Source organism: Streptomyces sp. NPDC030820 (assembly GCF_055572075.1).
This window is the reverse complement of the sequence record NZ_JBVIEB010000004.1, coordinates 1-85,571: the sequence shown is the minus strand read 5'-3', so window position 1 is coordinate 85,571 and position 85,571 is coordinate 1. Positions and strand designations below refer to the sequence as shown.

76 protein-coding genes are annotated in these 85,571 nt (G+C 71.9%); 46 read left to right on the top strand and 30 right to left on the bottom strand.

Annotated elements, in window-relative coordinates:
- Nucleotides 1-237 precede the first annotated feature (237 nt).
- The 4 genes from ACZ418_RS12220 to ACZ418_RS12205 all read left to right on the top strand — a co-directional run bounded on the left by ACZ418_RS12220 (nt 238) and on the right by ACZ418_RS12205 (nt 5,260).
- Entirely contained in the window at nt 238-2,160 is a 1,923-nt protein-coding gene (locus tag ACZ418_RS12220) for a zinc metalloprotease (protein WP_468361027.1), read from the top strand.
- 57 nt (nt 2,161-2,217) lie between these two features.
- Nucleotides 2,218-2,898 (top strand): hypothetical protein, encoded by a 681-nt coding sequence (locus ACZ418_RS12215; RefSeq protein WP_468361025.1) that lies wholly within the window; start codon nt 2,218-2,220, stop codon nt 2,896-2,898.
- A 145-nt stretch (nt 2,899-3,043) separates the two neighbouring features.
- Nucleotides 3,044-4,219 carry a 4-hydroxybenzoate 3-monooxygenase gene (locus ACZ418_RS12210; protein ID WP_468361022.1) on the top strand — a complete coding sequence of 392 codons (1,176 nt, stop codon included), beginning with the start codon at nt 3,044-3,046 and terminating at the stop codon, nt 4,217-4,219.
- Between the two features lie 186 nt (nt 4,220-4,405).
- Nucleotides 4,406-5,260, top strand: coding sequence for a Bax inhibitor-1/YccA family protein (locus tag ACZ418_RS12205; RefSeq protein ID WP_468361019.1), 855 nt, complete (start codon nt 4,406-4,408; stop codon nt 5,258-5,260).
- A gap of 67 nt (nt 5,261-5,327) precedes the next feature.
- On the opposite strand, the gene ACZ418_RS12200 is transcribed toward ACZ418_RS12205, so the two are convergent.
- Complete coding sequence (locus ACZ418_RS12200) at nt 5,328-5,558, bottom strand: DUF4287 domain-containing protein (protein ID WP_020940491.1); 231 nt, start codon at nt 5,556-5,558, stop codon at nt 5,328-5,330.
- 99 nt (nt 5,559-5,657) lie between these two features.
- Here ACZ418_RS12200 and ACZ418_RS12195 point away from each other — a divergent pair, with 99 nt between their 5' ends.
- On the top strand, nt 5,658-5,969 hold the full coding sequence (locus tag ACZ418_RS12195) for a hypothetical protein (RefSeq protein ID WP_468361017.1): 312 nt from the start codon (nt 5,658-5,660) through the stop codon (nt 5,967-5,969).
- Nucleotides 5,970-5,979: 10 nt separating this feature from the next.
- Here the strand turns inward: ACZ418_RS12195 and ACZ418_RS12190 are convergent, their stop codons facing one another.
- The 3 genes from ACZ418_RS12190 to ACZ418_RS12180 all read right to left on the bottom strand — a co-directional run bounded on the left by ACZ418_RS12190 (nt 5,980) and on the right by ACZ418_RS12180 (nt 9,492).
- A complete protein-coding gene (locus tag ACZ418_RS12190) occupies nt 5,980-6,771 on the bottom strand; it encodes a hypothetical protein (RefSeq protein ID WP_468361014.1) in 792 nt (263 codons plus the stop codon).
- A 283-nt stretch (nt 6,772-7,054) separates the two neighbouring features.
- Nucleotides 7,055-8,272: an acetyl-CoA C-acetyltransferase gene (locus tag ACZ418_RS12185; protein WP_468361011.1), complete on the bottom strand. Its 1,218-nt coding sequence runs from the start codon at nt 8,270-8,272 to the stop codon at nt 7,055-7,057.
- A gap of 200 nt (nt 8,273-8,472) precedes the next feature.
- On the bottom strand, nt 8,473-9,492 hold the full coding sequence (locus ACZ418_RS12180; protein WP_468361008.1) for an SGNH/GDSL hydrolase family protein: 1,020 nt from the start codon (nt 9,490-9,492) through the stop codon (nt 8,473-8,475).
- A gap of 159 nt (nt 9,493-9,651) precedes the next feature.
- Between ACZ418_RS12180 and ACZ418_RS12175 the strand changes: the two genes are divergently transcribed.
- Nucleotides 9,652-11,043 (top strand): cystathionine beta-synthase, encoded by a 1,392-nt coding sequence (locus ACZ418_RS12175; protein WP_468361005.1) that lies wholly within the window; start codon nt 9,652-9,654, stop codon nt 11,041-11,043.
- 370 nt (nt 11,044-11,413) lie between these two features.
- Here ACZ418_RS12175 and ACZ418_RS12170 read toward each other — a convergent pair whose 3' ends face one another.
- Entirely contained in the window at nt 11,414-12,259 is an 846-nt protein-coding gene (locus ACZ418_RS12170) for a helix-turn-helix transcriptional regulator (protein WP_468362307.1), read from the bottom strand.
- Between the two features lie 163 nt (nt 12,260-12,422).
- On the opposite strand from ACZ418_RS12170, the gene ACZ418_RS12165 reads away from it, so the two are divergent.
- Nucleotides 12,423-13,184 carry an SDR family oxidoreductase gene (locus ACZ418_RS12165; RefSeq protein WP_468361002.1) on the top strand — a complete coding sequence of 254 codons (762 nt, stop codon included), beginning with the start codon at nt 12,423-12,425 and terminating at the stop codon, nt 13,182-13,184.
- Between the two features lie 36 nt (nt 13,185-13,220).
- Here the strand turns inward: ACZ418_RS12165 and ACZ418_RS12160 are convergent, their stop codons facing one another.
- A complete protein-coding gene (locus ACZ418_RS12160) occupies nt 13,221-13,664 on the bottom strand; it encodes a hypothetical protein (protein WP_468360999.1) in 444 nt (147 codons plus the stop codon).
- Nucleotides 13,665-13,857: 193 nt separating this feature from the next.
- On the opposite strand from ACZ418_RS12160, the gene ACZ418_RS12155 reads away from it, so the two are divergent.
- The 3 genes from ACZ418_RS12155 to ACZ418_RS12145 all read left to right on the top strand — a co-directional run bounded on the left by ACZ418_RS12155 (nt 13,858) and on the right by ACZ418_RS12145 (nt 16,930).
- A complete protein-coding gene (locus ACZ418_RS12155; protein WP_468360997.1) occupies nt 13,858-15,375 on the top strand; it encodes an aromatic amino acid ammonia-lyase in 1,518 nt (505 codons plus the stop codon).
- A complete protein-coding gene (locus tag ACZ418_RS12150; RefSeq protein ID WP_468360994.1) occupies nt 15,372-16,253 on the top strand; it encodes a MurR/RpiR family transcriptional regulator in 882 nt (293 codons plus the stop codon). The genes ACZ418_RS12155 and ACZ418_RS12150 overlap by 4 nt, the downstream gene beginning before the upstream one ends.
- Nucleotides 16,254-16,345: 92 nt before the next feature.
- Nucleotides 16,346-16,930, top strand: coding sequence for a hypothetical protein (locus ACZ418_RS12145; RefSeq protein WP_468360991.1), 585 nt, complete (start codon nt 16,346-16,348; stop codon nt 16,928-16,930).
- Nucleotides 16,931-16,943: 13 nt separating this feature from the next.
- On the opposite strand, the gene ACZ418_RS12140 is transcribed toward ACZ418_RS12145, so the two are convergent.
- From ACZ418_RS12140 to ACZ418_RS12120, 5 genes are all read right to left on the bottom strand, one after another.
- Nucleotides 16,944-17,318, bottom strand: coding sequence for a roadblock/LC7 domain-containing protein (locus ACZ418_RS12140; RefSeq protein ID WP_468360988.1), 375 nt, complete (start codon nt 17,316-17,318; stop codon nt 16,944-16,946).
- A 20-nt stretch (nt 17,319-17,338) separates the two neighbouring features.
- Complete coding sequence (locus tag ACZ418_RS12135) at nt 17,339-17,851, bottom strand: roadblock/LC7 domain-containing protein (RefSeq protein ID WP_468360985.1); 513 nt, start codon at nt 17,849-17,851, stop codon at nt 17,339-17,341.
- A gap of 31 nt (nt 17,852-17,882) precedes the next feature.
- Nucleotides 17,883-18,704, bottom strand: a complete 822-nt coding sequence (locus ACZ418_RS12130) for a transcriptional regulator (protein WP_468360982.1) — start codon at nt 18,702-18,704, stop codon at nt 17,883-17,885.
- Nucleotides 18,701-19,087 carry a hypothetical protein gene (locus tag ACZ418_RS12125; RefSeq protein ID WP_468360979.1) on the bottom strand — a complete coding sequence of 129 codons (387 nt, stop codon included), beginning with the start codon at nt 19,085-19,087 and terminating at the stop codon, nt 18,701-18,703. The genes ACZ418_RS12130 and ACZ418_RS12125 overlap by 4 nt, the downstream gene beginning before the upstream one ends.
- A 180-nt stretch (nt 19,088-19,267) precedes the next feature.
- Complete coding sequence (locus tag ACZ418_RS12120; RefSeq protein WP_468360976.1) at nt 19,268-20,641, bottom strand: type III PLP-dependent enzyme domain-containing protein; 1,374 nt, start codon at nt 20,639-20,641, stop codon at nt 19,268-19,270.
- Nucleotides 20,642-20,779: 138 nt separating this feature from the next.
- On the opposite strand from ACZ418_RS12120, the gene hutU reads away from it, so the two are divergent.
- From hutU to hutI, 4 genes are read left to right on the top strand one after another with little or no spacing between them, the layout of a single operon-like run.
- Nucleotides 20,780-22,444 carry a urocanate hydratase gene (gene hutU, locus ACZ418_RS12115; protein ID WP_468360973.1) on the top strand — a complete coding sequence of 555 codons (1,665 nt, stop codon included), beginning with the start codon at nt 20,780-20,782 and terminating at the stop codon, nt 22,442-22,444.
- Nucleotides 22,441-23,658, top strand: coding sequence for an allantoate amidohydrolase (locus tag ACZ418_RS12110; protein ID WP_468360970.1), 1,218 nt, complete (start codon nt 22,441-22,443; stop codon nt 23,656-23,658). The genes hutU and ACZ418_RS12110 overlap by 4 nt, the downstream gene beginning before the upstream one ends.
- On the top strand, nt 23,655-25,007 hold the full coding sequence (locus ACZ418_RS12105; RefSeq protein WP_468360967.1) for a formimidoylglutamate deiminase: 1,353 nt from the start codon (nt 23,655-23,657) through the stop codon (nt 25,005-25,007). The genes ACZ418_RS12110 and ACZ418_RS12105 overlap by 4 nt, the downstream gene beginning before the upstream one ends.
- A gap of 20 nt (nt 25,008-25,027) precedes the next feature.
- Nucleotides 25,028-26,203, top strand: a complete 1,176-nt coding sequence (hutI, locus tag ACZ418_RS12100; protein ID WP_468360964.1) for an imidazolonepropionase — start codon at nt 25,028-25,030, stop codon at nt 26,201-26,203.
- 30 nt (nt 26,204-26,233) lie between these two features.
- Here hutI and ACZ418_RS12095 read toward each other — a convergent pair whose 3' ends face one another.
- Nucleotides 26,234-27,814 (bottom strand): RICIN domain-containing protein, encoded by a 1,581-nt coding sequence (locus ACZ418_RS12095; RefSeq protein WP_468360961.1) that lies wholly within the window; start codon nt 27,812-27,814, stop codon nt 26,234-26,236.
- 310 nt (nt 27,815-28,124) lie between these two features.
- A complete protein-coding gene (locus ACZ418_RS12090) occupies nt 28,125-29,021 on the bottom strand; it encodes an RNA polymerase sigma factor SigF (protein WP_468360958.1) in 897 nt (298 codons plus the stop codon).
- Nucleotides 29,022-29,264: 243 nt separating this feature from the next.
- Here ACZ418_RS12090 and ACZ418_RS12085 point away from each other — a divergent pair, with 243 nt between their 5' ends.
- From ACZ418_RS12085 to ACZ418_RS12055, 7 genes are all read left to right on the top strand, one after another.
- On the top strand, nt 29,265-29,642 hold the full coding sequence (locus ACZ418_RS12085) for an STAS domain-containing protein (protein WP_468360955.1): 378 nt from the start codon (nt 29,265-29,267) through the stop codon (nt 29,640-29,642).
- Nucleotides 29,643-29,966: 324 nt separating this feature from the next.
- The gene (locus ACZ418_RS12080; protein ID WP_468360952.1) at nt 29,967-30,536 is read left to right on the top strand and encodes an ATP-binding protein; all 570 of its coding nucleotides are present in this window, start codon (nt 29,967-29,969) and stop codon (nt 30,534-30,536) included.
- Nucleotides 30,533-30,670, top strand: a complete 138-nt coding sequence (locus tag ACZ418_RS12075; RefSeq protein WP_468360949.1) for a hypothetical protein — start codon at nt 30,533-30,535, stop codon at nt 30,668-30,670. Before ACZ418_RS12080 ends, ACZ418_RS12075 begins: the two co-directional genes overlap by 4 nt.
- Before the next feature lie 204 nt (nt 30,671-30,874).
- Complete coding sequence (locus tag ACZ418_RS12070; RefSeq protein WP_468360946.1) at nt 30,875-31,555, top strand: LPXTG cell wall anchor domain-containing protein; 681 nt, start codon at nt 30,875-30,877, stop codon at nt 31,553-31,555.
- A 156-nt stretch (nt 31,556-31,711) separates the two neighbouring features.
- On the top strand, nt 31,712-32,815 hold the full coding sequence (locus ACZ418_RS12065) for a COG1470 family protein (protein WP_468360943.1): 1,104 nt from the start codon (nt 31,712-31,714) through the stop codon (nt 32,813-32,815).
- The gene (locus ACZ418_RS12060; protein ID WP_468360940.1) at nt 32,812-33,888 is read left to right on the top strand and encodes a hypothetical protein; all 1,077 of its coding nucleotides are present in this window, start codon (nt 32,812-32,814) and stop codon (nt 33,886-33,888) included. The genes ACZ418_RS12065 and ACZ418_RS12060 overlap by 4 nt, the downstream gene beginning before the upstream one ends.
- Nucleotides 33,885-35,156: a hypothetical protein gene (locus ACZ418_RS12055; RefSeq protein ID WP_468360937.1), complete on the top strand. Its 1,272-nt coding sequence runs from the start codon at nt 33,885-33,887 to the stop codon at nt 35,154-35,156. The genes ACZ418_RS12060 and ACZ418_RS12055 overlap by 4 nt, the downstream gene beginning before the upstream one ends.
- 90 nt (nt 35,157-35,246) lie before the next feature.
- Here the strand turns inward: ACZ418_RS12055 and ACZ418_RS12050 are convergent, their stop codons facing one another.
- A complete protein-coding gene (locus ACZ418_RS12050; RefSeq protein ID WP_468360934.1) occupies nt 35,247-36,752 on the bottom strand; it encodes a peptide MFS transporter in 1,506 nt (501 codons plus the stop codon).
- A 501-nt stretch (nt 36,753-37,253) separates the two neighbouring features.
- On the opposite strand from ACZ418_RS12050, the gene ACZ418_RS12045 reads away from it, so the two are divergent.
- Together ACZ418_RS12045 and ACZ418_RS12040 are read left to right on the top strand one after the other, a co-directional pair.
- The gene (locus tag ACZ418_RS12045; protein ID WP_020940464.1) at nt 37,254-37,931 is read left to right on the top strand and encodes a response regulator transcription factor; all 678 of its coding nucleotides are present in this window, start codon (nt 37,254-37,256) and stop codon (nt 37,929-37,931) included.
- 53 nt (nt 37,932-37,984) lie between these two features.
- A complete protein-coding gene (locus ACZ418_RS12040) occupies nt 37,985-39,256 on the top strand; it encodes an ATP-binding protein (protein ID WP_468360931.1) in 1,272 nt (423 codons plus the stop codon).
- A gap of 19 nt (nt 39,257-39,275) precedes the next feature.
- Here the strand turns inward: ACZ418_RS12040 and ACZ418_RS12035 are convergent, their stop codons facing one another.
- Nucleotides 39,276-39,782, bottom strand: a complete 507-nt coding sequence (locus ACZ418_RS12035; protein WP_468360928.1) for a GtrA family protein — start codon at nt 39,780-39,782, stop codon at nt 39,276-39,278.
- Between the two features lie 182 nt (nt 39,783-39,964).
- On the opposite strand from ACZ418_RS12035, the gene ACZ418_RS12030 reads away from it, so the two are divergent.
- The 4 genes from ACZ418_RS12030 (at nt 39,965) to ACZ418_RS12015 (ending at nt 44,140) form a co-directional block, all read left to right on the top strand.
- The gene (locus ACZ418_RS12030; RefSeq protein WP_468360925.1) at nt 39,965-41,104 is read left to right on the top strand and encodes a 5-(carboxyamino)imidazole ribonucleotide synthase; all 1,140 of its coding nucleotides are present in this window, start codon (nt 39,965-39,967) and stop codon (nt 41,102-41,104) included.
- Nucleotides 41,101-41,622, top strand: coding sequence for a 5-(carboxyamino)imidazole ribonucleotide mutase (gene purE / locus ACZ418_RS12025; RefSeq protein ID WP_468360922.1), 522 nt, complete (start codon nt 41,101-41,103; stop codon nt 41,620-41,622). The genes ACZ418_RS12030 and purE overlap by 4 nt, the downstream gene beginning before the upstream one ends.
- 6 nt (nt 41,623-41,628) lie before the next feature.
- The gene (locus ACZ418_RS12020) at nt 41,629-42,816 is read left to right on the top strand and encodes a dipeptidase (protein ID WP_468360919.1); all 1,188 of its coding nucleotides are present in this window, start codon (nt 41,629-41,631) and stop codon (nt 42,814-42,816) included.
- Between the two features lie 229 nt (nt 42,817-43,045).
- On the top strand, nt 43,046-44,140 hold the full coding sequence (locus ACZ418_RS12015; RefSeq protein WP_468360917.1) for a dipeptidase: 1,095 nt from the start codon (nt 43,046-43,048) through the stop codon (nt 44,138-44,140).
- A gap of 10 nt (nt 44,141-44,150) precedes the next feature.
- Here the strand turns inward: ACZ418_RS12015 and ACZ418_RS12010 are convergent, their stop codons facing one another.
- Together ACZ418_RS12010 and ACZ418_RS12005 are read right to left on the bottom strand one after the other, a co-directional pair.
- A complete protein-coding gene (locus tag ACZ418_RS12010) occupies nt 44,151-44,543 on the bottom strand; it encodes a VOC family protein (protein ID WP_468360915.1) in 393 nt (130 codons plus the stop codon).
- 20 nt (nt 44,544-44,563) lie between these two features.
- Complete coding sequence (locus tag ACZ418_RS12005; protein WP_468360912.1) at nt 44,564-44,938, bottom strand: VOC family protein; 375 nt, start codon at nt 44,936-44,938, stop codon at nt 44,564-44,566.
- Between the two features lie 95 nt (nt 44,939-45,033).
- On the opposite strand from ACZ418_RS12005, the gene ACZ418_RS12000 reads away from it, so the two are divergent.
- Entirely contained in the window at nt 45,034-45,540 is a 507-nt protein-coding gene (locus ACZ418_RS12000; RefSeq protein ID WP_468360909.1) for a CGNR zinc finger domain-containing protein, read from the top strand.
- Between the two features lie 106 nt (nt 45,541-45,646).
- Here the strand turns inward: ACZ418_RS12000 and ACZ418_RS11995 are convergent, their stop codons facing one another.
- Nucleotides 45,647-46,990, bottom strand: a complete 1,344-nt coding sequence (locus tag ACZ418_RS11995) for a UDP-glucose dehydrogenase family protein (protein ID WP_468360906.1) — start codon at nt 46,988-46,990, stop codon at nt 45,647-45,649.
- 181 nt (nt 46,991-47,171) lie between these two features.
- Between ACZ418_RS11995 and ACZ418_RS11990 the strand changes: the two genes are divergently transcribed.
- Nucleotides 47,172-48,329: an acyl-CoA dehydrogenase gene (locus ACZ418_RS11990; RefSeq protein ID WP_468360904.1), complete on the top strand. Its 1,158-nt coding sequence runs from the start codon at nt 47,172-47,174 to the stop codon at nt 48,327-48,329.
- Nucleotides 48,330-48,492: 163 nt separating this feature from the next.
- Nucleotides 48,493-48,855: a four-helix bundle copper-binding protein gene (locus tag ACZ418_RS11985; RefSeq protein WP_468360901.1), complete on the top strand. Its 363-nt coding sequence runs from the start codon at nt 48,493-48,495 to the stop codon at nt 48,853-48,855.
- 227 nt (nt 48,856-49,082) lie between these two features.
- On the opposite strand, the gene ACZ418_RS11980 is transcribed toward ACZ418_RS11985, so the two are convergent.
- Nucleotides 49,083-50,708 (bottom strand): LCP family protein, encoded by a 1,626-nt coding sequence (locus tag ACZ418_RS11980; RefSeq protein WP_468360898.1) that lies wholly within the window; start codon nt 50,706-50,708, stop codon nt 49,083-49,085.
- A 627-nt stretch (nt 50,709-51,335) separates the two neighbouring features.
- Entirely contained in the window at nt 51,336-52,658 is a 1,323-nt protein-coding gene (locus ACZ418_RS11975) for an LCP family protein (RefSeq protein ID WP_468360895.1), read from the bottom strand.
- 119 nt (nt 52,659-52,777) lie between these two features.
- On the opposite strand from ACZ418_RS11975, the gene ACZ418_RS11970 reads away from it, so the two are divergent.
- Nucleotides 52,778-53,326 (top strand): acyl-CoA thioesterase, encoded by a 549-nt coding sequence (locus tag ACZ418_RS11970; RefSeq protein ID WP_468360892.1) that lies wholly within the window; start codon nt 52,778-52,780, stop codon nt 53,324-53,326.
- 45 nt (nt 53,327-53,371) lie between these two features.
- Here the strand turns inward: ACZ418_RS11970 and ACZ418_RS11965 are convergent, their stop codons facing one another.
- On the bottom strand, nt 53,372-54,880 hold the full coding sequence (locus tag ACZ418_RS11965; RefSeq protein ID WP_468360889.1) for an LCP family protein: 1,509 nt from the start codon (nt 54,878-54,880) through the stop codon (nt 53,372-53,374).
- 128 nt (nt 54,881-55,008) lie between these two features.
- Between ACZ418_RS11965 and ACZ418_RS11960 the strand changes: the two genes are divergently transcribed.
- Nucleotides 55,009-56,037: a glycosyltransferase family 2 protein gene (locus tag ACZ418_RS11960; RefSeq protein WP_468360886.1), complete on the top strand. Its 1,029-nt coding sequence runs from the start codon at nt 55,009-55,011 to the stop codon at nt 56,035-56,037.
- 104 nt (nt 56,038-56,141) lie between these two features.
- Here the strand turns inward: ACZ418_RS11960 and ACZ418_RS11955 are convergent, their stop codons facing one another.
- The 3 genes from ACZ418_RS11955 to ACZ418_RS11945 form a co-directional block, all read right to left on the bottom strand.
- Entirely contained in the window at nt 56,142-57,902 is a 1,761-nt protein-coding gene (locus ACZ418_RS11955) for an LCP family protein (protein ID WP_468360883.1), read from the bottom strand.
- A gap of 231 nt (nt 57,903-58,133) precedes the next feature.
- A complete protein-coding gene (locus ACZ418_RS11950; RefSeq protein ID WP_468360880.1) occupies nt 58,134-59,315 on the bottom strand; it encodes an LCP family protein in 1,182 nt (393 codons plus the stop codon).
- 137 nt (nt 59,316-59,452) lie between these two features.
- Nucleotides 59,453-60,208, bottom strand: a complete 756-nt coding sequence (locus ACZ418_RS11945; RefSeq protein WP_468360877.1) for a TIGR03089 family protein — start codon at nt 60,206-60,208, stop codon at nt 59,453-59,455.
- A gap of 140 nt (nt 60,209-60,348) precedes the next feature.
- Here ACZ418_RS11945 and ACZ418_RS11940 point away from each other — a divergent pair, with 140 nt between their 5' ends.
- Nucleotides 60,349-61,734: a peptidoglycan recognition protein family protein gene (locus ACZ418_RS11940; RefSeq protein WP_468360874.1), complete on the top strand. Its 1,386-nt coding sequence runs from the start codon at nt 60,349-60,351 to the stop codon at nt 61,732-61,734.
- A 185-nt stretch (nt 61,735-61,919) separates the two neighbouring features.
- Entirely contained in the window at nt 61,920-63,002 is a 1,083-nt protein-coding gene (gene manB / locus ACZ418_RS11935; RefSeq protein ID WP_468360871.1) for a mannose-1-phosphate guanylyltransferase, read from the top strand.
- Between the two features lie 180 nt (nt 63,003-63,182).
- On the opposite strand, the gene ACZ418_RS11930 is transcribed toward manB, so the two are convergent.
- From ACZ418_RS11930 to ACZ418_RS11915, 4 genes are all read right to left on the bottom strand, one after another.
- On the bottom strand, nt 63,183-64,205 hold the full coding sequence (locus tag ACZ418_RS11930) for a DNA-3-methyladenine glycosylase family protein (RefSeq protein WP_468360868.1): 1,023 nt from the start codon (nt 64,203-64,205) through the stop codon (nt 63,183-63,185).
- Between the two features lie 87 nt (nt 64,206-64,292).
- Nucleotides 64,293-65,600, bottom strand: coding sequence for a coenzyme F420-0:L-glutamate ligase (locus ACZ418_RS11925; protein ID WP_468360865.1), 1,308 nt, complete (start codon nt 65,598-65,600; stop codon nt 64,293-64,295).
- Nucleotides 65,597-66,556, bottom strand: a complete 960-nt coding sequence (gene cofD, locus ACZ418_RS11920) for a 2-phospho-L-lactate transferase (RefSeq protein WP_468360862.1) — start codon at nt 66,554-66,556, stop codon at nt 65,597-65,599. Before cofD ends, ACZ418_RS11925 begins: the two co-directional genes overlap by 4 nt.
- Before the next feature lie 33 nt (nt 66,557-66,589).
- Nucleotides 66,590-67,084 (bottom strand): cysteine dioxygenase, encoded by a 495-nt coding sequence (locus ACZ418_RS11915; RefSeq protein WP_468360859.1) that lies wholly within the window; start codon nt 67,082-67,084, stop codon nt 66,590-66,592.
- A 615-nt stretch (nt 67,085-67,699) separates the two neighbouring features.
- Here ACZ418_RS11915 and ACZ418_RS11910 point away from each other — a divergent pair.
- The 3 genes from ACZ418_RS11910 (at nt 67,700) to ACZ418_RS11900 (ending at nt 73,371) form a co-directional block, all read left to right on the top strand.
- A complete protein-coding gene (locus ACZ418_RS11910) occupies nt 67,700-67,963 on the top strand; it encodes a WhiB family transcriptional regulator (protein WP_003975777.1) in 264 nt (87 codons plus the stop codon).
- 192 nt (nt 67,964-68,155) lie between these two features.
- Entirely contained in the window at nt 68,156-71,848 is a 3,693-nt protein-coding gene (locus tag ACZ418_RS11905) for a glycosyltransferase family 2 protein (protein WP_468360856.1), read from the top strand.
- Nucleotides 71,845-73,371, top strand: coding sequence for a DUF5719 family protein (locus ACZ418_RS11900; protein WP_468360853.1), 1,527 nt, complete (start codon nt 71,845-71,847; stop codon nt 73,369-73,371). Before ACZ418_RS11905 ends, ACZ418_RS11900 begins: the two co-directional genes overlap by 4 nt.
- A 115-nt stretch (nt 73,372-73,486) precedes the next feature.
- On the opposite strand, the gene ACZ418_RS11895 is transcribed toward ACZ418_RS11900, so the two are convergent.
- Nucleotides 73,487-73,939, bottom strand: coding sequence for a metallopeptidase family protein (locus ACZ418_RS11895; RefSeq protein WP_142219069.1), 453 nt, complete (start codon nt 73,937-73,939; stop codon nt 73,487-73,489).
- Between the two features lie 438 nt (nt 73,940-74,377).
- Here ACZ418_RS11895 and ACZ418_RS11890 point away from each other — a divergent pair, with 438 nt between their 5' ends.
- The 8 genes from ACZ418_RS11890 (at nt 74,378) to ACZ418_RS11855 (ending at nt 82,973) form a co-directional block, all read left to right on the top strand.
- Nucleotides 74,378-74,803 (top strand): DUF3499 domain-containing protein, encoded by a 426-nt coding sequence (locus ACZ418_RS11890; protein ID WP_031225760.1) that lies wholly within the window; start codon nt 74,378-74,380, stop codon nt 74,801-74,803.
- A gap of 141 nt (nt 74,804-74,944) precedes the next feature.
- Nucleotides 74,945-76,309, top strand: a complete 1,365-nt coding sequence (locus tag ACZ418_RS11885; RefSeq protein ID WP_468360849.1) for a phosphomannomutase/phosphoglucomutase — start codon at nt 74,945-74,947, stop codon at nt 76,307-76,309.
- 168 nt (nt 76,310-76,477) lie between these two features.
- Nucleotides 76,478-76,648 (top strand): Trm112 family protein, encoded by a 171-nt coding sequence (locus ACZ418_RS11880; protein WP_451006663.1) that lies wholly within the window; start codon nt 76,478-76,480, stop codon nt 76,646-76,648.
- A gap of 60 nt (nt 76,649-76,708) precedes the next feature.
- Nucleotides 76,709-77,836, top strand: coding sequence for an SIS domain-containing protein (locus ACZ418_RS11875; RefSeq protein WP_468360846.1), 1,128 nt, complete (start codon nt 76,709-76,711; stop codon nt 77,834-77,836).
- Nucleotides 77,837-77,950: 114 nt separating this feature from the next.
- Nucleotides 77,951-79,102, top strand: coding sequence for a mannose-6-phosphate isomerase, class I (gene manA, locus ACZ418_RS11870; RefSeq protein WP_468360843.1), 1,152 nt, complete (start codon nt 77,951-77,953; stop codon nt 79,100-79,102).
- Between the two features lie 148 nt (nt 79,103-79,250).
- Nucleotides 79,251-80,231, top strand: a complete 981-nt coding sequence (locus tag ACZ418_RS11865) for a cation diffusion facilitator family transporter (protein ID WP_468360840.1) — start codon at nt 79,251-79,253, stop codon at nt 80,229-80,231.
- A gap of 475 nt (nt 80,232-80,706) precedes the next feature.
- A complete protein-coding gene (ahcY, locus tag ACZ418_RS11860) occupies nt 80,707-82,164 on the top strand; it encodes an adenosylhomocysteinase (protein ID WP_468360838.1) in 1,458 nt (485 codons plus the stop codon).
- Nucleotides 82,165-82,358: 194 nt separating this feature from the next.
- A complete protein-coding gene (locus ACZ418_RS11855; RefSeq protein ID WP_468360836.1) occupies nt 82,359-82,973 on the top strand; it encodes a hypothetical protein in 615 nt (204 codons plus the stop codon).
- A 79-nt stretch (nt 82,974-83,052) separates the two neighbouring features.
- Here ACZ418_RS11855 and ACZ418_RS11850 read toward each other — a convergent pair whose 3' ends face one another.
- Nucleotides 83,053-84,048 carry an RDD family protein gene (locus ACZ418_RS11850; protein ID WP_468360833.1) on the bottom strand — a complete coding sequence of 332 codons (996 nt, stop codon included), beginning with the start codon at nt 84,046-84,048 and terminating at the stop codon, nt 83,053-83,055.
- Between the two features lie 142 nt (nt 84,049-84,190).
- On the opposite strand from ACZ418_RS11850, the gene ACZ418_RS11845 reads away from it, so the two are divergent.
- Nucleotides 84,191-85,198, top strand: a complete 1,008-nt coding sequence (locus ACZ418_RS11845; protein ID WP_468360830.1) for a stage II sporulation protein M — start codon at nt 84,191-84,193, stop codon at nt 85,196-85,198.
- Nucleotides 85,199-85,571: the final 373 nt, after the last annotated feature.

Here is an 85,571-nt window from a genome sequence, read left to right as displayed (position 1 = left end):
CGAACATCAACGCCCACAACGAGTCCGCGGCCCTGAACGACCACTCCTCGTGGTCGGACGCCGAGTCGTCGGCCCAGCAGACGATCACCGTCACGCAGTAACGCACCACGGCCGCGGGGACGGACCGCACCCGCCCGAAGGGGCGCACCCAGCGCCCTGGAGGGCAGAAGGGCACAGGGCGTGCGGGTGGTCCGTCCCCCCGGTCTTTTCCGGGGGGAACGTGGGGGGAGACCACACATGACGGTGCTCGACGACGGCACCAGCGCGCTGTACGACACCGGTCCGGTGCCCGGGCCCGGCGGCTGGCCGGTGACGTACGAACAGGTGACGACCGGCAGCCTGCCGGCCGTCGGAACGCCGGTCCGGCCGGCCCCGCGGCTCAGCGCGGGACTGCGGCTGCACGGCGAGTACCAGGGCTCGGGCTTCACCGAACCGAAGTACATCGCCCGTCGGGGGGACGGGCAGGTCGTCCAGCTGTCGCGACTGCTGTACCTGGTGGCGTCGTCCGTCGACGGCATCCGTGACGTCGAGACGATCGCCCACCGGGTCAGCGCCCGCTACGGCCGCGAGGTGAGCGGCGAGAACGTCCGCTACCTGGTGGAGAACAAGCTCGAACCGCTCGGCGTGTGCGTGCCCGAGGGCCAGGAGGACGACGAGGTCGACGCCCCGCGCTCCGACCTGCTGCTCGCCCTCAAGGGCCACCGGGTGATCTTCGACGAACGCCGTACGGCACGGATCGCGCGGGCCCTGACCTGGCTGCACCGCCCGGCCGTGGTCGCCGCCGTGCTGCTCACGGCGCTCGCGATGGACGTCTGGCTGTTCGGCTTCTTCGGGGCGATCGAACCGGTGCTTGAGGTCCTGGACCAGCCGGTGCTGATCCTCATCGTCTTCGTCCTCACCGTGGCCTCGCTCGTCTTCCACGAGTTCGGCCACGCCTCCGCCTGTCGGTACGGCGGTGCCCGGCCCGGCTGCATCGGCTGCGGGCTGTTCCTCATCTGGCCGTCGATGTACACCGACGTCACCGACGTCTACCGGATCTCCCGCGCCGGCCGGCTCCGCACGGACCTCGGCGGGGTGTACTTCAACGTCGTCTTCATGCTGGCCATGGCCGGGGCCTACTTCGCCACCGGGGCGCAGTTCTTCCTGGCCGCCGTCTACCTCGGGCACTTCGAGATCCTCGAACAGCTGATGCCGGCCGTCCGCCTGGACGGCTACTACATCCTCGGCGACCTCGCCGGAGTTCCCGATCTCTACGGCAAGATCAGGCCGATCCTGCTCTCGCTCGTGCCGGGCGCGAAGGGCCGGGCGGCGCGTGCGGAGGTCGCCGGGCTGAAGAGGTCCGCGCGCACCGTCGTGGCCGGCTGGGTGCTGACGATGGTGCCGCTGATCGTCGGCGAGATGAGCTACGCGCTGTGGAACCTGCCCCGGATCCTCACCACGATGGTCCGCTCGCTGACCGAGCAAGTCCTCGGCACCGGCGGGGCGTTCGCGCACGGCCAGATCGTCGCCGGGCTCGTCGGGGTGATCGGCAGCGTGATGCTGCTGTGCCCGATGGCCGGTGTCGTCTATCTGTCGGTGAAGATCGGCGGCCGGCTCTTCCGGGCCGCGAAGCGCTCCACCGCCGGACGGCCCCGGCTGCGACTCGCGCTGTGCGTGCTCGCCCTCGCCGGACTGACCGGGCTCTCCTACGCCTGGGTGTCCGGGGTGACCCCGAAGCCGCTGCCGAAGAAGCCCCCGATCGCACCGATCCTGCAGCCCGGGGTGCCGACCGTGGAGCCCTCGCCCCGGGACGCCTCGACTCCGGGCCACGGCGGGCACGGCGGGTACGGCACCGGCGGCGCCTCCGTGTCGCCCTCGGCGGTGCCGGGGGCGTCCGCGTCGACGCCGGGCGACGGGCCGTCGCCGGGCACCTCGATGAGCGCGTCCGTCTCCGTGCCGCAGTCCTCGGCGTCGGATCCGGCACCGGGCGCGCCGACCGTCTCACAGTCCCATCAGCCGGAGTCCTCCACCGCCCGCGGCACCGCGAGCACGACCCCGCCCGGCAGCCCGGACCCCGGCCCCCCGACCTCCCCGACCCCGTCGGAGAGCGTCTCCGCGTCACCGACCGGGAGTCCCACACCCGCACCGTCCGGCGACCCGCCCGCACCGGCGTCGTCCTGACGTCCCATCAGTCACATCCGGCCCGTCCGGGCCGCCCGAACCACGTACGGAGACCCCATGAGCAGCCACCGCAAGGCACGCTCCAGCAACCACCCCCTCGCCCGCCGCGCCCTGGGCCTCGGCCTGTTCGCGGCCGGAATCGCCGGTGCGGCCACCGCCGTACCGGCCCAGGCGGCGACCGGCGCCGCGCATGCGGCCTTCGCGTCCGACCACGTCTTCAGCCACGCCGACCGGGCCCATCACACGCGGGCCGAGGACTCCTTCACCATCCGCCAGTTCGGCACCGTCAACGCGGCGGGGGTGCGCAACCAGGCCAACGCGGTCTCCGCCGGCTGCTCGGCCGACGACCACTGCCGGTCGGTCGCGCTGTCCTTCCAGATCGTCACGATCGCCGGTGAACACACGCACCTGAACGCCGTGAACCTCAGCGACGCGGCCAACAAGGAGTGCACCGGCTGCCAGACCCTCGCCGGCGCCTACCAGTTCGTCGTCTCCACGCCGGCACCGCTCACCCTCGACGACGGCGCCCGGCAGCAGCTCGCCGACATCCACCGCCGGCTGGACGCGCTGACCCGCTCCACGCTGCCCGCGGCCGAGCTGAGGACCCGGGTCGACGGCCTGGCGGGCGAGGTGACCGCAGTCCTGCGTGACGCGGTCGCCCACGCACCGAAGGCGGAGGCGGAGGCGCAGCCGACCGTCACCCTGCACCGCCATCTGGACGGCTGGCCGGGTCACTGAACCCATGTTGACGGGGCCCGCGCCCCTTTGGGGCGCGATGGGCCCCATTGACATCGGTCGGCCCCCGGCGCAGACTCTGGCGCAATCGAAGTGAAGAAAAGTTCACTCGACGAACGCCGTAGAGTCGACCCGAAGGGACGAACGGATGCGCACGACCGTCGGGATCATCGGAGCGGGACCGGCCGGACTGCTGCTCGCGCGGCTGCTGCACCGGGCCGGCATCGACTCGGTCGTCCTGGAGAGCCGCGACCGCGCCTACGTCGAACATCGGCAGCGCGCCGGAATCCTGGAGCAGGGCACCGTCGACGTGCTGCGCGCGGCCGGCGCCGGGGAGCGGATGGACCGGGAGGGCCTGCGGCACGACGGCATCGAGCTGCGCTTCGACCGGCGCCGCCACCGCGTCGACTTCCCCGGCCTGACCGGCGGCCGGTCGGTGACGGTGTACGCCCAGACCGAGGTCTGCAAGGACCTGATCGCCCTTCAGCTGAAGGAGGGCGGGCCGCTGCTGTTCGAGGCCGAGGCGCTGGCGGTGGAGGGCGCGGACGGCGACCGGCCGCGCATCCGGTTCCGGCACCAGGGCCGCGAGGACGTGCTGGAGTGCGACTACGCCGTCGGCTGCGACGGTTTCTGGGGCGTGGCCCGGGCCGCCTTCCCGGCCGCCCTGTCCCGCGTGTTCGAGCGGACGTACCCCTACGCCTGGCTCGGCATCCTCGCCGACGTCGCGCCCTCGCACGACGAACTCGTCTACGCCCGCCACGACCGCGGCTTCGCCCTCCTGTCCATGCGCTCCCCGTCCGTCTCCCGCCTCTACCTCCAAGTCCCCGCCGGTACGGAGGCGGACGACTGGACCGACGACGAGATCTGGTCGGAACTGGAACGGCGCTTGGAGACCGATGACGACTGGCGGCTGGAACGCGGCCCCATCACCCAGAAGTCGGTCACCCCGATGCGCTCCTTCGTGCACGAGCCGATGCGCCACGGCCGGCTCTTCCTCGCCGGTGACGCCGCTCACATCGTGCCGCCGACCGGGGCCAAAGGGCTGAACCTCGCCGTCGGTGACGTCGTCACCCTCGCCCGCGCCCTCGTCCACGAGAAGGAGACCGGCTCGGCGGACCTCCTCGACGCCTACTCCGCGACCTGTCTGCGCCGCGTCTGGCAGGCCGAACGGTTCTCCTACGACATGACGACGATGCTCCATCCGGCCCCGGACGCCACGCCCTTCGACGCCGGCCTCCAGCGGGCCCGGCTGGAGCGGATCGCCTCCTCCCGCGCGGCCGAGACCGACCTGGCCGAGGCGTACACCGGGTTCCCGCTGGGTTAGCGGCACGTCTCGGCGAGGTAGCAGGTTCGTCATGGAAGGCGATCACCCATGGCCGGGAATCGCCGGTACGCGTAGCGTGTTGGCGAGCACGGCAGGGGAAAGATCCTCCTCAGGTAGCATGGTCGGTCCTTTGCCAATCCATTACTCTTGAGCCAAGGCTGCGCACGGCAGCCATGGAGGAGTGAAATGAGGAGCAGTAACCCGGTCTTCTCGCGACGGGGGTTCAGCCGCGACAACGGCTACGCCGGCTTCAACACCGCACCGCAGGCCGGGTACGCACAGGGCAACCCGTACGCGCAGAACCCCTACGCCCAGAACCCGTACGCGCAGCAGGGCGTCGGCGCCCCGCCGCAGGCCCCGGTCACCACCGACCGGATGACGATGGACGACGTCGTCGTCCGCTCGGCCATCACGCTCGGCACCGTCGTCGTCGGCGCCGTCCTCGCCTGGGCGCTGCTGCCGGTCACGGCGACCAGCTACGGCCTGGCGATCGGCTCCGCGATCGTCGCGTTCGTCCTGGCGATGGTCCAGAACTTCAAGCGGACCCCGTCGCCCGCGCTGATCCTCGGGTACGCCGCCTTCGAGGGCGTCTTCCTCGGTGTCATCAGCGAGATGTACAACAGCCGCTGGAGCGGCGCCCCCTTCCAGGCGGTGCTCGGCACCATGGCGGTCTCGGCCGCGACCCTGCTCGTCTACAAGGCCGGCTGGATCCGCGTCACCGCCCGCTATGCCCGCATCGGCATGGCCATCGCCATGGCGTTCCTGGTGGTCATGGCGGTCAACCTGCTGCTGGTCGTGTTCGGCGTCGCCGAGAACGGCGGCCTGCGCAGCTTCGGCCCGCTCGGTGCGCTCGTCAGCATCGTCGCCATCGTGCTCGGCGCGTTCTTCCTGACCCTCGACTTCAAGCAGATCGAGGACGGCATCGCCTACGGCGCCCCGCGCAACGAGTCCTGGCTCGCCGCCTTCGGCCTCACCGTGACCCTGGTGTGGATCTACCTGGAGATGCTGCGGCTGGTGGCGATCTTCACCAACAACGACTAGCGCCTGCGCCGGTCATGAGAAGGGCCCCGGGTTCCGACCCGGGGCCCTTCGCCGTCTTGAGCGGCGGCTAGAGCAGCTTGCGTGCTGCCCTCCTCAGGTCGTACTCGTGGACGATCGCCTTCGCGTGGCCGTACGCGAGGTCGTATTCGTGCCGGAGCCAGCTGACCTTCTCCTCGAAGCGGAACAGGGCGGGGCCTTCTTCAACGGTGCGCAGCCAGTCGGAGACTTCGCGACCGGTGCAATGGGGAATGCGGGCGAGCAGATTGCGGTGGGTCTCCTCCGAGAAGAGCTGGGACATCGGCGCCTCCGAACGCAAAGGGGATGTAAGCCGGTCCTTCACGTCACCGTGCCTGAGCGTTCGCGTATTGGCAACAGTGCGGCACGTTACGCTCGGCGCGTGGTTGATACGACGCCCTTGACCCAAGCAGTGGATCACTTCGCCGACAGGTTGCGCGCGGCGCCGCAGAGCCGGCTTCAGCGGGGTGCCGCCGGTGAGGCCTTGGCTGTGGCGAGGGAGCTTTCCCGGCGGGCCCAGCTGCTGGAAGACCCCGGTGTCGAGCCTCGGGAGATGCCGGATGCGGGGATGTTCGCGGCGGCTGACCAGCTTCTGGTTGCCGCGCACGACTTGGCGGTGGTGCTGCGGAGTGACGACGAAGTCGCCGAGGCGGTGCGGGTCGTTGAGGAGGCGCGCCAGAGGGCGGGGGTCTGAGTGCCGTTCCCTACAGGGACGCGATGACCCTGTCCGCCAGGATGTAGACCATGTTCTTGTCGTCCTCGCCGTAGGCGAAGGTGAGGGTGTAGGCGCCGGAGACGCCGGAGCCGCCGAGCAGGTACGGGGCCTCGCCCGCGTCCACCGCTGCCGCCAGGCGCTCGGCGGTCTCGCGGTGGCCCGGGGTCATGCAGAGGGTGGTGCCGTCGGCGAAGACGTAGACGTCGAGGGTGCCGAGGGGGCCCGGGCGGACGTCGGAGAGCTCGACGCGTCCGGCGGCCAGCTGCTCCAGCGTGGTCACGGTGCGCTCGTGGTCGTTCACCCCCGGCGACTGCACCGGGACGAAGTCGGGGTGCGAGGGGTGGCGGCGGCGGGCCGCGGCCAGTTCCGGGGACTCCCCGGCGAACTCGTCGGCGTCGGCGGTCGGCTCGGACACCGGCTCCAGGCCGGCGAAGTCGGTCTGCCGGGGGAGGAACAGCTCGGTGTCGGGCAGGCCGAGCAGGGTCGGGGTGTCGGAGGCGTCACGGGCCTCCTGCGCGGCCCAGAAGGCACGCGCCTCGGCCAGCTCCCGCTCCCGCTCCTCGGCGAGGGCCTCGGCCACGGCGGCGCGTATCTGGTCGGCGTCGGTGCCGCTGCGGGCGTTCGGCAGCAGTGCGCGCATGGCGGCCGACTGGTTCTCGGCGAGCTGGGTCTGCAGCTCCGCCAGCTGACGGCGCAGCTTCAGAACGGTGCGCAGGACGGCGACGCCCACGGCGCCGGTGGCGGCCGTGGTGAGCAGCAAGGCGATCGGCATGGCGCTCACTGACGTACTCCCGGTTCAAAGTCGACCCCCGACTTCCTACATCAGCTTGAAGGGCGGACTAAGCAGCTGTCAGTGCGTAACGTCACGAAACGGACAGGGCTTTGGTCTTGTGGTGTCGTCGCGGACCGCGCTGACCTGCGCTGACCTGCACCGATGTGTCGGGTGAGCGAGATAGGTCACATCCTGGGTGAGATTGGATCACGAAAAGGCCCGGAACCGTGGGGTTTCCTCGGTTCCGGGCCGCTTCCTGACGTAAGGTGCCCGTCCCGCTACGGACGGTGGGTCAGCTGAGGCGCTCGATGACCATCGCCATGCCCTGGCCGCCGCCGACGCACATCGTCTCCAGGCCGAACTGCTTGTCGTGCCACTGCAGGGAGTTGATGAGCGTGCCGGTGATCCGGGCGCCGGTCATGCCGAAGGGGTGGCCGACGGCGATGGCGCCGCCGTTGACGTTCAGCTTGTCGATGTCGATGCCGAGGTCCTGGTACGAGGGGATCACCTGGGCGGCGAAGGCCTCGTTGATCTCGACCAGGTCGATGTCGTCGATGGTGAGGCCGGCGCGGCGCAGCGCCTGCTTGCTCGCCTCGACCGGGCCGAGGCCCATGATCTCGGGGGAGAGGCCGGAGACGCCGGTGGAGACGATCCGGGCGAGCGGGGTCAGGCCCAGCTCACGGGCCTTGGTGTCGCTCATGACGACGACGGCGGCGGCGCCGTCGTTGAGCGGGCAGCAGTTGCCGGCGGTGACGAGTCCGTCCGGCCGGAAGACCGGCTTGAGGCCCGAGACGCCCTCCAGGGTGACGCCGGGGCGGGGGCCGTCGTCCTTGCTGACGACCGTGCCGTCGGGGAGGGTCACCGGGGTGATCTCGCGCTCCCAGAAGCCGTTCTTGATGGCCTGCTCGGCGAGATTCTGCGAGCGGACGCCGAACTCGTCCATCTCCTGGCGGGTGATGCCCTTGGCGCGGGCCAGGTTCTCGGCGGTCTGGCCCATCGCGATGTACGGGTCGGGCAGCAGGCCGTCCTCGCGCGGGTCGTGCCAGGTCGTGCCCTCCTGCTGGGCGGTGGCCTCGGTGCGGGCCTGGGCCTCGGCGAAGAGCGGGTTGTAGGTGCCCGGCATGTCGGAGCTGCCGTGGGCGTAGCGGGAGACCGTCTCGACACCGGCCGAGATGAAGACGTCGCCCTCGCCGGCCTTGATGGCGTGCAGGGCCATGCGGGAGGTCTGCAGGGACGAGGAGCAGTACCGGGTGATCGTGCAGCCCGGCAGGTGGTCCATGCCCATCTGTACGGCGACGATCCGGCCGAGGTTGTGACCCTGCTCGCCGCCGGGGAGGCCGCAGCCGAGCATCAGGTCGTCGATGTCCTTGGGGTCCAGCTCGGGGATCTTGGCGAGCGCGGCCTGGATGATCGTGGCGGCCAGGTCGTCGGGGCGCAGGTCCTTCAGGGAGCCCTTGACGGCGCGGCCGATGGGGGAGCGGGCGGTCGAGACGATGACGGCTTCGGGCATCACGGCTCCGTTCAAAAGGGGCGGCGCGTAGCGCCTCGTTGAGGGGTGGCGGTCGGGCGACGGGTGGGCGGGTTCTTCGGGCAGGGCTGGTTGGGAAGTTACCCGGCTGTAGGTGCGGGGTCATCGGTGTTGCGGTGTGACGCTGACCGCAATTTACTAAGCGCTTGCTTGGGCGAGGGTCTGGGGCGGAGCCCCAGGGGTCACACCGACGGGCGGGCGGGCTCGGCCTCCGACACCCGGCGCCGGCGCCTCCGCTTGAGCAACGCCCACGGCCCCCGCGGCCCCGTCGGCATCGCGGCCGTGACCTCGGTACCGGCCTCCGACGCCGCCTCGGCAGCCGCGCGAGCGACCGGCAGGAAGCCCTCGCGCCGCGACACGTCCGGCCGTTCCTCCTCCGCCGGCCACAGACCCAGCGCCGCGCAGACAGTCGGCAGCACGGCCATCGCCGCCGTTGCGTAGCCCTCCGCCGACGGGTGGTAGTTGTCCGGCCCGAACAGCTCCCGCGGGTTCGCCTCGAACTCGGGGCCCAGCAGGTCGCCCAGCGACACGGTCCGGCCCCCCTGCTCCACCACCCCGATCGTCTGCGCCGCCGCCAGCTGCCGCGAGGCCCGCCGGGCCAGCCAGCGCAGCGGCTGCTGCACCGGCTCGATGGTGCCGAGATCCGGGCAGGTGCCGACCACCACCTCCGCGCCGGCCGTGCGCAGCCGTCGTACCGCCGCCGACAGATGCCGTACCGAACGGGTCGGCGGCATCCGGTGGGTCACGTCGTTCGCGCCGATCATGATCACGCAGATGTCCGGGACGGGCGCCGGCCCCGACAGCACCGACGCCACCTGGCGGTCCAGGTCGTCGGACTGGGCGCCCGGCAGCGCCACGTTCCGCAGCTCCACCGGGCGTTCCGCCACCGCCGCCAGGCCCGAGGCCAGCAGCGCGCCCGGGGTCTGGCCCGCCCGGTGCACGCCCTGCCCGGCCGCCGTGGAGTCGCCGAGCATGGTCAGACGGAGGGGCGGTTCCCCGGGGACGTCGTAGGCGTGGCCGTACACGCCGTCCGCCACCGGGACGCGGCCGCCGCTGTGGTTGCCCACATGGCGCCGGGCCAGCCGTACCTCCGCGAGCAGCAGACCGACCGCGGCCGCGCCGACCAGCCCGACCCCGCCACCGCCGTAGGCCGCTCCGGCCGCGATGCGCCGGGCCACTCTCGCCCTCGACATGCTCGTCATGCGTCGCCGCCACCTCCTCGTAGCCGTACACCCACTCCTTGCCCCGTACGGACCGTGCGTCAATCTCAACGGTGAGTGAACGGCCGCGCCGGCCACACAGCTGGCCTTAGGCTGGCGACACCACTAAGACCACACCTTTTGCAGCAACCGGAGACAACGGTGCAATTCCACGACTCGATGATCAGCCTCGTCGGCAACACCCCGCTGGTGCGGCTCAACAACGTGACCAAGGGCATCCAGGCCACCGTCCTTGCCAAGGTGGAGTACTTCAACCCGGGCGGCTCCGTGAAGGACCGCATCGCCCTGCGCATGATCGAGGCCGCCGAGCAGAGCGGTGAGCTCAAGCCGGGCGGGACGATCGTCGAGCCGACCAGCGGCAACACCGGTGTGGGGCTGGCCATCGTGGCTCAGCAGAAGGGGTACAAGTGCATCTTCGTGTGCCCCGACAAGGTCTCCACGGACAAGATCAACGTGCTGCGGGCCTACGGAGCCGAGGTCGTCGTGTGCCCGACCGCCGTCGCTCCCGAACACCCGGACTCCTACTACAACGTCTCCGACCGGCTCGTCCGCGAGACCCCGGGTGCGTGGAAGCCCGACCAGTACTCCAACCCCAACAACCCGCTCTCGCACTATCACTCGACCGGCCCCGAGCTGTGGGAGCAGACCGAGGGCAGGATCACCCACTTCGTGGCGGGCGTGGGCACGGGCGGCACCATCTCCGGCACCGGCCGCTACCTGAAGGACGTGAGCGACGGCAAGGTCAAGGTCGTCGGCGCCGACCCCGAGGGCTCGGTGTACTCCGGCGGGTCCGGGCGGCCGTACCTGGTCGAGGGCGTGGGTGAGGACTTCTGGCCGACCGCCTACGACCGCACCGTCGCGGACGAGATCGTCGCCGTGTCCGACAAGGACTCCTTCCAGATGACCCGCCGCCTCGCCAAGGAGGAGGGCCTGCTGGTGGGCGGCTCCTGCGGGATGGCCGTCGTCGCGGCGCTGCGGGTCGCCGAGCGGCTCGGGCCCGACGACGTCGTGGTGGTGCTGCTCCCGGACAGCGGGCGCGGCTACCTGAGCAAGATCTTCAACGACGAGTGGATGGCGGACTACGGCTTCCTGGAGGACGAGGGCCCGAGCGCCCGCGTCGGCGACGTCCTGAACGACAAGGCGGGCGGCACCATCCCCTCCCTGGTGCACATGCACCCGGAGGAGACCGTCGGCCAGGCCATCGAGGTGCTGCGCGAGTACGGCGTCTCGCAGATGCCGGTCGTCAAGCCGGGCGCCGGTCACCCGGACGTGATGGCCGCCGAGGTCGTCGGGTCCGTGGTGGAACGGGAGCTGCTGGACGCCCTGTTCAACAAGCGCGCCTCCCTCGACGACCCGCTGGAGAAGCACATGTCCGCCCCGCTGCCCCAGGTCGGCTCCGGCGAGCCGGTCGGCGACCTGATGAGCGTGCTCGGCTCGGCCGACGCGGCGATCGTCCTGGTCGAGGGCAAGCCCACCGGCGTGGTCAGCCGGCAGGACCTGCTGGCCTTCCTGGCCAAGGGCGCGAAGCAGTAGCGAACCGCCGGTGAACTGCGGGTTCACGGGCGCGGCTTGAGATGAGGCGGGGTTCGCGGAAGTGGTACGAGCGTGTCACGTGCGCGCAGCACCCGCTTAACACGCGTCCGGCACATTAGTGGGTGTCGGCAGGGCGGGAGCGGCTCCCCGCCCCGGCCGGCGCCGAACGGCGCCAAGGACCTCCGGAGCGGCTCCCGGACCTCCATGGACGCCATGGACGCGCAAGCCCGGCCCTGACCCGGCCCGCGTCCCTCGCGGGGACCGCCGTCGTCCCGCCCCCCGGCAACGGGGGTGCGGCGGTCCCCGCGCACCCCTTTGCGGCTAAACCGCCGCCGCTCTCGCGGAGGTGGTTGCTCGCCGTCGTGGTTCCTCAATTGATGGTTGCGGTCGTGGTCGCTTTCCAACTGCCCAGCAGCGCGAGGCGTTCGGCCGTCTCCGAGCCCGGTTCCGGGGTGTACACCACGATCGTCTGGTCCGGGGCCGCCGGGATCGTGAGGGTCTCGTACGGCAGGGTCAGCAGGCCCGCCACCGGGTGCCGTATCTTCTTCACGCCGTACGCGCACTCCCTGACCTCGTGGTCGGCCCACAGCCGGCGGAAGTCCTCGCTCTTCAGGGAGAGTTCGCCGACCAGCGCGCACAGCTCGGCGTCGTCGGCGTACCGGCCCGCGTTCACCCGCAGATGGGCCACCGTCTGGGCGGCGATCGCGCGCCACTCGGGATAGAGCTCGCGGGCCGCCGGGTCGAGGAAGACCAGCCGGGGCATGATCCGCTCCGCCGGTGCCATGCGGCTGAAGCCGTTCAGCGCGTCGCCGAGGGCGTTCCAGGCGACGACCTCCATACGGCGGCCCAGCACGAACGCCGGGCTGCGCTCCATGCCGTCGAGCAGGATCTGGATTCCGGGGCGGATGCGGGGCGCCGCGGACCGCCGGCCCCTCTTGCGCTGCCGGCGGGGCCGCGCCACCGTCCGCAGATACGCCTGCTCGGTCTCGTCCAGCCGCAGCACCCGGGCGATCGCGTCCAGGACGGCGTCGCTGACGCTCGTTCCCCGGCCCTGTTCCAGGCGGATGTAGTAGTCGACGCTGACCCCCGCGAGCTGGGCCACCTCCTCGCGGCGCAGGCCCGGTACGCGGCGCCGCCCATGACCGGGCAGCCCCACCTCCTCGGGCTGGATCCGTGCCCGCCGCGAGCGCAGGAAGTCGCCGACTTCCCCTTCCAGCCAGTCCCCGTCCATACCTCGATCGTAGGGGAGCGGCGGGACACCAACCTGGTACTGGCAGACCCAGGAAAACCGCATCCCTGGTTACGGCCGCCGGACCGGGCGAGGCTGGTGCCGGCCGCCGGGGAGCCGCCCCGGCGCGAATCACCAGGGGGGAACACCCATGTCGTACGAGAACCTGTCCGGCCGCACCGCCGTCGTCACCGGAGCCGCCAGCGGCATCGGCGAGGCCGTTGCCCGGCAGCTGGCGGCCGAGGGCGCCCGGGTGGCGCTGCTCGCCCGGCGCGCGGACCGGCTGAACAGCGTGGTGGACAAGATCCGGGCCGATGGCGGCGAGGCGCTCGCGGTGGTCGCCGACGTCACCGCCGACGCCTCGGTGGCCGCCGCCCGTGACCTGGTCCACGAGACCTTCGGAGCCGTCGACCTCGTCGTCAACAACGCCGGCGTCATGCTGCCCAACCCGATCGACGAGGGCCGGCTCGACGAGTGGCAGCGGATGCTCGACACCAACGTCACCGGAGTGCTGCGGATCATCCGCGCCTTCACCGCCGACCTGGTGGGCGCCGCCGCCGAGGGCCGCACCGCCGACCTCGTCAACGTCTCCTCCATCGGCGCCCACCTCACCTTCCCCAACTACGCGGTGTACGGGGCGACCAAGGCCGCCGTCACCCATCTCTCGCAGAACCTGCGCTCCGAGTTCGGGCCGCGTGACGTGCGGGTGACGAACATCGAGCCGGGGCTGACGGAGACCGAGCTGGCGACGCACATCGACAGCCCCGAACTGTCCGGCCAGCTGGACGGCATGCTCGACGCGATCGGCAGCCTGTCGGCGGCCGAGGTCGCCGACGTCGTCGCCTACGCCGCCAGCCGGCCCCGGCACGTCAACCTCCGTCAGATCATGGTCCTGCCGACCCGGCAGGCATGACCGGCGCCCGTCCGGTCCGGCAGGCGTGAGCCCGGCTCAGTCCTGCCGGTCGGAGCGGTCGCGGCGGCCGGTGAGCAGCTGCGGGTTGAGCCGTACCGCCTGGGCGAAGTTGACGCCGACGATGCCGACCCAGGCGGCAACCGTTCCGGCCGTCCCCGCGACACCACCGGCCACAGCGGTCAGCGGGACCGCCAGGACGAGCGAGATGATCGCGAGCCCGAAGCGCTCCGTCCAGGTGTCGGTGTCCTTCGGGCGCCGGGCGCCGCGCGCGGTGGCCATCTGCTGCTCGGCCAGATGCCGCCGCACCCGGCGGTCCACCGCGTCGTCGATCCGCTGCTCGACCTTCTCCAGGAAGGTGTCGACCAGCGCCGACTCGTACTCCTCGCCCAGTTCCCTGCGGGTCTGGAGGGTGGCGTCGAGTTCCTTCCGCAAGTCCGGGTCCTTCTTCAGGTCGCCGTCCCGCGAGTCCAGTGCGCTCATGGGTTCAACCCTAGGGAGCGCTCACCCCCCTGCGCACTGGGGACAACCCCCGTCTTCGAACGCCCGCCACCTCACCAGCCGTGCTGCTCCGCCGAACCGGATCACGAGATGCCCCTTGCCCGGCTGTATAACGTCATGCAGAGTTCTTGGTGTGTGAATAGCTAGCCAACGGTACGGAGGGAGTTTGGCCGCGATGTCGTCTCGCATCGTGGACGCGTCGATGTCCGTGCCGTCCGCGCGGTCCGCGGCCGTGGTCCTGGACGGGTCCGGACTCGGCGTCGAGGACGTCGTGCGGCTCGCCGACGGCGCCGCGCGTCCCGTCCCCGAGGCCGACGCGATGCGGCGCGCCGAGCGCTCCTGGAACGCCGCCCGGCAGATCGCCGCCACCGGACGCGTCTACGGCCGCTCCACCGGCGTGGGCGCCAACCGGAACGAGGACGTGCCCACCGAGGCCGCCGCCGGCCACGGACTGCGCCTGCTGCGCAGCCACGCCGGCGCCATCGGCGAGGAGCTTCCCGCCCGTCAGGTGCGCGCCATGCTCGCCGTCCGCGCCAACCAGCTGCTGGCCGGCGGCGCGGGCCTCAGGCCCGGCGTGGTCACCGCCCTGTGCGAGGCCCTGCAGACCGGCGCGTATCCGGTCGTCAACGAGTTCGGCTCCGTCGGCACCGGCGACATCGCGGCCCTGGCCCAGCTCGGGCTCGCGCTCGCCGGCGAACACCCCTGGCGCGGCGCGGGCGCCCCCGAGCCACAGCCCCTCGACAACAACGACGCCCTGGCCCTGATCAGCAGCAACGCCCTCACCCTCGGCCAGTCCGCGCTCGCCCTGCACGAACTGCGCGGGCTCATCGGCGCCACCCAGGTCGTCGCGGCCCTGTCCCTGCTCGCCGTCGACGGCTCCCACGAGGCGTACGCCGCCCCCGTGCACGCCGCCCGCCCGCACCGGGGCAGCACCGAGGTGGCCCGGCGGATGCGGGAGCTGATCGGCGCCGCCGACCGGCCGACCCCGCCGCTCGGCCGGATCCAGGACCCCTACGGCTTCCGCTGCCTGCCCCAGATCCACGGCCCGGCGCACGACGCCGCCGACGCCCTGGAGCAGGTGCTGGCCGTGGAGATCAACGCGGCCGCCGAGAACCCGCTCATCGCCCCCGAGGACCTCGCCGCCTACCACCACGGCGGCTTCTACCAGGCCCAACTGGCCCTCGCCCTCGACCACTTCAGGCTCGCGCTCACCCAGGTGGCCCGGCTGTCCACGTCCCGCCTGTCCACGCTCAACGAGCCCGCCTACACCCGGCTGCGGCCCTTCCTCGCCGACCACGAGCCGGCCTCCTCCGGCGTGATGATCCTGGAGTACGCGGCCGGAGCGGCCCTCGGCGATCTGCGGGCTTTTTCCGCACCCGCCTCGCTCGGCCACGCTGTACTCTCCCGGGGCGTCGAGGAACAGGCGAGCTTCGCCTCGCTCGCCGCGCGGCAGACACTGCGCGCGTGCGGTGCGTATCGTCTGGTGGTCGGCTGCGAGCTCGTCGCCGCCGTCCGCGCGCTGCGCCAGCGTGACCTGCGGCCCGACCCCGGGCTGCCGGCCGGCCGGGCCTTCGCGCTCGCCGAGTCGGTCCTCGATCCCGACCCGGCCGACCGGCCGCTCACGGACGACGTGGCGGAGGCGGCCGCACTGCTCGACCGGTTCACGGACATCTGGAGGGGGAGCGCGTCATGAGCGTGGACAGGAGCGTGGACAGGAGTCCCGAGGCGACGGGCCCGACGGACAGCCCCGCGGGCCGGCTGCAGGCCCTCTTCGAGGGGCACCGGCTCACGCCGACCCAGCGCAGGATCGCACACAGCATGGTCCGGCGGGCCGCCGATGTGCCGTTCCTGTCCAGCGTGGAGCTGGCCGAGCTGGCCGGGGTCAGCCAGCCGTCGGTGACCCGGTTCGCGGTGGCGCTCGGCTTCGACGGCTATCCGGCGCTGCGCAAGCACCTGCGCGAGGTCGTACCGGCCGAACCGGCCGCCGAGGCGGGCGCCTTCAACGAGTACCAGCAGGCCGTCGAGGCCGAGATCGAGAACCTCAGGCACCTCGCCGACCTGCTCGCCGACCCGCGCCCGGTGCAGAAGGCCGGCCGGATCCTGGCCGCCTCCCGCCCGCTGCCGGTGCTCGGCCTGCGCGCCGCCGCCTCCCAGGCGTACGGCTTCGCCTACTTCGCCGCCAAGGTGCACCCGGACGTCCGGCTGCTCAACGAGGGCGGCACCATGATCCAGGACCGGATCGACGCGGCCGTCCGCGCCGGCGCCTCCGCGCTGCTGTGCTTCGCGCTGCCCCGGCATCCGCGCGAGGTCGTCGACACGCTCGCCTACGCCAAGGACGTGGGCCTGACGACCGTCACGGTCGCCGACTCGGCGTTCGCGCCGGTCGCCAAGTACTCCGATCTGCTGCTGCCCGCGTCCGTCGGCACCGGGCTCGCCTTCGACACCGCGTGCGCGCCGATGCTGCTCGGACGGGTGCTGCTGGAGGCGGTCTGCGACGACCTGCCCCAGGCGCAGGCGCGGCTGGAGGAGTTCGACGCCAAGGCCGCGGCGCGGGGTCTCTTCGTGGAATGACGGCGCGGCGCTCTCATGTTCGTCTCACCTTCGGCCACTAGCTTCCTGATGAGACACAGGTGCTTGATGGACACGTGACACGGGAGGCTGACGTGGCGCGCGGAGGACAGGGGCTGGCCCGGGTGGCCGTCGTCGTACGGGCGGGGGCCGCACCGCTGTGGTGGTTCGGGGTGTTCGCCGCGGGGATCGGGGTGCTGCCGCCCGGGCTGACCGGGCGCCGGATCGGGGTGCTTGCCGGTGCCGCGCTGTTCCTCGTCGGCGCGGCGGTCGTGGCACTGGTGCGACGGGGCCGGTATGGCGCCCTCGCCCGCGGCGCCGTCCGCGCGGGCAAGTACGACGTGCTGCAGGACCGTGCGGTGACCGTGCGCAACTGGCGCCGGGGCCACCGCTGGTGGCTGCTGCTGGCCTTCGCCGTGGCGCTCGGCTCCTCCCTCGCGGTGCCCGCTGCCGGCGGCATGCTGCTGGCCGGGCTCGGCACCGGGCTGCGGCTGAAGGCCGCCTGGATCGGGCGCCGCGAACGCGCCGAGCAGACGCTGCTGTGGGTGCGCGTCGACTGGCTCGACCAGCGCGGCGGGCGCCCGGCGGGCAAGGCCGTGAAGGGCCTGCGCGGTACGGGTATCGCGGCCGGCGACGCTGCCCCGGGCGGGTCCCGCCGCCGTACCGCTGCGCTGGTCTAGCTCTCGCCGGGGCTCAGACCTCCAGTTCCTGCTCGATCTTCTTCAGCTGGTGCCGGGCCATCGCCAGGTTGGCCCGGGAGGAGTCGAGGACCAGGTAGAGGAACAGGCCGTTGCCGCCCCGGCTCCTGAGCAGGCGGATCAGGTGGTACTGGTCGGTCAGCGTGATCAGGATGTCCTCGATCCCGCCCTTGAGGCCCAGCATCTCCATCGCGCGCATCTTGGCGCGGACCACGTCGGTGTTGCCCGCGGCGGCCACGTTCAGGTCGAAGCTCTTGCTGCCGCCCATCGTGCCCAGCGCCATCCCGCTGGTGTAGTCGACGAGCGCGACGCCGGTGGCGCCCTCGATGGAGGTGAGGGCTTCCTTCAGCGCGGTCTCGGTGTTGGCCATGGTGGATCCTCTCGAAAGGTTCAACTGTCGGTTGCGGTGTGCGCGTCGGTGCTCGTGGCGCGGGTCGTGCGGGGCGTGCGGGTACGGGTCGGGGGTGCGGAGCTGACGGCGCCCAGCGGCCGCCCGGCCCGCCGGGCCTCCCGGGCCGCGGTGTCAGCGGCGTCGAGCAGCTCCCCGATGCGGGCGCCGGAGCGGCGGCCCTCGAGATGCAGCCGGCCGACGTTGACCCGGTCCTGGGCGAGCAGGGTCAGTACGGCGGTGCGGCCGGCCGCGTAGGTGGCGACATAGCCGCGCTCGCCGCGCACCAGCAGCTCCCGGAAGCCGCCGTTGCGGGTGGCGTCGGCGACCCGCACGGCGACGCCGAGCGCGGCGGCGGTGAGGGCCGCGAGGCCCTCGGGGTCGACCCCGGGAGTGTCGTGGGCGACGACGAGACCGTCGACGCCGGCCGCCAGGGCGCCGGTGAGCTGCGGTACCCGGTTGCGCAGCCGGTGCAGCTCGTCCAGGACGGCCCCCAGGTCCTCCTCGGACACCATCAGCTCTCTCCTTTCGGCGGGGCGGTGCCGTTCAAAGCGCCTCCAGCGCATCCCTGAGCCTCTTCAGCAGCGCGATGTCGGGGTCGGTGACCGGGGGTGGGGGCGGCGGTGCGGGCGCCGTGACGACGGGTGTGACGGGTGTCGCCGGTGCGAGATGGCCGGCGGCCGCGAGCCGGCGTACGTCGACCAGCGTGTGGAAGGCCTGCCGGCCCAGGTTCCGGGCGATCCCGGCGGCCGTGCGGACGCCGTCCACGCGGTCCAGGACCGCCCGCTGCCGGGGCGTGACCGGCGTGGCGGCGGCCCGTGCGGCGGCCGGGTCCGCGCGGATCAGCGGGGCGGTGTCGGCGGCCGGGTCGGACCACAGCCGGTGCAGCAGCAGGCGGCGGCGCAGCGTCTCGCGTTCCAGGGCGACGACCGGCACCGAGGGCAGCGGGCCGAGGCGGGGCGCACGGTCGTAGCGGAAGCGGCCCGGGGCGCTGCTCGGGGCCAGCACGAAGTACCCGGCGTCGTAGAGCGCGTCCAGATGGCACAGTTCCAGCGCGCCCGCGGGTAACAGCCCGGAGTCCAGCAGGAGTTCGGCGGCGTGCAGCGGGCCGGAGGTCGCGGCGGCGGCCTGCTGCCAGGCGCCGGCCGCCAGGGTGCCGTGGGCCGTGAGGAGCACGTCGAGACCGGGGGCGAACGGGCTCTCGGCGTGCACCACCCGGCCCTCGGCGAGATACAGGGTGCCGTGCTCACGGACCAGGACGCCGGTGGCCCGCTCCTCGGCGAGCCGGGTCAGCATCGGCGACAGCGCCCGCGTGGCCGACCTGTCCCGCACCGGCAGGGGCGGCGGAGGTATCTGCGCCACGGTCATCCCAGCACCAGCCGGGCCGCCATCTCGCCGAGCCGGATCCGGGCGAGCGCGAGATTGCCCTCCTCGCGGCCGAGCCACAGGTGCAGGAAGACGCTGCTGTCGAAGGACGTCTCCACGAACCGCAGCAGGTGGTAGCTGTCGCGGTTGCTGACGATCACGTCCTCGACGGTCGGGCGCCCGTCGTCCGCCTGGGTCGCGAAGGCGCCGTGCTCGGCGGCCATCCGGGCCAGTTCGGCGGCCTCGGCGGCGGTCGTCTCGTGATCGCCGCCGGGCGCCTCTCCGACCGTGCCGAGGGCCAGTCCGCTCGTCCAGTCCACCAGTGCCGCTCCCCGGGCACCGGGCAATCGCATCGCTTCCAGCAGGCACTCGTCGATTCCGGGCACCGGTGGTTCCCCTCCCGCCTGGTTCTCCGGCTGAGTGACAGCGACACTACGCACCGTGCGCGGGGCAGGTGGAGTCTTTGGCATTTTCCAGTGGAACATGCGTCCGGCGCACTAGTGTGGGTCAACTGGCCACTGTGCCGGGTGAGTTGATCCATTGGTTCGAGGGGTGCCGGGGTTGCGTCAACGGCTTCCCGGCGCGGGGAGGGTGGTGAGCGCGTCCATGCGCGCCCCGCCGGACTCCGCCACCACCTCGGCGATGGTCTGCGGCTCCCGTACGGTCGCGAAGGCGACGCCTCCCGAGCCGTCCCGAGCGAAGCCGTAGATGCCCGGCCTGACAAGGGAGTTGTAGGCGTAGTGGTGGGCGAAGCAGTACGCGCCCGTGTCCAGCGCGGCCGCGTAGTCGCCCTGCTCCAGCAGGGGCAGCGCGCGCCCCTCCGCCAGCAGGTCGCCCGAGAAGCAGGCCGGCCCGGCCACGTCCTGCACCACCTCGGGCCCCGGCTTCGGCCGCCCCTTGGCGTCGTACGCGGCGATCCTCAGCGGCCACGCCCCCGGCGCGTACACGGTCCGCGTCGCCACCTGCACACCGGCGTGCGTCACCGCGATCCGCCGCCCGCCCGCGCTCTTGGCGTACTCCACCCGGGCCACCACCGTGCCCTGCTCGGCCAGCAGCGACCGGCCGAACTCGGTCACCAGCCCGTACCGCCCGTCGAACAGCCCCGGCACCTCCTCGGCCAGCAGCCGGGCGTACTGCGCGTACGAGGGTGCCGTCGCCTCGGCCGCGAAGTTCACCGGCAGCCCGCCGCCGATGTCGAGCGTGTCGATCTGCCGCCGCCCCGCCCGCTCGTTGATCTCCTCCGCGAGCGCGTACGTCTCCGCCACGCCCCGCGCCAGCAGCGCCAGCGGGATGCCCTGCGAGCCGGTGTGCGCATGCAGCCGGGTCAGCCAGGGCCGGTCCAGATACGCCCGTACGACCCACTCGCGCGCCCCCTCGTCGCGCAGCGCCACCCCGAACTTGGAGGTCTCCGTCGCCGTCGAGGTGGCCCCGATCGTGCCGCCGCCGACCTGCGGGTTCACCCGGAGGCCCAGCGGGGACCCGGTCGGCGCGGACCGCACCAGGGCGTCCAGGCGGTCCAGCTCCTGCGGGTTGTCGGCGTTCACCGCGATCCCCAGGGCCAGCGCCTCGCGCAGCTCGGCCGGGGTCTTGGCGGGCGAGTCCAGCACGGTCCGGGCCGCCGGCACCCCGGCCGCGCGCGCCAGCGCCAGCTCGCCCGGGCTCGCCACCTCCGCGCCGACGCCCGCCTCGTGCAGCAGCCGCAGCACGGGCACCAGCGGGGTCGCCTTCACCGCGAAGGCGTGCAGCACCGGCGTCCCGGGTGGCACGACCGCGTCGAACGCCGCCCGCAGGGCCGCGGCGGACTCCCGGATCCCGGTCACGTCCAGCAGCCCCACCACGGCCGCGTCCGGCCCCAGCAGCCCCTGCTCCACGGCGGCCCGCACCGCCTCGTCCCGCCGCGCGGCGCGCTCCTGCGCTTCCGTCTCGAGGTCCCGCTCCACGGTCTCTCCCCTCGTGCCCGTCGCGTGTACATCCAGCCAAACACCGACGGCGGGCGGACGGGGTCGCCCCGAGGTGTTGACTAGTTCTATTCAGAAAGCCAGGATGTGAATAGAGATAGCAACAGGAGGAGGCAGACGATGTCGGGACCCCGCCCCGTACGAGCACCGCGCGGCACGGAACTGAGCGCCCTGGGATGGCAGCAGGAAGCCGCACTGCGCATGCTGCAGAACAACCTCGACCCGGAGGTCGCGGAGCACCCCGACAAGCTCGTCGTCTACGGCGGCACCGGCAAGGCCGCCCGTGACTGGCGCTCCTTCGACGCCATGGTCCGCACGCTGAAGACCCTCAAGCAGGACGAGACCATGCTGGTCCAGTCCGGCCGCCCGGTCGGCGTGATGCAGACCCACGAGTGGGCCCCGCGCGTCCTGATCGCCAACTCCAACCTGGTCGGCGACTGGGCCAACTGGGAGGAGTTCCGCCGTCTGGAGGCCCTCGGCCTGACCATGTACGGCCAGATGACCGCCGGCTCCTGGATCTACATCGGCACCCAGGGCATCCTCCAGGGCACCTACGAGACCTTCGCCGCCGTCGCCGCGAAGAAGTTCAACGGCACCCTCGCCGGGACCATCACCCTCACCGCCGGCCTCGGCGGCATGGGCGGCGCCCAGCCCCTCGCCGTGACCATGAACGACGGCGTCGCGATCTGCATCGACTGCGACCCGCGCGCCATCGAGCGCCGCATCGAGCACCGCTACCTGGACGTCAGGGCCGACTCCCTCGACCACGCGCTCCAGCTGGCGGTGGAGGCGCGCGACCAGCGCAAGCCGCTGTCCATCGGCGTCCTCGGCAACGCGGCCGAGCTGGTCCCGCAGCTGCTCGCGATGAACGCCCCCATCGACATCGTCACCGACCAGACCTCCGCCCACGACCCGCTGTCCTACCTGCCGGTGGGCGTGACCTTCGAGGACATGGCCGACGCCGCTGTCAAGGACCCGGCCGGCTTCACCACGCGGGCCCGCGAGTCGATGGCGAAGCACGTCGAGGCCATGGTCGGCTTCATGGACGCCGGCGCCGAGGTCTTCGACTACGGCAACTCCATCCGCGGCGAGGCCCAACTCGCGGGATACGACCGGGCGTTCGCCTTCCCCGGCTTCGTCCCCGCCTACATCCGCCCGCTGTTCTGCGAGGGCAAGGGCCCCTTCCGCTGGGCGGCCCTGTCCGGCGACCCCGCCGACATCGCCAAGACCGACAAGGCGATCCTGGAGCTGTTCCCGGAGAACGAGTCCCTGGCCCGCTGGATCAAGATGGCCGGCGAGCGCGTCCACTTCCAGGGTCTGCCCGCGCGTATCTGCTGGCTCGGCTACGGCGAGCGCGACAAGGCCGGCGAGCGCTTCAACGACATGGTGGCCTCCGGCGAGCTCGCCGCTCCGCTGGCGATCGGCCGCGACCACCTGGACTGCGGCTCGGTGGCCTCGCCGTACCGCGAGACCGAGGCCATGCTCGACGGGTCCGACGCGATCGCCGACTGGCCGCTGTTGAACGCCATGGTGAACGTGGCCTCCGGGGCGTCGTGGGTCTCCATCCACCACGGTGGTGGTGTGGGCATGGGCCGTTCCATTCACGCCGGGCAGGTGACGGTGGCCGACGGTACGAAGCTGGGTGGCGAGAAGATCCGGCGCGTGCTCACCAACGACCCGGGTATGGGCGTCATCCGGCACGTGGACGCCGGGTACGACATCGCGGAGTCGGTGGCCGAGGAGCGCGGTGTCCGGGTGCCCATGCGCGAGGGTGACGAGGCGTGAGTTTCCACAGCATGTGGGCGGAGCTGCTGCCGATCGGCCGCAGCTCCGCCTCCGGCGGCTACCGGCGCTACGCCTGGACCGGTGCGGACGCCGACTGCCGGTCCTGGTTCAGGGAGCAGGCCGAGGGGCGTGGGCTGACGTACGAGGTGGACCGGAACGGCAACCAGTGGGCCTGGCTGGGTGACCCCGCCGCCGGGGACGCCGTCGTCACCGGGTCCCACCTGGACTCCGTGCCCGACGGTGGTGCCTTCGACGGCCCTCTCGGTGTGGTGTCCTCCTTCGCGGCCCTCGACGAGCTGCGGAGCAGGCACGTGCGGTTCGCGAAGCCCCTGGCCATCGTCAACTTCGGGGACGAGGAAGGGGCCCGGTTCGGGCTCGCCTGTGTCGGGTCGCGGCTCACCGCCGGGCGGCTGACCGCCGAGCAGGCGCACCGGCTCACCGACGCCGACGGGGTCAGCCTCCCGCAGGCCATGGAGGCCGCCGGCTACGACCCCGAGGGCATCGGGGCCGACCCGGAGCGGCTGGCCCGGATCGGCGCCTTCGTCGAGCTGCACGTCGAGCAGGGACGGGCCCTGGACCTGTCCGGCGACCGGGTCGGCATCGCCAGTGCCATCTGGCCGCACGGCCGCTGGAGGTTCGACTTCCGGGGCGAGGCCAACCACGCCGGCACCACCCGGCTGGTCGACCGCCGCGATCCGATGCTGTCCTACGCCGAGACCGTGCTCGCCGCCCGCCGCGAGGCCGAACTCGCCGGTGCCGTCGCCACCTTCGGCAAGATCGCCGTGGAGCCCAACGGGGTCAACGCGATCCCCTCCCTCGTGCGCGGCTGGCTCGACTCCCGCGCCGCCGACCAGGACACCCTGGACACGGTGGTCGGCGGGATCGAGAAGGCAGCGCGGGAGTACGCCGACGCCCACGGCATCGACCTGGACGTCGTCCGGGAGTCCTTCACGCCCGTCGTCGAGTTCGACCACGCCCTGCGCGACGAACTCGGCCGCATCCTGGGCAAGGACACCGGCCTGAAGGTGCCCGTCCTCGGGACCGGGGCCGGACACGACGCCGGAATCCTCTCCGGCAGCATTCCGACCGCCATGCTGTTCGTGCGCAACCCCACCGGTGTCTCGCACTCCCCGGCCGAGTTCGCCGCCGAGGACGACTGTGTGGCCGGGGTGCGCGCGCTCGCCGACGTACTGGAAGGGCTGGCCTGCAGGTGACCAAGCGGACCTACTGGTTGGAGCACGCCTGGCTCGGCACGAACGTCGAGCTGGGGGTCGTCGTCGAGACCGAGGGTGGGCGGATCGGTGCCGTGCGCACCGGGGCGCCCACCCCGCCGCCCGGCGCCGAGGTGCTGCGCGGGCTCACCCTGCCGGGGCTCGCCAACGCCCACAGCCACGCCTTCCACCGGGCGCTGCGCGGCACCGTCCAGGTCGGCTCCGGCACTTTCTGGACCTGGCGCGAGGTGATGTACTCCGTCGCCGACCGTCTGACCCCGGACACCTACCACGCCCTGGCGCGCGCGGTGTACGCCGAGATGGCCCTGGCCGGCGTCACCTGCGTCGGCGAGTTCCACTACGTGCACCACGCGCCCGGCGGCACCCCCTACGCCGACCCCAACGCCATGGGCGAGGCACTGATCGACGCCGCCGCCGAGGCCGGCATCCGGATCACCCTCCTCGACACCTGTTACCTGTCCTCCGCCATCTTGGACAAGCACAGTGGCGAGGAGCCCAATGCCCACCAGCTGCGGTTCTCCGACGGCAGCGCGGAGGCCTGGGCCGAACGCTGTGCAGTTCTCAAGGAGCGGGATCACGCGCGGATCGGGGCGGCGATTCACTCCGTACGGGCCGTGCCGGCCGGGCAGCTGGCGACCGTGGCGGGATGGGCCGAGGAGCGGCGGGCCCCGCTGCATGTACACCTGTCGGAGCAGACCGCCGAGAACGACGCCTGCCTCGCCGCACACGGCTGCACGCCCACCCGGCTGCTCGCCGACCACGGCGTCCTCGGGCCGCGCACCACCGGCGTGCACAACACCCATCTCACCGACGAGGACATCGCCCTGCTCGGCGGCTCGGGCACCGGCACCTGCATGTGCCCGACGACCGAGCGGGACCTGGCCGACGGCATCGGCCCGGCCGTCGCCCTGCAGCGGGCCGGCTCCCCGCTCTCCCTCGGCTCCGACAGCCACGCCGTCATCGACCTGCTCGAAGAGGCACGCGCGATGGAGCTGAACGAGCGGCTGCGCACCCGCACCCGGGGGCACTGGACGGCCGCCGCCCTGCTGCGGGCCGCCACCGCCGACGGCCACGCCGCCCTCGGCTGGGACCAGGCCGGCACCCTGGAGCCCGGCGCCCTCGCCGACTTCACGACGATCGCCCTGGACTCGGTCAGGACAGCGGGCCCGCTGCCCAGGCTGGGCGCCGAGACGGCCGTATTCGCCGCGACGGCAGCGGACGTACGGCATACGGTCGTCGGCGGTCGGCATGTCGTACGCGACGGGGCGCACACGCTCGTGCCCGACGTGCCACAGGCCCTCGCGCGGGCAGTCGAAGCCCTTCGCTCCTGACCACCACCCACGAGGACACCATGAGCAGCAGCACCGTCATCACCAACATCGCCACGCTGGTCACCAACGACCCCTCCCTAGGTGACGGCTCCCCTCTCGGTCTGATCCAGGACGCGGCCGTCGTCATCGAGGGCGACCGCGTCGCGTGGACCGGTGAATCCAGCAAAGCACCCGCCACTGACAACCGGGTCGACGCGGGCGGCCGGGCGGTGCTGCCGGGCTTCGTGGACTCCCACTCGCACCTGGTCTTCGCCGGCGACCGCACACAGGAGTTCAACGCCCGCATGTCCGGCCGCTCCTACACCGCGGGCGGCATCCGCACCACGGTCGCGGCCACCCGGGCGGCGAGCGACGCGGACCTGGAGGCCAACCTCACCCGTTACCTCGACGAGGCCCTCCGCCAGGGCACGACGACCTTCGAGACCAAGTCGGGCTACGGCCTGACCGTCGAGGACGAGTACCGCGCGCTGCGCCTCGCGGCCCGGCACACCGACGAGGTGACGTACCTCGGCGCGCACGTCGTCCCGCCCGACTACGCCGAGGACCCGGCCGCCTATGTCGCCCTGGTCACCGGCGAGATGCTGGACGCCTGCGCGCCGCACGCCCGCTGGATCGACGTGTTCTGCGAGAAGGGCGCCTTCGACGGCGACCAGGCCCGCGCGATCCTCACGGCGGGCAGGGCGAAGGGCCTCCACCCCCGCATCCACGCCAACCAGCTCTCGTACGGCCCCGGCGTCCAGCTGGCCGTCGAACTGGACGCGGCGAGCGCCGACCACTGCACCCACCTGACCGACGCGGACGTCGACGCCCTGGCGAACAGCAACACGGTCGCCACCCTGCTGCCCGGCGCCGAGTTCTCCACCCGCGCCGAGTGGCCGGACGCCCGCCGCCTGCTGGACGCCGGCGTCACGGTCGCCCTGTCCACGGACTGCAACCCGGGCTCCTCCTTCACCTCCTCGCTCCCCTTCTGCATCGCCCTGGCCGTCCGCGACATGCGGATGACCCCGGACGAGGCGGTCTGGTCGGCCACGGCGGGCGGTGCGGCGGCCCTGCGCCGCACCGACATCGGTCACCTCACCCCCGGCGCCCGCGCCGACCTCACCCTCCTGGACGCGCCCAGCCACGTCCACCTCGCCTACCGCCCGGGCGTGCCCCTGGTCAGCGGGGTGTGGCGGCGCGGCGAACGCGTGGTCTGAGCGGGGTTCGGCGGCGGAGGACGGCCCGCCTCACCGTGCCCCCGCCCGCCACCGCTGCTCCCCGTTGTCGTCCAGGGGCTGGAGTGACACGCGGCACCGGCCGTCCGGGGTCACCGCTGTCTCGATGGCGATGTTCGGGCGGATCGTGCCGTCGGGGTCGATGGTGAAGCGGAGGTTCTCGCCGTTGCTGCCGTAGACCGAGTCGCAGGTCCAGATGCCCACGCCGCGGTCGGTCGAGCCCCGGCTGTCCAGGCAGAAGTCGTCGTCGGCCGCCGAGCGCAGGACGCCCAGGTAGGTGTCGAACCGCCAGCGCTGGGTGTCGGCGGAGGAGCAGGGGGCCGTGATGACGTCGTTGCCCTGGGACACGTCGCCGTCGCGGATGTCCAGGCAGCGGCCCGTCGCCAGGTTCACCACCTGGGTGAAGGAGGTGCCGGGCGGTGTGAACGAGGGCGACGGCCTGGGAGTGGGCTTTTGGGTGCGCGGTGGGTGCGTGGTCGGGCGGGACGGGCTCGGCGTGGCGGAAGAGGGCCTGGGAGACGGGGACATCGTGGGGGACGGCGACGGGGACGGGGTGGGGGTGGGGGAGGGCGTCGGCGTCGCTGTCATCGTCACCGGTGGCGGTGTGGGCGTCGCGGCGGTCGGCTGCTGGTCGTCGGTGTGTGCCGGGGTGAGGAGGAACACCAGGAGCGGGGTCAGGGCCACGCCCAGGGCCGCCGAGGCCAGCAGGACGCGGCGCCGGGGTGGCCAGGACGGACGTACGGCAGCCGGGCCGGGGGCGGCCGGGGGTTCCGCGGCGCGTATGTACGCCGTTCCTTGCCACGGCAGCAGGCCCTCCGCCAGGGCCTGCCGGGGCGCGTCCCGCAGGGCTCGCAGGTCCTCGAACGCGGCCGTGCAGTGCGGGCAGCGGGCCATGTGGGCGTCCAGGTCGGCGCTGCGGCGCGGGCCGTCCGGCCGTACCGCCTCCTCGATCAGCCGGCGGAAGTCGGCGCAGCGCGGGTCGTCGGAGGCGGCGAGACGGTGGCGCAGGCAGGCCTGGCCCAGGGCCTTGAGGGCCTGCGGGGTGCCGTAGGCCACGTCGACGCCGCTGAGGCCGAGGAAGGCGGCGGTGCGGTCCTGCGGCTCCGCCTCCAGCACGCCGTACCAGATCAGGCCCTGGGTACGGGAGGGCAGTGAGCCGAACGCCGGGAGCAGGGGCGGGGTGGGGCCCTCGGGCAGGCCGGAGGCGTTCAGGACGAGCAGCAGTCCGGGGTCGAGGCCGGCGGAGCGATCGTCGCGCGCCCAGCCGGCCGCCAGCCGCGCGGTGAGCAGCAGCAGCCGGTGGCGCAGCGGGACTGCGGGGTCGACGCCCCGGGCCGTCTCGCGGGCCGCCGTGGCGAAGGCCTCGGCCGCCAGCCGACGGGCGGCGGACTCGCCCGCGGTGCACAGCCGGGCGTAGGCCAGCACCGCCGGGTGGTGCCGGCGGCGCAGTTCCTGCAGGGCGGGATACGCCGTCGCCGTGGGGGAGCGGAGCAGTTCGGTCAGCCGGGCGTCCGGCGCGTTCTCGTGCTCCCCGGGCGCTCCGGTGCCGCCCGTCTCGGTTCCGCCCGTACCGGCCCCGTCCCCCTGAGCCATGCGTCCAGCCTCCTCACACCCCGGGCACCGCGCCGTTGCGGGCCCCGGTCCGACATACCGAACAGTAGCCAGTCAGGGGGGCCATAGTGGTCGAGGGGGACGGCCGGGAAAAGAGGTTTCCGCGGGTAACCGCATAACGGTTGGGATCACGGGGCGAGTTGGGCGTGAGGGCGGCCGGGAACCGGGAATGGCGGGCGGAGTCCGGGATACCCGCGCCACTCGGAGAGATGGGTCCGGCGGCGGAACGCCGCGGCGGCCCGGCGTGGGTGGCCGGGCCGCCGCGAAGGCGTCACAGCAGCGGACGCGGAGGTCACTCCTCGAGTGTCAGACCCTTGCGCAGCCGTACCAGCGTGCGCGACAGCAGCCGGGACACGTGCATCTGGGAGATGCCGAGTTCCTCGCCGATCTCCGACTGGGTCATGTTCGCCACGAAACGCAGCGAGAGGATCTTCCGGTCCCGTTGCGGGAGTTCGGCGATCAGGGGCTTGAGGGACTCGACGTACTCGATGCCCTCCAGCCCGTGGTCCTCGTACCCGATGCGGTCCGCGAGCGCGCCCTCCGTCTCGTCCTCCTCGGGCTGGGCGTCCAGCGAGGAGGCGGTGTACGCGTTCGAGGCGGCCATGCCCTCCACGACCTCGTCGTCGGAGATCCCGAGCTTCTCGGCCAGCTCCTGGACGGTCGGGGCGCGGTCCAGCCGCTGGGCCAGCTCGTCCCCGGCCTTGGCCAGGTCCAGGCGCAGCTCCTGCAGCCTGCGCGGTACGCGCACGGACCACGAGGTGTCACGGAAGAAACGCTTGATCTCGCCGATGATGGTCGGCATCGCGAAGGTCGGGAACTCGACCCCGCGGGAGAGCTCGAAGCGGTCGATCGCCTTGATCAGGCCGATGGTGCCGACCTGGATGATGTCCTCCATAGGCTCGCTGCGGGAGCGGAAGCGGGAGGCGGCGAACTTGACGAGCGCGAGGTTGAGCTCGACGAGCGTGTTGCGGACGTACGAGTACTCGTGCGTCCCTTCCTCCAGCGACTGGAGGCGCTCGAAGAGGGTCTTGGACAGGGCCCGCGCGTCGACCGGGCCGATCTCGTCGTACGGGGGGATCTCCGGGAGTCCCTCGAAGGGGTCGAGGGCGTCGATGGGATGATCCAGTTGTTCCGGTGGGGGTGTCGACGTCGCGACCGGGGTATGCGATGCGTCGAGCCGGGGTGACATGGTGTCCTCCATCGTTCTCGGCATACGGCTGCCGAAGCCATGCGTGCACTGCGGTGTGCGGCGCCTCCGAAGCCGGCGTGTAGGAATAGGTGTCCCTACTAGCCCTACCTGCTCGACCGAGCCGATCGCAAGTGCGTTCTGTTCGGGTATGTCCGGTTCTGTGAGGTTCCTTAGGTGTCGGAGTGTGCGGGGAGGGCGTAATGTTCGAGGGCAGTCAGCGTCCGCGACCTCGGGAGACACGGCATGGACCACGGGACGGTCGGCAGCGCACAGTCGGGCCGGCTTCTGGTGGAGGTGCGGGAAGAGGGCTCCAGCGCCGTTGTGACACCAGCGGGTGAGCTCGATCACCACACCGCCGATCTTCTGCGTGAGCCCCTCGATGATCTTCTGGCCAAGGGTTTCTCACGCCTCGTCGTGGACTGCACGCGCCTGGAGTTCTGTGACTCCACGGGGCTGAACGTCCTGCTCGGCGCCCGGCTGAAGGCGGAGGCCGCCGGTGGCGGGGTCCATCTGGCGGGAATGCAGCCGGTGGTCGCCCGCGTGTTCGAGATCACCGGAGCCGAGGCGGTCTTCACCGTGCACGACTCCGTTCAGGCGGCCCTGGCCGACGGCGCCGGCTGAGTCCGCCGTCCCCGCCCTCCCCCGTGCCACCGGCGCCGGGCGCCCGTGTCCGGCACGCCGAAAACAGGGGTGTTGTGCCGGATCGGCCGGGCAGGAGAGGGCAGGAGAAGGCGGGCACACTCTGACGACCGCCGGCCCGGACCGCCCCGGGACCGGCGCAACGACTGGACGGACATACGTGCGACGGACGGGCGAGCAGGACACCCCGCGCGGACGGCTTGCGGACGACGTATGGACAGCAGGCGGACGACGTACGGACCGGCCGGCACGGACCAGTGCCGGCCGTTGAATCATGAACTGGTGAATCGGTGAGGTGAAGCGCTGATGAGCACCACCCGGCCTTACTCGCCGGGCGACCGCGGCCCGGAGCCCAGCGGCGCTTCCGGGGCGTCCGAGGAGGGTGCGCCGACGGCAGGCGCGCCCACGGGGGCAGCCGCGCCGTCCGTGCCGCCCGGCCCCGCCGGCGGCACTCAGGGCACCGGCGGACCGCAGGTCCGCAGAATCGGCCTGCAGGGCGAGAGCGGGGTCGTCCCGCTCGCCCGCGACTTCGCCCGCCAGGCGCTGCACGCATGGGGCTGGCTGCCCGCCGCCGGTGCCGACCAGCGGGCCGCGGCCGAGGATGTGCTGCTCGTCGTCTCCGAACTGGTCACCAACGCCTGCCTGCACGCCGAGGGCCCCGACGAACTGCTCCTGGCCTGCGACAACAAGGTGATCCGGATCGAGGTCTCGGACCGCGGCACCGGCCAGCCGGCCCCCCGCACCCCGCACCGCGCCGGCCGCCCCGGCGGCCACGGCATGTTCATCGTGCAGCGGCTGTGCCTGGACTGGGGCGTCGTCCGCGCCGCGGGCCGGCCGGGCAAGACGGTGTGGGCGGAGCTGGGCGCCCCGGCGTGAGCGCCCCGCTTCGGCGCCGCCCGCGCACATTCGCTCTGCCCACCGCCGAGACCGCGCTCGCCGCCCTGCACTGCGGCGAGACCCTCGACGAGGCCGAGCTGCCGCTCAAGTACGTGGCCTGCACGCCGTGTTGAGGTGCTGCACAGGCCGTGAGGCCCGGGCCCGCCCGGGCCCACCCTCCACTCCAGCCACGCGTCATACACGCCGGATCGCCACAACTCCGGCGTGTGCTGCGTCTTCCCTCCTCGCGGCGCCCGGCGTACCTTGACGGCCGAATCTGATACCTCGTCAGGAACCGCTCGTCGCAGCGAATCCGGAATGAATGGGGTGGACCGACCGTGTCGTACCCGAAACGAACCGCCGCGCTCGCGTCCGCCGCGGCCCTGGCCGGCTCGGCGGTGCTGCTGGCCGCGCCGGCGGCCCACGCCGATGTCGTCGACGTCGACTACCGCTGTCAGACCCCGATCGGCGTCAAGAGCGCCGTCTCGCCCATCGACATGACGGGCGTGAAGAGCGACAGCAGCTACAAGATCACCATGTCCTGGCAGAAGGGCGTCTCCTCCAGCCCCGTCGAGCTGGGCAAGGGTGCGATGACCCCGAGCGCGAGCATCAGGCTGGGCGGCGCCGACAGCGGCACGCTGCCGGTCAGCGGGCCCGCCAACGCGGCCGCGATCCCCGCCAACACCCCGATCAAGATCAGCGACTTGACCGGCACCTACACGCCGAAGAAGACCGGCAAGGTCACCTTCACGCCGGGCACGCTGATCATCAAGGCGCTCGGTACGACGACGACCTGCACACCGACCAACAGCCCCAGGCCGGGGCTCACGCTGGACGTGACGGCGGCCGGCGGCTCGTCGTCCGCGACCTCGGGCGGTTCCTCCTCCGGCGGACAGCTCCCACAGACCGGGCCCGAGGACAGCGCGATCGCCCTCGGCACCCTCGGCGGCACGGTGCTCCTCGCCGGAGCGGCAGGCATCCTCTGGCTCACCCGCCGCGGCCGGCCGTTCCGCCGCTGACCCGGCCCGACGACCACCACCGAGGCCCAGGGCGATTGGTGGAGCCCCGGGTGACTGCTGGAGCCCGGTAGCAGCCCAGGTCGTCGGCGAAGCCCAGGCCGATCGCCGAAGCCCGGCGGCCACCGCCGAAGTCCGGGCCAACCGCTGGAGCCGCCCATGCCGTCCACCGTCCGCGCCCTGACCCGCGCGCTGAGCTGTGCTCTGCCGCGCCGCCGACGCCTGCCAGGGTCCCGCGCCCTGACCAGCCACCGGCGCCCGCCCCGGACCAAGGCGCTGCTCCCGGCCGTCGCCCTGCCCGCGACCCTGTGCCTGTGCGCCCTGCTGGGTGCCGCACCCGGCGCCTTCGCCGCGCCCGCGCAGTGGTCCGTCGCGCCCGCGGGAGGTGGCCGTCCGTCCTTCTACGCCGAGGGTCCGCCGGGGTCGGTCCTGCAGGACACGGTGGTCGTCACCAATCCCGGGCGGGCGCCGGTCGTCGTACGGCTGTCCGGAAGCGGCCTGCGGACCGTCTTCGCCGGCAAGGCCGAGAACGGGATACGCGTCCCGGCCCGCACCCGCGCCGAGGTTCCCTTCACAGTGACCGTGCCGGCCGGGGCCGCGCCCGGCGACCGCTCCGGTGCCGTCGTCGCGCGGGACACGCGGGGGCGGACGGCGACCGTCCCGGTCCGGCTGCGCGTCGGTGGCCCGGCGCTCGCCGCGCTGACCGTCGAGCACCTCGCCGTGCACGCCGACGGCATCACGTACGAGCTGGTCAACCGCGGTACGACCGTCCTCGTGCCGAGGCTCGCGGTGCGCGCGGACGGCGTCCTCGGCCGGGTCCTGGACCGGGCGCCCCGCACCCTCCTCGTCCACCTGCGCCCCGGCGCCCGGTTGAGGCTCACCGAGCCCTGGCCCGACCGGCCCGCGCTGGACGCGGTCGACATCCGGCTGACGGTCACGGCCCCGGGCGGAGCCCACGACACGGCGACCACGTCGGTCCGGTTCGTGCCGTGGCCGACGGCGGCGGGCGGCGCGTTGCTCGCGGGGGCGGCCGCGATGTTCGCAGTCCGCAGGCGGCACCGCCACACGCCCTCCGACGATCCGGCGCCCGAGGACGCGGGCCCGGCTGTCCCGACGCCCGGTGTCCCGGCCCCCGGTGTCCCGGCGGCCGGTGGCGGTCGCCCGTCACCCCGCCCGGTGCTCTCAGGCCCGAGGCGGCAAGGTGCTGTTGCTGCCGACGCCCCGTGCCCCGGCGGTGAGTTGACGAAAGGGGCGGTGAAGTGAGCGGGAAGGCATGGGCTCTGCGGCCGGCGACGGTGCTGGTGGTGGTGCTTGCACTGCTTGCCGGTGGCCCGGTGTCCGCGGCGGGCGGCCCCGTTGTGAAGCTGTCGGTGGCTCAGGCCGGTGCCGGTGGCTCGGTCACCGTCAGCGGTAGTGGCTGGAGGGCGCGCACGTTGCTGGTGGTCTTGGTATGTGGGCGGGCCACACCGGACCGGGGCGTCATCGGCGGAACCAACTCGTGCGCCAACGGGGACGGGCGGGCCGTGACCACCGATGCCCAGGGGGCCTTCAGCCGGAAGCTTCCGGTCGCCGAGCCGCCCGTGCCCTGCCCCTGTATGGTGCACGTGGCCACCGTCACCGGCGCCAAGGCCGAGGCGGACGCCGTTCTGCAGGTCGCCGGCCATCCCGTCGCCCCGCTGCCCGCCGAACAGTCCGGGGGGCGGCTGGCGGTCCTGTCGGACACGCGGCTCACCGGGTCGAGCGGACTGCTCACCTGGTTCGGGGCGCCGCCGAGCCGCACCCTCGTCTTCACCGTCGGCAACACCGGCGCCGGCGCGATCAAGGACCCGGTGTTCCAAGTCGGTTCGGCGCACGGCGTCTTCGCCCCGCAGTGGGACGACCGGCAGTGGCACGGCACCCTGGCGCCCGGCAGGAAGGCCGAGATCAGACTGCCGGTCGAGCTGTCCGCCGGGGCGCACGGCGACTACACCGTGTCGCTGAAGTACGACGGCAGAGTCCTCGCCGAACAGCCGTGGGGCGTGGGCCGCCCCTGGGGCGTGACGCTGTTCTGGATCCTGCTCTGCCTGGTCGTCCCGGCCGCGCTGTTCCGCGTCGGCATGGCCCTGGTGGACCGGGTGCGGCCGCGCCGCCCGAACACCGCCCGCCTCACCCGCACCCTGCGCCTGCCCCGGCTGCCCCGCACCGGCGGCCGTACCACCGAACCGCCCCCCACGAACCCGACCCTGCCGTGGTTCGCCCCGGACTCCGTCCCGGGCGACCCGGCCGGCCGGCTCTCCGCACCGCACTCCGACAGCCCGACGAGTCCCACGACTCCCATCACGAAAGGACCGACGTGAGCATCCGAAGGAGAGGTACGGCCGCGGGCGCCGCGCTGGCGCTGGGCGGTGCGGGTGTCCTGCTGGGCCTCGCCGCGAGCCCCGCGCAGGCGGCCGAGGTGTCGTACGCCACCCACTGTGTGCCGCCCGCGGGCATCAGCCCGATCGACGGCACCACGAAGGTCGACATCACGGCCCCGGCCACGGCGAAGGTCGGCGACACGGTGGACGTCGTGTGGAAGTTCGTACAGGCCGCGTCCAGGAATCCCGACATCATCGACCTGCCCGCGAACTCCGTCCAGCCGTCCGGCGTGCTGAAGGCGGCCGGGGCGCAGGTCGCCGACATCGCCATGCAGGGGACGCGCACGAACCCCGCGATCCCCAAGGGCGGCGCCATGGTGCTGTCCGACATGAAGGGCAGCATCAAGCTGACGACGGCCGGCGAGGTGACGCTGACACCGGACGCGTACACCGTCAACGCGATGTCGACGGACACCAAGTGCACGCCGAAGGAGACCGTGCAGAAGGCGGCGACCATCCAGGTGACGGGTGGGGGCGGGGGAGGCACGTCGAGCGCGCCGCCGACCCGGTCGAGCAGTCCCACTCAGTCGTCGACCCCGACCCGGTCGGGCACGCCCACGGCCACGTCCAGCGGCCAGACCGACTACACCGGCAAGGAGGTGCAGGTCCCCTACGCCTGCAAGACCCCGATCGGCGACAAGAACGCGACCTCGCCGGTGCAGATCAACGCCAGGAAGAACGGCGGGAACTTCGATCTCACCGTGCAGTTCAAGAAGTCGGTGATGAACAGCCCCGCCGACATCCCGAAGGGGTCCGTGAAGCCGTCCATGGAGGTGGTGCTGGGCGGCGCCGACAAGGGCACGGTCCATGTGGAGGGGCCGACGAACGCGAAGGACATCAAGTCCGGCGACCCGATCGAGATCCCCGACCTCACGGGCACCTACAAGCCCGGCGCGAGCGGCACCTCGACGCTGTCCCCGGGCGTCCTGACGATCAAGGCGCTCGGTACGACCACGACGTGCACGCCGACGAGGACGGAGGTCTCGCTCACCCTGGACACCAGCGGGCAGCCGGGTGGCGCGTCCGGAGGCACGTCCACCTCCGGCGGCTCGACGAGCGGCGGCAGCGGCACCTCCGGCTCCGGCGGCCTCGCCGAGACCGGCGCGAGCGACCACGGCGCCCTGAAGGCCCTCGGCCTGGTGGCGGGAACGGCGATCCTGCTGGGCGGCGCGGTGTTCACGTTCATGCCGAAACGACGGGCACGCTGACCCCCCTGACCTGGCCGACCCTCCTGACATGAAAGAGGGCCGCCGCACCCACAGGGATGCGGCGGCCCTCTCCCGGCCGGGCCCGGACGACTAGTGCACGTCGCCCATCAGCTTGTTGACCTTCTTGCGGTACATCCACACCGCCGCACCGGCGATGACGGCGAGCACGGCCTCCAGGGCGACGAAGCCCATCTTGTCGAGGTTGACGCCGCCGATGGCCGGGTTGGACACCAGCGCGGTGATCGAGTCGCCCGCGGTGACCGCGAGGAACCAGACGCCCATCATCTGCGAGGCGTACTTCTTCGGCGCCATCTTCGTCGTGACGGACAGACCCACCGGAGACAGCGTCAGCTCACCGACGGTCTGCACGAAGTAGATCGCGACCAGCCACATCGCCGCGGCCTTGTGACCGCCCTCGGCGATCGACAGCGGGGCGAGGAAGAGGAAGAAGGACGCACCGATCAGCACCAGGCCGGAGGCGAACTTCACGATCGTGCTCGGCTCCTGGCCACGCCGGTTCAGCCACAGCCACAGCCAGGCGAAGACCGGCGCCAGCGCCATGATCATGACCGGGTTGACCGACTGGTACCAGGAGACCGGGAACGTCCAGCCGGCGATCGAGTTCTTGGCCGAGCCGTCCGCGAAGAGCGACAGGGTCGAACCACCCTGGTCGTAGATCATCCAGAAGACGGCGGCGGCGACGAAGAACCAGATGTACGCCGACACCTTCGACTTCTCGGCCGAGTCCAGGTCCTTGTCCCGGCGGATGCGGGCGATGACCAGGATCGGAATGATCAGGCCGATCAGGGTGAGCGGGATCAGCGCCCAGTTCAGGGTGAAGTGGCCGGTGCCGCCGACGACGCCGTAGAAGACCGCGGCGATGACGAGCCAGATCAGGCCCTTGCGCAGGGTGGCGGACTTCTCCGCGGGGGTCAGCGGGGTCGGGACCTCGCTGCTCTTCGGGTTCAGGTGGCGGCCGCCCAGCAGGTACTGGGCCAGACCCAGCGCCATGCCGAGCGCGGCCAGCGCGAAGCCGAAGTGCCAGTTGACGTTCTCACCGACGGTGCCGATGACCAGCGGCGCGGCGAAGGCACCGAGGTTGATGCCGATGTAGAAGAGGGTGAAGCCACCGTCCCGGCGCGGGTCGTCCGGGCCCTTGTAGAGGTGGCCGACCATCGTGGAGATGTTGGCCTTCAGCAGACCCGAGCCGACGGCGACGAGACCCAGGCCGACGAAGAAGCTCGCGGCCACGGGCAGCGCGAGGCACAGGTGGCCGAGCATGATGATGACGCCCGCGACGGCGACCGTCTTGCGGGGGCCGAGGAAGCGGTCCGCGACCCAGCCGCCGGGCAGGGCGAGCAGGTACACGAGCGACACGTACACCGAATAGATCGCGGTGGCCGTGCCCGCGCTCAGGTGCAGGCCGCCCGGAGCCACCAGGTACAGCGGGAGCAGAGCCCTCATGCCGTAGTAGGAGAAGCGCTCCCACATCTCGGTCATGAAGAGAGTGGCCAGGCCGCGGGGGTGGCCGAAGAAGGTCTTCTCGGAACCGGGGGTGCCCGGGCGGACCGAGTCCTTCGTCAGGCTGGACGCCATGGTCGTTCCTTGCTGGTCGGGACGCGCTTGTGGAGCGTTGCGCGCCCGGCGGGGGCCGGCACCGGCACGGTCGGTCGTCCGCCCCCAACGCCCGAGGGGATTCCGCATCCGGGTCTCGGAGGCGGTGGACGGCGACCACCGGGATCCACGCCCCGTCGCGCAGTGCGCTGCGGAGCCCGGCCAGAGGTCATTCCTTTCAAGGCTGATCTTGATCAGCCCGCACACAAAAGAGACCTTCAGCGTCATCTGCCCGCCGAAGGTCCCCTGGTGTACTACAGGCGTTCAGGTCACTTTAAGACAGGACAGTGCCGGATATGGAAGGACTTGAGACGCGGATCACAGGTGTCGGGGGAACTGTGGGACCGGAATCGAAGGTCCTTCCTACGATCGCATCCCCAGAGCAATGGTTCGTACCAGCCTTGTGCCGGCGGCGTGCGAAGGTAAGAGTTCCTGGTGGCGATCACACCCCAGCACCGCACGCGGGCGGTCTACCATCACTGCATGACCCGTGTACTGCTCGCCGAGGACGACGCGTCCATCTCGGAGCCGCTGGCCCGCGCCCTGCGCCGCGAAGGTTACGAGGTCGAGGTGCGCGAGGACGGACCCACCGCGCTCGACGCCGGAATGCAGGGCGGCGTCGATCTGGTCGTACTGGACCTGGGCCTGCCGGGCATGGACGGCCTGGAGGTCGCCCGCCGACTGCGGGCCGACGGCCACACCGTGCCGATCCTCATCCTGACCGCGCGGGCCGACGAGGTGGACACCGTCGTCGGCCTGGACGCGGGCGCCGACGACTACGTCACCAAGCCCTTCCGGCTCGCCGAACTGCTCGCCCGGGTACGGGCCCTGCTCCGGCGCGGTGCCGCCGAGCCGCAGCAGCCGCCGGCCACGCACGGGGTGCGGATCGACGTCGAGTCGCACCGGGCGTGGATGGGCGACGAGGAACTCCAGCTCACCGCCAAGGAGTTCGACCTGCTCCGGGTCCTGGTGCGGGACGCCGGCCGGGTCGTCACGCGCGACCAGCTGATGCGCGAGGTCTGGGACACCACCTGGTGGTCCTCCACCAAGACCCTCGACATGCACATCTCCTGGCTGCGCAAGAAGCTCGGCGACGACGCGGCGAACCCCCGCTACATCGCGACGGTGCGTGGAGTGGGCTTCCGCTTCGAGAAGAGCTGAGCCCCTCACCGGGGGCCCTTCCCAGGGCCAGTGATCACCTCAGGTAACGGAACATGCGCCGACGTCTCATCCAGTCCACCCTCGCCGTAGTCCTCGTGGTGATCGCCGTCTTCGGCATCTCCCTGGTGATCGTCGAGACCCGGACGATCAGCAACAGCGCCCAGGAGCGGGTGGATTCCGAGGCGGTGCGGCTGGCCGGCATCGTGGACAGCCGACTCCTCGCCGCAGAGAAGGTCAACGCGGACATACTGCGCAATCCTGTCAGCAAGGAGCAGTACGCGGTCATCCGCATGCCCGGCCACGAGCCCATCGAGATCGGCAGCAAGCCGCAGGGCGACGTGATCCGCGCCACGCAGCAGGGCGAGGAGGGCGAGACCGTCACCGTGCAGGAGCCGCGCTCCGCGGTGACCCGCGAGGTCGGCCGGACCCTGCTGATCATCGGCCTGGTGGCGCTGCTCGCGGTGGTCGCGGCGGTGCTCCTCGCCGTACGCCAGGCCAACCGGCTCGCCTCCCCGCTGACCGACCTGGCGGAGACCGCCGAGCGGCTCGGCTCCGGCGATCCGCGCCCGCGGCACAAGCGGTACGGCGTGCCCGAGCTGGACCGGGTCGCCGATGTGCTGGACGCCTCCGCCGAGCGGATCGGGCGCATGCTGACCGCCGAGCGACGGCTGGCCGCCGACGCCTCCCACCAGCTCCGCACCCCGCTGACCGCGCTGTCCATGCGCCTGGAGGAGATCACCCTCACGGACGACCCGGACATCGTGAAGGAAGAGGCGAACGTCGCGCTCACCCAGGTCGAGCGGCTCACGGACGTGGTCGAGCGGCTGCTGACGAACTCCCGCGACCCGCGCACCGGCTCCGCCGTCACCTTCGACCTGGACGAGGTCATCCAGCAGCAGCTCGCCGAGTGGCGGCCCGCCTACCGCAGCGCCGGCCGGGCCATCGTCAGCTCCGGCAAGCGGCATCTTCAGGCCGTCGGCACGCCGGGGGCGGTCGCCCAGGTGCTGGCGGCGCTGATCGAGAACTCCCTCATGCACGGGGGTGGGACCGTCGCGCTGCGCACCCGGGTCACCGGCAACCAGGCCGTGGTCGAGGTGACCGACGAGGGGCCCGGAGTCCCCGCCGACCTCGGCGCGCGGATCTTCGAGCGGACGATCAGCGGACGGAACTCCACGGGGATCGGCCTGGCCGTCGCCCGCGACCTCGCGGAGGCCGACGGGGGGCGGCTGGAGCTGCTCCAGGCCCAGCCGCCGGTGTTCGGTCTGTTCCTGTCGCGTACGCCGCCGGCCCGGAAGCCGGAGGAGGACCGGCCGACGGTTCGGTGAACAGCGGCTGCGAGCCGGGTCAGGGAACCCGCTGGGACTTCGGCTTCGGTTCGGAGTGCGGCCTCTTCGACTCGGCCACCAGGATCGACTCCGCCTCCTGCGACGGCTGCACCCGGAACACCCAGGTGCGGTACGACCAGAAGCGGAACAGGGTCGCGACGCCGATGCCGACGAACTTGAAGACGTTGCTCTGCAGCGGGCTGTCCCAGCCGAACCCGTAGGTCGCCGCGTACAGCACGCCGTTCTCGATCACGAGGCCGATCGCGCTGAAGATGAGGAAGAGCGTGAGTTCCTTGGTGCGGCCGCTCTTGTCGCGGTCCCGGTACGTCCAGTAACGGAAGCCGACGTAGTTGAAGGCGATGGCGACCACGGTCGCGATGATGCTGGCGCGCACCACCGGCAGGTCGGAGACGTGCCGGACCAGGTTGAACACGCCGAGGTTGACGAAGATGCCCGCAACGCCGACGGTGCCGAACTTGGCCACCTCGCGTACGAGCCGTTGCAGCCCCGAGGAACGAGGTTCCATGGCTGTGCAGCTCCCGTCCGTAGGTTTCGTCGGCCCAGCCATGCTATCCAGACGAACCCTCCCTCGCCTGTGCACAAGGCCAAGACCAGGAAACAGATCGGAAAGAGGGTGGAAAGTGGCTGGTAAGAGTTCGTGAGAGGGATGCGATCCGGCCGTCCCGGCGTGGCCGATACGCTAGGGGCGTGACGTTCCCGGTAGTCGGCATGGTCGGCGGGGGGCAGCTCGCGCGTATGACGCACGAGGCGGGCATCCCGTTGGGCATCAGGTTCAAGCTTCTCAGTGACACCCCTCAGGACTCGGCGGCCCAGGTCGTGAGCGATGTCGTCATCGGCGACTATCGCGATCTGGACACGCTGCGTGAGTTCGCGCGCGGTTGCGATGTGATCACCTTCGATCACGAACATGTACCCACCGAGCACCTCAGGGCCCTGGAGGCGGACGGCATCCCCGTGCGTCCGGGGCCCGACGCGCTGGTGCACGCCCAGGACAAGGGTGTGATGCGTGCCAAGCTCGACGCGATCGGCATCCCGTGCCCGCGGCACCGGATCGTCGCCGACCCGGAGGACGTGGTCCGGTTCGCGGCCGAGGGGGACGGCTTCCCGGTCGTCCTGAAGACCGTCCGCGGCGGCTACGACGGCAAGGGCGTGTGGGTCGTGGAGACCGCCGAGGAGGCCACCGACCCCTTCCGGGCAGGCGTCCCGGTCCTCGCCGAGGAGAAGGTCGACTACGTCCGAGAGCTCGCCGCCAACGTCGTACGCTCCCCGCACGGCCAGGCCGTGGCCTACCCGGTGGTGGAGTCCCAGCAGGTGAACGGCGTCTGCGACACGGTCATAGCCCCCGCGCCCGGCCTGGACGAATCCCTCGCCCTCCAGGCCGAGCGGATGGCCCTGACCATCGCCAAGGAGCTGGGCGTCGTCGGGCACCTCGCGGTCGAGCTGTTCCAGACCCGCGACGGCCGCGTCCTCGTCAACGAGCTGGCGATGCGCCCGCACAACTCCGGGCACTGGACCCAGGACGGCGCGATCACCTCGCAGTTCGCCAACCACGTCCGCGCGGTGCTCGACCTCCCGCTCGGCGACCCGCGCCCGCGCGCCAAGTGGACGGTCATGGTCAACGTCCTGGGTGGCGACTACCCGGACATGTACTCCGCGTACTTGCACTGCATGGCCCGCGACCCCAAGCTCAAGATCCACATGTACGGCAAGGACGTGAAGCCCGGCCGCAAGGTCGGACACGTCAACACCTACGGCGACGACCTGGACGACGTGCTGGAGCGCGCCCGTCACGCTGCCGGCTACTTGAGAGGCACGATCACCGAATGAGCCCCGTTGTAGGCATCGTCATGGGGTCGGACTCCGACTGGCCCGTCATGGAGGCCGCCGCCAAGGCCCTGGACGAGTTCGAGATCGGCTACGAGGTCGACGTCGTCTCCGCGCACCGCATGCCCCGCGAGATGATCACGTACGGCGAGCAGGCCGCCGACCGCGGACTGAAGGTGATCATCGCCGGTGCGGGCGGCGCCGCCCACCTGCCGGGCATGCTCGCCTCCGTCACCCCGCTGCCGGTCATCGGCGTGCCGGTGCCGCTGAAGTACCTGGACGGCATGGACTCCCTGCTGTCCATCGTGCAGATGCCGGCCGGCGTGCCCGTCGCCACCGTCTCCGTCGCCGGTGCCCGCAACGCCGGTCTCCTCGCGGCCCGCATCCTCGCCGCGCACGACGAGGACCTGCTGCACAAGATGCGCGACTTCCAGCAGGACCTCAACGACCAGGCCACCGAGAAGGGCAAGCGGCTGCGCTCGAAAGTCGAGGGGTCGAGCGGGTTCGGCTTCGGGAAGTAACAGGCAATGACCTCACTGGACGAAGCACGGTCCCTGCTGCGCGAGTTCCCGGTCGTCGACGGCCACAACGACCTGCCGTGGGCGCTGCGCCAGCAGGTCCGCTACGACCTCGCCGCCCGCGACCTCGCCGTACGCCAGGACGAGCACCTGCACACCGACATCCCCCGGCTGCGCGCGGGCGGGGTCGGGGCGCAGTACTGGTCGGTGTATGTGCCCTCGGACCTGCCCGGGGCGGTGCCGGCGACCCTGGAGCAGATCGACTGCGTACGGCAGCTGATCGCCGGGCACCCCGCCGCTCTGCGGGCCGCGCTGACCGCCGCCGACATGGAGGCGGCGCGCGGGGAGGGCCGTATCGCCTCCCTCATGGGTGCGGAGGGCGGTCACTCGATCGACAACTCCCTGGGCACCCTGCGCGGTCTGTACGAGCTGGGTGTGCGCTACATGACGCTCACCCACAACCACAACAACGACTGGGCGGACTCCGCCACGGACGAGCCGAAGGTGGGCGGTCTGTCGGCGTTCGGCCGCGAGGTGGTCCGCGAGATGAACCGCCTCGGCATGCTGGTCGACCTCTCCCACGTGGCCCCCGCGACCATGCGGGCCGCGCTGGACAGCACGTCCGCGCCGGTGATCTTCTCGCACTCCTCCGCGCGGGCCGTGTGCGACCATCCGCGCAACATCCCCGACGACGTCCTGGAGCGGCTGCCGGCCAACGGCGGAGTGGCGATGGTGACGTTCGTGCCGAAGTTCGTGCTGCAGGCGGCCGTCGACTGGACGGCCGCGGCCGACGAGAACCTGCGCGCCCACGGTCTGCACCATCTCGACACCGGCCCCGAGGCGATGAAGATCCACCGGGCCTTCGAGGAGCGCAACCCGCGCCCGGTCGCCACGGTGTCCACGGTCGCGGACCATCTGGACCACATGCGCGAGGTCGCCGGCATCGACCACCTGGGCATCGGCGGCGACTACGACGGCACCGCCTTCACCCCGGACGGCCTCAGCGACGTCTCCGGCTATCCGAACCTGCTCGCCGAACTGCTGGAGCGCGGCTGGTCCAAGGCCGACCTGGCCAAGCTGACCTGGCAGAACGCGGTACGGGTGCTGGGCGCGGCGGAGGACGTGGCCCGTGACCTTCAGGCGACCCGGGCGCCGTCCAACGCCACCATCGAGTCGCTGGACGGCAACCCCGCCTGAACCGCCAGTGCGGGGTAGTCGTCGCCCACCCGGACCTGGTCGAGCGGCTGCGCCTCGGCGCACCGCTCAACCCGGTCCGGGATCGGTATCCGGCCCGGGAGGCCTGACCGGCCCTACCCCCGAACGCGCCACTCACCAGGAAGCCCTCCTCCCCTCCGTGCGACCGTGGCGGTACGCCCCAGCCCGACGTAGCTCACGACCGCGTAGACAACGACGTACGGAGCCCGCCATGGCCGACCTCCAGGACGACATCCCCTCCCCGATCGAGGTCGGCGAGGACGACGCCCTGCCGGACGACCCCTTCCCCTCGGAGCCCTCGTCGCTGCAGCGGGCCCACGCCCTGCTGGCCGCCCACCCGGTCGCCGACGGCTACAGCGGACTGCCGTGGGCCCTGCGTCATCTGTCCTGGTACGACCTGGAGCTGGGCGAGGCGGCCATCGACACCGACATACCCCGGATGCGTGAGGGGCATGTGGGCGCGCTGTTCTGGTCCCTGCACCTGCCCGAGGGCCCCGGCGGAGATCGTGCGACCTCCGCGACCCTGGAACAGCTGGACCAGGCGCGCACGGTGATCGAGGCCCATCCGGAGGGACTGCGCCTGGTGGGCAACGCCGGGCAGATCATCGACGCCCGCAACTGCGGCCGGGTCGCCGTGGTGCTGGGCCCCGCCCACGCCACCGCGCTCGACGACTCCCTGGGCATCCTGCGCGTCCTGCACGCCCTCGGCCTGCGCGTGCTCACGCTCGCGGGCACCGCCTGGGCGGGGGAGAGGGGGCTGACCCGGTTCGGCGAGGAGGTGGTGCGCGAGATGAACCGGCTCGGTGTGGTCGTCGATGTCTCCGGCGCCTCCCGGGCCACCGCCGAACGCGCCTTCGCGCTGTCCAAGACACCGGTGCTGTGCACCCGCTCCGCCGCCGGCGCCCTGCGCCCCCACCCGGCCAACCTGCCCGACGAACTGCTCGCGGCGCTGGGCGCGGCGAAGGGCCTGTGCATGGTGCCGCTGACCGCCGAGCAAACCGGGCCGACGGTCCATGACGTCGCCGACCACCTCGACCACGTCCGCGACATGGCCGGCACCGAGTGCGTGGGCCTGTCCGGCACCTACGACTCCGGCGCCGCCCACCCCCGCGACCTCGCCGACGCCTCCCGCTACCCCCACCTGATCGCCGAACTGCTCCGGCGCGGCTGGTCCGAGACCGAGCTGTCCCAGCTGACCTGGGGCAATGTCCAACGGGTGCTGCGCAGCGCGGACTTTGCGGCGAGGGCCGCGCAGCACCGTCGAGAGGCGTCGAACGCGAGGATCGGGGAGCTGGACACCCCCTAGGTCACCCGGGTCACGGGTGATCGATCCGGCACAGGCAGAACGGATGCCCGGCCGGGTCGGCGTACACCTGGAAGTCCTTCTTCTCCCGGTCCTGAAGGTCCAGCGGCCGGGCGCCCAGCGCCAGCACCCGCTCATGGGCCACGTCGATCTCCGCCCAGGTCCGGCCCGCGTCGAAGTCGAGGTGGAACTGCTGGCCGTTGCGGTCCGCGCGCGGCCACTCCGGCGGGGTGTACCCCTCGGCCCGCTGGAAGGCCAGCCGCGGCCCGTCCGGCACCCTGAGGACGACCCAGTCGTCGTCCTCGGCATCCGGGGTGCCACCGGCCACCGCCGCGTAGAAGGCGGCCAGCGCATGCGGATCGGGGCAGTCGAGCACGACGGAGCGGAAACGGGCGACGGACGCCATGATGTCCTCCTTCGGACGCCTCAGCAGGCGCACAGACAGAACGGGTGCCCAGCCGGGTCGGCGTACACACGGAAGGTCCGCTCGCGGTCCGCCGCGTCCAGCGGCCTGGCGCCCAGCTCCAGCACCCCCCGCTCCGCCGCGTCCAGGTCCTCCACCACCAGGTCCAGATGGAACTGCTGCGAGGCGTCCGGGGCGGGCCACTTCGGCGGCACATGCCCGGGCGCCTGCTGGAAGGCCAGCGCAGTCCCGCCGGGCACCTTCAGGTCGACCCACCCGTCGTTCTCGGGGTCTCCCTGCACCTCCACCGTGCCGCCCAGCACCTCGGCGTAGAAGCCGGCCAGCGCACGGGGGTCGGGACAGTCCAGGACCACGACACCGAGCTTGGCGAGAGCCATGACTACCTCCTTGGGTCACGGACACAGTTACCCATAGAGACGGGCAACCGGTAACGGTTACTGCATGCTCCCGCATTGGAGGTAACGTCGCAACCATGAATGAGAGATCGGCCGCCCCCGGAGCCCTGGCGCTGGTCGAGTCCCTGGTCAACACGCTGGACATCGAGAGCGGCGCCGACACGCTGGACACCGAGGAGGGCCGGGCGCGCTTCGGGATCGCCGAGGACGGACTGGAGGAGGCGCGGGAGCTGCGGGAGTCGCTGCGGGCCGCGCTGCTCGCGCACGCCGGGCACGCGCCGCACCGCGAGGTCACCCCGCTCGGCGCCCTGCTGTCCCGCGCGCCCGTGTACGTCGCCGTCGACGAGCGGGACGGCTCCGCGGCCCTCGCCCCCGCCCCGGACGCCCCGCTGCTCTCCCGGGTCGCCGCCGCCGTCGCCGAGGGGCTGACGCAGGGCACCTGGATGCGGCTGAAGGCCTGCGAGTCCGAGACCTGCCACTGGGCGTACTACGACCGCAGCCCGGCCGGACGCGGCCGCTGGTGCTCCATGCAGGTGTGCGGGGCGCGGGCGAAGATGCGCCGGTACCGGGCCAAGGAGGGGTAAGACACAGGGAGTTCACCGGCCACGTATGTGTCCGGTGGTGCAGAATGCGGAAAGACGCCGGTTCGGCCGACTGAGCCTCGGCCGAACCGGCGTCACCCGTATGCCCTCAGGCCGTCGGGCGGCCCATCGCACGGTACGTCCAGCCCGCCCGGCGCCACAGCTCCGGGTCGAGCGTGTTGCGGCCGTCCAGGATCACCCGGGCCGCCGCGACCTCGCCGAGCGCCGCCGGGTCCAGCTCGCGGAACTCCCGCCACTCGGTGAGGTGCAGGACGACGTCGGCGCCCCGTACGGCGTGCAGCGCGGAGTCGGCGTACCCGAGGGTCGGGAACACCCGCCGGGCGTTGGCCATGCCCTTCGGGTCGTACACCGTGACCTGGCCGCCCTGGAGGTGGATCTGGCCGGCCACGTTCAGCGCGGGCGAGTCACGCACGTCGTCCGAGTCGGGCTTGAACGTGGCGCCGAGCACCCCGACCCGCTTGCCGAGGAAGGAGCCGCCGCCGAGCGCCTCCCGGGTCATCTCCACCATCTGCCCGCGCCGGCGCATGTTGATGGAGTCGATCTCGCGCAGGAAGGTCAGCGCCTGATCCGCGCCCAGCTCGCCCGCCCGCGCCATGAACGCCCGGATGTCCTTCGGCAGACAGCCGCCGCCGAAGCCGATCCCGGCGCGCAGGAACTTCTTCCCGATCCGGTCGTCGTGCCCGATGGCCTCCGCCAGCTTCGCCACGTCACCGCCCGCGGCCTCGCACACCTCCGCCATCGCGTTGATGAAGGAGATCTTCGTGGCGAGGAAGGAGTTCGCGGCCGTCTTCACCAGCTCGGCCGTCGGGAAGTCGGTCACCACGAACGGCGTGCCCTCGCCGATCGGCGTCGCGTACACCTCGCGCAGCAGCTTCTCGGCGCGGTCGCTGCGCACGCCCACCACGATCCGGTCCGGATGCAGGGTGTCCTGGACGGCGAAGCCCTCGCGCAGGAACTCCGGGTTCCAGGCCAGCTCGGCGTCGCCGCCCGCCGGCGCGTGCTCGGCGAGGTACCCGGCCAGCCGCTCGGCCGAGCCCACCGGCACGGTCGACTTGCCGACCACCAGGGCCGGGCCGTGCAGATGCGGGGCGAGCGAGGAGAGGGCGGAGTCGACGTACGACATGTCGGCCGCGTACTCGCCATGCCGCTGCGGGGTGTTGACGCACACGAAGTGGACGTCGCCGAAGGCGCCGACCTCGGCCCAGTCGGTGGTGAAGCGGAGCCGTCCGGTGGAGCCCTCGATGCCGGCGACGTGCCGGCGCAGCAGCTCCTCCAGCCCCGGCTCGTACATGGGGGTCTCGCCGCGCTCCAGCATGGCGATCTTCTCGGGTACGACGTCGAGTCCCAGGACCTCGTAGCCGAGCTCGGCCATGGCCGCGGCGTGGGTGGCGCCGAGGTAGCCGGTGCCGATCACGGTGATCTTCAGGCTCATGGATGTGCTCCAGCTCGGGTACGTCGGTGCTGCGGCCCCTGAGCATAGTCGGGACCCCCGCCGGGAAATTTCCCAGCTGTCGTGTAGGTCACGTAGGCGTGTTGCGGGCCGCACTCTAAAATTTGAGTTACTTAACGGTAATTAGCGTCAGTATCACTGCGTCTTTGGAGCGTGAGAGACCGTGGCCGGATCGGCTGACTTCGACCTGTACCGCCCGTCCGAGGAGCACGACATGCTCCGGGACGCCGTCCGTTCCCTGGTCGAGGCGAAGATCGCGCCGTACGCCGCGGCGGTGGACGAGGAGGCCCGCTTCCCGCAGGAGGCCCTCGACGCCCTCGTGGCCAACGACCTGCACGCGGTGCACGTCCCCGAGGAGTACGGCGGCGCCGGCGCCGACGCGCTCGCCACGGTCATCGTGATCGAGGAGGTGGCCCGCGCCTGCGTGTCCTCCTCCCTCATCCCCGCCGTGAACAAGCTCGGCTCCCTCCCGGTGATCCTCTCCGGCGGCGAGGAGCTGAAGAAGAAGTACCTGACCCCGCTCGCCAAGGGTGAGGGGATGTTCTCGTACTGCCTCTCCGAGCCGGAGGCGGGCTCGGACGCGGCCGGCATGAAGACCAAGGCGGTGCGCGACGGCGACCACTGGGTGCTCAACGGCGTGAAGCGCTGGATCACCAACGCCGGCGTGTCGGAGTACTACACGGTGATGGCCGTGACGGACCCCTCGAAGCGCTCGAAGGGAATATCGGCGTTCGTCGTCGAGAAGTCGGACGAGGGCGTCTCCTTCGGTGCCCCGGAGAAGAAGCTCGGCATCAAGGGTTCCCCGACCCGCGAGGTCTACTTCGACAACGTCCGCATCCCCGCCGACCGCATGATCGGCGAGGAGGGCACGGGCTTCATGACGGCCATGAAGACCCTGGACCACACCCGCATCACCATCGCCGCCCAGGCGCTCGGCGTGGCGCAGGGCGCCTTCGACTACGCCAAGGGCTATGTCCAGGAGCGCAAGCAGTTCGGCAAGCCGATCGCCGACTTCCAGGGCATCCAGTTCATGCTCGCCGACATGTCGATGAAGATCTCGGCGGCCCGCGCCCTCACCTACCAGGCAGCCGCCGCCTCCGAGCGCGGCGACGCCGACCTCACCTACCTCGGCGCCGCCGCCAAGTGCTTCGCCTCGGACGTGGCGATGGAGGTCACCACCGACGCCGTCCAGCTCCTCGGCGGCTACGGCTACACCCGCGACTATCCGGTGGAGCGCATGATGCGCGACGCCAAGATCACGCAGATATACGAGGGCACGAACCAGGTCCAGCGGATCGTGATGGCCCGCAACCTGCCGTAGCGGCAAGGGCCCTTCGGGTCTGTTCGGAAAGGCGCCCTCCGGGGCGCCTTTCTGCTGCTCCGCCGCACCTTACGACCGGTCGGTCACATGCGGGCCGGGCCGGGGCGGCGTAGGACGGAAGCACACGGGGTCCGCCCCGGGCCCCCGCCTTCGAGGAGGAGCCATGACCCAGTCCCAGATGACGCCGGCGCTCACCCAGCAGATGCAGGAGTGCGTCGAGGCCTGCATGAACTGCCACAGCATGTGCGAGGAGACCATGAGCTCCTGCATGCAGAAGGGCGGTCAGCAGCAGATGCAGGTCATGCGCGCCCTGATGGACTGCTCCGAGATGACCCGCATGTGCGCCGACATGATGATGCGCCGCTCGCCCATGTCCGCCGAGATGTGCACGCTCTGCGCCAAGGTGTGCGAGATGTGCGCCGAGGCGTGTATGTCCATGCGCGACGACCCGCAGATGATGCGCTGCGCGGAGGCGTGTCGCCGGTGTTCGGAGACCTGTCGCGCGATGGCAGGGGCCGGCATGTGAGCCCTCCCGGCCGAGAGCCTGAAGGGCGGAGGGCACCCGCACGGGTGCCCTCGGGGCGGACAGGACTGATCTTCCGGTCGATCCTGTGATCGATCTGTGGAGACTGACGGGGGACGAACAGCGCCGGCACCCACGGCTACTACGGCGTCAGCGGTGAGATGCAGATCCGTACCGCCGCGTACTGATCACCGCCGTGACCGGGGCGCCGCCCGGTCACCGCGCCTGCGTCACCAGGTGAAGCCCTTCTGTACGGCCATGCACGCGTCCTTCTTGTCGCCGGGGAGCACGGCCGCCGTGGACGGCGCCTTGGTCGGCTCGGTGGGCGCCTTGTAAGCGGTGCCGGTGCGCCAGTCGGCGCCCACGACCAGTGTGACGCCGGAGACGTCGGTCGACTTGCGCACCTGCTTCAGCGGTATCCCGAGCGCCTTGGCCACCGCCTGGGCGTCACCTTCCAGGTCGGCGCTGGGATACAGGACGGTGCTCTTGGCCTCCGAGGCCGGCGTGGTGTCCTTCGCGGCCTGGGTGAACCCCTTGCCCTGCAGGAGCTGGACGACATCGCTCGCCCGCTGGGGCGTGGGGGCCTCGTCGTTCGATCCGGTGCCGTTGCGGACCTGCACCGCGATCTTGCCGTCCGGGTCCGTGGGGGTCTTCGGCTGCTCCTCGGTCTTGTGCTTCACGCCGCGTCCGTCCAGCGAGGTGTCGTCACGGACCATGGAGATGAGCTGGTCGGCGTCCCCGGGCGCGGGCACGAGCCGGTAGCGGTCCTGTGACCACGGCGCGGTCGGCAGGGTCGTCATCGTGATGCGCTCGGTGGGGACCTTCTTGAACTCCTCGGACAGGTCGTACAGTTTGGCGATCGTCCCCAGGCCCTCGTCGACCTTGAGGGCCTTCGTCGCGGTCTCCGCCAGACTGCGCATCGCGCCGGGGTTGGTCAGCGTCGCGTTCTTGCGCAGCTGGCGCACCATCGCGCTCATGTACATGTGCTGGGCGTGGGTACGGCCGACGTCGCTGCCGTCCTCGAAGCCGTAGCGGGTGCGCAGCCACTGCAGGGCCTGCTCGCCCTTGACGTACGTCGTTCCCGCCTTCAGCTTCAGGCCGGAGCCGTGCCCGTCGGAGGTGTGCGACCAGACGTTCTGCTTGACGCAGACCGGGACGCCGCCGATGGCGTCCGCCATGTCGACCACGCCGGAGAAGTCGACCATCATGAAGTGGTCGATGTGGATGTTGGTGAGGCTCTGCCAGGTGGCGACGGTGCAGCCGGGGCCGCCGCGGGCCAGCGACTCGTTCGCCATGGCCAGGGAGAGCGCCGGGTACTTGTGGCCGGTGTGCGGGTCGGTGCACCTGGGGATCGGGATCATCGTGTCGCGGGGCAGGCTGACCACGGACATGTTGGTGCGGTCGGCCGACACATGCACCAGCATCTGCACGTCCGCGAGGCCCGCGCGGCCCACATCCCCCCTGGACCCGCCGAGTTGGAGGTCCTTCGCGCTGTTCCGGCTGTCCGAGCCGATCAGCAGGACGTTCAGCGGCGTCTGACCGGCCGCGTTCGGGGTCGCCTTGGGCACGTCGGAGTCGCCCAGGTTCAGCTTGTCCTTCTGGATGTTGGCGTTGAGGTGCTCGTAGTACAGGTAACCCGCGCAGGCGGTGCCGAGTATGACGACCGCCAGGGTCAACGCCGACCAGCGCAGTATCCGGCGTTTGGGGCGCGGTGATCCGGGCTCCGTGCGACCTCTGCGGCCAGGGTCGCGCCGACGGCCACGGCGCCCGCCCTCCGGCTCGCCCTCCACACCGGGTTCACCGGCGTCCCTAGCACGCGGTACCGCCCCCTCCTGGTCCACGCTGCTGCGTGTCATCTCCTGCCCTCCCGCCCTCGGCATCCCTCACCGCGGCTTCGTTGCGCGCCCGCCGCCCTCCGCGGAGGCGTATGGCGCCCTTGTCGTTTGTGTGTCGGGCGTGTGCCGCGGTGACCGGGCACAGTCCGAAGCGCGGGGCCGGCCCCGGCCCGTGCCGTGGCGCCGCCGCGCTCAGTTAGACGCAGAACCGGGCCCTTGCGTCACGAGGCGCATGTGACTTCGTCGGCGGGCGCCGAAAGGCCCGGGAGCGCGGCGAGTTCACGCACCTGCCCCCTGAGGCCGGGAGGGTGCTTCGCCCGGCCCGTGCCGGTGCCGGTCGCCACGGTCTTCCGCCGGGTCGACGCGGCGATGCCGTCACCCCGTCCACGGCCTTGTGTGTCCACGGTCGCTTCGTCCTCCGCCGGGGCCCGCGCGACGAGTCGCCCCCCCGAGCCCCTCGATACAGTCGGTCGAACGGCGTACGACGGCGCGGTCGTTCCGCGCCGGATCGCACACACTATCCGCACAGTTCAGCGGCTGGACACGGCGTTGACAAACCCCGGGCTCGCACGACCGGTCGATTCGTCCGGTATCTGGAGAATGAACAGCGCGCCTTGAGCGATGCTTTACCCCGCCGTGGGCGAGTGCCTAGTTGCCGGAGACGGTGACCTTCTGGTCGTTGTTCAGCTCGTTCACCAGCGTCTTGACCTTCGCCTTGTCCCAGACGAGGTTGCCGCCGACGGAACCGGAGATCGGCATGTTCATGGACGTGCCGTCACCGCTCTGGACGCCCTTCATCGCCCAGAACATCGAGCCCAGGTCCCACAGCGACATGTCCTTGTCGACGATCAGGGAGTCCAGGCCCGCGCCCATGGTCGGATAGAACCTGAAGGGGTTCAGGACCGTTCCCGGCGTGGCCACCTGGTGGGCCAGGGCCGACAGGAACTTCTGCTGGTTCTTGGTGCGCTGCAGGTCGGAGGCGGCGAACGCGTGCCGGGTGCGGACGAAGGCGAGGGCCTGCGCGCCGTTCAGGGTCTGCTTGCCGGCCTTGAAGTCGGCGCCCGAGTACTTGTCCTTGAAGCCCTTGTCGATGTCGATGGTGACACCGCCGACCGCGTCCACGATGCTGGCGAAGCCCTGGAAGCCGATCTCGACGTAGTGGTCGATGTGCAGACCGGTGTTGTACTCGATCGTGCGGACCAGCAGCGTCGGGCCGTCGTAGGCGTACGCCGCGTTCAGCTTGTTCTGGCCCATGGCGGGGCGGATCTTGCCGGACGTGGAGCCCCGGAACGAGGGGATCGTGACGTTCGAGTCGCGCGGCAGCGAGATCAGCGTGTCGCCGTTGTCGCCGACGTGCAGGATCATCATCGAGTCCGTGCGCTTGCCCTGGGCGGAGCCGGTGTGCAGCTTCTTCTCGTCGGCCTTGGACATGCCCTCGCGGCTGTCCGAGCCGACGATCAGGTAGTTGGTGCCGGCGCCCGACGCCGGCCGGTCGATGACCTTGGACAGGTCGACCTCGCGGCGCAGCTTGGAGTCGGCCCAGAAGTACGTCGCGACGGATGTGACGACCACCACGGTCGCGAGCGTGATCGCGGTCCACTTGATCCGGCGCCGCCAGTTCGGGCGCGGCCGGTACCGGTCGAGTTCCGGGTCCGCGTCGTTGTCGTTGGGCACGAAGCCGCCGCCGCGCCGCCCGCCGCCGTACACCTGCCCGGTGTTGTAGCCGCTGTCGTAACCGGCGCCGTCGTCGTATCCCTGCCCGTCGACGTACGACGGCTGCTGCGGGACTCCGGCCCCGTACGGCGGCGCCGCCGGGCCGGGGTCGCCGTAGGAGCGCTGCCCGGGCGGCACCGCCGGGCCGCGCCGCACCTGACGCATCACGCGCGCGCTCTCCGGCTGTGCGCCGGCACTGCCGCGTCCGTAGCGCGGGCCGCGGTTGTCGTCGGACCATCCCTCGGGCCAGTCATTCATGCGCCCCAGTGTGCAGGGCGTCGGTGTGAGGCTTACAAGGGCTGTCGGAAAATAACAGCGGCGCTGTTGCGAAGCCGACACAAAATCCGCGATTGTCACTTCGGCATAAGGTGGAGGGCATGACAGACCAGGCCACGGACGCGGAACCGGACATCCCCGGCAAGCCGACGTCCGCCTCGCGCACCACCCTCAGCCACATCATGACCCACAACGACACCAACCTGCTGGGGACGGTGCACGGCGGCGTGATCATGAAGCTGGTCGACGACGCGGCGGGCGCCGTGGCGGGCCGGCACTCCGGCGGTCCCGCGGTCACGGCCTCCATGGACGAGATGGCCTTCCTGGAGCCGGTCCGCGTCGGTGACCTGGTCCATGTGAAGGCACAGGTGAACTGGACCGGCCGGACCTCCATGGAGGTCGGCGTCCGGGTCCTCGCCGAGCGCTGGAACGAGTCGGCCCCGCCCACCCAGGTCGGCTCCGCGTATCTGGTCTTCGCGGCCGTCGACGCCGACGGCAAGCCGCGCCGGGTGCCGCCGGTGATCCCGGAGACCGACCGGGACCGCCGCCGCTACCAGGAGGCCCAGATCCGCCGCACCCACCGTCTGGCCCGCCGCAGGGCCATTCGCGAGCTGCGCGAGAAGCGCGCGGCCGAGGGCTTCGAGGACTAGCGACTCCCGTTTTTTCCAGGTGAGTTGTGAAGTGCACCAGGTGAGCTAGGCGCCCGAGCAGACCACCTCGCTGCCGCGCACGGTCGTCTGCTGCGGCTGGGCGGGGTCCTCGAAGTGCACCCGATGCACGTCCTTGAAGTCCGCCCCGGCGATCACCTTCAGCAGCGGGCCCTGGCCCGGTACGGCGCGCAGCCCGGCCCCCGGCAGGGCGGCCGCCAGCGCGCGGGCCGAGCGGTCCCAGCGGGGGTCGTAGGAGATGACGGTGTGCGGGACACGGGTGGCGGCCGTCACCGGCTGGTGCGTCGCGGCGAAGCCGGTCGCCGTGAGCGCCGCGTCGACGCGTCTGCCGAGGCCGGCGGTGCCCGTGCCGTTCGCCACCTGGACCCGGACCTGCCCGGGATCCATGTCGACGGTTGTCGCAGGCGGCACATGGGCCTGAGCGCGGTGCGGGGGCGGGGCCACCGTGAGCGGCTTGTCGTCGCGCAGGGCGGCGAACAGCTGGTCCGCCTTGGCCTGGTCCCACTTCAGGGTCGAGCCGATGCCCTTGACGGCGTAGTTCACCTGCCCGATGGGCACGGTGGTGAACTCGGAGGAGGAGGGGGTGAAGTTCCGCATGGCCCGGCCCAGATCGAGCAGCTCGTCGGTGCCGAAGCCCTCGTCGGCGCGGACCGAGCCGAGCACCGCGCGGGTCACGTCCCTGAACCGCATCGGGTTCAGCAGCATCCCGGAGGAGGTGGCCCGCTCGATCAGCGCGGCCAGGAACCGCTGCTGCCGCCTCATCCGGCCCAGGTCGCTCGTCGCGTCGACGTGCCGGGCCCGCACGTACTGCAGCGCCTGCCCGCCGTTCAGGGTGTGCGTGCCGGGGGCGAGGTCGAGCCCGCTGTACGCGTCCTTCAGCGGGGTCGTCGTGCACACGGTCACGCCGCCGAGGACGTCCACGGTCTTCATGAAGCTGGTGAAGTCGACCTCCAGATAGTGGTCGATCTTCACATGGGTCATGTTCTCGACCGTGCGGACGGTCAGCTGGGGGCCGCCCTCGGAGTAGGCGGCGTTGAGCTTGATCGGATGCGCCGGGTGCTGCCGCCCGGTCGCCGGGTCGGCACTCGCGGGCACCTCGGCGTAGGAGTCGCGCGGCAGGCTCACCACCGTGGCCCGCTCCCGGTTCTCCGAGATGTGCACGATCATCATCGTGTCCGTGCAGTGGCAGGGCGCCCCGCCCAGCCGGTACGCCCGCCGCTCCCGCTCGGTGATCTTGTCGCGGCCGTCGGTGCCGACCAGCAGGATGTTCATGCCGTGGCCCGCGAGCGGCCGGTTCTTCATGTCCTTGAAGGCGTCGACCCGGGCGATCCCCGCATCCAGGCTGCTGATCACCGCGTGCCCGATCCCGGCGGAGGCGAGCAGCACGACGGACAGCGTGCTCACCGCCCGCATGGCCCAGCGGGGCCGCCGGGGCGGCCGTACCGACCGCACGGGCCGCTCGGGCGGGCGCGGCACGCGGCGGGGCGGCTGCGGTCGGCGCTGCGGTCGCGCGGGGGACCGGGGCGGGCTTGCCAAGGGGGACACCTCCGGACGAGGCCGTACGTGGGATCCGTGAGCACCGTAGGCCGATACGATCTCCAGCCCGGCCCCACGCCCCGGCGGCGCGCACCGGTGTCCCCCGTTCGCGGTAACGTGAGCCCCCTATGAACGCCAAGCCCGACGTGCGGCTCCCCGCTGTTTCCGTGATCATGCCGGTCCTCGACGAGGAGCGGCATCTGCGCGGGGCCGTCCAAGCGATCCTCGCGCAGGAGTACGCCGGCGAGATGGAGGTCGTGATCGCCCTCGGTCCGTCCACGGACCGCACGGACGAGATCGCGGCTGAGCTCGTGGCGGAAGACGCGCGTGTGCACACCGTCCCGAACCCGACCGGCCGCACCCCCGCGGCGCTGAACGCAGCGATCAAGGCCTCCCGGCACCCGATCGTGGTCCGCGTCGACGGCCATGGCATGCTCTCGCCGAACTACATCGCCACCGCGGTCCGGCTCCTGGAGGAGACCGGCGCGCAGAACGTCGGCGGCATCATGCACGCCGAGGGCGAGAACGACTGGGAGCACGCGGTCGCCGCCGCGATGACCTCGAAGATCGGGGTCGGCAACGCCGCCTTCCACACGGGCGGCGAGGCCGGGCCCGCCGAGACCGTCTACCTCGGTGTCTTCCGTCGCGAGGCCCTGGAGCAGCAGGGCGGCTACAACGAGGAGTTCATCCGCGCCCAGGACTGGGAGCTGAACTTCCGCATCCGTGAGGCGGGTGGCCTGATCTGGTTCTCGCCCGAGCTCAAGGTCTCGTACCGCCCGCGGCCTTCCGTCCGGGCCCTCGCCAAGCAGTACAAGGACTACGGCCGCTGGCGGCACGTGGTGGCCCGCTACCACTCCGGCTCCATCAACCTGCGCTACCTCGCACCGCCGACGGCCCTCTGCGCGATCGCGGCCGGAATCGTCGTCGGCGCGGTGCTCACACCCTGGGCCCTCGTCGTCCCCGGCGGCTATCTGGCGGCGATCGTGGCGGGCTCGGTCCCGGCGGGCAAGGGGCTGTCCGCGAAGGCCCGGCTGCAGATCCCGGTGGCCCTGGCCACCATGCACATGTCGTGGGGCTGGGGATTTCTGACCAGCCCGAAGTCGCTGGCGCGCAAGGTCATCGCGTCACGGCGGCCGGCGGTCCTGGCCGCCAACTGACCTTCGTACGAAACGGCCGGGGCCCTTCCCGTGGGAAGGGCCCCGGCCGTTTCATGCCGTCGGCGCACCGCGCCGACCCACTGCCCCTCGGTGTGCCCGAGTGCCTAGCTGGCGCACTTGACCTCGTTCGCCGTCGACTTGTCGACCGTCGGCGGCTTGTCCGGAGCGGTGAGGGACACGCCCGCACCCTTGAAGTCCTTGCCCAGGGTGAGCGTCATTTCGGGCAGGCCCTGCGAGTTGGTGACGCTCTTGCCGGGCTTGAGCGCGGAGCCCGGCAGGCCCATGAGGTGGGCCAGCTCCCGTGCCTGCGCCGCCTGGTCGGGCGCGTACTCCAGCGTGGTCTTGCTCAGCGCGGCCGGTGCGTTGCCCGCGTTCTCGGACTTGAGCACGCCCTCCTTGGTCTGGAGCCAGTCGAGGGTGTCCTGGGCGCTGCCGCCGACCGCACCGCCGTTGAGGACCCGCACCCGCACGTCGGAGGGCGCGGACCTGCTGCCCTTCAGGCGCGCGGCCTGCGCGTCCTTCGCCTCCTTCTGCTTCTTCTTCACCTCGGTGAAGGAGACGTCGCTCTTGATCGCGTCGAAGACCTGCGGGGCGGCGTTCTGGTTGACGATGACCGTCTTGTGGACCGCGCCGTCGGCCGGGTTGTCGAGCACGGGCACGGTCACGAAGGAGATGTTCTTCGGCGGCACCTTCTTCAGCTCCAGCGCCACGTCCTTGAGCGTGCTCACCGAACCGATGCCCTTGTCGACGGTCAGCGCCTTCGTGGCCGCCTCCGCCAGACTGATCAGCTTGGTCGGGCTGGTGAGGGTGTCGCTGGAGGACATCTTGCGCATCAGCGAGCCCATGAACTGCTGCTGGACCTTGATGCGGTCCAGATCGCCGTGGTTGCCCCAGCTGTGCCGGGTGCGGACGAAGGCCAGCGCCTGCTCGCCCTGGATTTTGTGCTTGCCCGCGGGCAGCTTCAGATGCGAGTCCGAGTCGTTCACGGCGTGCGCCAGGCAGACGTCGACGCCGCCGACCGCGGTCGTCAGCGTCTTCACCGCGTTGAAGTCCACCATCATGAAGTGGTCGACCGTGATGCCGGTGAGCTGGTCGACCGTGCGCATGGTGCAGCCGGGGTCGCGGCCCAGCTGGCCGAGGCTGGTGTTGAAGCGGACGTTCTCGGAGCCGGGGACGACCTTGGTCGAGCCGTCGGCCTGCTTGGTCGGGCAGTCCGGTACGTTCACGATCAGGTCGCGCGGAATGCTCAGCGCGGTCGCGTTCGTCCGGTCCTTGGACACGTGCAGCAGGATGTTGGTGTCCGCGTGCCCGACGCTGTTGGCGTCGCCGTAGCCCGTGTTGCCCTTCCCGGTCCGCTTGTCGGTGCCGATGATCAGTATGTTGAAGGCGTCGTCCTTGCTGAAGCCGCTCTTGCCCGCGCTGCCGACGTCCGTCGTGGTGACGTTGCCCTCGAGGTGCTTGAGGTAGAGATAGCCGGCGGTGCCGATGGCGACCAGCACGAAGGCCGTGCCGCCGGCGGTCCACGCCAGCACCTTCTTCGCCTTCGACTTCTTCTTCACCGGCCGCCGGGCGGCCCTGCGCCCCTGCGGGGGCTCCGGCTCGCCGCCCCGGCGCCGGGCCGACCGCGGCGGCGGTACGTCACCGCCGCGCGCCTGGCGCATCTCACGGGTCCCGCCGGGCGCCGATTCGTTACGGCGACGCGGCGCACCGGCGCCGTCCCGTGGGGCGGGTCTGCGGGGACCGGGAACCGGTGACTGCGGTGTGGAAGTGCCCAGTCGCAGTTCGTATTCGCCGGTGTTCGGATTGAGTACCCACTGGTCGGCGGGATCGATGTTGTCCGCCCGCCCACGGCCTTGCGCGTCCACGGTTGTCCGAATCCTCCGTCGGGGCCACGCGGCGCCTTCCCCCTCAAAGACGCTCGGGTCTCGGTGAAACAGTGCACGACCCCAGGTCGGACCTCGTGGCCAGGTGCACCGGATCGCTCACACTATCCGCCCAGTTCAGCGTCAAGCGACGCCGGTGACAAATTCCCTGTTCCTACAACTGGGCAATCCGCCTCATTTCCCGGACAGAAGTTCGGCCTTTTGATGTGCGCGTTACTCACAGGTGTGTTCGGCGGCGGTGTTCCCGCGGAACGTCGGCGCGGGCGAAGGGTCGCTCCTGCCGTCGGGCTCCCGGTCCGTCCCCGTGGCCTCCTTCGGCGTCTCGCGGGCCACCGCCACGGGCTGATCGGCCCGCAGCCGCGCGAACAGCTTCTCGGCTTCCGGCTCCACGAGTTGGTCACGATTGGCGTCGTAGACGTACGACTCCCTCGGCACCGTCAGGAACTGCACCCGTTCGGTAGGGATGTTGCGCAGTCCGCGCACCAACTGGTACAAGCCACGCAGACTGGCCAGTTCCGGATCCGTGGTCAGCGAGGAGGTCGCCGCGTCCAGCACCGGATACAGCTTCACCGGGTTCAGCAGGACGTCGTTGCTCTGCATCTTGTCGACCAGCGCGCCGAGGAACCGCTGCTGGCGTTCCATCCGTTCGGTGTCGCTGCCGTCACCGAGCGACTTGCGGGCCCGTACGAACCCCAGCGCCTGCTCCCCGTTGAGCTTGACCTTGCCCGCGGGCAGCTTCAGCAAGGCCGCCTTGTCGTCGATGGGCTCCTTCAGGCAGACCTGCACCCCGTCGACGGCGTCCACCATCTTCTTGAACCCGCTGAAGTCCACGACCACGTGATGGTCGATCCGAATGTCCGTCAGGTTCTCGACGGTCCGGATCGTGCACGCCGAACCGCCCACCTGGAAGGCGTGGTTGAACATCGCGAACACCGGCTCGCTGCGGCTGCCGTCCGACTGCCGGCAGCCGGGGATGTCCACCATCAGATCCCTCGGCAGGGACACGGCGGTGGCGCTGCGCCGGTCGGCGGCCAGATGCAGCAGGATCGTGGTGTCCGACCGCTCGCTGCCCAGATCCCGCCCGTACGCGGAGTTCCCGTCCCCGGCCCGCGTGTCCGACCCGATCAGCAGGATGTTCTGCGCGCCCCGCACCAGTTCCGTGGGCCGCTCCCGCTCGTACCGCTCCAGTTCGCGGGCGGCCGCGTCATCGGCGGTGATGTTGTTGTTGAGCTTGGTGTAGGCGGCCCAGCCGGCCCCGACGCCCGCCACCACGAGCACGGCCGCGCCGAGCGCCGTGGCTTTCACCCACCGCCGCCGACGCCGCCGTACGAGCCCTGCGCCGGTGGCGGAGGCCCCGAGACCGGGACCGAGGGGCCTGCCAACGGTGTCGGTCACGGGCGGGGCACCCCTTCACGGCGTACGAGCGTCACGTCCTGCTCTTACGACCATGGCGGGGGAGGGTGCGGGAAGCGCCCTTTACTACTCCGATCGGGGGAACCGTGACGCCCCAGGGGCGCGCGGAACTACGCCTTTCAGCGGCGTACCGCAGTCACCCGCTCAGCCTCGATCCGCTTGGCGAGGGCCTCCTCACCCAGCCGGTCCAGATGCCGGCACAGCACCACGGACCCTCCGGCGGCCAACGGCGCGTACAACCCCGCGCTGACCCCTTCCCAGGTGTCGTACGACAGCCCGGACAGCAGCCTCGATCCTGGGCCCGTCAGATCGAGAGCAGGCGCCTCGGCGAGCGCCCGCTCGACAACCTCGGCCCCGCTGAACTCGGCCCCCGCGACGATCAGCGCGGGATCCTCCGCATCCACCGGAGCGAACGGCACGAACCTGTCCCCCTGTCCCGGCACTTCCACGGCGTAGTCGACAAACCCGGCCGGGGTCTGGGGGAAACGCCCACCCAGCGGCCGTAGCGCGAGCGCCACGCGCTCCCCGCCGCACGCCCGCGCCGCCTCCAGTGCGTCCGGCCCGCTGACGACGACGTCCGCCGCGGCCGGATCCCCGCCGAGATCCGCCACCACCCCCACCGAGGAACACGCCAGCAGCCACACCGCCGTCTGCCAGTGCGCCGGCAACAGCAGGGCTACCCGGTCGCCCGGCCCGGCAGCGAGGTCGCCCTGAAGGAGGTTCGCGGTCTTGGCCACCCAATTGGCGAAGGTGGCCACGGACAGTTCGACGCGTTCGCCCGTGGCGTCGTCGTAGAAGGTCACCAGCGGGCGGCCGGGGTCCGCGGCGAGCGCGGAAGCCAGCAGGTCGGCAGGGGTGCGATCGGTGGCGTTCACCCGGGAAAGGGTACGCGCGGGCGGGCGCGCTCAGCGTGCGGTGGGGCCACCGGTTCGGCGGAACGGTCTCCGACGGACCGTCAGTTCGCCGTCGGCTCACCGTTGGACAGATTTGTATGACTATGTCCAAGATCCTGACCATGCGTGGATTCCTGACTTCGTCCATCGGCGCCCGGTCGATCGCCACCCCCTCGATCGCCGCCTCCTCGATCGGCGTCGCCTGCGCCGCGGCCCTCGCGCTTCCGTCGCTGTCCCCGCCCGCGGCCGCCGCACCGGCACGACCGGCAGAGGCCGGTGTCCCGGGCGGCACCCGCTCGCTGCCCCTCGCCCCCCGCTCCCGCGAGCGGGTCCTCGGCGCCGCCCCGGAGCAGGGCCTGTACCGGCCCGACGGCGAGCACTTCTCGCTGGTCGGGGTGGTCTGGGACGACCCGGACGCCGAGTTGCACGGCCGGGTCCAGGTGCGGACGCGGTCGGCGCGGACGCGGGAGTGGTCCGGCTGGCAGGACGTAGAGACGCACAACGCCGGCCACGGCGCCGACCCGGGTACGACGGAACGGGACGCGCGGCGGGTGCGCGGGTCGACCGCACCGCTGTGGGTGGGCGACTCCGACGGTGTGGACGTACGGGTCCGCGCCGTCGCCGGGAGCGCACCGCGCGGTCGCCCGGCCGAACCGACGCCCCCGCCGGCCCCGCTGCCCTCCGGTCTGCGCCTGGAACTCGTCGACCCCGGTGAGGAGGCGCCGCCCGAGGGCGCGCCGGCCGACGCGCCCCGCGCCGGTCTGGATCCGGACGCGGCTCGTGCGACCTCGGCCGCCAACACCGACGTCGCCGGCTTCGGCGCCCGGGAGATTCCGGCGCTGGGCAGGCGGGCCACCGAGCGGGAACTCGCCCGGCTGCAGGGCCCGGTGCGGGGCAAGCCGTACATCGGGACGCGCCCGCGGATCGTCACCCGGCGGGGCTGGGGAGCGGACGAGTCACTGCGCGAACCCGGTTTCGTCTACACCGAGAAGGTCAAGGCGGTCTTCGTGCACCACACGGATTCGGGCAACAAGTACACCTGCGCCCAGGCCCCCTCCGTCATCCGCAGTATCTACCGCTACCACGTCACGAGCATGGGCTGGCGGGACATCGGCTACAACTTCCTCGTCGACAAGTGCGGAACCATCTACGAGGGCCGGGCCGGCGGCGTGGCGAAGGCGGTCCGCGGCGCACACACCCTCGGCTTCAACAGCAACAGCACGGGCGTCGCCGTGATCGGCTCGTACAGCGCGACGAAGCCGCCCGCCGCCGCGGTGACGGCCGTCGCCCGGCTCACCGCGTGGAAGCTCGGACTTTACGGGGTCGATCCGCGTGGCAAGACATATCTCACGTCGGGCGGTGGCAACCTCTACCCCAAAGGTAAGAAGGTACGACTGAACGTGATCTCCGGCCATCGGGACGGATTCGCCACCGAGTGCCCCGGCAAACGGCTTTACGCCAAGCTCGGTACGGCCCGTTCCAGCGCGGCGCGCTACCAGGGGCGCTGAGTCGACCGGGGTGCGCGCTCGGCGCCGTCTTCGGGGGCGCGCCGCTCTCACACCGTTCTCTCACCGATCTCGTGGGAAACCGCGTGGTTGTCAAGGGCGCCGCCGCTACGGTCTGCATACACTGACCGGCCGAAACGAGTGAAACGAGTAGTTCGGCCGGTCCCGGCAGGAAGCAGAGACGACAGGTGACAGAAGCGATCCTCCTGGTCGGCGGCAAAGGCACCCGGCTGCGTCCCCTCACGGTGCACACGCCCAAGCCCATGGTCCCGGCCGCCGGGGTGCCGTTCCTCACGCATCAGCTGGCGCGCGCCAAAGCGGCGGGCGTGGACCACATCGTCCTCGCCACCAGCTATCTGGCCGAGGTCTTCGAGCCGTACTTCGGCGACGGCTCCTCCCTCGGGCTGCACATCGAGTACGTGACGGAGGAGGAGCCGCTCGGCACGGGCGGCGCCATCCGCAACGTCGCCTCGCGCCTGCACTCCGGCCCCGACGAGCCGGTGCTGATCTTCAACGGCGACATCCTGACGGGCCTCGACATCAGGGCCCTGGTCGACACCCACAGGTCGACCGGCGCGGACGTCTCCCTCCATCTGACGAAGGTGACGGACCCGAGGGCCTACGGTCTGGTCCCCACGGACGAGACCGGCCGTGTCCTCGCCTTCCTGGAGAAGCCGCAGACGCCGGAGGAGATCGTCACCGACCAGATCAACGCGGGGGCGTACGTCTTCCGCCGCTCGGTCATCGACACGATCCCGCTGGGCAGGCCGGTCTCGGTGGAACGCGAGACGTTCCCGGACCTCCTCGCGGCCGGCGCCCATCTCCAGGGCATGGTCGACTCCACGTACTGGCTGGACCTCGGCACCCCGGCGGCGTTCGTCCGCGGCTCGGCCGACCTGGTCCTGGGCCGCGCCCCGTCCCCGGCGGTCCCCGGCCGCTGCGGCGACCGGCTGATCCTTCCTACGGCGACGGTGGCGCCGGACGCCAAGCTGACCGGCGGCACGGTGGTCGGCGAGGGCGCGTTCGTGGCCGGGGGCGCACGGGTCTCCGGCTCGACCATCCTCCCCGGTGCCGTCATCGAACCCGGCGCGGTCATCACCGACTCCCTCATCGGCACGAGGGCCCGGGTGGGCGAACGCACGGTCCTCACCGGCACGGTCGTCGGCGACGGCGCGATCATCGGCGCCGACAACGAGCTCCGCGAGGGAGTACGCGTGTGGTGCGACGCCCGCATCCCGGCGGGCGCGGTGCGCTTCTCTTCCGACCAGTAACGGTTGCCTGGGCCGCTGGGTCTGGGGGCTCGCCCCCAGACCCCCATGGTTCGGGGCGGTAATGGGCGGTCGCCGGGTGCGGGCGCGCGGGGGCGGATCGCGCAGTTCCCCGCGCCCCTTCGGGGCGCTCGCAGCAACCGTGTAGCCACGCCCCCTCGTTCAGCGGCAGCACCCGGCGCCTCACAGCAACCCGATGTCCACCCGAGGCATCTTCGGCGCCCGGCGCGCAGGCACGTTTCCGCTGAGCAGAATCAACCGGACCGCCCGATGCCGCTGCCCGGCATACGGCTCAAGCAGGCGCAGCATCTCCGCATCGTCGGCATGACGATCCCCCGCCAACGCCCACCCCACGATCCCCGGCAGATGCAGATCCCCGACCGTCACCGCATCCGCCGCCCCGTGACTGCGCTGCACCACCTCGGCCGACGTCCACGGCCCCACCCCCGGCACGACCTCCAACCGCGCCTGAGCCTCGACCGCCGGCATCCCCACCGCCTGCTCCAGCCGCGCAGCGACCCGTACGGCCCGCAGAATCGTCGACGCCCGCTTGTCGTCGACCCCGGCCCGATGCCACTCCCAGGAGGGAATCAGCGCCCAGGTCCGCGGCGCCGGCATCACGAACAGCGGCCGCTGCCCGGCCCCCGCCGGTCCGGGCGCGCGCTCCCCGAACTTCCGCACGAGCAACCGCCACGCCCGGTACGCCTCATCGGTCGTGACCTTCTGCTCCAGCACCGAGGGGATCAAGGACTCCAGCACCAGCCCGGTCCGCGTCAGCCGCAGGCCCGGGCGCCGATGCCGCGCCAGGGCCACGACCCGGTGCCGGGGCACGAACGCCTCTGGCTCGTCGGCCGCGCCGAGCCACTCGGGCAGCCGGTCCAGCAGCCACTCCGCCCCCGGCCCCCACGCCTCGCCGAGCACCTCACCGCCGTACGCCCGCACCCGCAGCGTGCCCGGCCCGGCGGGCGTACGGCTGGCCCGCCACACGGATCCGTCCGCGGTGGCCCGGAAGGTGGGGTCGGCCGGCCCGCGCCGCAGCGGTCCGAGCACCAGCCCGAGATCGAGCGGCCCGTCCGGCATCCACCGCCGTACCCGCGCCGGAGCCGCCGCCTGCCGCGGTATCCCGGCGGCGGCGCCCGCGGGCACGCCGACCTGGCCGCCGCGCACGGTCGTGCGAGAGGGGCGCTGAGCGAAACGTCCTGCCACGAATGAGGTCCTGTGAAGTCCTGGGGAGCCGGTGCGTCCTTCGAGACTAGGCGGTCCTGCGCGGGCTACGGCCGCGTACGACCGAACTCACCGCACCTCTATGAACGCCCCCGCGTCCCGCTCCGGCCGCGGGCGCGGCTGCTCGGCCGGATGCCCGACCGCGACCGCGCCCATCGGCTCCCAGTGCGCGGGCAGGTCGAGCACCTCGCGCACCACGTCACGGCAGAACATCGTGGAGGACACCCACGCCGAGCCCAGCCGCTCCCCGGCCAGCGCGACCAGCAGGTTCTGCACGCCCGCGCCCATCGCGACGACGAACATCTCCCGCTCGGCGCCGTCCCGCCGCGCGTCCCCGTAGTGGTGCGAGCCGTCCATGACCAGGCACGGCACCACCAGACAGGGCGCGTTGCGCAGGACGTCCCCGCGCCGCACCCGTTTGGCGATGGACTCCTCGCTCTTGCCGTCCCGGCGCAGGTCGGCGATCCAGGCCTCCCGCATCGCGTCCAGCAGCCGCCCCCGCGACTCCGCCGACTCCAGCAGCACGAACCGCCAGGGCGTGGTGTGGTGCGGGGCCGGCGCGGTCACCGCCGCCGCCACCGCGCGCCGTACCGCGCCGGGGTCCACGGGCTCGTCGGTGAACGCCCGGACCGTGCGCCGCTGGGTCACCGCCTCGCGGACCGCCTCGGACGTGCCGAGCCGGAACATGTCGTCCTGCGCGGTCCGCACCAGCGGCCGCGCGCCCTCGCCGTCCTCGGGGGCCAGCACATGCGGCAGGCCGCGCACCACGGCGACGGGCCGCCCGGCCGCCTTGCCCTTGACCAGGTCGCCGGCGGCGGCCAGTTCGTCCGCCGTGGCCACGATCGTCGCGCTGAGCGGATTGCCGTACACGTCCGTGCCGCCGCGCAGATCGTCCAGCACGCGCACCCCGGCGGCGCCGATCGCCACGTCCGTGAGCCCCGAGCGCCAGGGCCGCCCGAAGGTGTCGGTGATGACCACGCCGACGTCGACTCCGAGGGCGGCGCGCAGGCCGTCGCGGATCGCGCGCGCGGACGCGTCCGGATCCTCCGGCAGCAACAGCACCGTGCCGGCGGGGGTGTTGGAGGCGTCGACCCCGGCGGCGGCCATCACCAGGCCCTGCCGGTTCTCGACGATCCTGAGGCTGCCGCGGCGGGCCACGATCCGGACCGTCTCGGCGTCGATGGCCGCCTCCCGGTCGGCCGCCTGCACGACCCGGCCCTCCGCCTTGGAGACGATCTTGGAGGTGACGAGCAGCACATCCCCGTCGGCCAGGCCCGGTTCGGCCGCGGCGATCAGCTTGGCGAGGTCGTCGCCCGGCTGCACCTCGGGGATGCCCGACAGGGCCCGGACCGTGTACTCCGGACGCTCCCCGTTCATGCTCCCCGCACCTCTTCGGCCAGCGCCAGCGCCTCCCGCGCCATCTGGGCGGCGGCGTCGACGTCGGTCATCATCAGCGGTACGGCCCGGCAGCGGATGCCGTCCGCCTCGACCCGCTCGACCGCGGCCGCGTCCACGGTGTCGACCAGCCAGCCGTCCAGCAGTCCGGAGCCGTAGTGCTCGGCGACCGCGGCGGCCGTCGACTCCACGCCGACCGCGGCGAGCACCTTGTCGGCCATGCCGCGCACCGGAGCGTCCCCGACGATGGGGGACAGGCCGACCATGGGCACGCCCGCGTCCGCGATGGCCTCCCGGATGCCGGGCACGGCGAGGATGGTGCCGATGGACACGACCGGGTTGGACGGCGGGAAGAGGATGACGTCCGCCTCGGCGATGGCCTCCAGCACCCCGGGCGCGGGCTTGGACTGCTCGGCGCCGACCGGGACCACGGCCTCGGCGGGGACGGAGGCCCGCAGCCGTACCCAGTACTCCTGGAAATGGACCGCCTTGCGCTCGCCGTCCACCTCCACGGCCACATGCGTCTCGACGCGGTCGTCGGTCATCGGGATCAGCTTCACGCCCGGCTTCCAGCGGTCGCACAGCGCCTCGGTGACGGCGCTGAGCGGATAGCCCGCGCCGAGCATCTGCGTGCGCACGATGTGCGTGGCGAAGTCCCGGTCGCCCAGGCCGAACCAGTCCGGCCCGACCCCGTAGGCCGCCAGCTCCTCCTTGAGGTGGAAGGTCTCGTCGGACCGCCCCCAGCCCTGCTCCTCGTTGATGCCGCCGCCCAGCGTGTACATCACCGTGTCCAGGTCCGGGCAGACCTTCAGCCCGAAGAGGTGGATGTCGTCGCCGGTGTTGCCGATGACCGTGACGTCCGCGTCCGGCACGGCCCGCTTCAGACCGCGCAGGAACCGGGCACCACCGATGCCGCCTGCCAGAACCACAATGCGCATGAGGCAAGTGTTGCAGGCGGGTACGACAACGCGTCAGGCAGTCACCGGACGAGCTTCGCAGTGCGGGGAGGTGTGCATGGGCATCTCGGTCAGGCCGGGGTGGTACACGTGCAGGCTGACCGCCGGCTCCAGGGTGTCGTTGACGACCTCGTGGACGTACCCCGGCGCGAACACCCGCTCGGCACCGGCCGCCAACGCGCGCGTGGCACGCTCGGTGCGCTCGGTGAGCGTGCCCTCCAGGACGGTCAGGACGCCGGAGGAGCGGCCGTGGCCGTGCAGCCCGCTGCCCTGTCCCGGCACCCAGGACAGCAGCCACACCTCATAGCCGGGGCCGGTGCGCAGCCGGTGGTACCAGCGGGTCGTCGCGTCGTACCGCACGAGGTGTGCCCACTGGGAGCGGTCGGCGGCGATCCGGCGGGCGAGGCCCACGAACTCGGCAACGGTGGCCGGGTGCTCGCGCGGCGGCTGGAGCAGGTGCGGGACTTCGAGGATGTCGCCGGCGATCTGGAGGTCGTTGTCGCTGTTCATGCGTGCGGTGGTTCCTCGGTGAGAGAAGGCCAGAGGGAACGGAGAGCGCTAGCCCGGTCATGGGGGACACGGGCCTACAGCTGGAGCGAGGTGTGGCTCAACAGCTGCAACAGCGACAACAGCTACAGCGAGACCGGGCAGCACCGAGGGACCCGGCGGTGCGGGTCGAGGTGAGTGCCAAGTTCGCGAGCATGCCCACTAGGACACCGGTTCACACCCGCAGTGTCAACTCGACGCCCGGTATGTGGGACAGATTTCACCCCATCCGGTGCATCTCGGAGATGAAAGGTTTGTTCACCAGGATGGCGGGACACATGGGGCACATCCGGGCGCTCAAGCCTCGCGGAACGCGATCGAACGCCGGGGCGTCCTTCTCCGTATAGATGTCCGTACGGGGTCCCGGACGCCCCTCCGGGCCTCGTCTGCGTGTCATGGTTTATGGCGATTTGAACACTTTCCGCACTGCCTTGGTTCCGCAGAGTGAATAACGGGCCCAATAGCAGATCTCGGCTTGACTCGCCCGGAGCAGCACACTTGTAATTTCACTCGTGTCGTTCAGCCGAAATCGGTAACGGCAACGCACACGGGGACGCGAAAGACAGACGAGGGGCGCACATGACCGAGCTGGTGCAGCAACTGCTGGTCGACGACGCGGACGAGGAACTCGGCTGGCAGGAGCGCGCGCTGTGCGCCCAGACCGACCCCGAGTCCTTCTTCCCCGAGAAGGGCGGCTCCACCAGAGAGGCGAAGAAGGTCTGCCTCGCCTGTGAGGTCCGCTCCGAGTGCCTCGAGTACGCCCTCGCCAACGACGAGCGCTTCGGCATCTGGGGCGGCCTGTCCGAACGGGAACGCCGCCGGCTCAAAAAGGCCGCCGTCTGACCACACAACGCACCCGAATCCACACCAGAACGTCACGAACGGCCCGTCGCCGGTGGGTTATCCACAGGCGGCGGGCCGTCATCATGGCCAGCCGATAGTGTGGTCGCTCGTCCGAGACGCCCCGCTGTCCCCTCGGCCCCCGAGAGGGCGCGGGCGTCCACCGCAGTCCATCGAACCGGGGCCCGTACCTCGATGTCCGTGCACAGCCACACGGCAGCTCAAGAGCAAGCTGCCGCACCTGAGTTCCCGCGCCACGTGGTGACCGCGGTCCTCGTCTCCCACGACGGCGCCCGCTGGCTGCCCGACGCGCTCGCCGGGCTGCTCTCCCAGGAGCGCCCCGTGCAGTACGCGGTGGCCGCCGACACCGGCAGCGCGGACGACTCCGCCCGGCTGCTCACCGACGCCCTCGGCGACGCCAACGTGCTGCACCTCGCCCGCCGCACCGGCTTCGGCCAGGCCGTCGAGGAGGCGAGCCGCACCGCCCCGGTCCTCACCCCGGAAGAGCTGCCGTACCTCAAGCGCCCCAGCGGCTGGGACCCCGTCACGCGCACCTGGCGCGACGACGCCTACGACCTGCCCGAACTGCCGTACGGCGAGCCCATCCAGTGGCTCTGGCTGCTGCACGACGACTGCGCCCCCGAACCCGACGCCCTCGCCGAGCTGCTGCGCGTCGTCGACAACGAACTCGAACTGGGCCGCGACGACGTGGCGGTCGTCGGCCCCAAGCTCCGCGGCTGGTACGACCGCCGGCAGCTGCTGGAGGTCGGCGTCTCCATCGCCAACTCCGGCCGCCGCTGGACCGGCCTGGACCGCCGTGAACAGGACCAGGGCCAGCACGACCACGTGCGCACCGTGCTGTCCGTCTCCAGCGCCGGCATGCTCGTCCGCCGCGACGTCTTCGAACAGCTCGGCGGCTTCGACCGCCGACTGCCGCTGATGCGCGACGACGTCGACCTGTGCTGGCGCGCCCACGCCGCCGGCCACCGCGTCCTGATCGCCCCCGACGCCGCCGTACGGCACGCCGAGGCCGCCTCCCGCGAGCGCCGCACCGTCGACTGCGTGGGCCGCACCGCCGCCTCCCCGCACAAGGTCGACAAGGCCGGCGCCGTCTACACCCTGCTCGTCAACACCCGCGGCGCCGCGCTGCCCTGGGCGCTGCTGCGGCTCGTGTTCGGCACCGTCCTGAGGACCATCGCCTACCTCGTCGGCAAGGTGCCCGGCCAGGCCGTCGACGAGATCCGCGGCCTGCTGGGCGTCCTGTTGCGCCCCGAGCGGATCATCGCCGCCCGGCGCCGCCGCGGACCCTCGCAGATCGACAAGGGCGAACTGCGTCAGCTCTTCCCGCCGCCCGGCGCCACCGTCCGGGCCACCGTGGAACAGCTCGCCGCCAACTTCACCAGCGGCTCCGACGACACCTTCCGGGCCGGCCGGCACGGCGGCGCCGTCGAGTCCGGGCCCGGCGGCGACGACGCCGACTTCCTGGAGGTCGAGCAGTTCGCCCGGCTCAAGCGGATCGCCCGCAGGCCCGGCCCCGTGCTCTTCCTCGTCCTGCTGCTGATCTCCCTGGCAGCCTGCCGCGCCCTGCTCGGCGGCGGTGCGCTCGCGGGCGGCGCCCTGCTGCCCGCCCCGGCCGGCGCCGGCGACCTGTGGTCCCGCTTCGCCGACGCCTGGCACCCGGTCGGCGCGGGCGGCACCCCCTCCGCCCCGCCCTACCTCGCGATCATCGCGGCCCTCGCCACGATCCTGTTCGGCTCCACCGGACTCGCGATGACGGTCCTGCTGGTCGCCTCGGTACCGCTCGCCGGATGCACCGCCTACTTCGCCTCCCGGCCGCTGGTCACCTCCCGGCTGCTGCGGGCCTGGGCGGCCATCGCCTACGCCTTCCTGCCCGCCACCACCGGCGCCCTGGCCGGCGGCCGCATCGGCACCGCCGTGCTCGCCGTGCTGCTGCCGCTCATCGCGCGCGCCGGCATCGCCGCGAGCGGCCTCGCGAACCGCTCCGGCGCACGCGGCAGTTGGCGCGCCACCTGGGCGTACGCGCTGCTGCTGACCATCACCACCGCCTTCACGCCGATCGTCTGGCCCATCGCGCTGCTCCTCGGCATCGGCGTGCTCGTCCTGCGCCGCGGCGACCTCGTCGCCCACGCCCTGCGCTTCCTCGCCCAGCTCGGCACGCCACTACTGGTCCTCGCCCCCTGGTCGCTGACCCTGCTCCCGGCCGGCTTCTTCAAGGAAGCCGGCCTGGCCTACGGCACCTCGGCCGCCTCCGCGCTCGACCTGCTCGGCGCCAGCCCCGGCGGCCCCGGCACCGTGCACGGACTGATGCTCATCGGCATCGTCCTCGCCGCCCTCGGCGCCCTCCTGCGCTCCGAGCGGCAGCTCGGCATCCGCACCGCCTGGGCGATCGCCCTGGTCGGCCTCGTCTTCGCCGCCTTGTCCAACCGGTCCGCCTGGGCCGGACCGGCCACCCTCGTCTACGGCATCGCCCTGCTGGCCGCCGCCGCCCTCGGCGCCGACGGCGCACGCGCGCGTGTGGCCGAGCAGAGCTTCGGCTGGCGCCAGCCCGTCGCCGCCCTGATCGCCTTCGCCTCGGCCGCGGGCCCGCTGCTCGTCGCCGCCGGCTGGATGATCCGCGGCGCCGACGGCCCCCTGGAGCGCCGCGACCCGACCCAGGTGCCCGCGTTCGTCGCCGAGGACTCCACCACCGGCGACCGGGCCCGCACCCTGATCCTGGACAGCGACTCCACCGCGCGCGTGCGCTACACCCTGGTCCGCGGCTCCGGCGCCCGCATGGGGGACGCCGAGATCAGCGCCGCCGACGGCCAGAACACCCGGCTGGACAAGGTCGTCGCCAACCTCGTCGCCGGCTCCGGCGCCGACCAGGCCGACGAACTCGGCGGCTTCGCCGTGCGGTACGTCCTCGTCCACAAGGGCGCGCCCCGCGACTTCACCCGCGTCCTCGACACCACCCCCGGCCTGAGCCGGCTCAGCCAGCAGAACGGCGGCGCCCTGTACCGCGTGGACCAGGAGGTCTCGCGGGCCGCCATCGTCCCCGCCGGCGGCTCGGGCACGGCCCAGCCGGTCAGTGCCGGACCGGTGGAGATCCACACGACCGTTCCCGCCGGCCCGGCCGGCCGTGTCCTGCGCCTCGCCGACACCGCCTCCGACGGCTGGACGGCCACCCTCAACGGCCGTGTGCTCACCCGCACCACGGTCGACGGTTGGGCCCAGGGCTTCCAACTGCCCGCCGACGGCGGCAGGCTGGACGTTACCTACACCGACCCGATCACCCACACCGCCTGGCTGTGGGCCCAGGGCGCGCTCGCCGTCGTCCTGGTCGTCCTCGCCCTGCCGGGCCGCCGCCGCGACGTCGACGACGACCTGCCCGAGGAGGAGCCGCTGCCCGCACAGGCGACCGCCGGCGAGGGCCGCCGCGCCCGGCGCCTGCGCGCCCAGGCCGAGGAACAGGCCGATGCGGAACAGGCCGGCGAGGAGCAGGTCGGTGAGGGGCAGCCGGCGGCACCGCCCCTGTCGGAGGAGCCCCCGGCCGCCGTACCCCACCAGCAGTCCTACGAGCAGTGGGACCAGGGGACGTACGTGGACGCCGGATACGCGGGCTACGGAACCGACCCGTACCAGGCCGGCGGCCAGTATCAGTCCTCCGACTACGACCAGCAGGCGTACCCGGCCGCCGACCCGTACCAGACGGGCCAGGGCCAGTACGACCCGTACGCGTACGGCGGTACGGCCGACCAGATGCCGTACGACCCGACGGCCTACCAGCAGGGCTACAACCCGGTCTACGACCCCGCCCAGCAGGGCTACGACCCGGCCCAGCACCCCCACGGCACCGGCAGTGAGCGCCCCGACGGGAGCCAGCAGTGAACCGCACCACCCTGTCCCTGATCGCCGCCGGCAGCGCGCTGGCCGCCGTCACCGCGTTCACCGCGTTCGACGGCCCGTCCGCGTCCGGTGCCGCCGCCCCCCAAGCGGCCGCGAACCTCCCCGTGCAGCGCACGAGCCTGCTGTGCCCGGCACCGAGCATCTCGGACATCGCCGACACGTCGTACACGTCGTTCACGCCCGTCACCCAGGGCGTGGCCGGCAGCGGCAAGGCCGAACTCCAGGCGGCGGGCGCTGACTCGGCGGACGGCACGGGCAACTCCCAGACAGGCAAGGGCTCGAAGGGGTCCAAGGGCGGGAAGCAGACGGCGGACCAGCCGGTGCTCACCCCGAAGGCCCCGGGCACCCCGGCCACCGGTGACACCTCCGGCGCCGACGCGCCCGCGCTCATCGGCACCGCCGACGGGAAGTTCGCGCCGGGCTGGACCGTTCAGGAGACCACCGAGGTCGCCGCCGGCACCGGCCGCGGCCTACAAGGAGTCAACTGCGCCGCCGCAGACACCGACTTCTGGTTCCCGGGCGCCAGCACGGCCGCCGGCCGCACCGACTACGTCCACCTGACCAACCCCGACGCCGCCGCCGCTGTCGTCGACATCGAGCTGTACGGCAAGGACGGCGCGATCAAGTCCCCGCTCGGCGAGAACCAGACCATCCCGCCGCACGCGAGCAAGCCGATCCTGCTCTCCACCCTCACCGACGAACAGCAGGCCGACCTGACCGTGCACATCAGCGTGCGCAGCGGCCGGGTCGGCGCGTCGGTGCAGGCCCTGGACGACAAGACGGGCGGCGACTGGCTCGCCGCGGCCGCCGACCCGGCCGGCAGCCTGGTCCTGCCCGGCATCCCGAAGGACGCCACCGACGTCCGCCTGATCGCCTTCACCCCCGGCGGCGACGACGCCGATCTGAAGATCCGCCTGGCCTCACCGGACGGCCTGATCACCCCGGCGGGCAACGAGACCCTGCACGTGAAGTCGGGCATGACGACCACGGCCGACCTCGGCGCGGTGACCCGCGGCGAGGCGGGCTCCCTGGTCCTGACCCCCACGGACCAGTCGGTCCCGGTGGTGGCGGCCCTCCGGGTGGTCCGCGGCAAGGGCGACAAACAGGAAACGGCCTTCATCCCGGCCACGGCCCCCGTCGGCACCCGCGCGACCTCGGCCGACAACAGCGCCAAGGGCACGGCTCTCGCCCTGACCGCGCCCACGGCCACCGCCACGGTCAAGGTCACCGCGTCGGCGGGCAGCGAGGGCGGTACGGCGACGACGAAGACGTTCACGATCAAGTCCGGCAGCACGCAGAACGTCCCCTTCCCCGTCCCCTCCGGCCTGCAGGGCACCTACGCCCTCACCGTCGAAACCGTCTCCGGCGGCCCGGTCTACGCCTCCCGCACCCTCTCCGCCACGGAGTCGGGCATCCCCGGCTTCACCATCCAAACCCTCCCGAACGACCGGGGCATGGTGGCGGTACCGACGACGACGGAGGATCTGTCGGTCCTGCAGAAGTAAAGCCGACGGGGGTGTCCAACCACAGCAAGCCGGCGTGGGTGTCCAGCCACAGCACAGGGCACCCACGCAGCACAGGGCACCCACACCGCCGTAGCCCCGCAGGGCCCCGCAGGGCCTAGTCCTCCCCGTACCGCGGATCCACGGTCTCCGGAGTCAGTCCGAGCAACTCGGCCACCTGCTCCACGACCACCTCATGCACCAGCGCGGCCCGCTCGTCCCGCCCCTTGGTCCGGATCTCCACCGGCCGCCGGTACACGACCACCCGCGCCGGCCGCCCGTCCCGCGCGGGAACGACCCCGCCCAACGGCACGGCCTCGTCACTCCACACCTGCTCACCCCGCCCCTCCAGCCGGGGCACCTCCAGCACCAGGAAGTCGATGTCGGCAAGCTGCGGCCACCGCCGCTCGAGACGCTCCACGGAGTCCTGCACCAGGTCCGCGAACGCATCGGCACGGCTGGCCGCCAGCGGCACCTGCGGCGGCGCGATCGGCCCCCTCATGCCCCTTCCGTGACGATCACGGCGACGGGGCCCGGGGCCGGCGGCACGGGGCGGTACACGGTTGTCCATCACTGGGGAAGCGTAGTCCCAGCACGCTTCCCCCGCCCGCCCCCACACGGCAACCCACTCCTCACCCCACCCCGCCCAGGCATGCCCGCCCAGGAACGCCCGACGAGGCACTCCCGATCAGCCCGCCCCGGCGAGCACATCCCCCCTTCCCTGGCCGATCATGGCCCCCGCCGATCAGCCCGCCGCTGATCGGCCGCGTTCGGCTCCGATCGGCCCTCTCCACTCCATGTCGCAGGTTGACCGTTCCGGCCAACGTCTGGCTCGTTTCCGTAACCCTCCAAGACCGCCGAACTCAAGGCAATTGACGGTGTTTGTGCCGAGTCGTGACCGTATCGAGTCGCGCCCAAAATCCGCCGAGAACCCGTCCGCGCAGGTCAGCATGGCCTCCCCGAAGGGGTGTGTGGGGCGTGTCACAGCACGACACGGTGGAGTGACCTGGTGGAGAGTCGTCGCGGCCCGCTCAAGAGTGCGGTACCGTCCAACGTCGTGAGCCCTGTACGTCGCTGTTCGCGCACCGCCTGCGGCCGACCCGCCGTCGCGACGCTGACGTACGTCTACGCCGACTCGACCGCGGTCCTCGGCCCGCTCGCCACCTACGCCGAGCCGCACTGCTACGACCTGTGCGCCGAGCACTCCGAACGCCTCACCGCCCCCCGCGGCTGGGAGGTCGTCCGCCTCCTCGACGGCTCAGCCCCCGCGCGGCCCAGCGGAGACGACCTGGAGGCGCTCGCGAACGCCGTGCGCGAGGCGGCCCGCCCCCAGGAGCGCGCGGCCGAGGCGGGAGGCGGCGGAGCCCGTACGGCGGACCCCATGGAGGTCGCCCGCCGCGGCCACCTGCGGGTCCTGCGCTCCCCGGACAACTGAGCCCACCGCTTCGCCCGTCAAGCCGGCGCACGGCACCCCACCCCTGGTTACGACTGGGCGTCCACCTGGTGTCCGCACACCTGCCCCTTACCCCGGACGGGTAGTTTGTGGGCACCCATAGGACTTTCAGGAGGGTTGGCCGTGGCTGCTGATCTGTCGCAGATCGTGAAGGCGTACGACGTACGCGGAGTGGTTCCGGACCAGTGGGACGAGTCACTGGCCGGGCTCTTCGGCGCCGCCTTCGCGGAGGTGACGGGTGCGGCGGCCATCGTCGTCGGCCACGACATGCGGCCCTCGTCCCCCGGCCTGACCCGCGCCTTCGCGCGCGGCGCGGCGGACCGCGGCGTGGACGTCACCGAGATCGGCCTGTGCTCCACCGACCAGCTCTACTACGCCTCCGGCGCCCTGAATCTCCCCGGCGCGATGTTCACGGCCTCCCACAACCCGGCCCAGTACAACGGCATCAAGATGTGCCGCGCGGGCGCCGCCCCGGTCGGCCAGGACACCGGCCTCACGCAGATCCGCGAACTGGTCGAGCGCTGGCTGGAGTCGGGCGCCCCCGAGCCGGTCGCCCAGCCGGGAACCCTGACTGCCCGTGAGACGTTGGACGACTACGCGGCGCACCTCCGCTCGCTCGTCGACCTGACCTCCATCCGCCCGCTGAAGGTCGTGGTCGACGCAGGCAACGGCATGGGCGGCCACACGGTCCCCTCGGTCTTCGCCGGCCTGCCCCTGACCCTCGTCCCGATGTACTTCGAACTGGACGGCACCTTCCCCAACCACGAGGCCAACCCGCTCGACCCGGCCAACCTGGTGGACCTGCAAAAGCGCGTCCCGGCGGAGGGCGCCGACCTCGGCATCGCCTTCGACGGCGACGCCGACCGCTGCTTCGTCGTCGACGAGCACGGTGACCCGGTCTCCCCGTCCGCGATCACCGCGCTGGTCGCCGCCCGCGAACTCGCCCGCAACGGCGGCAAGGGCACGATCATCCACAACCTGATCACCTCGCGTACGGTCCCCGAGGTCGTGAAGGAGAACGGCGGCACCCCGGTCCGCACCCGCGTCGGCCACTCCTTCATCAAGGCCGAGATGGCGCGCACCGGTGCGATCTTCGGCGGCGAGCACTCCGCGCACTACTACTTCAAGGACTTCTGGAACGCCGACACGGGCATGCTGGCCGCCCTGCACGTCCTGGCGGCCCTCGGCGGCCAGGAGGGCCCGCTGTCCGCCCTCACCGCCCAGTACGACCGCTACGTCGGCTCCGGCGAGATCAACTCCACCGTCGCCGACCAGTCCGCCCGCCTCGCCGCGATCCGCTCCGCGTACGAGAACCGCGCCGACATCGCCCTGGACGACCTCGACGGCCTCACCGTCGCCGCCCCCGACTGGTGGTTCAACGTCCGCCCCTCCAACACCGAGCCCCTCCTCCGCCTGAACGCCGAGGCGAAGGACGAGGCCACGATGAGCAAGATCAGGGACGAGGCCCTGTCGATCATCAGGGCCTGAGGCGGACGCCCTCCGGTCGGTACGGCGGCCCGGGCCACTTCGCGGCGGCCCGGGCCGCGACGCCGGGACCTCGCCTTCCAGCAGACCGCCCAGCTCAGCCTGTCCACCAGCGGTACGCTGACCAGGCACATCCACAGTCACGAAGCATCGCCCCCGAAGGGACACGCCATGCCGCTGGAAGCCGGCCTCCTGGAGATCCTCGCCTGCCCGGCCTGCCACGCTCCCCTCAAGGAGCAGGGCACCGAGCTGATCTGCACAGGCCAGGACTGCGGCCTCGCCTACCCCGTCCGCGACGACATCCCGGTCCTCCTCGTGGACGAGGCCCGCCGCCCCCAGTGACGACGCCCCTCAGGCCGTAGACAACCCGCACGGACCCCGGCGATCGGAGGCAACCCGCCCATGCTGGACGAATCGCTGCTCGACACCCCGGAGGGCCTCGCCCAGGCCGACCGCCGAGGTCTGCTGCGCGGCGCCGCCGAGGCCGGCGCCCGCGTCCGCACCGCCGCCCGGCACGCCACCGAGGCCGGCGTCGGCGACCTCAAGCCCGACGGCCGCCCCCGCGCCGTCCTCATCGCCGGCCCCGGCGCCGCCGCCACCCACACCGCCGACCTCCTCGGCACCCTGGCCGGCGTCGGCAGCCCCGTGGTCCGCCTGGCCCCGACCGGCGTGGCCCCGGCCGCGGGCGCGCTGCGCTGGGAGCTCCCGGGCTGGGCCGGCTCCGTGGACCTCCTGCTGATCGCCACCCCGGACGGCACCGAACCGAGCCTGTCCCTCCTCACCGACCAGGCCTACCGCCGCGGCTGCTCGGTCGTCGCCGTGGCCCCGGCCGGCACCCCGCTCGCGGAGGCGGTCACCGGCGCCCACGGGCTGTTCGTACCGATGGCGACGGCGCCGTACGACCAGGAGGAACCCCTCGCCGCGTCCTCCCCGGGCGTCTTCTGGGCGCTGCTCACCCCGCTGCTGGCGCTGCTGGACCGAGTCGGACTGATCAGCGCCCCGCCCGACGCCCTGGAGAAGGTCGCCGACCGCCTGGACCACATCGCCGAGCGCTGCGGCCCCGCCATCGCGACCTACAGCAACCCGGCCAAGACCCTCGCCGCCGAACTCGCCGACGCACTCCCCGTGGTCTGGACGGAAGGGCCCTCGGCGGGTCCCGCGGGCCACCGCTTCGCCGCCGCCCTCGCCGAACTCGCCGGCCGCCCCGCCCTCGTCGCCGAACTCCCCGAGGCGCTCTCCGCGCACAGCGCCCTGCTGGCCGGCCCGCTGGCCGCCAGCGCCGACCCCGACGACTTCTTCCGCGACCGCGTCGAGGAGCCGCCCGCGCTGCACGCGCGCGTGGTGCTGCTCCGCGACCGCCCGAACAGTGGCTTCACGGCCGCCCCCGCCGCCCGTGACCTGGCCCTCAGCCACGACACGCCGATCAGCGAACTCGAACCCGAGGAAGGCGGCGAACTGGAGTCCCTCGCTGAACTGATCGCCGTCACGGATTTCGCCGCCGTTTACCTGGCGCTCGCTTCGAGGGCCTGATCTGGCTACGGGCCGGAAAACCCGCGCCCACCATCAGCACGGCAACCGGCACCGGCACCGGCGCCGCCACCGACGCCGGCCCGGCAGCCGTACGTACGGAGACAGAGAAGACACATGGACCGCCTCGACAACACCATCCGCCCCTACGCCTGGGGTTCCCCCACCGCCATCCCGCACCTCCTCGGCGTCGAGCCGACCGGTGAACCGCAGGCGGAGATGTGGATGGGCGCGCACCCCGGAGCCCCCTCGCGCACCGCTCGCGGGACGCTCGTCGAGGTCATCGACGCGAACCCGGAGGCGGAGCTGGGCAAGGCCGCAGTGGCGAAGTTCGGTCCGCGCCTGCCCTTCCTCCTCAAGATCCTCGCCGCCGGCGCGCCCCTGTCCCTCCAGGTGCACCCCAACCTGGAACAGGCCGGGGAGGGTTACGCCGACGAGGAGCGCCGCGGCATCCCGGTGGACGCCCCGCACCGCAACTACAAGGACGCCAACCACAAGCCCGAACTGATCTGCGCGCTCACCGAGTTCGACGGCCTGTGCGGCTTCCGCGACCCGGTCCGGGCCGCCGACCTGCTCGACGGGCTCGGCGTCGCCTCCCTCAAGCCGTACGTCGACCTGCTGCACGCCCGCCCCGAGGACGCGGCCCTGCGCGAGGTGCTCACCGCGATCCTCACCGCCGACCCGGAGGAGATGGCCCGGACGGTCGCCGAGGCAAGCGCCGCCTGCGCCCGCCTCGGCGGCGACTACACCCCCTACGCCGATCTCGCCCAGCACTACCCGGGTGACCCCGGCGTCATCGCGGCCATGCTGCTGAACCACGTCCGCCTGCAGCCCGGCGAGGCCCTGTTCCTCGGCGCCGGCATCCCGCACGCGTACATCAGCGGCCTCGGCGTCGAGATCATGGCCAACTCCGACAACGTCCTGCGCTGCGGCCTGACCCCCAAGCACGTCGACGTCCCCGAACTCCTGCGCGTCGTCCGCTTCGAGGCCGGCGACCCGGGCGTACTGCGCCCCGAGGCCTCTGCGGCCGGCGAGGAGGTCTACGACACGCCCATCGACGAGTTCCGCCTCTCCCGGTACGTCCTCCCCGAGGGCGGCGCCGCCCTGGACCTCACCCTCGACACCCCGCAGATCCTGCTCTGCACGGCCGGCTCGGTGCGCGCCGGCGAGCACGAGCTGAGCCCGGGGCAGTCGGTCTTCGTCCCGGCCGGCGAGACGGCGGAGATCTCGGGCACGGGCACGCTCTTCCGTGCCACTGTGATCGTATGACCGGGGTTGTGGATACCTGACGCGGCCGAGCCCGGCCGGGCTGCAAGAATGGCCCACCGGCAAAGGCCGGGCAAAGCCGGGGCACGCCTGGCGGCGCGGACGTACGGGGGCTCCGAGGGCCTCAGAGGCGAAGGGACAACGCGGACTCATGAGCGCGTCAGGCGGTACGAAGGCGATCGTGGCGGCACTCGGCGCCAACCTCGCGATCGCGGCATCGAAGTTCGTGGCGTTCGCGTTCAGCGGCTCCTCCTCGATGCTCGCCGAGGGCGTCCACTCGATCGCCGACTCCGGCAACCAGTTCCTGCTGCTCATCGGCGGTAAGAAGGCCCAGCGCGAGGCGACCCCGCAGCACCCCTTCGGCTACGGCCGCGAGCGCTACATCTACGCCTTCCTGGTCTCGATCGTCCTGTTCTCCATCGGCGGCATGTTCGCCATCTACGAGGGCTACGAGAAGATCAGCCACCCGCACGAACTGGAGCACTGGTACTGGCCGGTGGGCGTCCTGGTCTTCGCGGTCATCGCCGAGGGCTTCTCCTTCCGCACGGCCATCAAGGAGTCCAACGAACTGCGCGGCAGACTGAGCTGGGCGCAGTTCATCCGCCGCGCCAAGGCCCCCGAGCTGCCCGTCGTCCTGCTGGAGGACTTCGGCGCGCTGATCGGTCTGGTCCTGGCCCTCCTCGGCGTCGGCCTGGCCGTGCTCACCGGCGACGGCGTCTGGGACGGCATCGGCACGGTCTGCATCGGTGTCCTGCTCGTCTGCATCGCCCTGGTCCTGGCCGCCGAGACCAAGTCGCTGCTGCTCGGCGAGGCGGCGGGCCTGGACGTGATCAAGAAGATCGAGGAGGCCACGGTCGACGGCGACACGGTCACCGGCGTCATCCACATGCGCACGCTCCACCTCGGCCCCGAGGAGCTGCTGATCGCCGCCAAGATCGCCGTGCGGCACGACGACACGGCCGCCGAGGTCGCGAACGCCATCAACGCCGCCGAGGCCCGCATCCGCGCCGCCGTTCCCATCGCCCGCGTCATCTACCTGGAACCGGACATCTACAGCGAGGCCGAGGCAGCCAAGGGCCCGGACCCGGAGGCCACCCCGGGCGGCCCGACCCCGCACGCCGCCGACCACTGAGCCGGGACCACAGCTCCCGCCGAGCGGCGGCGGCACCGACCCGGGCATCTGCGGCATGCGTGCATCTGTGCGGTCATCCGCCACCCGGCCCAGCACCGCGTCCGCGCACACCCAGGACAAAGGGTGCGGACCCTGAAGACCAGCCGAGCCTTTGTCTGTCTCCTCACACCAGACCCCTGCCGACGGGCTCCTGTACCCTCCCCACCCCTCGAAACCGCCTCCCGGACGGCTCGAACCATGCGGAGGCGGACTGGGGCCGACCGGTCCGTCCGGTGTAGCTTGGGACGGAGCCAGACGTCGCTGCTGATGGCGGTCGGGCGGTCCCTCGCGGACCGACCGAGGGAGAGAGGGCCTCCGACGGACTGCGCTGCGCGCACGTGGGCATGCCAGTGTCCTCATCTCGGGCACCCGTGTGTCCGCCGCCGCGCAGACCAGCCGTACCCACCCTCGACCCGACACCGAGGAGCAGCTCGCAATGACGACTGTCGACAACCGACAGGACTTCAAGGTCGCCGACCTCTCCCTGGCCGAGTTCGGCCGCAAGGAGATCACCCTCGCCGAGCACGAGATGCCCGGCCTGATGGCGATCCGCAAGGAGTACGCCGAGGCCCAGCCCCTCGCCGGCGCCCGCATCACCGGCTCCCTGCACATGACCGTGCAGACCGCCGTGCTCATCGAGACCCTGGTCGCCCTCGGCGCCCGCGTCCGCTGGGCCTCCTGCAACATCTTCTCCACCCAGGACCACGCGGCCGCCGCCGTCGCCGTCGGCCCGAACGGCACGCCCGACAACCCGCAGGGCGTCCCGGTCTTCGCCTGGAAGGGCGAGACCCTGGAGGAGTACTGGTGGTGCACGGAGCAGGCGCTGACCTGGCCGGACACCAGCACCGGCGGCCCGAACATGATCCTGGACGACGGCGGCGACGCCACCCTCCTCGTCCACAAGGGCGTCGAGTACGAGAAGGCCGGCGAGGTCCCCGCCCTGGACACCGCCGAGTCCGACGAGCACCGCGTCATCCTCCAGCTGCTGCACCGCACGCTGGGCGAGAACCCCCAGAAGTGGACCGAGCTGGCCTCGGAGATCCGCGGCGTCACCGAGGAGACCACCACCGGTGTCCACCGTCTGTACGAGATGCAGCGCGAGGGCTCCCTCCTCTTCCCGGCGATCAACGTCAACGACTCCGTCACCAAGTCGAAGTTCGACAACAAGTACGGCTGCCGCCACTCCCTGGTCGACGGCATCAACCGCGCCACCGACGTCCTGATCGGCGGCAAGACCGCCGTCGTCTGCGGCTACGGCGACGTGGGCAAGGGCTGCGCCGAGTCCCTGCGCGGCCAGGGCGCCCGTGTGATCATCACCGAGATCGACCCGATCTGCGCCCTGCAGGCGGCGATGGACGGCTACCAGGTCACCACCCTGGACGAGGTCGTGGAGACCGCCGACATCTTCATCACCACCACCGGCAACAAGGACATCATCCTTGCGTCGGACATGGCGAAGATGAAGCACCAGGCGATCGTCGGCAACATCGGTCACTTCGACAACGAGATCGACATGGCCGGCCTCGCCAAGGTCCCCGGCATCGTCAAGGACGAGGTCAAGCCGCAGGTTCACACCTGGAAGTTCCCGGACGGCAAGGTCATCATCGTGCTGTCCGAGGGCCGCCTGCTGAACCTGGGCAACGCCACCGGTCACCCGTCGTTCGTGATGTCCAACTCCTTCGCGGACCAGACCCTGGCCCAGATCGAGCTGTTCACCAAGCCCGACGAGTACCCGACCGGCGTCTACGTGCTGCCCAAGCACCTCGACGAGAAGGTCGCCCGCCTCCACCTGGACGCGCTCGGCGTCAAGCTCACCAAGCTGCGCCCGGAGCAGGCCGCGTACATCGGCGTGGAGGTCGACGGCCCGTTCAAGCCGGACCACTACCGCTACTGAGCCGGCGACTCCATAGTCCCGCCCGCCGAGGAGCACACCGGTGCACCAGCGTGCTCCCCGGCAGCAGGTCCCCCGAGGCAGGCCCCCGCACCCCCGTGCCGGGGGCCTGCCCCTTTGGCCGGTCCGCCCGGACAGCACCGGAGAAACCGGCAGTCCGGCCGGACCCGTCAGCCCGTCGAAGACCCAGGACCCCCATGCCCCGCGGCCGTTATTCGCTCCACGATCCGCACGATCACACCCCCCTCGGCGAAGAACACTTCCAGTGCGCCCCCGGTCCCTCCGGCTGGCGCTATGTCTCCCGGCTGACCAGCCCCGGCGGCGCTGACCGCGGCTCGGTCGACCTCGCCCTGGACGACCTCGGCCGCCCCATCCGCCTCGAACTCCACGCGGGGGAGTGGCAGGTGCGCGGAGCGGCCCTCGACGGCGTCACCTGGGTCCGCACCGACCCCACCGGAACCCATGCCACCGAAGGCAATGTGCGCGCCCACGCCTTCACCGGGACGTCCCCCGCGTTCCTCGTCGCCACCGCCCGTCTCCTGCGCCTCACCCCCTCGTCCGACGCGACCCGCCTACGGCTGGTCGCCTTCACGGACCCGGTCCTCGCCCCCCGCACCGTGGACCAGTCCTGGGCCCTGGTGAACAGCGAAGCACACGCCACTGACAACGGCCCCCTGACCGTGGACGAATACCAGGTCACAGCCCTGGACACGGGTGAGCGGCACACCGTTCACATCGCCGGGGACGTCGTCCTGGCCGCGCCCGGAATCGAGCTGGAGGACCTCCAGTCACCGCCGTCGAGGTTCGACTGAACGCCGGGACCGGAGAGACCGCCGGGACAGTCCCCGCCCGACGAGACGACCGGAAGGGGACCGAGGGGACCCGCCGCTTCTACGCCGGCGGCGCGAAACCGGTGGCCGGGCGGTCCGCAGGCGGCTCGTCCCGCCCAGGTACGGCCCCCTCCGGAAGCGGAGCCCGCGGCGGCTCGGCCCAGTCCTGCGGCCGGTCTGACCGAGAGGGCTTCTGCGCCCCGGCAGCCGCAGAAGCCGGCGGCCGAGCAGAAACCGGCCGCGGAGCAGAATCCGGCGGCTGATAAGCGGCCGGTGCGCCGGGCGCGGCCGCCTGTGGGGCGAATCCAGCGACGCCGAACACCTGCCGGGCCTCACGCGACTGCCGCTCGTGCACCACAGCGGCCAGGAAGGCGGCCGCCGGAAGATCCTGCGGCACAGCAGCCCCCGTCCGCGCCGCGAGGTCGGCCGCGAGCCGCTGGGCCATCCCTGCCGAGACCTGCGGATCGAGCTGCCCGATCCGGGTCAGGTACTGCCGAACCGCCAGCCACAGCCCGTCCGGCACCGCTGACAGATCCAGCTCGGCGAACCGCCCCGCCAGCCACGGAGGCGGCGGCGGAACAAAGCCGGCCCGACCGGCCGGTATCCGTTCACGCACGACCAGCGTGCCCGCGAACACGTCACCGAGCCGTCGGCCGCGTGCCGACACCAGTGAGGCGATGCAGGCGATCACACCGAACGTCAGCAGAATCTCGACCACACCGATCGCGCCCCGCACGAGCGCGTGCCGGAACCGGATCGGCCCACCGTCGTCCCGCACCACGCGGAGACCGAACGCCAGCTTCCCCAGCGAACGCCCATGGCTGAGCGTCTCCACCGCGATCGGCCCGCCGACCAGCACCAGCAGAAACGTCGCGATCGACAGCGCCACCTGCGCGGCCTCGTCCAGCGACGCGGTCGACACCACCACCGCGATGGTGGCGACGGTGTACGCGACCACGGCCACCACGAGATCGAGCAACACGGCCAGCGCCCTGCTCGGCAGCTTTGCCGGCCGCAGTTCGAGCGCCACCGCCTCGCCCGTCACCAGCTCACTCACGCCCGCCGTCCTTCCCTGATCTGCCCCCGGAAGCGCAAGTCTGCCAAGCTGTGGGCACATCGCGCCTCAGTGCGACTATCTGACCGCGATCAAGAGCATCCACGACGAGAGTCGACGACCAGCCGAGGAGCGGGCAGACCCGATGGACCTGGACGTCTTCGTCTCCGTACACCGAGCCGAATGGGACCGCCTCGACACCCTGCTCCGCCGCCGACGCCGCCTCACCGGCGCCGAGGCCGACGAACTCGTCGCCCTCTACCAGCGCACCGCCACCCACCTGTCCCTCATCCAGTCCAGCGCCCCGGACCCGCAGCTGACAGGACGGCTCAGCCAACTGGTGGCACGCGCGCGTAGCGCCGTCACCGGCACCCGCCGCGCCTCATGGCGTGACATCACGCGCTTCCTGGGCCAGGGCTTCCCGGCCGCGGTCTACCGCACTCGCCACTGGTGGGTCCCCACGGCACTGGTCTCCACGGCCATCGCGATCCTCCTGGGCTGGTGGATCGGCACCCACCCGGACGTCCAGTCGTCGATCGCGGCGCCCAGCCGCCTGCGCGAGCTGACCCGCCCCGGCGGCGAGTACGAGACGTACTACTCCAGCCATCCCGCGGCGGCCTTCGCCGCCCAGGTGTGGACGAACAACGCCCAGGCAGCCGCGATGTGCCTGGTCCTGGGTGTCTTCCTGGGCCTGCCCGTCCTCTTGATCCTCTTCGAGAACATGCTCAACCTGGGCGTCGGCTTCGGCCTGATGTCCTCCGCAGGCCGACTCGACACATTCCTCGGCCTGGTCCTTCCGCACGGCCTGCTCGAACTGACCGCCGTCTTCGTCGCCGCCGGTACGGGACTGCGCCTGGGCTGGACACTCATAGACCCCGGTCACCGCAGCCGGCGCACCGCTCTCGCCGAGGAAGGGCGCGCTGCCGTCGGCATGGCGATCGGACTCGCCCTGGTCCTTTTCGTCTCCGGCGCCATCGAAGGCTTCGTCACCCCGTCCGGCCTGCCCACCTGGGCCCGCATCGGAATCGGCGTCCTGGCCGAGCTGGTATTCCTGACGTACGTCTACGTCCTGGGCGGCCGAGCGGTACGCGCAGGTGAGACCGGCGATCTAGAAGCGACGGGCCGCAGCGCCTCGGTGCCCACCGCGGCGTGATGTGCGTTCCACCCCTGTGACCTGCTAGTCTCCTCTTCGCCCCGCAAGAGCCGTTGACACGGATGGCGTGGGGAGGTAGATTCAAACAGTTGCCTGGAACTGGACAAGTTCATCGGCGAAGGTTAGACTCTACGAGCTTCGAGAGAAGTCGGAAACGACATCTCGCAGGAGCACCTCCCGATTACTCAGAAATGAGCGGCCGGTCAGACCGGCCAAGAACTTCTGATAAAGTCGGAAACGCCCGAAAGGAAACCGCGAGAGCGGAAGCCTGGAAAGCGCCGAGGAAATCGGGTCGAGAAAAGATCTGATAGAGTCGGAAACACCGAAGGGAAGCGCCCGGAGGAAAGCCCGAGAGGGTGAGTACAAAGGAAGC

Coding starts and splice junctions, on each gene's coding strand:
- ACZ418_RS12220 (WP_468361027.1), top strand. CDS start 238: ATGACGGTGCTCGACGACGGCACCAGCGCGCTGTACGACACCGGTCCG.
- ACZ418_RS12215 (WP_468361025.1), top strand. CDS start 2,218: ATGAGCAGCCACCGCAAGGCACGCTCCAGCAACCACCCCCTCGCCCGC.
- ACZ418_RS12210 (WP_468361022.1), top strand. CDS start 3,044: ATGCGCACGACCGTCGGGATCATCGGAGCGGGACCGGCCGGACTGCTG.
- ACZ418_RS12205 (WP_468361019.1), top strand. CDS start 4,406: ATGAGGAGCAGTAACCCGGTCTTCTCGCGACGGGGGTTCAGCCGCGAC.
- ACZ418_RS12200 (WP_020940491.1), bottom strand. CDS start 5,558: ATGTCCCAGCTCTTCTCGGAGGAGACCCACCGCAATCTGCTCGCCCGC.
- ACZ418_RS12185 (WP_468361011.1), bottom strand. CDS start 8,272: ATGCCCGAAGCCGTCATCGTCTCGACCGCCCGCTCCCCCATCGGCCGC.
- ACZ418_RS12180 (WP_468361008.1), bottom strand. CDS start 9,492: ATGACGAGCATGTCGAGGGCGAGAGTGGCCCGGCGCATCGCGGCCGGA.
- ACZ418_RS12165 (WP_468361002.1), top strand. CDS start 12,423: ATGTCGTACGAGAACCTGTCCGGCCGCACCGCCGTCGTCACCGGAGCC.
- ACZ418_RS12160 (WP_468360999.1), bottom strand. CDS start 13,664: ATGAGCGCACTGGACTCGCGGGACGGCGACCTGAAGAAGGACCCGGAC.
- ACZ418_RS12155 (WP_468360997.1), top strand. CDS start 13,858: ATGTCGTCTCGCATCGTGGACGCGTCGATGTCCGTGCCGTCCGCGCGG.
- ACZ418_RS12150 (WP_468360994.1), top strand. CDS start 15,372: ATGAGCGTGGACAGGAGCGTGGACAGGAGTCCCGAGGCGACGGGCCCG.
- ACZ418_RS12140 (WP_468360988.1), bottom strand. CDS start 17,318: ATGGCCAACACCGAGACCGCGCTGAAGGAAGCCCTCACCTCCATCGAG.
- ACZ418_RS12135 (WP_468360985.1), bottom strand. CDS start 17,851: ATGGTGTCCGAGGAGGACCTGGGGGCCGTCCTGGACGAGCTGCACCGG.
- ACZ418_RS12130 (WP_468360982.1), bottom strand. CDS start 18,704: ATGACCGTGGCGCAGATACCTCCGCCGCCCCTGCCGGTGCGGGACAGG.
- hutU (WP_468360973.1), top strand. CDS start 20,780: ATGTCGGGACCCCGCCCCGTACGAGCACCGCGCGGCACGGAACTGAGC.
- hutI (WP_468360964.1), top strand. CDS start 25,028: ATGAGCAGCAGCACCGTCATCACCAACATCGCCACGCTGGTCACCAAC.
- ACZ418_RS12095 (WP_468360961.1), bottom strand. CDS start 27,814: ATGGCTCAGGGGGACGGGGCCGGTACGGGCGGAACCGAGACGGGCGGC.
- ACZ418_RS12090 (WP_468360958.1), bottom strand. CDS start 29,021: ATGTCACCCCGGCTCGACGCATCGCATACCCCGGTCGCGACGTCGACA.
- ACZ418_RS12085 (WP_468360955.1), top strand. CDS start 29,265: ATGGACCACGGGACGGTCGGCAGCGCACAGTCGGGCCGGCTTCTGGTG.
- ACZ418_RS12080 (WP_468360952.1), top strand. CDS start 29,967: ATGAGCACCACCCGGCCTTACTCGCCGGGCGACCGCGGCCCGGAGCCC.
- ACZ418_RS12065 (WP_468360943.1), top strand. CDS start 31,712: ATGCCGTCCACCGTCCGCGCCCTGACCCGCGCGCTGAGCTGTGCTCTG.
- ACZ418_RS12050 (WP_468360934.1), bottom strand. CDS start 36,752: ATGGCGTCCAGCCTGACGAAGGACTCGGTCCGCCCGGGCACCCCCGGT.
- ACZ418_RS12045 (WP_020940464.1), top strand. CDS start 37,254: ATGACCCGTGTACTGCTCGCCGAGGACGACGCGTCCATCTCGGAGCCG.
- ACZ418_RS12040 (WP_468360931.1), top strand. CDS start 37,985: ATGCGCCGACGTCTCATCCAGTCCACCCTCGCCGTAGTCCTCGTGGTG.
- ACZ418_RS12035 (WP_468360928.1), bottom strand. CDS start 39,782: ATGGAACCTCGTTCCTCGGGGCTGCAACGGCTCGTACGCGAGGTGGCC.
- purE (WP_468360922.1), top strand. CDS start 41,101: ATGAGCCCCGTTGTAGGCATCGTCATGGGGTCGGACTCCGACTGGCCC.
- ACZ418_RS12020 (WP_468360919.1), top strand. CDS start 41,629: ATGACCTCACTGGACGAAGCACGGTCCCTGCTGCGCGAGTTCCCGGTC.
- ACZ418_RS12015 (WP_468360917.1), top strand. CDS start 43,046: ATGGCCGACCTCCAGGACGACATCCCCTCCCCGATCGAGGTCGGCGAG.
- ACZ418_RS12010 (WP_468360915.1), bottom strand. CDS start 44,543: ATGGCGTCCGTCGCCCGTTTCCGCTCCGTCGTGCTCGACTGCCCCGAT.
- ACZ418_RS12005 (WP_468360912.1), bottom strand. CDS start 44,938: ATGGCTCTCGCCAAGCTCGGTGTCGTGGTCCTGGACTGTCCCGACCCC.
- ACZ418_RS12000 (WP_468360909.1), top strand. CDS start 45,034: ATGAATGAGAGATCGGCCGCCCCCGGAGCCCTGGCGCTGGTCGAGTCC.
- ACZ418_RS11995 (WP_468360906.1), bottom strand. CDS start 46,990: ATGAGCCTGAAGATCACCGTGATCGGCACCGGCTACCTCGGCGCCACC.
- ACZ418_RS11985 (WP_468360901.1), top strand. CDS start 48,493: ATGACCCAGTCCCAGATGACGCCGGCGCTCACCCAGCAGATGCAGGAG.
- ACZ418_RS11980 (WP_468360898.1), bottom strand. CDS start 50,708: ATGACACGCAGCAGCGTGGACCAGGAGGGGGCGGTACCGCGTGCTAGG.
- ACZ418_RS11975 (WP_468360895.1), bottom strand. CDS start 52,658: ATGAATGACTGGCCCGAGGGATGGTCCGACGACAACCGCGGCCCGCGC.
- ACZ418_RS11970 (WP_468360892.1), top strand. CDS start 52,778: ATGACAGACCAGGCCACGGACGCGGAACCGGACATCCCCGGCAAGCCG.
- ACZ418_RS11960 (WP_468360886.1), top strand. CDS start 55,009: ATGAACGCCAAGCCCGACGTGCGGCTCCCCGCTGTTTCCGTGATCATG.
- ACZ418_RS11940 (WP_468360874.1), top strand. CDS start 60,349: ATGCGTGGATTCCTGACTTCGTCCATCGGCGCCCGGTCGATCGCCACC.
- ACZ418_RS11925 (WP_468360865.1), bottom strand. CDS start 65,600: ATGAACGGGGAGCGTCCGGAGTACACGGTCCGGGCCCTGTCGGGCATC.
- cofD (WP_468360862.1), bottom strand. CDS start 66,556: ATGCGCATTGTGGTTCTGGCAGGCGGCATCGGTGGTGCCCGGTTCCTG.
- ACZ418_RS11915 (WP_468360859.1), bottom strand. CDS start 67,084: ATGAACAGCGACAACGACCTCCAGATCGCCGGCGACATCCTCGAAGTC.
- ACZ418_RS11910 (WP_003975777.1), top strand. CDS start 67,700: ATGACCGAGCTGGTGCAGCAACTGCTGGTCGACGACGCGGACGAGGAA.
- ACZ418_RS11905 (WP_468360856.1), top strand. CDS start 68,156: ATGTCCGTGCACAGCCACACGGCAGCTCAAGAGCAAGCTGCCGCACCT.
- ACZ418_RS11895 (WP_142219069.1), bottom strand. CDS start 73,939: ATGGACAACCGTGTACCGCCCCGTGCCGCCGGCCCCGGGCCCCGTCGC.
- ACZ418_RS11880 (WP_451006663.1), top strand. CDS start 76,478: ATGCCGCTGGAAGCCGGCCTCCTGGAGATCCTCGCCTGCCCGGCCTGC.
- ACZ418_RS11875 (WP_468360846.1), top strand. CDS start 76,709: ATGCTGGACGAATCGCTGCTCGACACCCCGGAGGGCCTCGCCCAGGCC.
- manA (WP_468360843.1), top strand. CDS start 77,951: ATGGACCGCCTCGACAACACCATCCGCCCCTACGCCTGGGGTTCCCCC.
- ACZ418_RS11865 (WP_468360840.1), top strand. CDS start 79,251: ATGAGCGCGTCAGGCGGTACGAAGGCGATCGTGGCGGCACTCGGCGCC.
- ahcY (WP_468360838.1), top strand. CDS start 80,707: ATGACGACTGTCGACAACCGACAGGACTTCAAGGTCGCCGACCTCTCC.
- ACZ418_RS11855 (WP_468360836.1), top strand. CDS start 82,359: ATGCCCCGCGGCCGTTATTCGCTCCACGATCCGCACGATCACACCCCC.
- ACZ418_RS11845 (WP_468360830.1), top strand. CDS start 84,191: ATGGACCTGGACGTCTTCGTCTCCGTACACCGAGCCGAATGGGACCGC.